General features: G+C 72.2%; 104 protein-coding genes and 2 pseudogenes (1 of these 106 running past the window's edge). 82 read left to right on the top strand and 24 right to left on the bottom strand.

Annotation, left to right across the window (positions count from 1 at the left end; all coding sequences use genetic code 11):
- The first annotated feature begins 18 nt into the window (after nt 1-18).
- The 51 genes and pseudogenes from PYR91_RS00005 to truA all read left to right on the top strand — a co-directional run bounded on the left by PYR91_RS00005 (nt 19) and on the right by truA (nt 46123).
- The gene (locus PYR91_RS00005) at nt 19-7176 is read left to right on the top strand and encodes a non-ribosomal peptide synthetase (protein ID WP_279776744.1); all 7158 of its coding nucleotides are present in this window, start codon (nt 19-21) and stop codon (nt 7174-7176) included.
- A gap of 78 nt (nt 7177-7254) precedes the next feature.
- Nucleotides 7255-7488 (top strand): MbtH family protein, encoded by a 234-nt coding sequence (locus tag PYR91_RS00010; RefSeq protein ID WP_279776745.1) that lies wholly within the window; start codon nt 7255-7257, stop codon nt 7486-7488.
- A 63-nt stretch (nt 7489-7551) separates the two neighbouring features.
- Entirely contained in the window at nt 7552-8742 is a 1191-nt protein-coding gene (locus PYR91_RS00015; protein WP_279776746.1) for a cytochrome P450, read from the top strand.
- 55 nt (nt 8743-8797) lie between these two features.
- Nucleotides 8798-9538, top strand: a complete 741-nt coding sequence (locus tag PYR91_RS00020; RefSeq protein WP_279776747.1) for an alpha/beta fold hydrolase — start codon at nt 8798-8800, stop codon at nt 9536-9538.
- A gap of 57 nt (nt 9539-9595) precedes the next feature.
- Nucleotides 9596-11410 (top strand): non-ribosomal peptide synthetase, encoded by a 1815-nt coding sequence (locus tag PYR91_RS00025; RefSeq protein ID WP_279776748.1) that lies wholly within the window; start codon nt 9596-9598, stop codon nt 11408-11410.
- A gap of 25 nt (nt 11411-11435) precedes the next feature.
- A complete protein-coding gene (locus tag PYR91_RS00030; protein ID WP_279776749.1) occupies nt 11436-12677 on the top strand; it encodes a cytochrome P450 in 1242 nt (413 codons plus the stop codon).
- 43 nt (nt 12678-12720) lie between these two features.
- Nucleotides 12721-13983 (top strand): cytochrome P450, encoded by a 1263-nt coding sequence (locus tag PYR91_RS00035; protein WP_279776750.1) that lies wholly within the window; start codon nt 12721-12723, stop codon nt 13981-13983.
- A 52-nt stretch (nt 13984-14035) separates the two neighbouring features.
- Complete coding sequence (locus PYR91_RS00040) at nt 14036-15241, top strand: cytochrome P450 (protein ID WP_279776751.1); 1206 nt, start codon at nt 14036-14038, stop codon at nt 15239-15241.
- 26 nt (nt 15242-15267) lie between these two features.
- The gene (locus tag PYR91_RS00045; RefSeq protein WP_279776752.1) at nt 15268-16656 is read left to right on the top strand and encodes an enoyl-CoA hydratase/isomerase family protein; all 1389 of its coding nucleotides are present in this window, start codon (nt 15268-15270) and stop codon (nt 16654-16656) included.
- A 47-nt stretch (nt 16657-16703) separates the two neighbouring features.
- On the top strand, nt 16704-17876 hold the full coding sequence (locus PYR91_RS00050; RefSeq protein ID WP_279776753.1) for a hypothetical protein: 1173 nt from the start codon (nt 16704-16706) through the stop codon (nt 17874-17876).
- Nucleotides 17876-19012, top strand: coding sequence for a pyruvate dehydrogenase (acetyl-transferring) E1 component subunit alpha (gene pdhA, locus PYR91_RS00055; protein WP_279776754.1), 1137 nt, complete (start codon nt 17876-17878; stop codon nt 19010-19012). The genes PYR91_RS00050 and pdhA overlap by 1 nt, the downstream gene beginning before the upstream one ends.
- Nucleotides 18997-19974: pseudogene (locus PYR91_RS00060) on the top strand (alpha-ketoacid dehydrogenase subunit beta); the annotation flags it as partial. The gene pdhA and the pseudogene PYR91_RS00060, both read left to right, overlap by 16 nt.
- A 66-nt stretch (nt 19975-20040) precedes the next feature.
- Nucleotides 20041-21051: pseudogene (locus PYR91_RS00065) on the top strand (dihydrolipoamide acetyltransferase family protein); the annotation flags it as partial.
- Nucleotides 21052-21604: 553 nt separating this feature from the next.
- Nucleotides 21605-21979, top strand: a complete 375-nt coding sequence (gene rpsL, locus PYR91_RS00070; RefSeq protein ID WP_184608232.1) for a 30S ribosomal protein S12 — start codon at nt 21605-21607, stop codon at nt 21977-21979.
- Between the two features lies 1 nt (nt 21980).
- The gene (gene rpsG / locus PYR91_RS00075) at nt 21981-22451 is read left to right on the top strand and encodes a 30S ribosomal protein S7 (protein WP_279776756.1); all 471 of its coding nucleotides are present in this window, start codon (nt 21981-21983) and stop codon (nt 22449-22451) included.
- 39 nt (nt 22452-22490) lie between these two features.
- On the top strand, nt 22491-24590 hold the full coding sequence (gene fusA, locus PYR91_RS00080) for an elongation factor G (RefSeq protein ID WP_279776757.1): 2100 nt from the start codon (nt 22491-22493) through the stop codon (nt 24588-24590).
- 179 nt (nt 24591-24769) lie between these two features.
- On the top strand, nt 24770-25963 hold the full coding sequence (gene tuf, locus PYR91_RS00085) for an elongation factor Tu (protein ID WP_184888245.1): 1194 nt from the start codon (nt 24770-24772) through the stop codon (nt 25961-25963).
- A 255-nt stretch (nt 25964-26218) separates the two neighbouring features.
- Nucleotides 26219-26527 carry a 30S ribosomal protein S10 gene (rpsJ, locus tag PYR91_RS00090; RefSeq protein WP_012887830.1) on the top strand — a complete coding sequence of 103 codons (309 nt, stop codon included), beginning with the start codon at nt 26219-26221 and terminating at the stop codon, nt 26525-26527.
- 14 nt (nt 26528-26541) lie between these two features.
- A complete protein-coding gene (gene rplC, locus PYR91_RS00095) occupies nt 26542-27195 on the top strand; it encodes a 50S ribosomal protein L3 (RefSeq protein ID WP_279776759.1) in 654 nt (217 codons plus the stop codon).
- The gene (gene rplD / locus PYR91_RS00100) at nt 27192-27842 is read left to right on the top strand and encodes a 50S ribosomal protein L4 (protein ID WP_279776760.1); all 651 of its coding nucleotides are present in this window, start codon (nt 27192-27194) and stop codon (nt 27840-27842) included. The genes rplC and rplD overlap by 4 nt, the downstream gene beginning before the upstream one ends.
- Nucleotides 27842-28144: a 50S ribosomal protein L23 gene (rplW, locus tag PYR91_RS00105; protein WP_279776761.1), complete on the top strand. Its 303-nt coding sequence runs from the start codon at nt 27842-27844 to the stop codon at nt 28142-28144. The genes rplD and rplW overlap by 1 nt, the downstream gene beginning before the upstream one ends.
- Nucleotides 28145-28191: 47 nt before the next feature.
- Nucleotides 28192-29025, top strand: a complete 834-nt coding sequence (rplB, locus tag PYR91_RS00110; protein WP_279776763.1) for a 50S ribosomal protein L2 — start codon at nt 28192-28194, stop codon at nt 29023-29025.
- An 11-nt stretch (nt 29026-29036) separates the two neighbouring features.
- Nucleotides 29037-29315, top strand: coding sequence for a 30S ribosomal protein S19 (gene rpsS / locus PYR91_RS00115; protein ID WP_279776764.1), 279 nt, complete (start codon nt 29037-29039; stop codon nt 29313-29315).
- Between the two features lie 27 nt (nt 29316-29342).
- A complete protein-coding gene (gene rplV / locus PYR91_RS00120; RefSeq protein WP_279776765.1) occupies nt 29343-29711 on the top strand; it encodes a 50S ribosomal protein L22 in 369 nt (122 codons plus the stop codon).
- A complete protein-coding gene (rpsC, locus tag PYR91_RS00125; RefSeq protein WP_279776766.1) occupies nt 29711-30562 on the top strand; it encodes a 30S ribosomal protein S3 in 852 nt (283 codons plus the stop codon). Before rplV ends, rpsC begins: the two co-directional genes overlap by 1 nt.
- Nucleotides 30563-30564: 2 nt before the next feature.
- Nucleotides 30565-30984, top strand: a complete 420-nt coding sequence (gene rplP, locus PYR91_RS00130; RefSeq protein WP_114032737.1) for a 50S ribosomal protein L16 — start codon at nt 30565-30567, stop codon at nt 30982-30984.
- Nucleotides 30984-31220, top strand: a complete 237-nt coding sequence (gene rpmC, locus PYR91_RS00135) for a 50S ribosomal protein L29 (protein ID WP_279776767.1) — start codon at nt 30984-30986, stop codon at nt 31218-31220. The genes rplP and rpmC overlap by 1 nt, the downstream gene beginning before the upstream one ends.
- Nucleotides 31213-31506 carry a 30S ribosomal protein S17 gene (rpsQ, locus tag PYR91_RS00140; RefSeq protein WP_279776768.1) on the top strand — a complete coding sequence of 98 codons (294 nt, stop codon included), beginning with the start codon at nt 31213-31215 and terminating at the stop codon, nt 31504-31506. The genes rpmC and rpsQ overlap by 8 nt, the downstream gene beginning before the upstream one ends.
- A 141-nt stretch (nt 31507-31647) precedes the next feature.
- Complete coding sequence (gene rplN / locus PYR91_RS00145) at nt 31648-32016, top strand: 50S ribosomal protein L14 (RefSeq protein ID WP_203982318.1); 369 nt, start codon at nt 31648-31650, stop codon at nt 32014-32016.
- Nucleotides 32017-32025: 9 nt separating this feature from the next.
- The gene (rplX, locus tag PYR91_RS00150; protein WP_279777081.1) at nt 32026-32328 is read left to right on the top strand and encodes a 50S ribosomal protein L24; all 303 of its coding nucleotides are present in this window, start codon (nt 32026-32028) and stop codon (nt 32326-32328) included.
- Nucleotides 32328-32903 carry a 50S ribosomal protein L5 gene (gene rplE / locus PYR91_RS00155; RefSeq protein ID WP_279776769.1) on the top strand — a complete coding sequence of 192 codons (576 nt, stop codon included), beginning with the start codon at nt 32328-32330 and terminating at the stop codon, nt 32901-32903. Before rplX ends, rplE begins: the two co-directional genes overlap by 1 nt.
- A 38-nt stretch (nt 32904-32941) precedes the next feature.
- A complete protein-coding gene (locus PYR91_RS00160) occupies nt 32942-33127 on the top strand; it encodes a type Z 30S ribosomal protein S14 (RefSeq protein ID WP_248964959.1) in 186 nt (61 codons plus the stop codon).
- A 158-nt stretch (nt 33128-33285) separates the two neighbouring features.
- On the top strand, nt 33286-33684 hold the full coding sequence (gene rpsH / locus PYR91_RS00165) for a 30S ribosomal protein S8 (RefSeq protein ID WP_279776770.1): 399 nt from the start codon (nt 33286-33288) through the stop codon (nt 33682-33684).
- Nucleotides 33685-33703: 19 nt separating this feature from the next.
- Nucleotides 33704-34246, top strand: coding sequence for a 50S ribosomal protein L6 (gene rplF / locus PYR91_RS00170; protein WP_279776771.1), 543 nt, complete (start codon nt 33704-33706; stop codon nt 34244-34246).
- A 2-nt stretch (nt 34247-34248) separates the two neighbouring features.
- Nucleotides 34249-34629, top strand: a complete 381-nt coding sequence (rplR, locus tag PYR91_RS00175) for a 50S ribosomal protein L18 (protein ID WP_279776772.1) — start codon at nt 34249-34251, stop codon at nt 34627-34629.
- 49 nt (nt 34630-34678) lie between these two features.
- The gene (gene rpsE, locus PYR91_RS00180; protein WP_279776773.1) at nt 34679-35311 is read left to right on the top strand and encodes a 30S ribosomal protein S5; all 633 of its coding nucleotides are present in this window, start codon (nt 34679-34681) and stop codon (nt 35309-35311) included.
- 3 nt (nt 35312-35314) lie between these two features.
- Nucleotides 35315-35497, top strand: coding sequence for a 50S ribosomal protein L30 (rpmD, locus tag PYR91_RS00185; RefSeq protein ID WP_093171751.1), 183 nt, complete (start codon nt 35315-35317; stop codon nt 35495-35497).
- A gap of 2 nt (nt 35498-35499) precedes the next feature.
- A complete protein-coding gene (rplO, locus tag PYR91_RS00190) occupies nt 35500-35973 on the top strand; it encodes a 50S ribosomal protein L15 (protein WP_279776774.1) in 474 nt (157 codons plus the stop codon).
- Between the two features lie 164 nt (nt 35974-36137).
- Entirely contained in the window at nt 36138-37445 is a 1308-nt protein-coding gene (gene secY / locus PYR91_RS00195; protein ID WP_279776775.1) for a preprotein translocase subunit SecY, read from the top strand.
- Nucleotides 37445-38098, top strand: coding sequence for an adenylate kinase (locus tag PYR91_RS00200; RefSeq protein ID WP_279776777.1), 654 nt, complete (start codon nt 37445-37447; stop codon nt 38096-38098). The genes secY and PYR91_RS00200 overlap by 1 nt, the downstream gene beginning before the upstream one ends.
- A gap of 142 nt (nt 38099-38240) precedes the next feature.
- Nucleotides 38241-39083 (top strand): type I methionyl aminopeptidase, encoded by an 843-nt coding sequence (map, locus tag PYR91_RS00205; protein ID WP_279776778.1) that lies wholly within the window; start codon nt 38241-38243, stop codon nt 39081-39083.
- Between the two features lie 61 nt (nt 39084-39144).
- Nucleotides 39145-39573 carry a DUF1707 domain-containing protein gene (locus PYR91_RS00210; RefSeq protein WP_279776779.1) on the top strand — a complete coding sequence of 143 codons (429 nt, stop codon included), beginning with the start codon at nt 39145-39147 and terminating at the stop codon, nt 39571-39573.
- A gap of 183 nt (nt 39574-39756) precedes the next feature.
- On the top strand, nt 39757-40233 hold the full coding sequence (locus tag PYR91_RS00215) for a hypothetical protein (protein ID WP_279776780.1): 477 nt from the start codon (nt 39757-39759) through the stop codon (nt 40231-40233).
- 457 nt (nt 40234-40690) lie between these two features.
- Complete coding sequence (gene infA, locus PYR91_RS00220; protein WP_012887858.1) at nt 40691-40912, top strand: translation initiation factor IF-1; 222 nt, start codon at nt 40691-40693, stop codon at nt 40910-40912.
- A 109-nt stretch (nt 40913-41021) separates the two neighbouring features.
- On the top strand, nt 41022-41135 hold the full coding sequence (gene rpmJ / locus PYR91_RS00225; protein ID WP_003956441.1) for a 50S ribosomal protein L36: 114 nt from the start codon (nt 41022-41024) through the stop codon (nt 41133-41135).
- Between the two features lie 199 nt (nt 41136-41334).
- Complete coding sequence (gene rpsM / locus PYR91_RS00230) at nt 41335-41715, top strand: 30S ribosomal protein S13 (protein ID WP_279776781.1); 381 nt, start codon at nt 41335-41337, stop codon at nt 41713-41715.
- Nucleotides 41716-41794: 79 nt separating this feature from the next.
- Nucleotides 41795-42199: a 30S ribosomal protein S11 gene (rpsK, locus tag PYR91_RS00235; RefSeq protein ID WP_279776782.1), complete on the top strand. Its 405-nt coding sequence runs from the start codon at nt 41795-41797 to the stop codon at nt 42197-42199.
- Between the two features lie 20 nt (nt 42200-42219).
- Complete coding sequence (gene rpsD, locus PYR91_RS00240; protein ID WP_279776783.1) at nt 42220-42846, top strand: 30S ribosomal protein S4; 627 nt, start codon at nt 42220-42222, stop codon at nt 42844-42846.
- A 120-nt stretch (nt 42847-42966) separates the two neighbouring features.
- Nucleotides 42967-43983 carry a DNA-directed RNA polymerase subunit alpha gene (locus PYR91_RS00245; RefSeq protein ID WP_279776784.1) on the top strand — a complete coding sequence of 339 codons (1017 nt, stop codon included), beginning with the start codon at nt 42967-42969 and terminating at the stop codon, nt 43981-43983.
- Nucleotides 43984-44116: 133 nt separating this feature from the next.
- Nucleotides 44117-44683, top strand: a complete 567-nt coding sequence (rplQ, locus tag PYR91_RS00250; RefSeq protein WP_279776785.1) for a 50S ribosomal protein L17 — start codon at nt 44117-44119, stop codon at nt 44681-44683.
- Between the two features lie 576 nt (nt 44684-45259).
- Complete coding sequence (gene truA, locus PYR91_RS00255; protein ID WP_279777082.1) at nt 45260-46123, top strand: tRNA pseudouridine(38-40) synthase TruA; 864 nt, start codon at nt 45260-45262, stop codon at nt 46121-46123.
- A gap of 272 nt (nt 46124-46395) precedes the next feature.
- Here the strand turns inward: truA and PYR91_RS00260 are convergent, their stop codons facing one another.
- The 3 genes from PYR91_RS00260 to PYR91_RS00270 all read right to left on the bottom strand — a co-directional run bounded on the left by PYR91_RS00260 (nt 46396) and on the right by PYR91_RS00270 (nt 55196).
- On the bottom strand, nt 46396-47178 hold the full coding sequence (locus tag PYR91_RS00260; protein WP_279776786.1) for a hypothetical protein: 783 nt from the start codon (nt 47176-47178) through the stop codon (nt 46396-46398).
- 5165 nt (nt 47179-52343) lie between these two features.
- Nucleotides 52344-54338 carry a hypothetical protein gene (locus tag PYR91_RS00265; RefSeq protein WP_279776787.1) on the bottom strand — a complete coding sequence of 665 codons (1995 nt, stop codon included), beginning with the start codon at nt 54336-54338 and terminating at the stop codon, nt 52344-52346.
- A 36-nt stretch (nt 54339-54374) separates the two neighbouring features.
- A complete protein-coding gene (locus PYR91_RS00270; RefSeq protein ID WP_279776788.1) occupies nt 54375-55196 on the bottom strand; it encodes a CAP domain-containing protein in 822 nt (273 codons plus the stop codon).
- A 465-nt stretch (nt 55197-55661) separates the two neighbouring features.
- On the opposite strand from PYR91_RS00270, the gene rplM reads away from it, so the two are divergent.
- The 4 genes from rplM (at nt 55662) to PYR91_RS00290 (ending at nt 59622) form a co-directional block, all read left to right on the top strand.
- Entirely contained in the window at nt 55662-56105 is a 444-nt protein-coding gene (gene rplM, locus PYR91_RS00275) for a 50S ribosomal protein L13 (RefSeq protein ID WP_279776789.1), read from the top strand.
- A gap of 54 nt (nt 56106-56159) precedes the next feature.
- Nucleotides 56160-56684 carry a 30S ribosomal protein S9 gene (gene rpsI / locus PYR91_RS00280; RefSeq protein WP_279776790.1) on the top strand — a complete coding sequence of 175 codons (525 nt, stop codon included), beginning with the start codon at nt 56160-56162 and terminating at the stop codon, nt 56682-56684.
- Nucleotides 56681-58042: a phosphoglucosamine mutase gene (glmM, locus tag PYR91_RS00285; protein WP_279776791.1), complete on the top strand. Its 1362-nt coding sequence runs from the start codon at nt 56681-56683 to the stop codon at nt 58040-58042. Before rpsI ends, glmM begins: the two co-directional genes overlap by 4 nt.
- A 227-nt stretch (nt 58043-58269) precedes the next feature.
- Nucleotides 58270-59622 carry a cytochrome P450 gene (locus tag PYR91_RS00290; protein WP_279776792.1) on the top strand — a complete coding sequence of 451 codons (1353 nt, stop codon included), beginning with the start codon at nt 58270-58272 and terminating at the stop codon, nt 59620-59622.
- A 70-nt stretch (nt 59623-59692) separates the two neighbouring features.
- Here the strand turns inward: PYR91_RS00290 and PYR91_RS00295 are convergent, their stop codons facing one another.
- A complete protein-coding gene (locus PYR91_RS00295) occupies nt 59693-60235 on the bottom strand; it encodes a hypothetical protein (protein ID WP_279776793.1) in 543 nt (180 codons plus the stop codon).
- A gap of 206 nt (nt 60236-60441) precedes the next feature.
- Between PYR91_RS00295 and PYR91_RS00300 the strand changes: the two genes are divergently transcribed.
- Nucleotides 60442-60834, top strand: coding sequence for a hypothetical protein (locus tag PYR91_RS00300; protein WP_279776794.1), 393 nt, complete (start codon nt 60442-60444; stop codon nt 60832-60834).
- Between the two features lie 27 nt (nt 60835-60861).
- On the opposite strand, the gene PYR91_RS00305 is transcribed toward PYR91_RS00300, so the two are convergent.
- On the bottom strand, nt 60862-61554 hold the full coding sequence (locus PYR91_RS00305; protein WP_279776795.1) for a hypothetical protein: 693 nt from the start codon (nt 61552-61554) through the stop codon (nt 60862-60864).
- 386 nt (nt 61555-61940) lie between these two features.
- On the opposite strand from PYR91_RS00305, the gene PYR91_RS00310 reads away from it, so the two are divergent.
- Nucleotides 61941-63806, top strand: a complete 1866-nt coding sequence (locus PYR91_RS00310; protein WP_279776796.1) for a S8 family serine peptidase — start codon at nt 61941-61943, stop codon at nt 63804-63806.
- 66 nt (nt 63807-63872) lie between these two features.
- Here PYR91_RS00310 and PYR91_RS00315 read toward each other — a convergent pair whose 3' ends face one another.
- From PYR91_RS00315 to coaA, 6 genes are read right to left on the bottom strand one after another with little or no spacing between them, the layout of a single operon-like run.
- On the bottom strand, nt 63873-64589 hold the full coding sequence (locus PYR91_RS00315) for an ABC transporter permease (protein ID WP_279776798.1): 717 nt from the start codon (nt 64587-64589) through the stop codon (nt 63873-63875).
- Nucleotides 64586-65503 (bottom strand): ABC transporter ATP-binding protein, encoded by a 918-nt coding sequence (locus tag PYR91_RS00320; protein ID WP_279776799.1) that lies wholly within the window; start codon nt 65501-65503, stop codon nt 64586-64588. The genes PYR91_RS00315 and PYR91_RS00320 overlap by 4 nt, the downstream gene beginning before the upstream one ends.
- The gene (locus tag PYR91_RS00325; RefSeq protein WP_279776800.1) at nt 65500-66432 is read right to left on the bottom strand and encodes an ABC transporter permease; all 933 of its coding nucleotides are present in this window, start codon (nt 66430-66432) and stop codon (nt 65500-65502) included. Before PYR91_RS00325 ends, PYR91_RS00320 begins: the two co-directional genes overlap by 4 nt.
- Nucleotides 66425-67333, bottom strand: a complete 909-nt coding sequence (locus PYR91_RS00330) for an ABC transporter ATP-binding protein (protein ID WP_279776801.1) — start codon at nt 67331-67333, stop codon at nt 66425-66427. Before PYR91_RS00330 ends, PYR91_RS00325 begins: the two co-directional genes overlap by 8 nt.
- Before the next feature lie 40 nt (nt 67334-67373).
- Nucleotides 67374-68339, bottom strand: a complete 966-nt coding sequence (locus PYR91_RS00335; protein WP_279776802.1) for a DUF389 domain-containing protein — start codon at nt 68337-68339, stop codon at nt 67374-67376.
- 54 nt (nt 68340-68393) lie between these two features.
- Nucleotides 68394-69317, bottom strand: coding sequence for a type I pantothenate kinase (coaA, locus tag PYR91_RS00340; RefSeq protein WP_279776803.1), 924 nt, complete (start codon nt 69315-69317; stop codon nt 68394-68396).
- 98 nt (nt 69318-69415) lie between these two features.
- Here coaA and PYR91_RS00345 point away from each other — a divergent pair, with 98 nt between their 5' ends.
- From PYR91_RS00345 to tsaD, 10 genes are all read left to right on the top strand, one after another.
- On the top strand, nt 69416-69805 hold the full coding sequence (locus tag PYR91_RS00345; RefSeq protein WP_279776804.1) for a holo-ACP synthase: 390 nt from the start codon (nt 69416-69418) through the stop codon (nt 69803-69805).
- A gap of 152 nt (nt 69806-69957) precedes the next feature.
- On the top strand, nt 69958-71550 hold the full coding sequence (locus PYR91_RS00350; protein ID WP_279776805.1) for an NAD(P)H-hydrate dehydratase: 1593 nt from the start codon (nt 69958-69960) through the stop codon (nt 71548-71550).
- A 4-nt stretch (nt 71551-71554) separates the two neighbouring features.
- Nucleotides 71555-72697 carry an alanine racemase gene (gene alr / locus PYR91_RS00355; RefSeq protein WP_279776806.1) on the top strand — a complete coding sequence of 381 codons (1143 nt, stop codon included), beginning with the start codon at nt 71555-71557 and terminating at the stop codon, nt 72695-72697.
- 29 nt (nt 72698-72726) lie between these two features.
- Nucleotides 72727-73845, top strand: coding sequence for an alpha/beta hydrolase (locus PYR91_RS00360; protein ID WP_279776807.1), 1119 nt, complete (start codon nt 72727-72729; stop codon nt 73843-73845).
- Nucleotides 73842-74297, top strand: a complete 456-nt coding sequence (gene tsaE, locus PYR91_RS00365; RefSeq protein WP_279776808.1) for a tRNA (adenosine(37)-N6)-threonylcarbamoyltransferase complex ATPase subunit type 1 TsaE — start codon at nt 73842-73844, stop codon at nt 74295-74297. Before PYR91_RS00360 ends, tsaE begins: the two co-directional genes overlap by 4 nt.
- Nucleotides 74298-74592: 295 nt before the next feature.
- Entirely contained in the window at nt 74593-75123 is a 531-nt protein-coding gene (locus tag PYR91_RS00370) for a hypothetical protein (RefSeq protein WP_279776809.1), read from the top strand.
- Nucleotides 75124-75144: 21 nt separating this feature from the next.
- Nucleotides 75145-75690 carry a class F sortase gene (locus PYR91_RS00375; RefSeq protein ID WP_279776810.1) on the top strand — a complete coding sequence of 182 codons (546 nt, stop codon included), beginning with the start codon at nt 75145-75147 and terminating at the stop codon, nt 75688-75690.
- A gap of 63 nt (nt 75691-75753) precedes the next feature.
- A complete protein-coding gene (gene tsaB, locus PYR91_RS00380) occupies nt 75754-76419 on the top strand; it encodes a tRNA (adenosine(37)-N6)-threonylcarbamoyltransferase complex dimerization subunit type 1 TsaB (protein ID WP_279776811.1) in 666 nt (221 codons plus the stop codon).
- Nucleotides 76420-76439: 20 nt separating this feature from the next.
- A complete protein-coding gene (rimI, locus tag PYR91_RS00385; protein WP_279777083.1) occupies nt 76440-76889 on the top strand; it encodes a ribosomal protein S18-alanine N-acetyltransferase in 450 nt (149 codons plus the stop codon).
- Nucleotides 76882-77913, top strand: a complete 1032-nt coding sequence (tsaD, locus tag PYR91_RS00390) for a tRNA (adenosine(37)-N6)-threonylcarbamoyltransferase complex transferase subunit TsaD (protein ID WP_279776812.1) — start codon at nt 76882-76884, stop codon at nt 77911-77913. Before rimI ends, tsaD begins: the two co-directional genes overlap by 8 nt.
- 42 nt (nt 77914-77955) lie before the next feature.
- On the opposite strand, the gene PYR91_RS00395 is transcribed toward tsaD, so the two are convergent.
- Both PYR91_RS00395 and PYR91_RS00400 read right to left on the bottom strand, forming a co-directional pair.
- The gene (locus tag PYR91_RS00395) at nt 77956-79464 is read right to left on the bottom strand and encodes a hypothetical protein (protein WP_279776814.1); all 1509 of its coding nucleotides are present in this window, start codon (nt 79462-79464) and stop codon (nt 77956-77958) included.
- 202 nt (nt 79465-79666) lie between these two features.
- Nucleotides 79667-80863, bottom strand: a complete 1197-nt coding sequence (locus PYR91_RS00400) for a class I SAM-dependent methyltransferase (protein WP_279776815.1) — start codon at nt 80861-80863, stop codon at nt 79667-79669.
- A gap of 275 nt (nt 80864-81138) precedes the next feature.
- Here PYR91_RS00400 and groES point away from each other — a divergent pair, with 275 nt between their 5' ends.
- The 4 genes from groES (at nt 81139) to PYR91_RS00420 (ending at nt 84372) form a co-directional block, all read left to right on the top strand.
- A complete protein-coding gene (groES, locus tag PYR91_RS00405; RefSeq protein ID WP_084258731.1) occupies nt 81139-81453 on the top strand; it encodes a co-chaperone GroES in 315 nt (104 codons plus the stop codon).
- A gap of 107 nt (nt 81454-81560) precedes the next feature.
- Nucleotides 81561-83183 (top strand): chaperonin GroEL, encoded by a 1623-nt coding sequence (groL, locus tag PYR91_RS00410; protein ID WP_279776817.1) that lies wholly within the window; start codon nt 81561-81563, stop codon nt 83181-83183.
- Between the two features lie 359 nt (nt 83184-83542).
- Entirely contained in the window at nt 83543-84169 is a 627-nt protein-coding gene (locus PYR91_RS00415) for a sigma-70 family RNA polymerase sigma factor (protein WP_279777084.1), read from the top strand.
- 56 nt (nt 84170-84225) lie between these two features.
- Complete coding sequence (locus PYR91_RS00420) at nt 84226-84372, top strand: hypothetical protein (RefSeq protein WP_279776818.1); 147 nt, start codon at nt 84226-84228, stop codon at nt 84370-84372.
- Here PYR91_RS00420 and PYR91_RS00425 read toward each other — a convergent pair.
- Complete coding sequence (locus PYR91_RS00425) at nt 84333-84710, bottom strand: DUF5319 domain-containing protein (RefSeq protein WP_279776820.1); 378 nt, start codon at nt 84708-84710, stop codon at nt 84333-84335. The two genes, PYR91_RS00420 and PYR91_RS00425, sit on opposite strands and share 40 nt — an antisense overlap.
- Before the next feature lie 184 nt (nt 84711-84894).
- Here PYR91_RS00425 and guaB point away from each other — a divergent pair, with 184 nt between their 5' ends.
- The gene (gene guaB / locus PYR91_RS00430) at nt 84895-86373 is read left to right on the top strand and encodes an IMP dehydrogenase (protein WP_279776822.1); all 1479 of its coding nucleotides are present in this window, start codon (nt 84895-84897) and stop codon (nt 86371-86373) included.
- Nucleotides 86374-86629: 256 nt separating this feature from the next.
- Complete coding sequence (locus tag PYR91_RS00435; protein WP_279777085.1) at nt 86630-87739, top strand: GuaB3 family IMP dehydrogenase-related protein; 1110 nt, start codon at nt 86630-86632, stop codon at nt 87737-87739.
- Nucleotides 87740-87923: 184 nt separating this feature from the next.
- Here PYR91_RS00435 and nagA read toward each other — a convergent pair whose 3' ends face one another.
- Complete coding sequence (gene nagA, locus PYR91_RS00440) at nt 87924-89057, bottom strand: N-acetylglucosamine-6-phosphate deacetylase (RefSeq protein WP_279776823.1); 1134 nt, start codon at nt 89055-89057, stop codon at nt 87924-87926.
- Nucleotides 89058-89748: 691 nt separating this feature from the next.
- On the opposite strand from nagA, the gene PYR91_RS00445 reads away from it, so the two are divergent.
- Entirely contained in the window at nt 89749-91485 is a 1737-nt protein-coding gene (locus PYR91_RS00445; RefSeq protein WP_279777086.1) for a glycerol-3-phosphate dehydrogenase/oxidase, read from the top strand.
- A gap of 375 nt (nt 91486-91860) precedes the next feature.
- Here the strand turns inward: PYR91_RS00445 and PYR91_RS00450 are convergent, their stop codons facing one another.
- Nucleotides 91861-94158: a beta-propeller domain-containing protein gene (locus tag PYR91_RS00450; protein WP_279776824.1), complete on the bottom strand. Its 2298-nt coding sequence runs from the start codon at nt 94156-94158 to the stop codon at nt 91861-91863.
- Between the two features lie 173 nt (nt 94159-94331).
- Between PYR91_RS00450 and guaA the strand changes: the two genes are divergently transcribed.
- The 4 genes from guaA to PYR91_RS00470 all read left to right on the top strand — a co-directional run bounded on the left by guaA (nt 94332) and on the right by PYR91_RS00470 (nt 99495).
- Nucleotides 94332-95882: a glutamine-hydrolyzing GMP synthase gene (guaA, locus tag PYR91_RS00455; RefSeq protein WP_279776825.1), complete on the top strand. Its 1551-nt coding sequence runs from the start codon at nt 94332-94334 to the stop codon at nt 95880-95882.
- A gap of 232 nt (nt 95883-96114) precedes the next feature.
- A complete protein-coding gene (locus PYR91_RS00460) occupies nt 96115-97320 on the top strand; it encodes an acyltransferase family protein (protein ID WP_279776826.1) in 1206 nt (401 codons plus the stop codon).
- A 246-nt stretch (nt 97321-97566) separates the two neighbouring features.
- The gene (locus PYR91_RS00465; protein WP_279776827.1) at nt 97567-98739 is read left to right on the top strand and encodes a DUF2157 domain-containing protein; all 1173 of its coding nucleotides are present in this window, start codon (nt 97567-97569) and stop codon (nt 98737-98739) included.
- Nucleotides 98740-98907: 168 nt separating this feature from the next.
- On the top strand, nt 98908-99495 hold the full coding sequence (locus PYR91_RS00470) for a GDYXXLXY domain-containing protein (RefSeq protein ID WP_279776828.1): 588 nt from the start codon (nt 98908-98910) through the stop codon (nt 99493-99495).
- Between the two features lie 20 nt (nt 99496-99515).
- On the opposite strand, the gene PYR91_RS00475 is transcribed toward PYR91_RS00470, so the two are convergent.
- Both PYR91_RS00475 and PYR91_RS00480 read right to left on the bottom strand, forming a co-directional pair.
- Nucleotides 99516-99746 (bottom strand): DUF397 domain-containing protein, encoded by a 231-nt coding sequence (locus tag PYR91_RS00475; RefSeq protein ID WP_279776829.1) that lies wholly within the window; start codon nt 99744-99746, stop codon nt 99516-99518.
- Between the two features lie 274 nt (nt 99747-100020).
- Nucleotides 100021-100821: a polysaccharide deacetylase family protein gene (locus PYR91_RS00480; RefSeq protein WP_279776830.1), complete on the bottom strand. Its 801-nt coding sequence runs from the start codon at nt 100819-100821 to the stop codon at nt 100021-100023.
- Nucleotides 100822-101076: 255 nt separating this feature from the next.
- Here PYR91_RS00480 and PYR91_RS00485 point away from each other — a divergent pair, with 255 nt between their 5' ends.
- Both PYR91_RS00485 and PYR91_RS00490 read left to right on the top strand, forming a co-directional pair.
- Entirely contained in the window at nt 101077-102132 is a 1056-nt protein-coding gene (locus PYR91_RS00485; protein WP_279776831.1) for a CDP-alcohol phosphatidyltransferase family protein, read from the top strand.
- A 4-nt stretch (nt 102133-102136) separates the two neighbouring features.
- Nucleotides 102137-103183, top strand: a complete 1047-nt coding sequence (locus PYR91_RS00490; RefSeq protein ID WP_279776832.1) for a sulfotransferase — start codon at nt 102137-102139, stop codon at nt 103181-103183.
- A gap of 556 nt (nt 103184-103739) precedes the next feature.
- Here PYR91_RS00490 and PYR91_RS00495 read toward each other — a convergent pair.
- The 4 genes from PYR91_RS00495 to PYR91_RS00510 form a co-directional block, all read right to left on the bottom strand.
- Nucleotides 103740-104816, bottom strand: a complete 1077-nt coding sequence (locus tag PYR91_RS00495; RefSeq protein ID WP_279776833.1) for a glycosyltransferase — start codon at nt 104814-104816, stop codon at nt 103740-103742.
- Between the two features lie 169 nt (nt 104817-104985).
- A complete protein-coding gene (locus PYR91_RS00500) occupies nt 104986-107667 on the bottom strand; it encodes a CDP-glycerol glycerophosphotransferase family protein (protein WP_279776834.1) in 2682 nt (893 codons plus the stop codon).
- Nucleotides 107668-108384: 717 nt separating this feature from the next.
- The gene (locus PYR91_RS00505; RefSeq protein ID WP_279776835.1) at nt 108385-109560 is read right to left on the bottom strand and encodes an SRPBCC domain-containing protein; all 1176 of its coding nucleotides are present in this window, start codon (nt 109558-109560) and stop codon (nt 108385-108387) included.
- 426 nt (nt 109561-109986) lie between these two features.
- Entirely contained in the window at nt 109987-110622 is a 636-nt protein-coding gene (locus PYR91_RS00510; protein ID WP_279776836.1) for an ATP-binding protein, read from the bottom strand.
- Between the two features lie 435 nt (nt 110623-111057).
- Between PYR91_RS00510 and PYR91_RS00515 the strand changes: the two genes are divergently transcribed.
- Nucleotides 111058-112503: a hypothetical protein gene (locus PYR91_RS00515; protein WP_279776837.1), complete on the top strand. Its 1446-nt coding sequence runs from the start codon at nt 111058-111060 to the stop codon at nt 112501-112503.
- Between the two features lie 8 nt (nt 112504-112511).
- Here the strand turns inward: PYR91_RS00515 and PYR91_RS00520 are convergent, their stop codons facing one another.
- Nucleotides 112512-112868 (bottom strand): helix-turn-helix domain-containing protein, encoded by a 357-nt coding sequence (locus PYR91_RS00520; protein WP_279776838.1) that lies wholly within the window; start codon nt 112866-112868, stop codon nt 112512-112514.
- A gap of 95 nt (nt 112869-112963) precedes the next feature.
- Here PYR91_RS00520 and PYR91_RS00525 point away from each other — a divergent pair, with 95 nt between their 5' ends.
- Nucleotides 112964-113842, top strand: a complete 879-nt coding sequence (locus PYR91_RS00525; protein ID WP_279776839.1) for an NAD(P)-binding domain-containing protein — start codon at nt 112964-112966, stop codon at nt 113840-113842.
- Nucleotides 113843-114934: 1092 nt separating this feature from the next.
- Here PYR91_RS00525 and PYR91_RS00530 read toward each other — a convergent pair.
- Nucleotides 114935-115343, bottom strand: the end of a protein-coding gene (locus PYR91_RS00530) for a xanthine dehydrogenase family protein subunit M (RefSeq protein WP_279776841.1). Its footprint extends 596 nt past the window's final position; only the last 409 of its 1005 coding nucleotides appear in the window; its start codon lies beyond the right edge, outside the window; its stop codon occupies nt 114935-114937.

Genomic DNA, 115343 nt, shown 5'->3' on the forward strand with positions numbered 1-115343 from the left:
GGCCGGGTGGACTCCCAGGTGAAGATCCGCGGGTTCCGGGTCGAACCCGGCGAGGTCGAAGCGGTGCTCGCCGCCCACCCGCAGGTCGAGCACGCCCTGGTCATCGCCCGGGAGGACACCCCCGGCGACAAACGCCTCGTCGCCTACATCGTCCCCGACGACCAGCCCGCCGAAGGCGCCGCCGGCGAGCAGGTCGAGGAGTGGCGCCAGATCTTCGACGCCGAGTACACGACCGCGCCGGCCGCCGAGTTCGGGCAGGACTTCACCGGCTGGAACAGCAGCTACGACGGCGCCCCCATCCCGCTGCCCGAGATGGCGCGCTGGCGCGACGCCGTCGTGGAGCGTGTCGCCGAGCTGCGACCGCGCCGCGTCCTGGAGATCGGCGTCGGCACCGGCCTGCTGCTGTCGCGCCTGGCCCCGGACGCCGAGGAGTACTGGGGAACCGACCTGTCGGAACAGGTCGTGCGAGCCCTGGCCGCCCACGTGGAGGCACGCCCCGCGCTGGCGGGAAAGGTGGTGCTGCGCGCACAGGCCGCCGACGACTTCTCCGGCGTCCCGGAGGGCTACTTCGACGCCGTCGTGCTGAACTCCGTGGTGCAGTACTTCCCCGGCGCCGACTACCTGGTCGGCGTGCTCCAAGGCGCCATGAGGGCGCTCGCGCCCGGCGGCGCGGTGGTGGTCGGCGACGTGCGCGACCGGCGCCTGCTCCGCGCCTTCCGCGCCGCCGTCGAACTGACCGGGGAGGGCGCGGCGCCGGAGGCCGACGGCGCGCGCGTCCGCACGGCCGTCGACCAGGCGGTGGCCCTGGAGAAGGAGCTGGTGGTCGACCCCGCCTTCTTCCCCGCCCTGCGGCAGGCCCTGCCCGACCTCGCCGGGGTGGACGTCCGGCTCAAGCGCGGCGGCTACCACAACGAGCTCACCCGGCACCGCTTCGAGGCCGTGCTGCACAAGACCGGCCGGGCGGTGCTGGACGTCGCGGACGCGCCCCGCCTCGCCTTCGGCGCGGACCTGGCCGACCTCGACGCCGTGGCCGCCCACCTGCACGACCACGCCCCCGCGACCCTGCGGCTCACCGGCCTGCCCAACGCCCGGGTGGCGCACGAGGTCGCCGCGTCCGCCGCCCTGGATCGCGGCTCCCCGCTGCCGGAGGTGCTGCGCGCCCTGCGCGCCCCGCACGGCGTGGATCCGGAGGACTGCCACCTGCTGGGCGAGCGGCTGGGATACCGGGTCGCGGTGACCTGGTCGGCCTCGGCGCTCGACCGCTTCGACGCGGTCTTCGCGCGCGTGGACGACCCCCGGGTGGCCCTGGTGGGCACCGCCTCCGTCGGCGGTCCCGAGCCCGGCGCCCCGCGACGGCACGTCAGCGACCCGCTCGCCTCCCGCGACCGGGGGCTGCTGGCCCGGCGGGTGCGCGCGCTGGCCGAGTCCCGGCTGCCCGAGTACATGGTGCCGGCGGCGGTGATGGTGCTGGACGCGCTGCCGCTCACCGGCAACGGGAAGATCGACCGCGCCGCCCTGCCCGCGCCCCGCTGGGACGGCGGCGCCGGGCGGGGGCCCCGCTCGCCGCGCGAGCAGATGCTGTGCGAGCTGTTCGCCGAGGTGCTCGGCGTTCAGCGGGTCGGCATCGACGACGACTTCTTCGACCTCGGCGGCCACTCGCTGCTCGCCACCCGTCTGGCCGCCCGGGCCCGGCGCCTGCTCGGCGTCGAGGTGCCGATCCGGGCGCTGTTCGAGGCGCCCACCGTCGCGGAGCTGGCGCAGCGGCTGGAGGCCTCCGCGCGGCCCCCGCTCCTGCCGCGCCCCAGGCCGGAGCGGGTGCCGCTGTCGTTCGCGCAGCGACGGCTGTGGTTCCTGCACCGGCTGGAGGGCCCGAGCGCCACGTACAACATGCCATGGGTCATCCGCATGCGGGGTGATCTCGACGTCGGCGCGCTGCGGGCGGCGGTGGCGGACCTGGTGGCCCGGCACGAGTCCCTGCGCACGGTGTTCCCCGACGTCGACGGCGAGCCGTACCAGCTCGTGCTCGACCCCCGCCGCGCCGTGCCCGAGCTGGAGGTCACCGACCTGCCCGGGGCGGACGGGGAGGAGCTGCGCGCCGCGCTCGACGCCGCCGCGCGCCACGGCTTCGACCTGCGGCGCGAGATCCCGATCCAGGCTCGCCTGTTCCGGATGGGCGACGGCGAGTACGCGCTGCTGCTGCTGTTCCACCACATCGCCGGGGACGGCTGGTCGTTCTCGCCGCTGGCTCGCGACCTGATGACCTCCTACGAGGCGCGCCGCCGGGGCGAGGAGGCCGTGCTGCCCGCCCTGCCGGTGCAGTACGCCGACTACACGCTGTGGCAGCACGAGCTGCTCGGCGACGGGGACGACCCGTCGAGCGTCCTCGGCCGGCAGCTCGACTACTGGCGGCGCGAGCTGGCCGACCTGCCGCCGGAGATCCGGCTGCCCGCCGACCGGCCGCGCCCGGCGCGGGTCACCCACGAGGGCGAGGTGCTGGAGTTCGACGTCGACGCCGGCCTGCACGCCGGACTGGCCAGGCTGGCGACGGAGTCCGGTTCCAGCGTGTTCATGGTGCTGCAGGCGGGCTTGGCGGCGTTGCTGACCCGGCTCGGCGCCGGCACCGACATCCCCATCGGCAGCGGCATCGCCGGCCGCACCGACCAGGCGCTGGATGACCTGGTGGGGTTCTTCGTCAACACCCTGGTGCTGCGCACCGACACCTCCGGCAACCCCGCCTTCCGGCGGCTGCTGGAGCGGGTGCGTGAGACCTCGCTGACCGCGTACGCCAACCAGGACATCCCGTTCGAGCTTCTGGTGGAGGTGCTCAACCCGGCCCGCTCCATGGCCCGCAGCCCGCTGTACCAGGTGTCGCTGGTCCTGCAGAACACCCCGGAGGTGCGCTTCGGCCTGCCGGGGCTGGAGCTGGAATACGTCCAGGCCGGCATCGGCACCGCCCGCGACGACATCTTCATGAGCCTCAGCGAGCGCCGTGACGACGACGGCGGCCCGGCCGGGTTCTTCGGCTTCGTGGAGTACAACACCGACATCTTCGACCGGGACACCATCCAGGGAGTCGTCGACCGCTACCGGCGCTTCCTCACGGCCGTCGTCGCCGACCCCGGCCTGCCGATCGAACAGGTGGACATCCTCGCCCCGGGCGAGCGTCGCGAGCTGGTCTCGCTCGGCGCCGGGCCGCGCTCGCAGCCCCCGCGGACGACCGTGCACGGGCTGTTCGAAGAGTGGGCCGCCCGGACGCCGGACGCGGCGGCGGTGCGGGACGGCGCCGCCACGCTGTCGTACGCGGAGCTGAACGCCCGCGCCAACCGGCTCGCGCGCCACCTGATCGCCAACGGTGTCGGCCCCGAGCGGGCCGTCGCCTTGGCGGTGCCGCGCTCGGCCGACTACGTGGTCGCCGCCCTGGCCGTGCTCAAGGCGGGCGGGGTCTGCCTCCCCCTCGACTCCGGCCTGCCGGTGAACCGGGTCGCGGCGATCTTCGCCGAGGCCGCCCCGGTGTTCGTGCTGCGGCACGTCGAGCTGGGCGCCGAGGTCCCGGCCGCGCCCGCCCTCCCGTCGTTCCTGCTGGACGACCCGTTCGGTCACCACACGCTGAGCCGTCACGCGCCGGCCGACCCGGCCGACGCCGACCGCGCGGCGCCGCTGTCTCCCGAGCACCCGGCGTTCGTGATCTACACCTCCGGGTCCACGGGCCGGCCCAAGGGCGTGGTCCTGTCCCACCGGGCGCTGGTCAACGTCGCGGCCGACCAGGGCGCCCGGTTCGGCGCCGGGCCGGGCGCCCGGGTGCTGCAGGTGGTGTCCACCTCCTTCGACATGGCGGTGGGCGACCTGCTGCTGAGCCTGCTCAGCGGCGCGACGCTGGTGCTGCCCGAGAGCCGGGGCCAGGTGCTGGGCGAGGAGCTGGCCGCCGTGATCGACGCCGCCGGGGTCACCCACATGATCGCCCCGCCCGCCGTGCTCGCCACGCTGCCACCCCTGGAGACATCCTCGCCGGCCTGCGTCGTGACGGCGGGAGAGGCCTGCTCCCCGGAGCTGGTCGCCCGGCTCGCGCGGGGACGCACGGTGTTCAACGCCTACGGCCCCACCGAGACCACGATCGTGGCGACCACCAGCCGCCCGCTCGACGGGTCGGGCGCCACGCCCATCGGCTCGGCCGTCCACAACGTGGACGTGCGGGTGCTGGACGGCGGCCTCAACCCGGTGCCGCGCGGCGTCGCCGGGGAGCTGTACGTCGCCGGGCGCGGAGTGGCCCGGGGCTACCTGGGCCAGCCCGCGATGACGGCCGCGCGCTTCGTCGCCGACCTGGGCGGCCCGCCCGGCTCACGCATGTACCGCACCGGCGACCTGGTCCGGTGGAACGCCGCGGGAGAGCTGGAGTACCTCGGCCGCGCCGACGACCAGGTCAAGGTCCGCGGCTTCCGCATCGAACCCGGCGAGGTCGAGGCGGTGCTCGTCCGGCACGGCGGGGTGGCGGGCGCGGCGGTCGTCGTCCGCGAGGACCGGCCGGGCGATCAGCGGCTGGTGGCCTACGTCGTCCCGGCCGACGAGGGCGGCGAGGCGCTGGCGGAGCTGGCCGCCGAGCAGGTCGGCGAGTGGCGGCAGATCTTCGACGCCGGCTACGAGTCGCAGGGCGGCGCCGGGTTCGGCGAGGACTTCTCCGGCTGGAACAGCAGCTACGACGAGGGCGTCCCGCTGCCGCCCGGCGAGATGCGCGAGTGGCGCGACGCCGCGGTCGACCGCGTCCGCGAGCTGGCTCCCGCCAGGGTCGCCGAGCTCGGGGTCGGGTCGGGCCTGCTGCTGTCGCGGCTGGCCCCCGGCTGCCAGGCCTACTGGGGCACCGACTTCTCGGCGGAGGCGATCCACCACCTGGGGCGTGAGGTCGCCGCCCGGCCCGAGCTCGCCGGCCGGGTCGTGCTGCGCGCCCAGCCCGCCGACGACCTGACCGGGCTGCCCACCGAGTACTTCGACGTCGTGGTGCTGAACTCCGTCGCCCAGTACTTCCCCAGCGGGCAGTACCTGCTCACCGTCCTGCGCCAGGCGTTCGGCCTGCTCAGGCCCGGCGGCGCGGTGTTCGTGGGCGACGTGCGCCACCGCCGTTCGCTGCGGGCCCTGCTGTCGGCGGTGCACGCCGGCCGGGTGCGCGGCGAGGGCGACGCCGACCGGGTACGCCGGGCCGTCGAGCAGGCCGTGGTGCTGGAGAAGGAGCTGCTGGTCGACCCGGAGTTCTTCACGGCGTTGCGCGGCGTCATACCCGGCCTGGCCGCCGTGGACGTGCGCCTCAAGCGGGGCGCCGGGCAGAACGAGCTGACCCGGCACCGCTACGAGGTGATGCTGCACAAGGGCCCGCGCGAGGTGGTCGACGTGGCCGCGGCGCCGCGGCTGGCGTACGGGCACGACGTGGCGGGCCTGGACGACCTCGCCGGCGTCCTGGGCGCGCGCCGCGGCGGGCCGCTGCGGGTGACCGGGGTGCCCAACGCGCGGCTGACGGCGGAGGCCGCGGCGGCCAGGGCGCTCGACGAGGGCATGCCGTGGCGGGACGTCCGGGCCGAGCTGGACCGGCGCGACGGCGTCGACCCCGAGAAGCTGCACGCGCTGGGGGAGCGGCTCGGCTACCGCGTCGCGATCTCCTGGAGCCCTGACGCGGTCGACGCCGTCGAGGCGGTGTTCGTCCCCCGCGCCCCCCGGCCGCAGGACGACCTCCCCGCCACCGGCGACGCCGGCACCGGACGGCCGCTCACCCATGAGCCCGGCGCCGACCGGCCGCTCACCCGGGAGCCCGGCGCCGGCCGGCCGCGCACCGAAGAGCCGGGCACCGGGCCGCTCACCGGTGACGCCGGCCCCCCGCCGCCGCTCACCGGCGTGTACCGACCGGCGGGGGAACCCGGCGATCCCCTGCGCCGCACCAACAGCCCCGCCGGCAGCCGCCAGCACAGCGCGCTCCTGGGCCGGCTCCGGTCCTACCTGAAGGAGCACCTGCCCGAATACATGGTGCCCTCGGCGGTCGTCCCCCTGCAGAGCCTCCCGCTCACCCCCCGGGGCAAGCTCGACCGCCGGGCGCTGCCCGCTCCCGACACCGCCTCGGTGACCGGCCGGGGCCCGACGACCCTCAACGAGGAGATCCTGTGCGACCTGTTCGCCGAGGCGCTCGGCCTGGAGCGGGTGGGCGTCGACGACGACTTCTTCGCCCTGGGCGGGCACTCGCTGCTCGCCGCCCGGCTGGTCAGCCGGATCCGGGCGACGCTCGGCGCCGACGTGGCCATCCGCTCGCTGTTCGAGGCGCCGACGGTCGCCGGGCTCGCCGCCCGGCTGGGCATGGACGACGACGGATCCTCCCTGGACGTCCTGCTGCCGCTGCGCCCGCACGGCGACCGGCCCCCGCTGTTCTGCGTGCACGCCGGGTGGGGCATCAGCTGGTCGTACTCCGGCCTCATCCGCCACCTGGGAGCCGACCGGCCGATCTACGCGCTGCAGGCGCGGAGCCTCGCCCGTCCCGAGCCGCGGCCGGACAGCATCGAGGAGATGGCCGCCGACTACGTCGCCCAGATCCGCTCGGTGCGGCCGGAAGGCCCCTACCACCTGCTCGGCTGGTCGTCCGGCGGCCCGGTGGCGTTCGAGATGGCCGTCCAGCTTCAGCGGGCGGGCGAGCGGGTGGGCCTGCTGACGATCCTGGACGCCTACCCGCCCACGGCGCTGCCCGCCCTGGAGGAGGGCCTGCGCGGCGAGGCCGGCGATCTGCTGCGGCGCGCCTTCAGCAAGGAAGGCATGCTCATGGCGCTCATCGAGGCGATGGGATTCGGGCAACGGCACCTGATGGACGGCCCGCCCGACTTCGCGCGCGTCGCCGAGCTGTTCCGGTCCGAGGGCAGCGCGCTGGCCGGCCTCACCGAGGACGACGTGGTCGCCATGGTCGAGGTGTACGCCAACACCAGCGCCATCACCGACAAGTACGTGCCGGGTGTGTTCCACGGCGACCTGCTGTTCTTCATGGCGACCAAGGACCGCGTCGAGGGGACCCCGCCGCCCGGCTCGTGGCGTCCCTTCGTCGACGGCGACATCGAGGTGCACGACGTCGAGTGCGCGCACCACCGGATGACCTGGCCCCAGCACATCGCCGAGATCGGCCGCGTGGTGAGCGCCCGGCTCGCCGAGCCCGGCACATGAACCCATGAGCCCCGTGAGCGCGGGCCCGCACGACGGCCCACGCGAACCCGACCGCGAGTCCACGAGAGAGGAAGAACGATGACGAACCCGTTCGAAGACCCCGACGGCACCTTCCTGGTCCTGGTCAACGACGAGGGCCAGCACTCGCTGTGGCCCGCCTTCGCCGACGTCCCGGACGGCTGGCACGCCAAGTTCGGCCCGGGCCCGCGCCAGGAGGCCCTGGACTACGTCGAGGCGAACTGGACCGACATGCGGCCCAAGAGCCTGATCACCGCCATGGAGATGGAGATGGAGCCCGAGGGCACGGCCTGACGCCCGCGGGCGGCGCCCGACGGCGGAGCACCGCTCTTCACGTCGCAACACAGGAGGTGTGGCATGACATCGCACGACGAGACGACCGGCGTCACGGCGGACCGCTCGCTGGTGGACAGCTCCGACCCGGCCCCGTGGTTCGAGCTCATGCGGCGGCGGCACCCGGTCTGGCGCGACGACCAGTTCGGCATGTGGCACGTCTTCCGTCACGCGGACGTGGAGGCGGCGCTGTCGGACCCGGCGACGTTCTCCTCCGACTCCCGGGCGGAGATGGCGGCGATGCCGGCGTTCCGGCCGTTCACCCGCGGCAACTTCATGGTGATGGACCCGCCCGGCCACCGCAGGCTGCGCGGCCTGGTGGCCACGGCCTTCGGCAGGCGGGCCATGGAGCAGCTCGAACCCCTGGTCACGACGATCGTGGACGACCTGCTGGACGATGCCAAGGGCGCCGGGGAACTGGAGCTGGTGACGGAGCTTGCGCACCCCATGCCGGTGTTCGTGCTCGCCGACCTGCTCGGGCTGCCGCGATCGGACCGCCCCCTGCTGTTCACCTGGGCCAAGGTGCTCACCGGCGTCGACGTGAGCGCGGCGGCGGAGCCCGCGGACCCGGCCTCCTCGCTGGGGGAGATGAACACCTACCTGCTGGACCACATCACCCGGCGCAGGCGGTCGCCCGGGCCCGACCTGGTGAGCCGCCTGGTCCAGGCCGAGGTGGACGGGGACCGGCTGGCCGACGAGGAGCTCGTCGGCATCGTGAGCCTGCTGCTGATCGCCGGCCACCTCATGGCGACGATGCTCGTGGCCAACTCGGTGCTGTGCCTGGACGGGCACCCCGAGCAGGCCGCGGCCGTCCGGGCCGACCCCGGCGCGCTGCCCGGGGCGATCGAGGAGGTGCTGCGCTACCGGAACTCGGCCGACCGGCTGGTGCGCACCACCACCCGGGAGGTCGAGGTCGCCGGGCGGGCGATCCCGGCCGGGGCCAGGGTCCTGCTGTGGACGGGGTCGGCCAACCGCGACCCGTCGGCCTTCCCCGATCCCGAGCGGTTCGACGTCACGCGCTCGCCCAACCGGCACCTCGGCTTCGGCCACGGCGTCCACTTCTGCCTCGGCGCGCCGCTCGGCCGGCTGGAGGCCAGGGTGGCGCTCGGCCGGCTGCTGGCGCGGACCGGCTCCGTGCGGGTCCTGCCGGGCGTCGAGTACTTCGGGTCGCACTCGTTGATCAGGAAGTTGCCGATCAAGGTGCGGTGGGCGTGAACGGCCGGCACGCGTGCCGCGGCGCGCAGGCGTACGGAGGGAAGGGGAGTGCCCGGTGAACAGGTGGATACGGCGCCCGCCCCGCGGGGCGCAGCCCAAGGCCCAGCTGGTGTGCTTCCACTACGCGGGCGGCGGCACCTCGGCCTTCCAGCGGTGGACCGGCAAGATCCCCGACTGGGTGGACCTCCGGTTCGTCCAGCTCCCGGGGCGGGAGAACCGCTTCCGCGAGCCGCCCTTCCGCACGATGCCGCCGCTGGTGCGCGCGCTCGCCGACGAGCTGGCCACCGTGCTGGCCCCGCCCTTCCTGCTGTTCGGCCACAGCATGGGCGCCAGGGTCGCGTTCGCGCTGACCCACGAGCTGACGGCTCGCGGCCTGCCCCTGCCCGAGCTGCTGGTGGTGTCGGGCACTCCCGCGCCGAGCGTCACCGACTGGAAGCACGCCCACCACCTGCCCGAGAAGGAGCTGATCCAGCACCTGATCGACCTGGGCGGCGTCCCGCCGGAGGTGCTGGACTCCCCCGAGCTGCTCGAACTGATGCTGCCGGTGATCCGGTGCGACCTGGAGCTGTCGGAGACCAGCCGGCTGACCTACCCCAAGCCGCTGCCCGGCGTCCCGGTCCTGGCCATCGCCGGAGAGGAGGACGTGATCGCGCCCCCGGAGAAGGTGCAGCCCTGGGGCAAGGAGACGAGCGGGCCGTTCGAGTTCGTCGTCCTGCCCGGCAACCACTTCTTCCTGCACAACATGCTCGACGAGACGCTGGCTCCGATCCTGCGAGGTCTCGGCAGATACCGATGAGCACCCGGTGACCCCGCCGGACCTAAGTGAGATGGGTGTGGAATGGACGAACGAGGGATGCAAGTAGCAGAGGGCCCGCGAGTGCACGACCTCGTGCGGCGGCGGGCCCGCTCGATGCCCGGCGCGACGGCGGTCTCCTCGGGCTCGGAAACCCTTACCTACGGGGAGCTGGACGAGAGCTCCGAACGGGTCGCGCGGGCGTTGCGCGAGCGCGGCGTGGGCCCCGACGACCGGGTCGGAATCCTCATGTCCCGTTCCCCCCGGCTGGTCGTCGCGCTGCTCGGGGTGCTCAAGGCCGGCGGAGGATACGTCCCGATCGACGTCTCCTACCCGCCCGAGCGTCGCGACTTCATGCTCCGCGACTGCGGGGCGGCCACGGTGCTCACCGAGGAGGCGCTGGCCGGCGAGCCGGTCGCCGGCGCCGCCGCGGTGCTGACGTACGAGGAGGCCGTGCTCGCCGAGCCCGACCCCGTACCGACCGGCGCCCGGGCCGGGAACCTGGCCTACATCGTGTACACCTCCGGCTCGACCGGCGTGCCCAAGGGGGTGATGGTCGAGCACGCGGACGTGATCCGGTTGGTGGCCGACTCGCGGCTGGACATCCGGCCCGGTGAGGTGGTGGCGCAGCTCGCGCCGTTCTCCTTCGACGCGTCGGTCTTCGAGATCTGGTCGCCGCTGTGCCGCGGCGGACGGGTCGCGATGCTGTCCAATCCGCAGATGTCCGCCGCCGGTCTCGGCGAGCAGCTCCGCGAGGTGGAGCCGGACTGGATCTTCCTCACCTCGGGGCTGTTCCAGGTGCTGGTGGACCAGGACCCGCAGGCGCTGTCCCACGCCGGGACCGTGATCACCGGCGGTGACGTGCTGTCGCCGCAGGCCGTGCGCGCCTGCGCGGGCGTCACCCGGCGCGCCACCTACGCCGCGTACGGCCCCACCGAGACCACGGTGTTCGCGTCCCTGCACCTGGTCGATCCCGGCGAGGAGTTCGAGCGCGTGCCGATCGGCGGCCCGCTGGACGGCATGGCCCTGCGGGTGCTGGACGCCGAGCTGCGCCCGGTCCCGCCCGGGACGGTGGGCGAGCTGTACGTCTCCGGGCACGGCGTCGCCCGCGGCTACCTGGATCGCCCGGCCGTCACGGCCGAGCGTTTCCTGGCCGACCCGTACGCCGGCGGCGGCGCTCGCATGTACCGCACGGGCGACCTGGCGCGCGAGCTGCCCGGTGGGGAGTTCGACTTCCACGGGCGCGTCGACCGTCAGGTGAAGATCCGCGGGTACCGGGTGGAGCTGGGCGAGATCGAGGCGGTGCTCAACTCCCACCCGCTGGTGTCCTCCGGGGCGGCCGAGGTGTTCGACGACGGCCCCGACCTCAAACGGCTCGCCGCCTTCGCGGTGCCGGCCGGGGACGCCAAGGTGACCAGCGGCGACCTGAACAGGTTCCTCAACGAGCGCCTGCCCCCGTACATGTGGCCGCTGGGGCTGGTCATCCTGGACGAGATGCCGCGCGACCCCAACGGCAAGCCGGACCGCCGGGCGCTGCCCTACCCGTGGACGCGCCGGGCCGACCTCGGGCTGGAGGAGGCGTACGCCGAGCCGCGCACCCCGCTGGAGCAGACGATGGCGACGGTGTGGACCGAGGTCCTCGGGCTGGACGTCGTCGGCGTCAACGACAACTTCTTCCAGCTCGGCGGCGACTCCCTGCGCAGCGTCACGCTGCTCAAACGTCTGCAGGACCAGAACATCAAGGTGCTCCCCGACGACCTGTTCGACTACCAGTCCATCGCCGAGCTGGCCGGCGCCGTCGAGGCCGCGGGCCGGCCCGAGGCGGCCGGCGCCGCACCGTCGTGGCCCGCCGGGGCGACGGCCGGCGCCGGGTGACCGCGACCACGGCAGGAGGGGCATGATGCGCATCGACTTCGGCGAACCGAAACCGCTCGACTCCCTGGACGGGCTGCGCCTGCACGACCCCGCCGCGTACGTGGAGCGGTGCCGCCACGACGTGTGGCGGGCGCTGCGCCTGCACCGGCCCGTGGGGCGCGAGGAGATGCCCGACGGCACCCCCTACTGGTCCTTCGCCTCCTACGCCGACTGCGACAGGATCGTCAAGGACACCGAGACGTTCAGCTCCGAGGACGGCACCATCCTGGCGTCGGTCGGCGTGGGCGACTCCGCGGGCGGGCAGACCATCACGCTCATGGACCCGCCCGACCACGGGGCGATCCGCCGCCCGCTGATGCGGACGATGCGCCAGTCGGTGGTGCGGCGCCGTTCGGAGTCCGTGCGCGAGAAGGTGCTGCGGCTGATCGACCCGCTGGTCGGCGGCGGGGTGCACGACGTGGCGCGCCTGATGCGGCTGCTCCCCATGGTCGCCGTCGGCGAGCTGCTCGGCATCCCCGAACGGCACTGGGAGACGATCGCGTTCAACACCACCGCCAGCATCGCACCGGAGGACCCCGAGTACGCGGTCGGCCGGGACGTCGGCGACACCCTGCGCCGGGTGCACCACCGGCTGTTCGCCTGCTTCTCCGACTCCATCGAGGCGCGGCGCCGCGACCGCGGGGACGACGTGGTCTCCGCGCTGCTCGACCTGGAGGTCGCCGGCCGTCCCATCGACGACCGGCGGGTGATGCTGAACTGCTACAGCGTCGCCCTGGGGGCCAACTCCACGACGCCGCACGTGGCCTGCCACACGCTGCTGGCCCTGGCGCTGCGGCCTGAGGTCTGGCGCACGGTGGTCGACGACCCCTCGGTCGTGCCGGCCCTGGTGGAGGAGGGCGCTCGCTGGACCTCGCCCACCCACCACCTGGTCAGGCGGGTGACCGCCGACACCGAGGTCGGCGGGGCCCGGATGGCGAAGGGCGACTGGGTGTGCGCCTGGGTGGCCTCCGCGAACCGGGACGAGCGGGTGTTCGACGACCCGTACACCTTCGACGTCCGGCGCTCGCCCAACCCGCACCTGAGCTTCGGCGCCGGAGCCCACTACTGCATCGGCGCCCCGTCCTCGCGGTTCGCCCTGTCGGTCCTCTTCGAGGAGCTGGCGCGGCGCCGTATGAGGTTCGAGGTGGCGGGGGAGATCCGGCACCTGCACTCCAACTGGATCAACGGGATCACCAGCCTTCCCATGCGCTTCGTCCGCGACGCCTGACGGAGAGGCGCCCGAGCGACCTCCAGGAGACACGACCATGTACATGAGCGGCCCTGAGCACGGCTCGCGCGTACCCCTCGACAGCATCGACCTGTTCGACCCCCACCGGTACCGCACCTATCCGCAGCACCACGACTGGCACACCCTGCGCGCCGAGGCCCCGGTCTGGCGCCAGCAGCGCCCCGGCCAGCCGGCGTTCTGGTCGGTAACCAAGTACGACGCGGTGCGCGCCATGATCAAGGACACCGCGAGCTTCTCGTCCACCCACGGCAACGTGCTGGACGTGGCCGACGGCGGCGACAGCGCGGGCGGGTTCACGATGCCGCTGATGGACCCCCCGTCCCACGGGTGGCTGCGGGGGCCGTCGATCCGCACCATGTCGACGCTGGTGGTGCGGCGCAGGGAGGAGGAGATCCGGGCGCGCCTGCGCAGGATGCTGGACCCGCTGTACCAGGGCGAGATCGTGGACGTCGCCGACATCATGCTGCACCTGCCGATGCTGGCCGTCGGCGAGATCCTCGGCATCCCGGAGTCGGTGTGGCCGGACATCCCGGCGTGGACCATGTCCGGCGTCGCGCCCGAGGACCCGCTCTACAGCGCCGGCACCAACGAGCGCACCCTGCGCAAGGCGCACTACCAGTTGTTCGCCATGTTCTCCGAGGTCATCGCCGACCGCCGTCGCAGCCCCAAGGACGACCTGATCAGCGTGCTGGTCGGCCTGGACTTCGGCGGGCGCGGGCTGGACGACCACGAGGTGCTGCTCAACTGCTACTCGATGGTGATGGGCGCCAACACCACGACGCCCTACGTGGCCTCCCACCTGGTGCTGGCCATGTCCGAGCGGCCCGACGCCTGGGCCATGGTGCGCGACGACCCCTCCCTGGCGTCCTCATGCGTGGAGGAGGCGCTGCGCTGGGCCACCCCCACCAACCACCTGATGCGCAAGGCCACCAAGGACGTGGAGATCGACGGCGTCCACATCGGGGAGGGCGAGATCGTGTGCGCCTGGCTGGCGTCGGCCAACCGCGACGAGGAGGTCTTCGAGGCCCCCTACGAGTTCCGGCCGGACCGGCAGCCCAACCCCCACCTGGCCTTCTCCATCGGCCCGCACTACTGCATCGGCGGCCCCGCCGCCCGCGCCGTGCTGAACGTCATGGTGGAGGAGCTCGCGGCCGACTTCGAGGTCTTCGAGCCGGCCGGCGAGGTGCGGCACCTGGCCTCCAACTTCATCAACGGCATGACCCGGCTGCCGATCCTGCCGAGGTTGAGGCGGGACGCCCGGCTGGGGACCGCCGCCCGTACCTGACAGCCCCGCCGCGACCCGAGGGGCCCCGCCGTCCACGATGGGAGCAGACCCGATGCCGTTCCTGACCTTCGACAGCGCAGAGATACCGAGTGCCGAGGACGGTGGCGCCAAGCTGGCGTCCTGGCTGAAGGGCATGCGCGAGCGCGCCCCCGTCTGGGTCGACGAGCGCACCGGAGCCCACCACGTCTTCGGCTACGCCGAGTCCAAGGCGGTGCTGTACGACCACGCCCACTTCTCCTCCGACTGGAGCGAGTTCGCACCGCCCCAGGAGGACATGCCGGAGTACGTGAACCTCGGCACCGTGGACCCGCCCGCGCACCGGCGGCTGCGCACCCTGGTGAACCAGGCGTTCCCGCAGAAGGAGATCGCCGCCCTGGAGCCCCGTGTACGCCAGATCGCCGAGGGGCTGCTCGACACCGTCGCGGACCGGGAGGAGTTCGATCTCGTCGACACCCTGTCCAACCCGCTGCCCGCGCTGGTGGTGGCCGAGTTGCTGGGCGTCCCGTTCGAGGACCAGCCCATGTTCCGGCGGTGGATGGAGGACGCGTTCAACTCCTTCGACAACCCCATCGGCGACCTGTCGGACGTGCAGGTGGCCGACGTCGTCGTGGACAACCTGCGCGCCCTTCAGGAGTACATGCTCGACCAGGTGGCGCGCCGCCGCGCCCAGCCGCGCGACGACCTGATCAGCCGCCTGCTCGCGGCAGAGGTCGACGGGGACCGGCTGAGCGACATGGAGGCCTACGGCATGGCCTCCGCGATCCTCATGGGCGGGCAGATCAGCTCCACCGTGCTGCTCGGCACGGCCCTGTTCACCTTCGAGGAGGAGCCGGAGGCCGAGGCGGCGCTGCGCGCCGACCGCTCGCTCATCCCCCGCGCGGTGGAGGAGGTGCTGCGCTACCGGCCGCCGGTGATGCTGGCCCACCGGCTGGTCAAGCCGGGGGCCACCGTGGACGGCGCGCCTATCCCCCCTGGGATCGCGGTGGTGCCGTGGATCATGTCGGCCAACCGCGACCCCGCCCAGTTCACCTCCCCGGAGTCCTTCGACGTCCGGCGCACGCCCAACCCCCACCTGAGCTGGGGCCACGGCGTGCACTACTGCCTGGGCGCGCTGCTCGGCCGCATCGAGGCCAAGGTCGCGCTGGACCTGCTGTTCACCCGCTACTCGACGATCAAGTGCCTTGACCCCGTCTTCCACACCACACCAGGCGTGCTCGGGATCAAGGGAACGTCTCTCTCGGTTCACCACGCCGCCTAAGACGGCACGTGAGGAAGGCAGGAACGTTGGCACACACAGACGCGAGCCGGGAGGCCCTCGATCCGCCGCGCGGCTCTCCCCCCTCCCGGGGGACGGCCGCGCCGGACCGGTGGACCGGCGACGTCCCGGAGATGACAGGGGACTTCCGGCGGGACTGGGCACGGGCGAGCGCCCACCTGCGCGCGGGCGCCGACCTGCCGGCGGGCCCGGCGGCCGGCCGCGCGGGCAGGCAGGCCGTCCACGAGTCCTGCCGGACGACGCGCATGCGCTTCATGGCCGCGCACGCCGAGCGGGTGTACGACGAGCTCACCGACGGCCGGCGCGCCCACCCCCGGCTGGACGCCGTCGCCTACGCCGCCGCCGAGCTCTTCCCCGGGCTGACGCCCACCCGCGAGCAGATCGCGCGGGACCGGCGGGTGATGCAGGGCGAGAAGGACGGCTGGGAGCTCGACCAGGGCATCCTGTTCTGGGGCCTGCTGTCCGCGCCGGACGCCGGGCGGCACCTGATGCGCGCCATGCTCCGCCCGACCCCCCAGGCCACCGGCATGGCGGCCGAGTTCGCCCGCAGCGGTAAGGCCGAGTTCGGCACGGTCACGCTGGAGCGCCGCGGCGGCGTCGGCCACGTCACCGTGCGCAACGAGCGGTTCCTCAACGCCGAGGACGACGCCGTGGTCGGCGACCTGGAGGCGGCGGTCGACCTCGCGCTGCTGGACGACGGCGTCGAGGTCGGCGTGCTGCGCGGCGCCACCATGTCCCACCCCCGCTACGCCGGCCGCAGGGTGTTCAACTCCGGCATCAACCTCACCCACCTCTACCAGGGGCGGATCTCCTTCCTGGACTTCCTGCTGCGCAGGGAGCTGGGCTACATCAACAAGATCGTCAGAGGGCTCGACCGCCCCGAGGAGCCGCGGGCGCAGTTCCCGCCGCGTCACGAGAAGCCCTGGATCGGCGCCGTCGACACCTTCGCCATCGGCGGGGGAACCCAGATCACCCTGGTGCTCGACTGGGTCGTGGCCACCAAGGACGCCTACTTCAGCCTGCCCGCCATGCGCGAGGGCATCGTGCCCGGCGCCGCCGCGTTCCGGCTGCACCGCATGATCGGCAGCAGGCCCGCCCGGCAGGCGATCTTCGGCGACCGCCGGATCGACGCCGACGGCCCCGAAGGGCAGCTCCTGTGCGACCAGGTCGTCGCCGACTCCGAGATGGACGCGACGGTCGAGGCCGCGGCCGCCCGGCTGCGCGGCCCCGCGGCGGTCGTCAACCGGCGCATGATGCGGGTCGTCGAGGAGCCCCTCGACCTGTTCCGCGAGTACATGGCCTCATACGCGCTGGAGCAGTCGCGCCTGCTCTACAGCCGCGAGCTGATCGGCAACCTCGAGCGGATGTGGATCGGCAGGTCACGTAGGTCCGCATGACATCGGCGCCGATCAAAGCCCACAACGACTCTCGCAGCGAGGTAGGCATGGACACGCGACTGATAAGCCCGTCTGACGTCGAGCAGGTCGTCCGCGTGATAGGACGCCACGAACTCATGGACCGCGTCATCACCCGGCTGGCCCAGGGGCTGGCCGAGCTGGGCCGGGAGAAACGGGAGACCTCCCCCACGCGCGGCGGCTTCGACCGCGACTACCCGACGCCGGGGGTCCTCGAATGGATGCCGCACCACGTGCCGGGTGACAGCATCACCATCAAGACGGTGGCCTACAGCCCGGTGAACCCCCAGCGCTACGGCCTGCCGACCATCTTGAGCAACCTGGCCCGCTATGACTGCGCCACGGGCCGGCTGGTGGCGATGGCGGACGGGGTGGTCCTCACGGCTGTGCGCACCGGCGCCGCCTCGGCGGTGGCGTCACGGCTGCTCGCGCCGCCGGACAGCGCCGTGGTCGGAGTGATCGGCGCCGGCGCCCAGGCGGTGACGCAGGTGCACGCCCTGTCACGGGTGTTCCCGGTGGAACGCGTGCTGGTGTGGGACGTGGACCCGCGGCACGCGGCGAGCATGGCGGGCCGGACGGCCTTCCTCGGCCTGCCGACCGAGGTGGCGCGCCCGGAGGTGATCCTCGCCCGCGCCGACGTCATCAGCACGGTGACGTCGGTGGCCGTCGGCGGGGCGCCCGTGCTGCCCCACGGGGCCCACCGCCCCCATCTGCACGTCAACGCGGTCGGCTCCGACCTCGTGGGCAAGACCGAGCTGCCCAGGAGCCTCGTGCTGGAGGCGTTCGTCACCCCCGACCACCCCGAGCAGGCCCACCGCGAGGGGGAGTGCCAGCAGCTCGCCGGCGACCCCGCCCGGAACCGGGTCATCGGGCCCAGCCTGGGCGAGCTGTGCGCCGAGCCGGAGCTGGCGCTGGCCGTGCGCGACCGGCTCACCGTCTTCGACTCCACGGGGTTCGCCCTGGAGGACCACCTCGCCCTGGACGTCCTGCTGGAGGCCGCCGACGAGGTGGGCGTGGGCTCCCGCGTCCAGGTGGAGTACCACCCCGTCGACACCCTCGACCCCTACTCGGCGCCGGTGCGCGGCCCGGGCCCGGCCGGACGCCCGCGCGTGCCCGCCGCCCGCGGCGTGCCGGTCGCCCGCGCGGCCGGGCGGCCGTCGCCGTCCGGGCGGGAGACGACGCCGTCCCCCGAGGAGCTGTGATGACCGCCGAGGCCACCATCGACGACGTCGACCCGGTCGACTACGACGACCCCCGGGTCCACCGGGTGCTCGATCCCGCAGGCGGGCTCGCCCATCCCGGCCAGGCGCCGCCGCCCGCCGAGCGGTGCCTGGACCTGCACCGCCGCATGGTGCTGGGCCGCCGGTTCGACCGGCAGGCCACCGCCCTGGCCAAGCAGGGCAGGCTCACGGTCTACCCCTCCTCCTTCGGGCAGGAGGCGTGCCAGGTCGGCGCGGTCGCCGCGCTGCGCCCGTCCGACTGGCTCTTCCCGACCTACCGCGACTGCGTCGCGGTGCTGACCCGGGGCGTGGACCCGGTGGAGACCCTCACCCTCATGAGGGGCGACTGGCACTGCGGCTACGACCCGCGCGCGCACCGCGTCGCCCCCCAGGCGACCCCGCTGGCCACCCAGGCGGTGCACGCCGCGGGCCTGGCCCACGCCGCGCGCCTGCGCGGCGACGACACGGTGGCGCTCGCCCTGCTCGGCGACGGCGCCACCAGCGAGGGCGACTTCCACGAGGCGTGCAACTTCGCGGCGGTCTTCCGCTCGCCCGTGGTCTTCCTCGTCCAGAACAACCAGTACGCCATCAGCGTGCCGCTGTCACGGCAGACCGCCGCCAAGAGGATCGCCGACCGGGGCGCCGGCTACGGGATGCCCGCCCGCGTGGTCGACGGCAACGACGTCCTCGCGGTGACCTCCGCGGTGTCCGACGCCGTCGAGTCGGCGCGGCGGGGGGAGGGGCCGTGGCTGGTCGAGGCCCTCACCTACCGCATGGGACCGCACACCAACACCGACGACCCCGGCAGGTACCGCGCCCCCGAGGAGGTGGAGCCCTGGCTCGGACGCGACCCGATCGCCCGGCTCCAGGCCCATCTGCGCGGACGCGGGATCCTCGACGACCCCCTCGCCGCGCGCGTGCGGGAGGAGGCCGAGCGGCTCGCCGCCGGCCTGCGGCGGAGCCTGGCCGAGGAGCCCGGCACCGAGCCGGCCGAGCCGTTCTCCCACGTCTTCTCCGCCCCCACGCCCCGGCTGCGCCGCCAGGCCGCGGCGCTGGAGCAGGAGCTGTCCCGAGCCCGCACGCCCGCGCCGAACGGAGAGCCATGCCGACCGACGTGACGGTCGCCCGCGCGATCAACGCCGCCCTGCGTGACGCCATGGCCGAGGACGAGCGGGTGGTGGTCTTCGGCGAGGACGTGGGCCCGCTCGGCGGCGTGTTCCGCGTGACCGACGGCCTGGCCGCGGCGTTCGGCGACGAGCGGTGCTTCGACACCCCGCTGGCGGAGTCGGGCATCGTCGGCACCGCGATCGGCATGGCCATGTACGGCTACCGCCCGGTGGTCGAGCTGCAGTTCGACGCGTTCGCCTACCCGGCGTTCGAGCAGATCGTCAGCCATGTCGCCAAGTGGCGCTCCAGGACCCGCGGCCGGATGGGCCTCCCGCTGGTGATCAGGATCCCGTTCGGCGGCGGCATCGGGGCCGTCGAGCACCACAGCGACTCCTCAGAGGCCTACTACGCCCACACCCCGGGCCTGCAGATCGCCGTGCCCTCGTGCGCGGCCGACGCGTACTCCCTGCTGCGCGCGGCGATCGCCTCCGAGGACCCCGTCGTGTTCCTGGAGCACAAGAAGCTGTACTGGTCCGAGCACGGCCAGATCACGCCGCAGCCGTCGCCGTTCGGCCGTGCGGCGGTCCGCCGCCGGGGCACCACCGCGACGATCGTCGCCTACGGGGCCGTGGTCGGCACCGCGCTCGCCGCGGCGCGGGAGGCGGCGGCCCGGGGCTGGGACGTCGAGGTGATCGACCTGCGCACCCTGGTGCCGCTGGACGAGGAGACCGTGGTCGAGAGCGCGCGCCGCACCGGACGCGTGCTCGTCGTCCACGAGGCGCAGGGCTTCTGCGGGGTCGGCGCCGAACTGGCGGCGCTGGTCGCCGAACGCTGCTTCGGGCGGCTCAAGGCCCCCGTGCGCCGGGTCACCGGGTTCGACGTCCCCTATCCCCCTCCCCGGCTGGAGCGCTTCCACCTGCCCACGGTCGAGCGCCTCGTCACGGCGCTCGCGGAGCTGCACGGCGAGTGGGACGCCGGCGTCCCCGCCCTCCCGCCGCCCGGCCCGGCGGAGGCCGCCGGTGAGCCGTTCCTGCTGCCGGACCTGGGCGAGGGCCTGGTGGAGGCCGAGATCGTCCGCTGGCTGGTCAGCGAGGGCCAGTTCGTGGAGGTGGACGCCCCGCTGGTGGAGGTCGAGACCGCCAAGAGCGTCGTGGAGCTGCCCAGCCCCCACCGGGGCCTGGTGTCCCGCCTCCACGGCGGGGTCGGGGACTCCGTCGCGGTCGGCGCGCCGCTGGTGACCCTGCTACCCGACGGCACCGCCACCGCCACCCTCCCGTCCGGCGGCACCGCCACCCGGCCGTCCGGCCCCTCCCTCGTGGCCGTCGAGGCCGCTCCGGCCGTGGCGGCCGCCCCGCCGGCGAGCGGGCGCCGCACGCCCCTGTACGGGCCGCGCGGCGCGGTGGTCAGGAAGGTCGAGACCAGTCGCCGGGAGATCCCCCACGTGACGGTGTGGGTCGACGCCGACGCCACCGGCCTGCTCGCGGCCCGCCGGCGCGCCGCCGCCGCCGCGAGGCCCGGGCTCCTCGGCCTGCTCGCCTGGTTCGCGCTGGACGGCCTGCGCCGCTTCCCGGTGCTGAACGGCCGGGTCGACCCCGAGCGCCAGGAGATCGTCGAGGCGGCGGAGGTGAATCTCGGCCTGGTCGTGCAGGGGGAGCGGGGCCTGGTGATCCCCGTGCTGCCGGCTGCGCAGGCGCTCGGCCCGGACGCGCTGGTCGCCGGGGTGCGCCGGGTCGTCGAGTCCGCCCGCACCGGGGGCGGCGGCTACCGGGTGAGCGGCGGCACCTTCACCGTCAACAACTTCGGCGGGTTCGGGGTGGACGGCTCCACCCCGATCATCAACCACCCGGAGGTCGCCATGCTGGGGATGGGACGTCTCACGGACCGTCCCTGGGTTGTCGACGGCGGCGTGCGCCCCCGGGCCGTCACCCAGCTCTCCCTCACCTTCGACCACCGGGTGTGCGACGGAGACGTCGCCGGCGGGTTCCTGCGCCACGTCGCCGACCTCGTGGAGCGCGGCGCGCTGCCGTCGGACGACGCGCCCGGCGCGTGAGCCGCGCCGCCGGACACGGTGGCGACACGACGAGGGAGTCACCGGACGCGGCGAATCCGTGATATGTTTGGCGATCGCCTGCGGAGACAAGCCGCAGCCCGGCCCGATGTGGCCGGGCGGGGTCGCCAGAGGTTCCACGCGCCGGTCGGCGCGGGGCCCGCGGCCGGGCCCCGGCGGGCCCGAACGGCCGTCTGATCCCGGCCTCCTATGCTCACCGGCCTCGGAGGGACACGCGGGGTAGTCGTTTTGACGAGCCGTGGCCTGCTGGGTAACCTTGGTCTTCGTGCCCACGGTCTCGTGGGCATTCGCGGGTGTGCCCTCTTTTGAGGGGCGCCCCGCGGGGGTCCCTCCACAAGCTCGATCTCACCAGGTGCAAAGTGTGATCCGAGCGCGACACGCCCGAACGCGGGGGTCGGAGTGCGAGGTAAACCAGCAGGTCAGACACCGGCAGAACCTGCGAAATGCACAGCGGGATGGAAAACCCGTGGTCGCTTGCGGCCCGGGGGCCTTCGCCCGACGACGTACCACCGGCCAGAACGCGAACGGAGAAGTAGTGCCCACTATTCAGCAGTTGGTCCGAAAGGGCCGACAGGACAAGGTCACCAAGACCAAGACTCCGGCGCTAAAAGGTAGTCCCCAGCTCCGCGGCAACTGCGTGCGTGTTTACACCACGACCCCGAAGAAGCCGAACTCGGCGCTGCGCAAGGTGGCCCGTGTCCGGCTGAGCAGCGGCATCGAGGTCACCGCCTACATCCCCGGTGTGGGCCACAACCTTCAGGAGCACTCGATCGTGCTCGTTCGCGGCGGTCGTGTTAAGGACCTGCCGGGCGTTCGCTACAAGATCGTGCGCGGTGCGCTCGACACCCAGGGTGTCCGCAACCGCAAGCAGGCCCGCAGCCGTTACGGCGCGAAGAAGGAGAAGAGCTGATATGCCGCGCAAGGGTCCCGCTGGGCGTCGTCAGCTTATGGCCGACCCGGTGTACAGCTCGCCGCTGGTCACCGCGCTCATCAACAAGGTGCTTCTGAACGGCAAGCGTTCGCTCGCCCAGACGATCGTCTACAACGCCCTTGAGGGCTGCAAGGACAAGTCGGGCAACGACCCGGTCGTCACCCTCAAGCGCGCGCTCGACAACGTCAAGCCCACCCTCGAGGTGCGCAGCCGCCGTGTCGGTGGCGCCACCTACCAGGTGCCGGTGGAGGTGCGCGCGGCGCGCAGCACCACGCTGGCCCTCCGCTGGCTGGTGCAGTACTCCCGCGCCCGCCGCGAGAAGACCATGACCGAGCGGCTGATGAACGAGCTGCTCGACGCCAGCAACGGTCTTGGCGCCAGCGTGAAGCGGCGTGAGGACACCCACAAGATGGCCGAGTCCAACAAGGCCTTCGCCCACTACCGCTGGTAATCCCGGCGGCGACGACGAGACGACGAGGACGCGAGAGAAGTGGCCACATCGACCGCTCTTGACCTGGCCAAGGTCCGCAACATCGGGATCATGGCCCACATCGACGCGGGCAAGACCACCACTACCGAGCGCATCCTGTTCTACACCGGCATCAACTACAAGATCGGTGAAGTCCACGAGGGCGCTGCCACGATGGACTGGATGGAGCAGGAGCAGGAGCGCGGCATCACGATCACGTCCGCCGCGACCACCTGCATGTGGCTTGACCACACGATCAACATCATCGACACCCCGGGTCACGTGGACTTCACCGTCGAGGTGGAGCGCTCGCTTCGCGTCCTGGACGGCGCGGTGGCGGTCTTCGACGCCGTGGCCGGCGTCGAGCCGCAGTCGGAGACGGTGTGGCGTCAGGCGGACCGCTACGGCGTGCCGCGCATCTGCTTCGTCAACAAGATGGACCGCGTGGGCGCGGAGTTCCACCGCTGCGTCGACATGATCGTGTCCCGCCTGGGCGCCACCCCGCTGGTCATCCAGCTTCCCTGGGGCGTGGAGTCCGACTTCAAGGGCGTCATCGACCTCGTGAAGATGAAGGGCATGATCTGGAGCGCCGAGGCGGCCAAGGGCGAGATGTACGACACCGTCGACATCCCGGCCGACCACGCCGAGGTGGCGCGCGAGTGGCGCGACAAGCTCATCGAGACGGTCTCCGAGAACGACGACCAGCTCATGGAGCTCTACCTGGAGGGCGTCGAGCCCACCGAGGAGCAGCTCGTCGCGGCCATCCGCCGCGCGACGCTGGCCAGCGCGCTCAACCCGGTCCTGTGCGGCACCGCGTTCAAGAACAAGGGCGTCCAGCCCCTGCTCGACGCGATCGTGGCCTACCTCCCCGCTCCGATCGACATCCCCGCCTTCAAGGGGCACGCGGTCGGCGACGAGGAGAAGCTCATCGAGCGCCACGCCGACCCGAGCGAGCCGTTCGCCGCCCTGGCGTTCAAGATCATGAGCGACCAGCACCTGGGCAAGCTGACCTACATCCGCATCTACTCGGGCACGCTCGAGACCGGCACCGCGGTAGTGAACTCGGTGAAGGGCAAGAAGGAGCGGATCGGCAAGATCTACCAGATGCACGCCAACAAGCGCGAGGAGCGTCCGTCGGCGGTAGCCGGTCAGATCGTCGCCGTCATGGGCCTGAAGGACACCACCACCGGTGACACCCTCAGCGACCCGGCGAGCCCGGTCGTGCTGGAGTCGATGAACTTCCCGGCGCCGGTCATCAACGTGGCCATCGAGCCCAAGACCAAGGGCGACCAGGAGAAGCTGGGCACCGCCATCCAGCGGCTGGCCGAGGAGGACCCCTCCTTCCAGGTCCGTCGCGACGAGGAGACCGGTCAGACGGTCATCTGGGGCATGGGCGAGCTTCACCTGGAGATCCTGGTCGACCGCATGCGCCGCGAGTTCAAGGTCGAGGCCAACGTCGGCCGCCCGCAGGTCGCCTACCGCGAGACCATCCGCCGCAAGGTGGAGAAGGTCGAGTACACGCACAAGAAGCAGACCGGTGGTTCCGGCCAGTTCGCGCGCGTGATCATCGACCTGGAGCCGCTGGGCGAGGGCAACGACGGCTACGAGTTCTCGAACAAGGTCAGCGGCGGCCGCATCCCCCGGGAGTACATCCCCTCGGTGGACGCCGGCGCCCAGGAGGCCGCCGAGTTCGGCGTGCTGGCGGGCTATCCGATGGTGGGCGTCAAGGTCACCCTCAAGGACGGCGCCTACCACGAGGTCGACTCCTCCGAAATGGCTTTCAAGATCGCCGGTTCGATGGCCTTCAAGGAGGCCGCGCGCCGTGCGGACGCCGTGATCCTGGAGCCGATGATGGCCGTCGAGGTCACCACGCCCGAGGACTACATGGGTGACGTCATCGGCGACCTCAACGGTCGTCGCGGGCAGATCCAGGCGATGGAGGACCGCACCGGGGCGAAGGTCATCAACGCCCTCGTCCCGCTGTCAGAGATGTTCGGCTACGTGGGTGACCTGCGAAGCAAGACCCAGGGCCGGGCGGTCTACAGCATGCAGTTCAGCTCCTATTCGGAGGTGCCCCCGGGCATCGCCAAGGAGATCGTCGCGAAGGCTCGGGGCGAATAGCCCCGGAGTCCGATGGCCCGGGGCGGAGATCACCCTCCGCGCCGGGGCCGCAGGGGCCCGGTACTCCTTGGTACCGGCCCCGTGCCCGTGGGCGGTGGGCGACCGCCGTCCCGGGTAAACGGGCTCCGAGCCCGAGTCAGACACGCAAGTGAAGTCAGAATCTCTAAGGAGACAGAGCAGTGGCCAAGGCCAAGTTCGAGCGGACCAAGCCGCACGTGAACATCGGCACCATTGGGCACATCGACCACGGCAAGACCACTCTGACCGCGGCGATCACCAAGGTGCTCCACGACCGTTTCCCTCACCTCAATGAGGCGACCCCGTTCGACAAGATCGACAAGGCGCCCGAGGAGAAGGCCCGCGGCATCACCATCTCCATCGCCCACGTCGAGTACCAGACCGAGAAGCGCCACTACGCCCACGTGGACTGCCCCGGTCACGCCGACTACGTGAAGAACATGATCACGGGTGCGGCGCAGATGGACGGCGCGATCCTCGTGGTCGCCGCCACCGACGGTCCGATGCCGCAGACCAAGGAGCACGTCCTCCTGGCCCGCCAGGTCGGCGTCCCCTACATCGTCGTCGCCCTGAACAAGGCCGACATGGTGGACGACGAGGAGATCCTGGAGCTCGTCGAGCTCGAGGTCCGCGAGCTGCTCTCCGCCCAGGAGTTCCCGGGCGACGACCTGCCGGTCGTGCGCGTCTCGGCGCTGAAGGCGCTTGAGGGCGACGAGAAGTGGGGCGACTCGATCATCGAGCTCATGAACGCCGTGGACGACAACGTCCCCGAGCCCGTTCGTGACACCGAGAAGCCGTTCCTGATGCCGATCGAGGACGTCTTCTCGATCACCGGCCGCGGCACCGTCGTGACCGGTCGTATCGAGCGCGGCATCGTCAAGGTCAACGAGACCGTCGACATCATCGGCATCAAGGAGAAGAGCACCACGACCACCGTCACCGGTGTCGAGATGTTCCGCAAGCTCCTTGACGAGGGCCGGGCCGGCGACAACGTCGGTCTGCTCCTGCGCGGCATCAAGCGTGAGGACGTCGAGCGCGGCCAGTGCATCATCAAGCCGGGCACGACCACCCCGCACACCGAGTTCGAGGCGCAGGTGTACATCCTGTCGAAGGACGAGGGTGGCCGCCACACGCCGTTCTTCAACAACTACCGCCCGCAGTTCTACTTCCGCACCACGGACGTGACGGGCGTCGTGACCCTCCCCGAGGGCACCGAGATGGTCATGCCCGGTGACAACACCGAGATGACCGTCCAGCTCATCCAGCCCATCGCGATGGAGGACGGTCTCAAGTTCGCCATCCGCGAGGGTGGCCGCACCGTCGGTGCGGGCCGGGTCACGAAGATCATCAAGTAGTAGCACGACCGCTGGTCGGCGGTCGGGTCCGCGAAAGGGCCCGACCGCCGCACCACGAGGGGCCTTCGGGCCCCGGAGCCCACAGCGAGCTCCCAGCCCGTTCAGGGCCGTGATCTCGCAGCCGTCTCGAGCCGTGGGGACCGAGACGACTGCAAGATCACGGAATGCGACGGGCGCTCCGGGTGGGACACACGCCAGGCGGCAGAGACCGCACGAAACTTTTGCAGGACGACAGCGAAGGACACCGAGGCCATTATGGCGGGACAGAAGATCCGCATCCGGCTTAAGGCCTATGACCACGAGGTCATCGACAGCTCGGCCAAGAAGATCGTCGAGACGGTGACGCGGACTGGCGCCAAGGTCGCGGGCCCGGTGCCGTTGCCGACCGAGAAGAACGTGTACTGCGTCATCCGTTCGCCGCACAAGTACAAGGACAGCCGCGAGCACTTCGAGATGCGCACGCACAAGCGGCTGATTGACATCATCGACCCGACGCCCAAGACCGTCGACTCGCTCATGCGGCTCGACCTTCCGGCGGGCGTCGACATCTCGATCAAGCTCTGAGGGAACGCACTGACATGGCTAAGCAGATCAAGGGCGTCCTGGGCAAGAAGCTCGGCATGACCCAGGTCTTCGACGAGGGCAACCGGATGGTTCCGGTGACCGTCGTCGAGGCCGGTCCGTGCGTGGTGACCCGGGTCCGCAGCGAAGAGAAGGACGGCTACTCGGCCGTGCAGCTCGGCTACGGGCAGGTCGATCCGCGCAAGGTGAAGAAGCCGCTGGGTGACTACCTGCGTAAGCACGACATCACCCCGCGCCGCTACTTCGTCGAGATCAGGACCACGGACGCCGCCGAGTACACCCTCGGCCAGGAAGTGCTGGCCGACACCTTCGAGGCCGGTCAGTACGTCGACGTGACCGGCAAGAGCAAGGGCAAGGGCTTCGCGGGTGTCATGAAGCGCCACGGCTTCAAGGGCCTGGGCGCCTCCCACGGCACCCAGCGCAAGCACCGCTCGCCCGGCTCCATCGGCGGCTGCGCCACGCCGGGCCGCGTCTTCAAGGGCGTTCGCATGGCCGGCCGTATGGGCAACGTCCGCACGACCGTCCAGAGCCTGAAGGTCCACGCCGTGGACGCCGAGAAGGGGATCATCCTCATCAAGGGTGCCGTCCCCGGCGCCAACGGCAGCCTGGTCCTCGTCCGCACCGCCACCAAGAAGGAGGCTGCCAAGTGAGCACGACGATCGACGTCCTCGACGCAGCCGGTGCGAAGACCGGGACCGTCGACCTTCCTGAGACCGTCTTCGGCGCCAAGGTCAACATCCCGCTGATCCACCAGGTCGTGGTCGCCCAGCTCGCCGCTCGCCGGCAGGGCACGCACGCGACCAAGACCCGCGGTCAGGTCAGCGGCGGCGGCAAGAAGCCGTACCGCCAGAAGGGCACCGGCCGGGCCCGCCAGGGCTCGACCCGCGCCCCGCAGTTCACCGGCGGCGGCGTCGTCCACGGCCCGCAGCCGCGCGACTACAGCCAGCGGACGCCCAAGAAGATGAAGGCCGCCGCGCTTCGCGGAGCCCTCAGCGACCGGGCCGGTGGCGGCCGGGTGCACGTGGTGAGCAGCCTGGTCGACGGGGACACCCCGAAGACCCGTGCGGCCATCCAGGCACTGCGCAACATCACCAAGGCTCGGAGCGTCCTCGTCGTCCTCGACGAGGCCGACGAGATGTCCTGGCTGAGCCTGCGGAACGCGCCGGAGGTCCACCTCCTGGACGCCGGCCAGCTCAACACCTACGACGTGCTCTGCTACGACGACGTGGTCTTCACCCGCGAGGCGTACGACCAGGTCGTGGCGCGGCTGGGCGTGAGCGGGAAGGAAGAAGCCTGATGCAGAAGATCGCCGACCCGCGCGACATCATCCTCAAGCCGATCGTCTCCGAGAAGAGCTACGGCCTGATCGATGAGCACAACAAATACACGTTCTTGGTGAGCAAGACGGCCAACAAGACGCAGGTGAAGATCGCGATCGAGCAGATCTTCGGCGTCAAGGTGACCAGCGTGAACACGATCAACCGCCACGGCAAGCGCAAGCGCACCCGCTTCGGGTACGGCCAGCGGCCCAGCACCAAGCGGGCCATCGTGAGCCTGGCGGAGGGCGACCGTATCGACATCTTCGGCCCGGTCGGCTGATCACCGCCGCACTGCCAAGCAACACCGACGAAGGATGAACGAAAAAGATGGGCATCCGTAAATACAAGCCGACGACCCCGGGTCGTCGCGGCGCGAGCGTCTCGGACTTCGCCGAGATCACGCGCAGCACCCCGGAGAAGTCGTTGCTCGCGCCGCTGCACAGCAAGGGCGGCCGTAACGTCCACGGCAGGGTGACCGCGCGTCACCAGGGCGGTGGCCACAAGCGTGCGTACCGGATCATCGACTTCCGGCGGCACGACAAGGACGGCGTGCCGGCGAAGGTCGCGCACATCGAGTACGACCCGAACCGGACGTCGCGCATCGCGCTCCTGCACTACGCGGACGGCGAGAAGCGCTACATCCTTGCTCCGACCGGCGTCAAGCAGGGCGACCGCATCGAGAACGGCCCCGCGGCCGACATCAAGCCGGGCAACTGTCTGCCGCTGCGCAACATCCCGACCGGTACCTTCATCCACGCCGTGGAGCTGAAGCCCGGTGGCGGCGCCAAGCTGGGCCGGTCCGCCGGCGTTCAGATCCAGCTTCTGGCGAAGGAAGGCCAGTACGCCACCCTGCGCATGCCCTCGGGCGAGATGCGCCAGGTGGACGTGCGCTGCCGCGCCTCCGTGGGCCAGGTCGGCAACGCCGAGCAGTCCAACATCAACATCGGTAAGGCCGGCCGTAACCGCTGGAAGGGCAAGCGCCCGACCGTCCGCGGCGTCGCGATGAACCCGGTCGACCACCCGCACGGCGGTGGTGAGGGCAAGACCTCCGGCGGTCGCCACCCGGTGAACCCCAAGGGCAAGCCGGAGGGTCGCACCCGCCAGCCCAACAAGGCGAGCGACCGACTGATCATCCGTCGGCGGAGCAAGAAGAAGCGGTAGGAGCAGCCTAAATGCCACGTAGCCTTAAGAAGGGTCCTTTCGTCGACCACCACCTTCAGAAGAAGGTGGACACTCAGAACGAAAAGGGCACCAAAAACGTCATCAAGACGTGGTCGCGGCGCTCCATGATCGTGCCCGACATGATCGGCCACACGATCGCCGTGCACGACGGACGCAAGCACGTCCCGGTGTTCGTCACCGACTCGATGATCGGTCACAAGCTCGGCGAGTTCGCTCCTACGCGGACCTTCCGCAGCCACGTCAAGGAAGACCGGCGTAGCCGGCGGTAAGCGCCTTTCAGAAACGAGGAGTAAGCGATGGAAGCCAGGGCTCAGGCGCGGTTCGTCCGCGTCACGCCCCAGAAGGCCCGCCGTGTGGTGGACCTTATTCGCGGGCTGCCCGCTTCGGAGGCGCAGGCCGTGCTGCAGTTCGCTCCCCAGGCAGCGAGCGAGCCGATCTTCAAGGTGCTGACGAGCGCGATGGCGAACGCCGAGCACAACTTCAAGCTCGAGCGCGAGACGCTGGTCGTCAGCCGGGCGTGGGTCGACGAGGGCCCGACACTCAAGCGGTTCCGCCCCCGTGCCCAGGGTCGTGCCTACCGCATCAACAAGCGGACGAGTCACATCACCGTGATCGTCGAGTCCCGGCCTGAGGGCCAGGGCAGGCCGAAGGGAAGGACCCGCTAGTGGGCCAGAAGGTTAACCCGCACGGGTTCCGCCTCGGCATCACAACCGACTTCAAGAGCCGGTGGTACGCCGACAAGCTCTACAAGTCCTACGTCGCCGAGGACGTGTCGATCCGCCGCATGCTGCAGAAGGGCATGGAGCGGGCCGGCATCTCCAAGGTCGAGATCGAGCGGACCACCGACCGCGTCCAGGTCGACATCCACACCGCCAGGCCGGGCATCGTCATCGGCCGCCGCGGCGCCGAAGCCGACCGCATCCGGGGCGACCTCGAGAAGCTGACCAAGAAGCAGGTCCAGCTCAACATCCTCGAGGTCAAGAACCCCGAGATCGACGCCCAGCTCGTCGCCCAGGGCGTGGCCGAGCAGCTCTCCAGCCGGGTCTCCTTCCGGCGGGCGATGCGCAAGGCCATGCAGTCGGCGATGAAGAGCGGAGCCAAGGGCATCCGTGTCCAGTGCTCCGGTCGCCTCGGCGGCGCCGAGATGTCGCGTTCGGAGTTCTACCGTGAGGGCCGCGTGCCGCTGCACACCCTCCGGGCGGACATCGACTACGGCTTCTACGAGGCCCGCACCACCTTCGGCCGCATCGGCGTGAAGGTGTGGATCTACAAGGGTGAGGCCCCGACCAGCCGCGCCGAGCGCGAGGCGGCAGCCGCCGGTGCGCGTGCCGGCCAGCGTCGCGAGCGCACCGACCGGCCGCAGCGCGGCCGCGGCGGTCCCGGCGGCGGCGGTGGCGGCGGAGGCCGTGGCGGCGGAGCCCCCCGTGGCGGTCGTGCGCCCAGAACCGAATCCACCGCGCCCGCTGGGGCGCCCGAGACCGGCCCGGCGGAGCAGCCGGGTGCTGAAGGGAGCTGACCATGCTGATCCCTCGCAGGGTCAAGCACCGTAAGCAGCACCGGCCCGACCGCAGCGGCGCCGCCAAGGGCGGCACCAGGGTTGTGTTCGGCGAGTACGGCATTCAGGCGCTTGAGCACCACTACGTGACCAACCGTCAGATCGAAGCCGCGCGTATCGCCATGACCCGGCACATCCGCCGTGGCGGCAAGGTGTGGATCAACATCTACCCCGACCGCCCGCTCACCAAGAAGCCGGCCGAGACCCGCATGGGTTCCGGTAAGGGTTCCCCCGAGTGGTGGATCGCCAACGTCAAGCCCGGTCGCGTCATGTTCGAGCTGTCAGGTGTGACCGAGCCGGTGGCCCGTGAGGCCCTCCGGCGCGCGATGCACAAGCTCCCTATGAAGTGCCGGTTCGTCAAGCGTGAAGTGGGTGAGGCGTGATGGCTAAGGGCCTGACCGCTGGTGAGCTGCGAGTTTCTGACCAGGACGAACTGGTGCAGAAGCTCAAGGAGGCGAAGGAGGAGCTGTTCAACCTTCGCTTCCAGGCGGCGACAGGTCAGTTGGAGAGCCATGGGCGGCTCCGTGCCGTCCGCCGCGAGATCGCCCGTATCTACACCGTGATGCGTGAGCGCGAGCTCGGAATCATCACGGTCGAGAAGGAGCCGAGCGATGGCTGAGACAACTGAGACCAACCAGACCACCGAGAAGGTGGCGCGGAACTACCGCAAGACCCGTGAGGGTCTCGTCGTCAGCGACAAGATGGACAAGACCGTCGTCGTCGCCGTCGAGGACCGCGTCAAGCACCCGCTGTACGGCAAGGTGATCCGCCGTACGACCAAGTACAAGGCGCACGACGAGGCGAACAGCTGCGGCGTCGGCGACCGTGTCCTCCTGATGGAGACCCGGCCGCTGTCGGCCACCAAGCGGTGGCGCGTCGTGGAGATCCTCGAGCGGGCCAAGTAAGTCGTTCACGGGAGACCCTCCAGGGTCTCCCGTCGGGCGTCCCCCCTCGGTACCGGCCGTCCGGTCGCCGGGGGAGTAAAGACCAAATCTAGTTCCGCCAGGCTCGATGAACGAGAACCGGCGTGACACACGGGAGTTGACGTGATCCAGCAGGAGTCGCGGCTCAAGGTCGCCGACAACACGGGTGCCAAGGAGATCTTGTGCATCCGCGTGCTCGGCGGCTCGGGTCGGCGCTACGCGGGTATCGGCGACATCATCGTCGCGACGGTGAAGGACGCCCTTCCCGCCGCGGGTGTGAAAAAGGGTGATGTGGTCAAGGCTGTCGTGGTGCGCACCTCCAAGGAGCGCCGCCGCCCCGACGGCTCCTACATCCGCTTCGACGAGAACGCCGCCGTCATCATCAAGGACAGCGGCGACCCTCGTGGCACGCGCATCTTCGGTCCGGTCGGGCGCGAGCTTCGTGAGAAGAAGTTCATGCGCATCATCTCGCTCGCGCCGGAGGTGTTGTAAATGTCGAAGCTGCATGTGAAGAAGGGTGACCTCGTCCAGGTCATCGCCGGCAAGGACAAGGGTGCCAAGGGCCGGGTGATCCTCGCCCTGCCGACCGAGGACCGGGTGGTCGTCGAAGGCGTCAACCTGGTCAAGAAGCACTCCAAGGTCACCCACCAGGGCCCGCGTGGCGCCAAGGAAGGCGGCGTGCGGACCATGGAGGCCCCCATCCATGTGAGCAACGTGAAGAAGCTCAAGGATGAGCCGAAGAAGGACGACGAGAAGCCCGCCAAGAAGGCCAGCAAGGCCGACGAATCGGGTGAGGACAACTGATGACCGCCACCACCACTGAGACCGAGCGCATTCAGCCGCGGCTCAAGGAGCGCTACCGCGAGGAGATCGCCGACAAGCTGCGCGAGCAGTTCGGCATCGAGAACGCCATGAAGATCCCCAGGCTCACCAAGATCAAGGTGAACATGGGCGTCGGCGAGGCGGCTCGTGACTCCAAGCTCATCGAGGGCGCGGTGCGCGATCTCACCGCCATCACCGGCCAGAAGCCCGCCGTGGCCCACGCCCGCAAGTCCATCGCGCAGTTCAAGCTGCGCGAGGGCATGCCGATCGGCGCGCACGTGACGCTCCGCGGCGACCGCATGTGGGAGTTCCTCGACCGGCTGCTGTCCCTGGCGCTTCCGCGTATCAGAGACTTCCGCGGCCTCTCGCCCAAGCAGTTCGACGGCAACGGGAACTACACCTTCGGCCTCACCGAGCAGGTGATGTTCCACGAGGTCGACCCCGACCGCGTCGACCGCCAGCGCGGCATGGACATCACCGTCGTGACCACGGCGACGGACGACGAGCAGGGCCGGGCGCTGCTCAGGCTTCTCGGCTTCCCGTTCAAGGAAGCGTAGGAAGTCGAAATGACTGAGTACCGCACTGAGGAGGCCTGATGGCTAAGAAGTCCTTGATCGCCAAGGCAGAGCGCAAGCCGAAGTTCGGCGTCCGGGCCTACACGCGCTGCACGCGCTGCGGCCGGCCGCGCGCCGTCTACAGGAAGTTCGGCCTGTGCCGTGTCTGCTTCCGCGAGATGGCGCACCGGGGCGAGCTGCCGGGCATCACCAAGTCGAGCTGGTAGTCCGCGTGCGGGAGCCCTCCGGAGATCGTTCTCCGGAGGGGCCCGCGCCGCACCGGCCGTATACCGCAAGAAGTCATATCAACCGGGTGCCGAACCAGGCGCCCACGACCACACCGTAGGTCCCGCAGGGGAAACCGCGGTGAGGAGGGCCACCGGCCATGACGATGACCGACCCGATCGCAGACATGTTGACACGTCTGCGAAACGCGAACTCGGCATACCACGACACCGTGGCGATGCCGTACTCGAAGATCAAGGCGCACATCGCCGAGATCCTCCAGCAGGAGGGCTACATCCAGTCCTGGGCCGTCGAAGACGCCAAGGTCGGGAAGAACCTCGTGGTGGAGCTCAAGTTCGGGCCTACGCGTGAACGGTCCATCGCGGGCCTGCGACGGGTGTCCAAGCCCGGTCTGCGGGTCTATGCAAAGAAAGACAATCTGCCCCGGGTGCTGGGTGGCCTGGGCGTCGCGATCCTCTCGACGTCCGGTGGCCTCATGACCGACAGGCAGGCCGGCAAGCGTGGTGTAGGCGGGGAAGTCCTCGCCTACGTCTGGTAACGAGGGGAGGAACTACAGCATGTCGCGAATTGGACGGCTGCCCATCCCCGTACCGAATGGTGTTGACATCACCATCGAGGGCCGGGATGTCACGGTCAAGGGGCCGAAGGGCACGCTTTCTCACACCGTCGCGGAGCCGATCGAGGTCGCCCGCGACGACGACGGGACCCTCACGGTCTCGCGTCCGAACGACGAGAACCGCGTCCGTGCCCTGCACGGTCTGTCCCGCACGCTGGTCGCCAACATGGTCGACGGCGTGACCAAGGGTTACAGCAAGACGCTGGAGATCGTCGGCGTCGGCTACCGCGTTCAGGCCAAGGGCCCGACGCAGCTCGAGTTCGCTCTGGGCTTCAGTCACCCCGTGATCGTCGACGCCCCCGAGGGCGTCACGTTCCGAGTGGACCGCCCGACCCTGTTCCACGTCGACGGGATCGACAAGCAGAAGGTCGGCGAGGTCGCCGCGAACATCCGCAAGCTGCGCAAGCCCGACCCCTACAAGGGCAAGGGCGTGCGGTACCAGGGCGAAGTCATCCGCCGCAAGGTCGGAAAGGCTGGTAAGTAGTCATGGCCTTCACCAAGGTTGCCAAGCACACGGCCGCGCGCGCCCTGTCGCGCTCGCGCCGCCACCGCCGCGTCCGCAAGAAGGTCGTCGGCTCCCAGTCTCGCCCTCGTCTGGTCGTGAACCGCTCCGCGCGTCACCTGTTCGTGCAGATCGTGGACGACACCGCCGGTCACACGCTGGCGAGCGCGTCCACGCTGGACGCCTCCCTCCGCACGGCCGAGGGCACCAAGACGGAAAAGGCGAAGAAGGTCGGCGAGCTCCTCGCTCAGCGGGCCAAGGCCGCCGGGATCACCGCCGTGGTGTTCGACCGCGGCGGCAGCCGCTACGCCGGCCGCCTCGCGGCCCTGGCGGACAGCGCCCGTGAAGGCGGGCTGGAGTTCTGATGTCTCCAGCCACGATGGCAGTCAAGAGCAACGAGGAGAGGAACCACTGATGGCTGCAGCTCCGCGTCGCGGTGCCGGCGGCGGTGGTGAGCGGCGTGACCGTCGCGACGATCGCCGCGGTGGTGCCGCAGAGAAGGGCGTCTCGTACATCGAGCGCGTCGTGAAGATCAACCGAGTGGCGAAGGTCGTCAAGGGCGGCCGGCGCTTCAGCTTCACCGCCCTGGTCGTCGTCGGCGACGGCAACGGCATGGTCGGCGTCGGGTACGGCAAGGCCAAGGAGGTGCCCGCGGCGATCGCCAAGGGCGTCGAAGAGGCCAAGAAGCACTTCTTCAAGGTGCCGCGCATCCAGGGCACCATCCCGCACACCTCGCAGGGCGAGGACGCCGCCGGCGTCGTGCTCCTGCGTCCGGCCTCGGCCGGTACCGGTGTGATCGCGGGTGGCCCGGTGCGCGCCGTCCTGGAGTGCGCCGGCATCCACGACGTGCTGTCCAAGTCGCTCGGCTCGGACAACCCGATCAACATCGTCCACGCGACCGTGGCGGCTCTGAAGGGCCTCAGCAGGCCCGAGGAGATCGCCGCCCGCCGTGGGCTCCCGATCGAGCAGGTCGCCCCCGTACGCATGCTCAAGGCTCGCGCCGAGGGCATCGCCGAGGCCGCCGCCGCGGCGAAGGCGGTGGGTTAGCCGATGGCGCGCCTGAAGATCACTCAGGTCCGATCGAAGATCGGTGGAAAGCAGAACCAGCGTGACTCGCTGCGCTCGCTGGGCCTGAAGCGGATCGGCGACGTCGTCGTCAAGGAGGACCGCCCGGAGATCCGGGGCATGGTCGCCGTGGTGACGCATCTCGTCGATGTGGAAGAGGTCGACTAGTCATGGCCAACGCTGACAACCAGGGCGGCCCCCGGCCGCTCGGAATCCACGACCTGCGGCCCGCCCCGGGCGCCAACAAGTCGAAGATCCGCAAGGGTCGCGGCGAGGCGTCCAAGGGCAAGACCTCCGGTCGTGGCACCAAGGGCACCAAGTCCCGTACGAGCGTCCCCCTCGGCTTCGAGGGTGGTCAGGTTCCGCTCCAGCGGCGCCTGCCCAAGCTCAAGGGCTTCTCCAACGCCCTTTTCAAGACGACCTACCAGGTCGTCAACCTCACCCGGCTCGGTGAGCTGTTCCCCGACGGCGGCGACGTCTCGGTGGACAACCTCGTCGAGCGGGGCGCCGTTCGCAAGAACCAGCCGGTGAAGATCCTGGGAACCGGTGACATCTCGGTGGCGTTGAACGTGCGTGTGCATGCTATCTCCGCCTCCGCCAAGGAGAAGATCACCGCGGCCGGTGGCTCCGTCACCGAGCTGTAGTGCAGGCAGTGCGAGGCGCGGGGGCTCACGGAGAGCCGCCGCGCCCGTAGTGCGTTAGAGTGCGCTGGACAGAAGGCTGTCCAGGGCTCGTCCGACAGAGATGTGCCGATGGATTCCCAGACCTTCGCTGACCGATACCGCCTTTCAGGCGCGCAGGAGGGACCGTGCTGACCGCGATTAGCCGGGCGTTCCGTACGCCCGACCTGCGCAACAAGCTACTCTTCACGCTGGGCATCATCGCCCTGTTCAGGCTGGGTTCGGTGCTACCGACGCCCGGTGTGAACACGGTGAACGTCCAGCAGTGTCTGCGAGAGGCGCAGGCGAGCGACGCCGCCAACATCTATGGCATGGTGCAGCTCTTCAGTGGCGGCGCGCTGCTGAAACTTTCCGTGTTCGCGCTCGGCATCATGCCGTACATCACCGCGAGCATCATCCTCCAGCTCCTCACGGTGGTCATCCCCCGTCTGGAGGCCCTCAAGAAGGAGGGCCAGGCGGGCAACGCGAAGATCACGCAGTACACGCGTTACCTGACCATCGGCCTGGCGGTCCTGCAGTCCACCGCCTTCGTGGCGCTGGCGCGCACGGGCCAGCTCTTCCCGAACTGCCGCCAGCAGGTCCTGGTGAACAACGACGCCTTCACCATCGTCACCATGGTGATCACCATGACCGCCGGCACCTCGGTGATCATGTGGCTGGGCGAGCTGATCACCGACCGCGGCGTCGGCAACGGCATGTCGATCCTCATCTTCACCCAGGTCGTGGCCGTCTTCCCGTCGGAGCTGCTGAACATCTTCCGGCAGAACGCCTTCACGTTCGTCATCGTGATGGTGGTCGGCGTGTTCATGATCGCGGCGGTCGTCTTCGTCGAACAGGCCCAGCGCCGCATCCCGGTCCAGTACGCGAAGCGCATGGTGGGCCGGCGCATGTACGGAGGCACCTCCACCTACATCCCGCTGAAGGTCAACCAGGCGGGCATCATCCCGGTCATCTTCGCCTCCTCGCTGCTCTACCTTCCGCAGCTGGTCGTCTCGCTCTTCGGCACCAGCGAGAGCCCGGGGGCCGTGGTCCAGTGGCTGGCTCAGAACTTCGTCAGCGGCGACAGCCCGGCCTACATGATCACCTTCTTCGTGCTGATCATCTTCTTCACCTACTTCTACGTGTCCATCACCTTCAACCCCGTTGAAGTCGCCGACAACATGAAGAAGTACGGTGGATTCATCCCGGGCATCCGCCCGGGACGGCCGACCGCCGAGTACCTCTCGTACGTGCTCAACCGGTTGACCGCCCCCGGTTCGCTGTATCTGGGTCTGATCTCCATGGTGCCGATCATCGCGCTGGCCGTGGCAGGTGCGAGCCAGAACTTCCCGTTCGGAGGCACGAGCATTCTGATCATGGTTGGTGTTGGGCTGGACACCGTGAAGCAGATCGAGAGCCAGCTGCAGCAGCGGAACTACGAGGGCTTCCTCAAGTAGTGCGCGTCGTCCTGGTCGGGCCCCCCGGAGCGGGCAAGGGGACACAGGCCCAGTTCATCGCATCGAACCTGTCCATCCCGAAGATCTCGACAGGGGACATCTTCCGTGCCAACGTCTCGGGCGGCACGGAACTCGGCAGGCTTGCCAAGGAGTACATGGACCGCGGCGACCTCGTACCCGACGAGGTGACCATCGCCATGGTCCGCGACCGTCTCAGCGAGCCCGACGCCCAGGAGGGCTTCCTGCTCGACGGGTTCCCTCGCAACGTGCCCCAGGCACAGATCCTCAACAAGATGCTGGCCGAGTTCGGCACGGCGCTCGACATCGTCCTCGAACTCGTCGTCGACGACGAGGAGGTCGTGCGCCGGCTGGCGGGCCGTCGCACCTGCCGCTCCTGCGGCAAGGTGTGGCACATCGCGTTCGACCCGCCCACCAAGGAGGGCGTCTGCGACGCCTGCGGCGGTGAGCTGTTCCAGCGCGACGACGACCGCGAGGAGACGATCCGCCACCGGCTGGAGGTCTACCAGGAGCAGACCGCTCCCCTGATCTCCTTCTACGCCGATGAGCACATCCTGCACGGGGTGGACGCCACCGGGCCCGTCGAGGAGATCACCCAGCGGGCGATGCGGGAGCTCAGCCGCTTCGCCGACTGATGTTCGCCGCCGGGCCCCGGCCCGGCGGGCGCACGCCACTTCTGGAGTTCGCTTCCAGGGGTGGCGTTCGCCATGTGGGGGGACAATTGGGGGAATTGGGCTGTCGCCTCGTCCGTTGATTCACCCCAGGGGGTGCCGGTAAGTGTTCAAGAAGAACAGACACGGAATTCAGATCAAGACATCCGAGCAGCTCGGCAAGATGCGGGCCGCCGGCCTCGTCGTCGGCAGGACGCTCGAGATGCTGCGCGACTCGGCCCGGCCGGGCATGACGCCGCTCGACCTCGACGCGCTCGCCGAGAAGGCCATCCGCGACGAGGGCGCGGTCCCCTCCTTCAAGGGCTACCAGGGGTTCCCCGCGACGATCTGCGCCTCGGTCAACGACGAGGTCGTCCATGGCATCCCCACCGACCAGCGGCCCCTGCGCGACGGCGACATCATCTCCATCGACTGCGGCGCCATCCTGGACGGCTGGCACGGCGACTCCGCGATCACCATCGCGATCGGCGAGGCCGACCCGCGGCTCACCGAGCTGATGCGGGTGACCGAGGAGGCCATGTGGCGCGGTATCGCCGCGCTGACCGTAGGTGCGCACCTTTCCGACGTGGGGGCCGAGGTCGAGCGTTACGTGCGCTCTCAGGGCCGCTACGGCATCCCTCCGGAGTACGGGGGCCACGGCATCGGCACCGAGATGCACATGGACCCGTGGGTGGCCAACCACGGCAAGCCGGGCAGGGGCCCGCGCCTTGAGGCCGGCATGTGCTTCGCCATCGAGCCGATGGTCAACCTGGGCACCGAACGCACCCGCGTCCTGGCCGACGACTGGACGGTGGTGACGGTCGACGGGAAGCCCTCGGCGCACTTCGAGCACAGCGTCGCCGTCACCGAGGACGGCCCCTGGGTGCTCACCGCCCTCGACGGGGGCGAATCCAGGCTTGGCCGGCGTCCCGATGGGCAGATCACATCCGAGGGCACCGCGGGGCATTGACGTTCGTTGACCCATCCATGAAGGGCGTCCAGGGTGGACGCCGACGCGGGAGTTGATGGTGATGGCGGCGACACCGGAGATGAGGGCGTCAGACGGCGACCGCGACAAGGTCGCGGCCGCGCTGCGCGAGCACTGCGCCGAGGGCAGGCTCACCATCGAGGAGTTCAACGAGCGCCTGGAGCTGGTCTACCAGGGGCGCACCTACGGTGACCTGCAGAAGCTGACGGCCGACCTGCCCGAAATCGACCTGCGCGCCCGCAGGCAGGAGGTCGCCAAGCCGACGGCCAAGCCCAAGAAGTCGGCGGAGGCCGAGCTCAAGGCGGCGTGGGGCGTGTGGCTGATGGTCGTCGCCGTCTGCTCGGTCATCTGGGCGCTGACCGACTTCGGCGGATATTTCTGGCCGATGTGGGTGGGCGGTCCCTGGGGCGCCATCCTGCTGGTCAGCACGTTCGTCACCGCCGCGGGCGGCGGCGGGCAGTCGAAGAAGTAGGCGTTGTGGGCTGTCCCGAGTGTGCCGTTATGCACGCTCGGCTCTGAGTGTGGATTCCTACGCAGATCGATCGCTCCGGTCTTCCTAACGTGTGCGGTGTCCGGAAAGAGCAGCACCAGAAAGCTCGCCCGGCACGGGGAACCGTCCTCGACTCACGAGGACGCTCGCAACAGGAGGAACACCGTGCGAAAGATTCGCAACCTGCTCGTCAGCACCGCCCTCGCCGGTTCGCTGGCCGCGGGCATCGCCGCCACCGCCCCCGCCGCCCAGGCGGAGACCAGCGCCGCCGCCGGCACCGCGGTGACCGCCGAGGCACAGGCGGCACGCCACTTCTTCGGCCCGATCTACTCCACGTTCGGCCGGGGCGAGGACCGCGGGCACCGGTCCTACTTCAAGGGCCACTGGAAGAAGTCGAACGGCCGCTACTGGTTCTACGGCAGCCTGTTCGACCGCGACCGTGACCGCGACTACAGCTACGTGTGGTTCCGGTGGCACGACGACCGCGGCTTCCACGCGAAGTACTACAAGACCTTCGGCAAGAAGGACTTCTCGAAGTTCGGCGGCTTCCGCAAGAGCTCGGGCTTCGACGACTTCGACATCCGCGTGTGCGAGGGCGACAACCGCTTCGACGACTGCGGCCGCTGGTCCGACGTCTTCTAGGAGACGAGCTTGACCGTCCGGTCGCCGCGAGGGGGGCCGGATGCGGGGGAACACGGGCGGGCGCTCCCAGGGCGCCCGCTCTTCTCGCGTTCACGGGCATTGGACGCAGCCTTTACCACTCATGGCAGTTTCCCGGCTTATTGTCAGGTAGATGATCTTTCTCGGCGGGGGAGTACTTAGGCACACGCCCATCCCGGCCCGGTGTCGGCGGTGCCGGGCGCGGGGTGGGCGTGTTCCCTTTCCGCTGGGCGGCCTCGCTGGGGTACGCTGGTGGTCGGTTGTGTCCGGACAAGTGCCAGGCGTTTCGCATTTCCGCGCCGGTTGTCGTACACTCCTTTGTCGGTCCACTATGACCATCGCGCGTCGGCGGTCCATGCATCGCCGCATCTATACGCGTGGGTCGCGGCTGCGTAGTGTGCCGACACCTCAGACGACCGATCAGTGAAACGCGAGGGACATGGCCAAGAAGGACGGCGCCATCGAGATCGAGGGCACTGTGGTTGAGTCGCTCCCGAACGCGATGTTCCGGGTGCAGCTCGACAACGGCCATAAGGTCCTGGCCCACATCAGCGGGAGGATGCGGATGCACTACATCCGGATCCTGCCCGACGACAGGGTTGTCGTCGAACTGAGCCCTTACGACCTCAGTCGTGGGCGGATCGTCTACCGATACAAGTAACTGCCCTCCCCGGTGGGAAGGCCGAGCCGGCCGGGCGCGCTGACGCGCGCCGAGGCGGGCGCGGCCGGGTGACCGGCGGGCGGGCCGTCTGAGGAAACGACGAAGGACTATGAAGGTCAAGCCGAGCGTCAAGAAGATCTGCGACAAGTGCAAGGTGATCCGCCGGCACGGTCGCGTCATGGTGATCTGCGACAACCTGCGCCACAAGCAGCGCCAGGGCTGATCGCGGCCCCGGAGGGACTGTCCGCGCCAGCGCGGCGCCGGCCCCCGGGGACGACAAGTAAACGCGCATCACACCCGCACAGGCGGCCACGCCGAACCGTGCGGGCGACCCCCGGTCGGAGGCCGGGGCCCTCACCCCGGGCATGGGGAGGGGTAGTGACGCGCAGGACCTCCGCCACACCGAAGGAGAATGCCCGACCATGGCTCGCCTGGTTGGCGTCGACCTCCCCCGCGACAAGCGGCTGGAGATCGCTCTCACCTACATCTACGGAATCGGCCGCAGCCGCGCTCTGGAAATCCTGAGCGCGACGGGGATCAGCGGGGACCTCCGGGTCCACCAGCTCTCCGACACCGAGCTGGTGCCGCTGCGCGACTACATCGAGGGAACCTTCAAGATCGAAGGTGACCTCCGCCGCGAAGTGCAGGCCGACATCCGCCGCAAGATTGAAATCGGCTGCTACCAGGGCATCCGACACCGCCGCGGCCTTCCCGTGCACGGTCAGCGTACGCAGACCAACGCGCGCACCCGTAAGGGCAAGAAGAAGACCGTGGCCGGCAAGAAGAAGCCCGGCAAGAAGTAGTCCGCGACGGGGCGCCGAGGCCGCGAGGCCGCGCCTCAGTCCACGCAGCAGGACCGATCACCTCAGGAGATAGCGCTACATGCCTCCGAAGAGCCGCCAGGCCGCACAGAAGAAGGTGCGCCGCAAGGAGAAGAAGAACGTCGCTCACGGGCACGCCCACATCAAGAGCACGTTCAACAACACGATCGTCTCGATCACCGACCCCACCGGGAACGTGATCTCCTGGGCGAGCGCGGGCCACGTCGGTTTCAAGGGCTCCCGCAAGTCCACTCCGTTCGCCGCGCAGATGGCCGCCGAGAACGCCGCGCGCCGCGCCATGGAGCACGGCATGCGCAAGGTCGACGTCTTCGTCAAGGGCCCGGGGTCCGGTCGCGAGACCGCCATCCGGTCTCTGCAGGCCACCGGCCTGGAGGTGGGGTCCATTCAGGACGTCACCCCCGTTCCCCACAATGGTTGCCGTCCGCCCAAGCGCCGCCGCGTCTGAGGCCCAGGAGATACTGAGAAATGGCTCGTTACACCGGAGCGGACTGCAAGCTGTGCCGTAGGGAGAAGACCAAGCTCTTCCTCAAGGGCACCAAGTGCGAGTCCCCCAAGTGCCCGATCGAGATCCGTCCCTACCCGCCGGGTGAGCACGGACGCGGTCGTCCCAAGGAGTCGGAGTACCAGCTCCAGCTCCGTGAGAAGCAGAAGACCCGCCGCATCTACGGCATCCTCGAGAAGCAGTTCCGCAACTACTACGAGGAAGCCAACCGCAAGGGCGGCAAGACCGGCGAGAACCTCCTCCAGATCCTGGAGAGCCGGCTCGACAACGTGATCTTCCGGGCCGGCCTCGCCGTCTCGCGCGACGCGGCCCGCCAGCAGGTTCGCCACGGCCACATCGTGGTTAACGGCCGGAAGGTCGACATCCCGTCGTACCGCGTCCGCGAGCACGACATCATCGAGGTTCGCGAGAAGTCGCGTAACCTGATGCCGTACGAGGTGGCTCGCGCCACCGTCGGCGACAGGACCGTCCCGGCCTGGCTGGGCGTCGTTCCCGACAGGCTCCGGGTGCTGGTCCACCAGCTCCCGGTCCGTCAGCAGATCGACACCCAGGTCCAGGAGCAGCTGATCGTCGAGCTCTACTCCAAGTAAGAGCTCGCACAAAGCCTGGCGGCCGCCGCACGGCCTCTTCGGAGGCCGTGCGGCGTCGGCAGTGAACAACCGTCGCGGTGGTCAAATAGCGGGCCCCGCGGAACCCAGGGGAGAACCCACATGCTGATCGCACAGCGCCCGTCCCTTCTCGAGGAGTCGCTCGAGGAGACCAGGTCCCGGTTCGTCATCGAGCCGCTGGAGCCCGGTTTCGGTTACACCATCGGCAACTCTCTGCGGCGCACGCTGCTGTCCTCCATTCCGGGGGCGGCGGTCACGAGCATCCGCATCGAGGGCGTCCTGCACGAGTTCTCGACCGTTCCCGGGGTCAAGGAAGACGTCACCGACATCATCCTCAACCTCAAGGGCCTGGTCGTCTCCTCCGAGCACGACGAGCCGGTCGTGATGTACCTGCGTAAGCAGGGCCCGGGCGAGGTCACCGCCGCCGACATCGCGCCGCCGGCCGGTGTCGAGGTGCACAACCCCGAGCTGCACATCGCCACGCTGAACGGCAAGGCGAAGCTCGAGATGGAGCTGACGGTCGAGCGCGGCCGCGGTTACGTCTCCGCCGCCCAGAACAAGCAGCAGGGCCAGGAGATCGGCCGCATCCCGGTCGACTCGATCTACTCGCCGGTGCTGAAGGTGACCTACAAGGTCGAGGCCACCCGAGTCGAGCAGCGCACCGACTTCGACCGTCTGATCCTGGACGTCGAGACCAAGCCGTCGATGAAGCCCCGCGACGCGGTGGCCTCCGCCGGCAAGACCCTGGTCGAACTGTTCGGCCTGGCCCGCGAGCTCAACGTCGAGGCCGAGGGCATCGACATCGGCCCGTCGCCGACGGACGCGGCGCTCGCCGCCGACCTGGCGCTGCCGATCGAGGAGCTGAACCTCACCGTCCGCTCCTACAACTGCCTCAAGCGCGAGGGCATCCACACCGTGGGTGAGCTCGTGGCCCGCAGCGAGCAGGACCTCCTCGACATAAGGAACTTCGGCGCGAAGTCCATCGAAGAGGTCAAGCAGAAGCTGCACGAGATGTCGCTGGCGCTCAAGGACTCCCCGCCCGGGTTCGACCCGACCGCGGTGGCCGGCGGCGACTACGACGACGACGACGCGCGGTACGTCGAGACCGAGCAGTACTGACGTTCCGACCGGCTCCGGCCGGCGGCACGGATTTTCTGTCAACGGACGCCTGGCGGGCTTCGCTCGCCGGGTCGTCCGGCCCGACTCCGGTACCTGGTACGGCCGTTGCGGGTTATCTCAAAGGAGAGCGAACATGCCCAAGCCTGCCAAGGGCGCACGTCTCGGCGGCAGCCCGGCACACGAGCGGCTGATCCTGGCGAACCTCGCCACGGCGCTGTTCCAGCACGGCCGCATCAAGACCACCGAGACCAAGGCCAAGCGCCTCCGGCCGGTGGCCGAGCGCCTGATCACCAAGGCCAAGAAGGGCGACATCCACAACCGTCGCCAGGTGCTCACCGTGGTCAAGGACAAGGGCGTCGTCCACCACCTGTTCACCGAGATCGCTCCCACCTTCGCCGAGCGTCCCGGCGGCTACACCCGCATCACCAAGCTCGGCCCGCGCCGGGGCGACAACGCCCCCATGGCGCTGATCGAGCTGGTGACGGAGCCGCTGAACGCCGTCACCCGCACCGTCTCCACCCCCGCCGCCGCGCCCGCCGAGGAAGTCGTCGAGCTTCCCGAGGGCGACGTCAAGGGCACCGAGACCGCTTCGGACGAGCCCGCGGACGCCACCACGGCCGACGAGAAGCCCGCCGACGAGACGGCGACCGCCGACGACGCTGACGAGAAGAAGGCCGACTCCAAGAAGGACGAGGCCTGATCCTCACACCCGTCGCGCCGGGGCCACCGCTCCCGGCCGCGTGAGATCGTGACCGGCCCAGCGCACTGCTCCAGTGTGCTGGGCCTTCGCGTTGAAGGCGACGGCCCTGACCGTCCGCCGCCCCACCCTCCGGCGCCAACGCGCCGAACGACCGCCCGAAAGGGGGCGCCCGCCGTGAGCGACCCCACGCACGCCCCGCCCCCCACCGAGAACGACCGGGGGTTGCCCGCCGTGAGCGATCCCGGTCAGGCCCCGTCCGCCACCGAGATCGGCCTGAGGGTGTCCGTCGTGGGCGATCCCGGTCACGCCCTGCCCGGTACCGGGAGCGGCCTGAGGGTGCCCATCGTGGGCGATCCCGGTCACGCCCTGCCCGGTAGCGGGAGCGGCCTGAGGGTGCCCGTCGTGGGCGATCCCGGTCACGCCCTGCCCGGCACCGGTTACGGGCGTGAGCACTCCGAGAGCTCTCCGGCGCACGGCGCCGGTGAAGCCGACCCGGCCGGCCTCGACCCGCGCCCGGAGGCGGCGCGGGCGTCCGTCGCTGAGCGAGGCGAGGAAACCGGTGGCGAGGCGGCGGCCGTGCGTCTCCGGCTGGATCTGGCCTATGACGGCACGGACTTCTCCGGGTGGGCCCGCCAGCCGGGGCGGCGGACCGTTCAAGGTGAGCTGGAGGCGGCGCTCGGCCGCGTTCTGCGTCTCGACCCGGCTCCGTCCCTGACGGTCGCCGGCCGCACCGACGCGGGGGTGCACGCGCGCGGGCAGGTCGCCCACGTCGACCTCCCCCCGGAGACGCTGGCGGCGGTCGACGGCCGCCGGAGCGGCGCGGTGGAAGAACCCCCCGGCACGGCTGAGCGCCTCACCAGACTGATACGACGTCTCGCGGGCGTCCTACCCCCGGATGTGCGGGTGTGGACCGTCACAGAGGCCCCTGAGGGCTTCGACGCGCGCTTCTCGGCGATGTTCCGTCGCTACGTCTACCGGGTCACCGACGCCCCGGGCGGCGTCGACCCGCTGCGCAGGCGGGAGATCCTCTGGCACGCGCGCCCTCTGGACATGGAGCGGATGAACGCCGCCGCGGCCCGCCTGCTCGGCGAGCACGACTTCGCCGCGTTCTGCAAGCGCCGCGACGGCGCCACGACGATCCGCGAGCTGCAACGCCTGGAATGGGCCCGCGACCCCGACGGCCTGCTCGTGGCCACGGTCGTCGCCGACGCGTTCTGCCACTCCATGGTGCGCGCCCTGGTCGGCTCCCTGCTCGCCGTCGGCGAGGGCCTGCGTCCCGTGGAATGGCCGGGAACCGTCCTGGCGAACGCCGTACGCGACTCCGGCGTCAACGTGGCCCCCGCCCACGGCCTCTGCCTGGAAGAGGTCGGCTACCCCACCCCCGACGCCCTCCTCGACCGCGCCCGCCAGACCCGCCGCCTGAGAACCCTCACCCGCTGACGCGACCCGACACCCCGCCCCACCCGTGACCAGGCCACCTGACGGCCGGACTCCGACATCCGGGTGCGCCCCCGATTCACCTTCGCGCCGGACGCGAAGCCTCGACCGCCACCCCACGCCGCGCCGCAACGGCCGGCCCGCCAGGCGCGCCGATCGTAGGGCCGCCTCCCCCTCGCGGGCCGGCCGTCGTTGACGGCGCCGGACTGCCTGTGCGACATGCCGTCGCGGCGGCGCCGGGTGGAAGGGGCAGGGGCCGGGAGGTTGCCGGGGCGTCAGCCGGTGACGCGTTTCTCGATCACCTGGGCCGTGTGGTCGCGGAAGGCGCCGCTGACCGGGCCCAGGTCCTTCTCCTTGGTCGTCGGGGTGTGGCCGTCGCTGTAGGTGGCGAAGCTGAAGACGATGTAACGGCCCCAGACCAGGCCGGCGGCGTATCCGCCGGAGATGTCGGCCTTCTCGGCGCCGGTTCCCGCGTTGCCCGCCAGGCCGCGGAACCACTGCGTCTTGGCGAGGTTCTTCTTGCGGTCCGCCGCGACGGCGTCCTCCTTGGTGGGGAACACGGCGATGCCGGTGGTGATGGCGTACTTGCGCCGGACGTCGACGTACGTGGCCCGCAGGACGCGGCCGCACTTCGCCTTCTTGAGCGCCGTGGCGAACGTCCCGACGGCGACCTTGGCGCACTGGGCCGTGATGTCGACCTTCGCGCGGGTGTAGGTGCGTCCGTCGAGCTTCACCCGCCGCGCCGCGAACGCCTCCTTGAGGGTGAGCTTCTTCGGGTCGGTCGCCTCGGAGTTGAGCACGTTCGTCACGACCGGGCTCGGCTTGGGAAGCGGGTCTTCGGTCTCCGGCACGTGCGGGTCGACGGAGGGGATCGGGCTGGGCAGGCTCAGCGGCTCGTTGTCGCCGCTGTAGACGTTGTAACCGAACACGGCGGCCGTCCCCACCGCGGCGAGGGCCACGGCGACACCGGCGGCCAGGGCCACCTTCTTGCCCGAGCTCGGCCCGGTGTCCGCGCCTGCGGGCGTCGGCGGCGCGGGGGGAGCGGCTCCCGGGGGCACGAACGGCGGCCTCTCGACGACCGCTTCACCCCCGGCACGCCCGGGGTCGGCCCCCGGACGGCCGGTCGCCGATCCCGGCCGACCGGCCTCGGCACCAGGCCGGGCCACCTCGGATCCGGCACGTCCGGCCCCGCCGGGCGTCCCCGTCCCGGCCGAGGCGCCTGACCCGGCCTTTCCCGTCTCCGCCGGGTCACCGGCCGTTCCTACGGGGGCGGACGGCCCCCAGGCAGCCGAGGCCGGCGAGCCGGTCGACGGCTTGGATTCCACACCGGACGGCGACGAGGTGGCCACCGGGCTGGCCAGCGGCGCATGAGGCATTCGGCCGGCCAGTGGTGAAGCGGACGCCTGACCGGACGGCGGTGACTGCCCCTGGCCGGGAGGCAACGATCGCGGCTGACCGGACGGCGGTGAATGAGGTGACTGCCCTGGCGGCGGTGTCCGCGGCTGCCCGGAGGGCGGTGAATACTGCGGCGAGCCGGACGCAGTCGCGTACGGCTGGCCGGACGGTGCAGGAGACGGCGGCGAGCCGGACGGCGCAGCGGTGCCGGGAGGCGGCGAGGTCGTCAGCGGCCCCAGGCTCCGAGGCGCGGGCGGAAGAGGCGTCCCCGGAGCGGGTGCGCCCGGCAAACCGCCTCCCGAACTCGCCAGGGGCGGCAACGCGGCCCCTGTGGGCAGCAACGGCACTCTCGAAGCCCGGCCGGACACCGAAGGCGTTCCCGGAGCCGAGTAAGGCCCCCCAGGCCCGCCCGCTGCCGGCCCACCCGTAGACGGCCCCGCGGGCGGCCCTCCCGGGTGCGGCCCTCCCGAATGCGGGGCCCCTGTCTGCGGCCCTCCTGTCTGCGGCCCTCCTGTCTGCGGGCCGCCCGAGGCGGCCCCGGTCGCTTGGGAGACCGGCGGCACGGCCCCGTCTCCGCGCGTTCCCGGCGCACCCCCCAACCCCTGTGACGCTCCTTGCCCGGCACTGCCCTCCGGTGCCGCGACAGGCCCGCCCCCATGGGCTCCAGGAGCGGCCCCAACCCCGAAGGACGCTGCCGGGCCGGACCCCCCTTCCCGCGCGCCGGGGGTAAGCCCGGTGCTCTGCGGCGCCGCCAGGGTGGGGCCATCTCCGTGTGTTCCGGGGGTGGTGCCGATTCCGTGGGGCGTTGCGGGGCCGGGTCCGTTGCCCTGCGTGCCGGGGGTGGGTCCGGTGCTTTGTGGTGTCGCGGGGGTGGGGCCGCCTCCGTGTGTTCCGGGGGTGGTGCCGATTCCGTAGGGCGTTGCGGGGCCGGGTCCGTTGCCCTGCGTGCCGGGGATGGGTCCGGTGCTTCGCGGCGGCGCTGTGGTGGGGCCGCCTTCATGGGGTCCTGGTGCGGCTCCGTAGGGCGTTGCCGGAGCGGGGCCGGTTCCGTGCTGGCCCGCTGGCGCGGGTCCGGCTGGGCGGCCTCCCGGATGGGATCGGGCCGAATGTGATGTTCCCGAGGCGGGCCCGGTGGCGTGGGGGGCTCCCGTAGTGAGACCAGCTCCGGCTCCGGGGGTTTCGGACCGGACCGAGGATCCCTGGAGGGCTCCGGGGTCGGGCCATGCTGCTCGCTGGGAGCCTGCGGCACTGCCGGTCGGCTGCGGCGTACCGGCGTGTGTGGCCGGTTGGGAGGGGCCCGGGCTCGGGTGAGGCGCCGGGGAGAGCCCTCTGGCTCCGGTCGACTCGGCTGATACCGGCCACACGGGCGACCCGGGCCATTCGACGGAGCCCAGGGCGCCGTAGCTGGTCGACGGGCTCGCGGCAGGGCCGGCTGATCCCGATCCGCCGGGTCCGCCGGACGTGCGTGGTTCGGTGGGGCGGGGCGGTCCCATCGGGCTCTCGGACAGCCGGGCCGATCCGGCGGAGGGGCGGCCGGGCGGGGTGGGCGTGGAGGGGCCGTTCGGTCGATCCGAGGCCGATGGGGACATGCTCAAGCCTCGTCGGCGGTCGGACGGCAACCCGAGGTCGGGGAGCGTCACTGGGGCGGGCGGCAGCGGCGTGCCGGGAGCCGGTGCCGGCGGCAGGCCGGAGGACGGCGTGAACCGAGGACCGGCCTGCGGACGCGGTTCGCCAGGCGCCACGTTCCGCGCTGAGGAAGGGCCCGAGGTAGGCGCGTCCAGCGCGGACACCTCCCACCCGGGTGCCCCCGGCGAGGGACTCGTCGCCGGCGCTTGGGGGGCGAGCCCCGGAGCCGAAGGCATGGGTACAGGGCCGCCAGGAGCTGTTCCAGGGCCGGACGATTCGAAAGCTCCGGGGGGTGTTCCGGGGGCGGACGGCTGGAAAGTTCCGGTGGTTGCTTCGAGACCTGACGGTTCGAAAGTTCCGGGGGTTGTTCCCGGGCTGGACGGCTGGAAAGTACCGGGGGTTGCTTCGAGACCTGACGGTTCGAAAGCTTCCGGGAGTGTTCCAGGGCCGGACGGTTCGAGAGCTCGCGGGGTTGTTCCCGGGCCGGATGGCTGGAAAGTTCCGGGGGATGTTCCGAGGCCGGACGGTTCGAAAGCTTCCGGGCGTGTTCCTGGGGCGGACGGCTCGAAAGCTCGCGGGGCCGGTCCCGGGGCCGACGGTTCGCGGACCCCTGGGGCTGTTCCCGGAGTGGAGGGTTCCGGGGCTTCCTGGGCTGACGACCCTGGGGCCGGAGGCTTGGAATTCTCCGGCGCGTGAGGGGTGTCGGGCGCGGGGGGACGCGGCGCCGGTATTGAAGGCGTGGGCACCGGGGGCGGGGACGGCGCGGGAATCGAGGGCGACGGCATCGGCGACGGCACCGGCGAATGAGGCGGCCCGGGGGCTGGAGGGGTCGGCCCGGGAGCCGATGGGGGGGACGCGGGCGCTGGGGGGCGCGGCGACTCGTGACCTGGTGCGGGGGATGGGGTGGCGGGCCGCTCGGCTTCTCCGGTGTCACCGGCGACCGGCGGCACGCCCGCCAGAGACCCCCAAGCCCTGCCGGGTGAGGCGCCGGCCACGTCGACCGGCCCGTCCACCGTCCCGAACGGTGCGTCAGAGCCGGTCGCGCCATGTGCCGAGCCGAGGGGGGTGTCCGGCCCGTTGGGCAGGCGTCCGGCCATGCCGGCGCCCGCGCCGGCTTCGCCCGAAGGCGTCTTCGCTGCGTCGGAGGGTGCTGCGTTGGCGTCCAGGTCGGTGTGCGCCGCGCTGAAGGGCGCGTGGGGTGTGCTGGACGGTGGTTCGGCGCCGCCGGGGCGCGCGGATGGCGCGCTGAGGGGGAGGGCCGGCCCGTCTGGCGCGCCGGTTTCACCGAGGCCCGCGTCGGCCACGCCGAATGGGGCCTCGGCCCCGCTGGGTGCGGCGGGCTTGGCCGGTGGTGCGATGGCCGGTCGGGGCGGCCAGACGGGGATGTCGACGTAGGGGGGCTGGTCGGCCGGGCCTACGCCGTTGGCGGGCTGCGCGAACAAGACGGGGTCGGCGTGCGCGCCCGCCCGCTCACCCGTCTCGGAGGGCCGGTGGGCGCTCGCGGTCGCCGGTTCGGGGGACGGGGTCCGGTGCGGCGCCGGTGACGTGGACGGCGCCTCCGGCAGCGCAGGTGACCTGGGGGACGTCTCCGGCGGCGCCGGTGACTTGGAGGACGCCTCCAGCGGTGCCGGTGAGGTGGGGGGCGTCTCCGGCGGCGACGTTACCGGCGCGGGCCAGACGAGCATTTCGTGAACGGGCCCCCGCGCGGGCGTCGTGGCGTCCCGCCGGGGTGACGGCGGCTGGACATCCCGGCCGGCGGCATCCGGCCGCAGGGTCGGCGGCTGGACCTGGCCGGCGGCGCTGCCCGGTTCCGACGACCCCCCCTGGGCGTCCCAGGCGGCGACGTGCGGCCGCGGAGCTTGGCTGGGGGCGCCGTCCGGTTCTGATGAGATCGGTTGGGCGTGCCTGGCGCCGGCGTTGGGCTCGGCGAGCGGCTGGGGGTGGCCGGTGGTGATGGGCTGTGGGGTCGGCGGCCGCGGGGCTTGGCTGGGGGCGCCGTCCGGTTCCGATGAGATCGGTTGGGCGTGCCTGGCGCCGGCGTTCGGCTCCGCGAGCGGCGGATGGCCGTGCGAAGCATGGGGCTCGGGGGACGGCGGCTGGGGGTGGCCGGTGGCGGTGTCCGGCGACGGGGACGGCGGGTGGGCGTGCCGCCCGGGGCGGTGGAGACCGCCTGCGGCGTCGGAGTACGGCTCGGGCGCGGGTGCGGCGGGCGCCGTCGGCGGGAGGTGCCCGGACGGGGGCGGTGTCTCTCGGAAGGCGCGAGGGGGTTCGAGGTGCCCGGATGGGGGCGGTGTGTCACGGAAGGCGCGAGGGGGTTCCTGGAAGGCCGGAGGCGTCTCGAATGCGGGACTCGGGGGCCGCTCGGCGTTCCTGTCACGGTCGGCGGTGAACCACTCGTTCTCCGTCGGGAAACGCTCGTCCGGAGCCCATGGCTGCGCGTTGGACGCGAGGCGCCAGTCGTCGGACGAGGTGCCGGTCTCCCGCGTGGAACCGGCCTGCGCGCCGGTCGCCTCTGAACGCTTCGGCGGGGCCGCCCCTGCGGACTCCCAGGGCTCGGCGGTGGCGCCGGTCGGCCAGGTGCTGGTGAACGACGTGTGCGGCGTCTGCGGGGGACCGGGCGGTGTGCTCGCCGTCGGATGGACGGGGACGCCGCTCTCCCCCGGGAGTGGCGGTGTGATGGGCGCCCACGAATGGGAGGCGGTCCCGTCCGGCGGCGGTGTTCCGGGCGTCCAGGGGCCGGGGGCCGGTGCGGTGGACCCCGAGGTGAACGAGGCCGGGCCCTGGGGGGATGGGCCGGTGCCCGGGGTGGTGGAACCCGGGGTGAACGCAGTGGGGCCCTGGGGGGATGGGGCGGTGCTTGGGGTGGCGGGGTTCGGGGTGGGGGCGGTGGGTGGGTCGAGCCAGGGGTCGGGGTCGCGTCGAGGGGGCGCCGAGGTGTCTTGGAACCACGTCGACGTCGCGCCGGGGACGGCGTCCGTTCCGCTCTGCTCGGGGCGCGGCACGTCGGCCTGACCGAAGCTGGGAGGAGGCATCGCCGGAGCCCCCGAGCCCTCGGTCTCACGTTCGCGCTCTGACCCGGAATCCTGGCCACGCATACGCGGAAGCGTATCCACAGTCGGAGTTCCGCATACCGCTATGGGCGTTTCCCGGTCTAGCTCACCCGTCGATTTGCCGCGTTCATGTGCTTATAGACCATTTAGGACTAGTTGCCACGGGCCCCGGTGAGCGCCCGAGTGTCCAGGGCGGAGAAGACGCTCACCTCGGTGATGTCGACCGCCGCACGGTTCAGCCGCTTCAGCTCGGCCTTGTTCGGCTTGTGGCCGTCCTTGTACTGGAACCACAGCAGGACCAGGTAGTGCCCCTGCGACCAGGCGATCGCGTAGGAGTCGTCGCCGCTGCCGAGGAACTTGGTGACGGCGTCCTTCCCCTGGAGCGGCTTCACGTAGTCCTCCAGCTCGCCCCCGTTGCCGACCTTGGCCGCCTTCGCGGCCGCGGCCGAGGTCTTCAGGTTGGCCACGCCGACGGTGCCGATGAGGTTGCCCGGCACGTCCCGGAAGCTGGCGCGCAGCAACTGCGTGCAGGCGCCGGACTCCAGGGCCTTCTGAATGGCCGCGCCCTGGACGGCGTCCTTGCACTTCTTGTCTGCGCGCCGCACCGTCATCGTGTACGAGCGGCCGTTCGCGCTGAGCTTCTTGCGGCCGAACACCTCGTCGAGCGTGAGCGGCTGCGGGTCGGTCTTGCGGGAGGCGGCGAAGCCGTGCTTCCCCTCGGGCGCGCCGACCATCGGCACCGGCCCCGTCGGCCGGGTGGTGGACGGGGTGGCGGTGCTCACCGGTTCGTCCGCGTTGCTCATCCAGACGATGCCCGCGCCCACCGCGACCAGCAGCGCGGCGACACCGCCGGCGAGGATGACGGGGCCGCGCGAACGCCTCCCGGGATCCTCCGGCTCCCTCCTGCGCTTCTCCTTCGGCGGCGGAGGCGGGGTCTTGCCCCCTCGCGGCTCCGGAGCGCCCTCGCGCGGGGCGAAGGCGCTCGCCTGCGCCCGTCGCGGCTCGAAGGCGCCGGTCTCGGGAGCGCCCGCCTGCGGGCGCCCGCTCCTGGAACGACGGCCACCCGGGCCCGTCCGCTCCGGACGGCCCTCTTCGGGCCCGACGGCGCCGAACGAGCCGGTTCCAGGCCCGACGGCGCCGAACGAGCCGGTGCCGGGCCCGGGGACGCCGAACGAGCCGGTGCTGGGGCCGGGGGTGCCGAACGAACCGGTGTCGGATCGCGAGGTGCCGAATGGGCCGGTGCCGGTGCGGGGGGACGCGAGCGAGCCGGTGTCCGCGCTTGAGGTTCCGAACGGGCCGGTGCCGGCGGCGGCGCCGAACGAACCGGTGTCGGAGCGTGGGGTGCTGAACGGGCCGGTGCCGGAGCTTGGGGTGCCGGACGGCTCGGGGCCCGTTCCGGGCGCCGCGCCGAACGATCCGGTGTCCGTGCGGGGGGAGGTGAACGGGTCGGCGCCGGTGCCGGGACGCGCGAACGAGCCGGTCGGGGGCGGCCCCGCCGCGGGGGAGCCGGGGCGGCGGGCCTCGAAGGGGCCGCGGGCGACGTCCTCGAAGGGGCGGCCCTGGGCGGGACGCGTCTCGAACGACGGCCCGCTCTCCTGGAAGGGGCGCCGGGGGGTCTGGCCGGTCTCGAACGAACCGCCCTGCCCGGGCGCTTCGAAACCGCCCCCAGCGGCCTCGGAGGCGCCGCCGCGTGACGTCGAGAAGGGGTCGGTCTGGGCCCGCTCGAAGGGGCGGTCGCTCCCGAGCCGCTCGAACGGATGGTTCTGCGCCGGCGAGGTGGCGAAGGGGCGGTCGGCGCCGCCGCCGAAGGTGCGTCCCACCCCGAAGGCGGTGTCGCCCCCGGCGGGACCGGCCTGGCTCTCGCCGGGCGTCTGGGCCTCGGCCCGCCTGCGCCGCTCCTCCATGCGCGACCACGGCCGCGGGGCCGGGTCGTGCCCCTCCACGGACGGCCACGACGCGGCTCCGGGCGCCTGCCGCCGCGTCTCGGCCTCGCCGGGAGCCTGTGTCTCGCCGGACGCCCATGACGCGCCCGGGTCGGACGCCTGCTCCTGCTGCTCGCCTTCGCGCCGGGGGTCACCGGCGCCCTGAGGCGGCTCGTACGGGCGGTACGGCTGGCGGCGTGGCTGTCGATCCCCGGGGTAACCCATGCGCCCGAGACTAACTCGGCGCCGTGACATAACAGGTCAGGAATAGCCGAAGTCCTGCGTCCACCAGATGTCGCCCGAACCATGGGCGACCCCTACCCCAACGGTCGTGATCTGGCAGTTCAGGATGTTGCGCCGATGTCCGGGACTGGCCATCCAGCCGCGCAGGGTCTCCTCGGCCGACTGGTAGCCGCGGGCGATGTTCTCGGCGGCGCTGTTGGAGTACCCGGCCCGGCTCATGCGCTGCCACGGGGTGGTGCCCTGGGGGGAGGTGTGGCCGAAGTAGTTCTTGGCGGCCATGTCGCGGCTGTGGGCGCGCGCGGACCTGGTGAGGCGGGAGTCGACGCGCAGCGCGGGGCAGCCCCGGCGCGTGCGCTCCTTGTTGGTGAGGCGGATCGCCGCCGTCTCCAGCCCGCGCACCGGCGGGCCGTCCTGGGCGGCCTGGTGCTCGCGGCCGGCGCCGGCGGCGGTGTCGACGCTCGTGCCCGCCGCCAGCTCCGAGCCGCCGCCGTCGATGGAAGGCGGCGGTTGCGACCTCCGGGCGGCGGTGGCGGTGGGACGCGGCGGGGCCTCGCCGACGACCTTGGTGCTCGGCCGCGCCACGGGCGCGAGCGGCGAGCGGCCGGAGTCCTTCTCGACGGCGGTCTCGGCGACGGCCTCGGGGGCGGCGAACACCTGGTCGGCCGAGGGGGTGGGCTTGCCGGTGTACAGGTAGACGTCGGTCGAGGGGGCGCGCTGCGTGTTGAGCACCACGACGGCGACGCCGGCGAGCAGGATCGCCGTCAGGCACGCCAGTGGCCCCAGGCGGCTCCGGCGTTGGGATGACCGCTGGGTCTGCCGGGGGTGAGGCGACTGACTCATGCCGCTGTCAAATATAGAGAGATCGGCTCATGTTAAAGAAGAGACGCGGGAGACTGGTTTTGGTGGCGGCCGGGTTCGGCCGGCACCCGAACCGGCGGCGGGTCTGGAGCTCCAAGAGGTCCGGCGGAGAGAGCGCGGGTCCCCGGACGGCTCGGCGAGGGCGCGCCGCGCCGCCGTCCGCCCTGGATGAGCCGCCGTCAGCCCTCGATGATCCGTGCCGTGTGAAGGCCGGGATACACTGGGCGTGGACCCGGTGTGATGCCCGCGCTGGCGGCGGTTCGTTTTGACCCGTGACCGTCACGACCGGTAGTCTGCTGATTCGTTGTGTGTGGATCGGTCTGTTCAATCGACCGATACGCGGCGCGTCCGGCGTCATCTCCCTGTTCGCGGAGACGGATCGGTCTGTGCTGTCGTGCGCCACCCACGACCCACCGAGAGATGCCGATCCCACAGAAGGCTCACACCGTGCGCACGTTCACCCCTAAGGCCACCGACGTCGAGCGTCAGTGGTACGTCATCGACGCCACCGACGTCGTGCTGGGTCGGCTGGCCACCCAGGTCGCGACGCTGCTCCGCGGTAAGCACAAGCCGATCTTCGCGCCGCACGTCGACACCGGTGACTTCGTCATCGTGATCAACGCCGACAAGGTGGCCCTCACCGGCAACAAGCTGGAGAAGAAGAAGGCGTACCGCCACTCCGGCTACCCCGGCGGTCTGCGTGCCGTCCCCTACAGCGAGCTGATGGAGAAGCGGCCCGACCGGGCCGTGGAGAAGGCCGTGAAGGGCATGCTCCCCAAGAACTCCCTCGGCCGCAAGATGGCCAAGAAGCTCAAGGTGTACTCCGGCGGCGAGCACCCGCACAAGGCGCAGCAGCCGGTCGCCTTCGAGATCACCCAGATCGCCCAGTAGTCGCACACCGTTGGCCGCCGGCTGACGCCGAGATCGAAAAGTAAGAGGAGAACCGTGGCCGAGCCCACCGGTGTCGAGACGCCCATCGAGGGCGGTTTGGACATTGCGGAGAACTCCGAGGAGTTCCCGTCCGAGTACACCACCGAGTCCGCTCCCGCCAGCGACGCCCCCACGCGTAAGCCCATCACCACGGGCAACTCGTACGGCACCGGCCGTCGCAAGGAGGCGATCGCCCGGGTGCGCATCGTGCCGGGCACCGGCAAGTGGACCATCAACGGTCGCTCGCTGGACAACTACTTCCCGAACAAGGTCCACCAGCAGATCGTCAACGAGCCCTTCGTGACGCTCGGCGCCGAGGACCAGTTCGACGTCTTCGCCCGCATCGACGGCGGCGGCGTGACCGGCCAGGCCGGCGCCCTGCGCATGGGCCTCGCCCGCGCGCTGACCGCCCTGGACGTCGACGTCAACCGGCCGCCGCTGAAGAAGGCCGGCTTCCTGACCCGTGACGCCCGGGTCAAGGAGCGCAAGAAGTACGGCCTCAAGAAGGCCCGTAAGGCTCCGCAGTACAGCAAGCGTTGACGGGCCGGCTCTTCGGCACCGACGGGGTTCGTGGGGTCGCGGGTCGCGACCTCACGGCCGAGCTCGCCATGGACCTCTCGGTCTCGGCGGCTCACGTCCTCGGCGATGCCGGCGCGTTCGAGCCGAACGTCGGGCGGCGCGGCCGCCCGGTCGCCGTGGTGGGCCGCGACCCGCGTGCCTCCGGAGAGTTCCTGGAGGCCGCGGTGGTCGCGGGGCTCGCGTCGTCCGGTGTCGACGTGCTGCGCCTCGGCGTGCTCCCGACCCCGGCCGTCGCCTTCCTCACCTCGGCACTCGGGGCCGACCTCGGGGTCATGCTGTCGGCGTCCCACAACCCCGCCCCCGACAACGGGGTCAAGTTCTTCGCCCGGGGCGGCTTCAAACTGCCCGACTCGGTCGAGGACGACATCGAGCGACGGCTCGGCGAGAAGTGGAACCGTCCGGTCGGCGACGCCGTGGGCCGGGTTCGCGAGGCGTACGGCGAGGCCGACCGCTACGTGTCCCACCTGCTGTCGTCCCTGCCGGGGCGCCTTGACGGCCTGCGGGTCGTGCTCGACTGCGCCAACGGCGCCGCCCACGTGGTCGCGCCCGAGGCGCTGCTGCGGGCCGGGGCCGTCGTCGAGACGATCGGCGCCTCGCCCGACGGCCTCAACATCAACGAGGGCGTCGGCTCCACCCACCTCGACGCGCTTCGCGAGGCGGTCGTGGAGCGCGGGGCGCACGCCGGCATCGCCTTCGACGGCGACGCCGACCGCTGCCTGGCCGTGACCCCCTCGGGAGAGGTGATCGACGGCGACCAGATCATGCTCATGCTGGCCCTGGCCATGCACGAGTCGGGCAGGCTGGCCAAGGACACCGTCGTCGCCACCGTGATGTCCAACCTCGGCTTCAAGATCGCGCTGAGGAAGGCCGGGCTGACCATGGTGGAGACGGCCGTCGGCGACCGCTACGTCCTGGAGGCCATGCGGCAGGGCGGCTTCAACCTCGGCGGCGAGCAGTCCGGGCACGTGGTGATGCTCGACCACGCCACCACCGGGGACGGCGTGCTCACCTCGCTGCATCTGCTCGCGCAGATCGCGCGCTCGGGGCACTCGCTGGAGGAGCTGGCGTCGGCCATGACCCGGCTGCCCCAGGTGCTGGTCAACGTCCGCGACGTGTCCAAGGCGAAGGCGGCCGCGTCCGAGGAGCTGGCGTCGGCCGTGGCCGAGGCCGAGAAGTCGCTCGGCGACACCGGCCGGGTGCTCATCCGGCCGAGCGGCACCGAGCCGATGATCCGGGTGATGGTGGAGGCCGAGTCGCAGGCCGAGGCCGAGCAGCTCGCCGGCAGGCTGGCCGAGGTCGTCCGCACCGCCTGCGCCTGAGCGCCGGCGGGGCCGGGCCCGTCACACGTGCACCGCGGAGGCGGGGCCCCGTTCGGGGCCCCGCCTCTCGCCTTGCCACGGGACTTCGCGCCGGATTCATCCGTTAAACAGGTCGTTACTGGCTGTACATAGCCTTGTTTCCGCAATCGGTAGGATCGTCCGGGTCGCCGCCTCCGCGGCGGGCCCGGCGGTCTCGCGTCGCCGGGGAACCGAGGTGAGGAGACGTGATGACCACCACGCGGGTGCCGGGGCCGGCCGGATCGCCGCTTCTGGGGTCGTTGCTCGACCTCAAGCGCGACAACCTGAACACCTACCTGCGGGCTCAGCGCGAGTACGGCGACGTGGTGCGCCTCACCGCGGGCCCTCCGGGCATGCGGGCGGAGTACTACGCCGTGTTCTCGGCCGAGGGCGTGCAGCGTGTCCTCGCCACCGACGCCGCGGTCTTCCGCAAGGACACCCCGTTCTACCAGGAGGTCCGCGAGGGGTTCGGTGACGGTCTGCTGACCAGCCAGGACGACGTCTACCTGCGCCAGCGCCGGCTGCTGCAGCCGCTGTTCACGCGGCGCCGGGTGAACACCTACGCCGCGACGATCACCGAGGAGGCCGCGACCGCCGCCGCGCGCTGGCGGGACGCGCCGGGCGGGGTGGTCGACGTCGTCGAGGAGAGCACCCGGTTCACGCTGCGGACGGTGGCGCGCATCCTGTTCGGCTCCGACGTCGACGAGGCGATCGAGGTCGTGCGCCGGGCCTTCCCCGTGCTCGCCGGCCACGTCCTCGGCCGGAGCTTCTCGCCGGTCAAGACGCCCCGCGGCTGGCCCACCCCGGCCAACCGCCGCGCCGAGGAGGCGAGGCGGGCGCTGTACGAGGTGTGCGACAGGATCATCGCCGAGCGGGACGCGCGGGGCGCCGCCGGGGAGCGGGACGACCTGCTCGGCCTGCTCAGGGCCGCCGGCGAGGACGGCGACCATCTTGACGCCGCCGAGGTCCGCGACCAGGTGTTGATCTTCCTGCTGGCCGGTCACGAGACCACGGCGACCTCCGTCGGCTTCGCCCTGCACCTGCTGGCGCGCCACCCTGAGGTGCAGGAACGCGCGTTCGCCGAGGTCGATACGGTGCTGGGCGGCCGTCCGCCCGGGGCGGACGACCTGGACGCGCTGCCCTACCTGACCCGCGTGCTGAAGGAGGCGATGCGCCTGTACCCGGCCGCGCCCAGCGTCGGCCGCAGGTCCACGGCCGAGGTGTTGATCGACGGGCACCGTGTGCCCGCCGGGTCCAACGTGCTGGTGAGCGCCTGGGTGACGCACCGCCACCCCTCGTACTGGAAGGACCCCGAGGTCTTCGACCCCGACCGGTTCACCCCCGAGGCGGAGGCCGGCCGGCCGAGGTACGCGTACTTCCCGTTCGGCGGCGGGCCGCGCGCCTGTGTCGGGCAGCAGTTCTCCATGCTGGAGTCGGTGCTGGGCCTCGCCGTCGTCCTTCAGGCGTACCGGCTGGAGGCCGTGGACACCGAGGTGCCGGTGTCCAGGGGCATCACCCTGCTGGCCAAGGGGCCCGTCCGCTGCCGCCTCACGGCCCGCTGAGGCCGCCTCCGGGGCCCCGGCCGCCCCGCGGACGGTGCTCCCACGTGCCCGTCCGCGGTGCGTGGCCGGCTCAGGCGCGCAGCGCCGCGGCGAACCACTCGTACGCCGGGGCGCTCTCGGGGAACGGCGGGCGGTCGTTGAGCACGCCCATGAGCAGCCAGTAGCGCTCCACCCGCCGGTCGGTGAAGGTCGCGACCCGCTCGGCAAGCCGGGCCCGCCGTTCGGCGGTGGTGCCGGGCGCCAGGATGCGACCCAGGATCTCCTGGCCCCGCGCCGAGTCCGGCGCCACCCCGGCGGCCACGGCCGCGCCGGCGTGCTCGCCGACCCGCTCCGCGTCGAACTCCGCCGGCGGCTCGCCGCCCCGGGCGCCGGTCACGGCCATCTGGCGCACGCCGCGCTGGAAGGACTCGTCGCCCATGAGCGCGGCCAGCTCCTCCCACGCCGCCTGTCGCTCGGGTCCGAGCACGTCGGGGGCGTCCGGCGGCAACTGACGCATCCCGTTCGCGATGTGCGCGCCGGGCGCGTCCGGGTCGATGCCGGCGAACGCCCGGTCGACGAACTCGTCGACGATCCGCTGCCGTTCGCGCGCGGACGATCCGTTCGTCTCCCGCATGATTCCCATCTCCTCCGTAAGGCCGGGCGCCGTGGGCGACCCGGAGTCCTCGGCGACCGTCCGCGGGTGCGGGCCGGTTCGCCTTACGGGTATGAGCCTCCACCCTCCAGTAGATGGAGACTCAAGCGCATTACGGAGATCCGTCGCATCCGGGCCGCCGGGGGACGTAGCAGGAGATGCGCCGAGGTGTTCTAGGGTTGCTGGTCGTGGTCCACAGGCACCGGCACCATCTGCTCGCCCTCGCCTCGTTCGCGGTCGGAGCGGTCTTCACCTGGATGCTCTCCGCCACCGGCACCGACGGCCTGTACTTCCGTTCCGGGCTCTACCCCTGGTCGTGCGCCGCCCTGCTGATCGGCGGCCTGGTGCTCGGGGTGACGGTCTCGGTCAAGAGCGCCGTGGCCGCCCTGGTGCCGTTCGCCGTGCCGCAGCCCCTGCTGGCGATGTGGCGGGGGTGGCACAGTCCCGTGACCCCGCCCGAGCCTGGACGCACGATCGGCGAGCTGTGGGGGGTGGCGTTCGCCGTCTCCACCGTGCTGCTGGTCTTCGCGGTCGGCTGCGTCGCCATCGGCATCTGCGTCCGCCTGATGTTCCGCCGCTGACGACGGACGGCTGACGGCCCCGGCGGGCTAGAGGGCTGGAGGGTCGCCGGCGCGCCCGCGCCGGGAACCGGCGTAGGCGACGAGGCGGGCACGCTGGACGAGGCCCGCGGGCCACAGGCCCGGATGGCTGTTGACCACCGGGTCGAAGCCCCTGCTCTCGCCCTGGGCGTGCGGGACGGGCGTGTGGACGAGCAGCGAGGCGAACGGCGCGCGGCGGGCGCCGTCGACGCCGAGGACGAACTCCAGGGGCGCCTTGCGGACCTCCGCGGCCAGCTCGGCCGGGTCGGGTGACAGCCGCCGCCTCCGGTCGGCCACCGCCAGCAGCCGCACGGGGCCCAGCCGGCTCTCGTAGGCGAGCAGCGTGGAGTACACGCCCGAGGTGAACCCGGTGCTCGGCCACGGGTACACCCGCGGCCAGCCGGCCGTGGACAGCAGCAGGTCGAGGTCGCCTCCCCCCGGGGTGCCGCCGGGCACGCGGACGGCGAGGCCGAGCACGTCGGGCAGGGACCTGGACAGCGAGAGCGACTTGGACATGCGCACCAGCACGTCCCGCTCGCCGGGCTCGTCGAGCACGGGCACCCCGAGACGCAGGCCCGGGCGCTCGGGCACCCGCAGGGTCGCGTGGAAGGTCTCCCCGTCGCGGTGCAGGGCGCGCCCGCCGCGGGCGCCGGCCGCGAGGCGGGCGAGCGGTTCCACGACGCTGGTGAGGAAGGACGTCATGACCGCGGACCTACCCCCGATCGGGTGTTTCTCGCGTGATCCGCCCCATTACGGCCGGGACGACGGCGCGGCGCCGCCATTCCGTCAACCATGATCACCGAGCGTCCGCGGCCGGCGTCGCGGCCCTGGAGGGGCGTGCGGACGCGGGTCCCGTGACCTGCGCGCGCCCGTCGCGGCGGTTCGTGGTCGCGGTCTGGCCCGACGGTCACGCTGTGATCGCGGCCGTGCGCGCAGCCGGTCCGCCTCTTGTGTTTCGGCGAGATTTCTCGCCTGACATATTGCGGCATAGATCGCTCAAATCGCATATTTCTCTCAGCCCCGTCGCGTGCGATGGTCCGCTCAGCATGAGGTCGGCTCATGTGGACCGGAGAAAGGGCACCCCCTCCATGCGACTGCCACCCCTGTTCGCAGCCCTGGCCTGCGCCATCACCCTCGCCTTATCCGGCGAGGTCGCGGCCCAGGCCTCCACGGCTCTCGCCTCAGCCTCGGCGGAGCAGCAGCGGTACATCGTCACCCTCAAGCCCGTCGCCAAGAGCCAGATCCGGGGCCTGGCCACCCGCCAGGTCGAGGAGCAGGGCGGCGTGCTGGTCGGCACCTACCAGCACGCCTTCCAGGGCTACACCGCCCTGCTCACGGCCGAGCAGGCGAAGCGGCTCGGCCGACTGGCCGGCGTGGCGGCCGTCGAGCCTGACGCCGTGGTGACCGCCTTCGACCAGACGCTGCCCACCGGCACCAAGCGCGTCTTCGCCGACCAGAACGCCAACCTCGACATCGACGGCACCGACGACGTGCGGGTGAACGCGGACGCGGCGGTCATCGACAGCGGCGTCGACCTCGACCACCCCGACCTCAACGTCGTGGCGAGCACCAACTGCGTCACCGGCGTGTGCCTGAGCGGCGGCGAGGACGACAACGGGCACGGCACGCACGTGGCCGGCACCATCGGCGCGATCGACAACGGCATCGGCTCGGTCGGCGTGGCGCCCGGCACCCGCATCCACGCGGTGAAGGTCCTCAACGCCGCCGGCTCCGGCTCGCTGTCGGCCATCGCGGCCGGCATCGACTGGGTCACCGCCCGGGCGAGCACGATCGAGGTCGTCAACATGAGCCTCGGCTGCCAGGGCTGCACCAGCACCGCGATCAGCACCGCGATCGCGAACGCCACCAACGCCGGGGTGCTCGTCGTCGTGGCCGCGGGCAACAACGCCGCCAACGCCTCCGGATTCTTCCCGGCCAACCACCCCGACGTCGTCACGGTCTCGGCGGTGTCGGACTTCGACGGCCTGCCCGGCGGCCTGGCCGGCACGGTCACCGTCCCCTGCCGCACGGACGGCGCCACCGACGTCGACGACACGCTCGCCTGGTTCTCCAACTACGGCACCACCATCGAGATCGCGGCGCCGGGCACGTGCATCTACTCCACGTGGCTGAACGGCGGCTACAACTCGATCAGCGGAACGTCGATGGCCAGCCCGCACGTCGCCGGCGCGGCGGCGATCCTCACCAGCGGCACCGCCAAGCCCACCGACAGGGCCGGCGCGCTCGCCGTGCGCTCCACGCTGATCACCACCGGCAACGCCGGCTGGACCGACAACGCGAGCGACGGCGTCAAGGAGCCGCTGCTCGACGTGCACGACGCGTCGCAGTACCCGCCCGGCGGGGGCGGCGGCAACCAGCCGCCCATCGCCCGGTTCGCCGACTCCTGCGTCGGCGCCACGCTGACCTGCGCGTTCGACGGCTCCTCGTCCACTGACGCCGACGGGACGATCGTGTCCTACGCCTGGACCTTCGGCGACGGCGGCACCGCCACCGGGGCCACCGCCTCGCACACGTACGCGGTCGGCGGCACCTACACCGTCACGCTCACCACGACCGACGACGGGGGCGAGACCGGCTCCACCAGCAGGTCGATCACCGTGGGCACGCCGCCCAGCAACTGCACCGGCTACCAGCAGGCGTTCTCCGGAACCCTCACCAGCGGCCAGAACGTCTACCACCCGGGCACCGCCGGGTACACGACGACGGTGTCGGGCGCGCACCGCGGCTGCCTCGACGGGCCCACCGGGGTCGACTTCGACCTGTACCTGCAGAAGTACAACAGCCTCCTGGGAAGCTGGCAGAGCGTCGCGTCCTCCATCGGGACCGGCCCCGACGAGACCATCACCTACAACGGCACCGCGGGCACCTACCGCTGGCGCGTCCACGCCTACAGCGGAGCCGGCGTCTACACCGGCGGCTACACGGCCCCCTGACCAAGCCCGGGCACAAGCGAGATGCCCGGCCGCGCCCCTCGCGGGGTGCGGCCGGGCACCCCGGTGTCACTCGTCGCCGGTCAGGGACAGCGAGCGCAGGCGCTGCCCGGCCCACACGACCGCGCCGACGGTCACGATCACCACGGCGGGCACGGCGAAGCCCATGCTCACGGTGGCCTTGAAGAAGTCGGAGGTGCTGATCTCGGCCGCGAACGTCTGCGCCCACTGCTGGATGGAGAAGTTGCGCGCCCCGGGCACGTAGCCGCCGACCAGGTTCTCCCACACCACCGCGTAGATGATGCCGACGGTCACCGCGTGCCGCGTGATCACCCCGAGGAGCAGGAACACCGCCGCGTACGCGACGCCCCCGACCAGCGAGCCGAGCGCGAACCCGGCCGCGATGCCGGCCTCGCCGCGCAGCAGGATGTACCCCGCCACGAACGTCGGGACGGCGGCGAAGACGGCGAGCAGCGAGGCGGCGACCGCGAACTTGGTGGTCGCGATGACCGGCCGGGAGATCGGCTTGGACAGCAGGTGGATGATCGTGCCGTCGTCGATCTCCGGCGCGATCGTGCCGGTGCCCGCGATCAGCCCGAGCAGCGGCAGCATGGTGCCGATCGCGTAGACCTGCATCAGCGTGACGGCGGCCCGCTCGTCGGTGCTGCCGACGGCGCGCAGCAGGATCGCCAGGCCGATCAGCACGGCGGGCAGCAGGATCAGCAGCAGCACCCGGCGGCGCCCGAGCACGGCCCGGTAGGTGATGCCGGCGACGACGGAGTTCATCGGGCGCTCCCGGAGATGAGGTAGGAGAAGACGCTTTCCAGGTCCTCGTCGGCCGGGGAGAGCTCCCAGACGGTCACCCCGGCGTCGCGGGCGACGCGGGGGAGCAGCCAGGTGAACCTGCGGAAGTCCACCGCCTGGACCTCCAGGCCGGCCTTCCCCAGCGACACGGCTCCGGAGGACGCGTCGGCGATCAGCGCGGCGGCCAGGCGGCGGTCGTCGCTGGAGCGGACGTGGTACAGGTGCGGCCGGTCGGTCATGCGCCTGCGGATCTCGCGGAAGTCGCCGGAGGCGGCGTGCCTGCCGGCGACCAGCACCTCGATCTGCTGGGCGACCCGCTCGACCTCCTCCAGGATGTGGGAGCTGAACAGGATGGTCCTGCCCGCGGCCCCGAGCTCCCTGACGAGATCCATCAGGTGCAGGCGCTGGCGGGGGTCCATGCCGTTGAACGGCTCGTCCAGCAGCAGCACCCGAGGCTCGTGGACGAGCGCGGCGGCCACCTTGACCCGCTGGCGCATGCCCTTGGAGTAGGTCTCGATGCGCCGGTCCTTGGCGGCCTCCATCTCGACCATGGCCAGGGCCTTGGCGGCGGCGTCCTCGGGGGACGGCAGCCGGTGCAGGCGGGCGCTGGACAGCACGAACTGCCAGCCGGTGAGGAACCCGTAGACGCCCTCCCGCTCGGGCACCAGGCCGATCGAGCGGTAGATCTCGTGGTTGCGCCAGATCGGCGTGCCGTCGAGGGTGGCGGTGCCGGTGGAGGGCGCGAGGAACCCGGCCATCATGTGCAGAAGCGTCGACTTGCCCGCCCCGTTCGGCCCCAGCAGGCCGGTGACGCCGGGGCCGACCGTCATCGTGACGTCGTTGACCGCGACGACGTTGCCGTACCAGCGGGAAACCTGGGCCAGTTCGATTATCACGATGAGGCCGCCTTGCGGTAGCGGAGGACGAGAGCGGTGACGCACACCCCGATGATCGCCAGCACGATGACGGCGGACACCGGGCCGCCCAGGTCGGGCGGGTAGCCGCCTTCGTTGTTGGGGCTGGTGCCGAACAGCCACACCTGGAGTGAGTCCACCAGGAAGAACGGGCTCAGCAGCCACGCCCAGGCCGCCGCGCCGTCGCGGCTGCTCGACAGCAGCACGCCCACCAGCACCGCCGACACGGCCGAGGTCAGCAGGTAGAACGCGATGACGGACGCGACGCCGAGCCCGCGCCGCGGCGTGAAGGAGGCCAGCGCCACCCCGACCGAGGCGAGCAGCACCGCGTAGATCACCGCGGTCGCCATGGCGGCGAGGTACTCGGCGGTCATCGGCGGGCCGGGCAGGTCGACGAGCAGCTCGCCCACGTACAGGACGGTCAGCGGCACCGCGATCAGCAGGAACAGCGCCATGGCCATCGACGAGAGCTTGGCGATGACGTAGTCGACCGAGGTCACCGGGCGCGACAGGTAGAGCGGCAGCACCCGGAACCGAAGGTCGGGGGCGACCAGGTAGGGCGACTGCGCGGCCAGGAAGACGGCGAGCACGGCCTGCATGGTGACGGCGTACGCCCCGTAGGGCACTGCCCGCTGCCCGATCATGGCCATCACCGCGATGGAGACCACGGCGGGCAGCATCATCACGCCGGCCAGCAGGAACGGCATGATCTTCGCCCGGGCGGTGCGGCCGAGGCCGAAGACGCCGCGCAGGCTGTTCAGGGTGAGCGCCGACAGGGCGTGGCCCCGGCCGAGGCGCTGGCCGTCGTAGTGCCGGTAGCCGATGTCGTGGATGACCCCGGTCGGCGCCGCGAGCCCTCCGGCCTCGCGCAGGGCCCCGGGACCGGGCTGCTGGACGGTGGGGTCAGACACTGGACACCTCCTCGCGGAACACGTCCTCGATGCGGTGGCGGCCCTGCTCAAGGCGGACGAGGCACAGGTTCAGGTCGACGACGGCGTCGCGGACGGCGTCGTAGGTCTCGGGCGAGCCGACGTCGACGGTGAGCAGGCGGCCGTGCACGGCGACCTGCCGCCCGGCGGCCCGCAGCCGCTCGGCGAGCGGCTCCTGGCCCTCCTCGACCTCCACGGTGACCGACTGCGTGGCCTGCGTGAACTCCCCGATGGAGGAGGAGCGCAGCAGCCGTCCGCCGTCGATGACGATGACGTGGTCGCAGACGCGTTCGAGCTCGCCCAGCAGGTGGGAGGTGACGACCACGCTGATGCCGAACTCGGTGCCGATGCGCCGGATCAGGGCCAGCATGTCGTCGCGGCCCTGGGGGTCGAGGCCGTTGGTGGGCTCGTCGAGGAAGACGAGGCTGGGGTCGTGCACGAGGGCCTGGGCCAGCTTCACCCGCTGCCGCATGCCGGTCGAGTAGCCGCCGATGGGACGGTAGCGCTCCTCGTACAGGCCGACGTGGCGCAGAGTGTCGGCCGCGCGCTCGCGGGCGGCGGTGCGCGGCAGGCCGGACATCTGGGCCATGTGGACGGTGAACTCGGTGGCCGACACGTCGGGCGGGAGGCAGTCGTGCTCAGGCATGTAGCCGACGGCCCGCCGGATGTCCATGGCCTGGGTGGCGGGGCTCAGCCCGAGGACCGTGGCGGTCCCCTCGGTGGGCTCCAGCAGGCCCAGCAGCAGCTTGATCAGCGTGGACTTGCCCGCACCGTTGGCGCCGACGAGGCCGGTGACGCCCTGGCCCGCGGTGACGGTGAGGCGGTCGAGCGCCGTGACCCGGGGGAAGCGCTTGGTCAGCCCCTCGGTGGCGAGGATGGTCATGGCACGGACACTATCCAAGCCCATGGCCTGCTCTCCTCCGTCAAACGGACGAATTCCGCCTCGTCCGCGCGGTGGGGGAGGCGATGTGCAGGCCATACCGCGACCAGAAGAAGCGCTGGAGCACCAGGGTGGCCGTGCCGGCGATCACCATGCCGGCGACGTTGACCGAGAGCTGGGAGACCGAGCCGGCCAGGTCCTCCCAGCGGCCGAGCGCGGTCGCGACCGCGGCGTACCCCGCGGCCGGCACGGTGGTCACCGAGATGAACACCCCGACCAGCGCCGACGACTTGCCGGCCGTCACCGACAGCACCCCGGCGGCGCCGGCGAGCAGCGCCACGATGAACGACCAGCGGTCGGGCTTGACGATGAACTCGACCTCGCCGTGCCCGTTGAGCTGGTCGGGGGTGATCCAGCCCAGCCCCCGGGACACCAGGGCGCAGGCGCAGGTGACCGCGATGGCCACCAGGAACCCGATGACGAGGGTGCGCACGGCCGAGGCGACCAGGTTCCACTCGCGGCGCAGCAGCCCGAAGCAGACGGCGGCCACCGGGCCGAACTCCGGCCCGAGCACCATGCCGCCCATGATCAGGATGATCGAGGGGAGCAGCACGCCGATGGCCACGATCTGCGTGGCGATCGCGAGGAAGGCCAGGAAGGCCCAGGTGATCCGTGAGTCGTTGGCGACCTGCCGGGCCAGCTCCTCCCACACCACGGCGTCCTCGGCGTGGCCGGGCGCCTCGGCCTCGGCCTTCTCGGCCACGTCCGACAGGGAGAGGTCGATGCGCTCGACGGCGATCGAGCCGTGCTCGTCCAGGCCGAGGTCCTTGAGCCGCTCGATGATCTCGTTGGCCGCCTCCCGGGCGACGTCGAAGAGCACCGCGTCGCCCTCGGGGCGGTGCGCGGCTCCGGGCATGACGACGATATTGGTGACGCCCGCCGCGTCGTCGAGCAGGCTCAGCACCTCGGGGGTGCGGGCGGCCGGGGAGATCACCCTCGCGTGCAGCACGGGTCACACCCTACGGAGGAACCGGGGCGCGTACAGCATGCCGGCGCGGCCGGGCTAGGTGCGGCGAAGGCGGACGCGGCGGACGGCGTGGTCGGAACCCTTGTAGAGCACCAGCCCGGCGCGCCCGCGGGTGGGGGCGATGTTCTCGACCAGGTTGCGCTCGTTGACGTCCCGCCAGACCTCCTTGGCGAAGCGGGTGGCGTCCTCCTCCGACATCTCGGCGATGTAGGAGAAGTACGACTTGGGGTCGGCGAAGGCCGTACGGCGCAGCTTGTGGAAGCGGTCGACGTACCAGGACCGTATGTCCTCCGTCTTGGCGTCCACGTAGATCGAGAAGTCGAAGTAGTCGTTGACGGCCAGGGCCGTGGGCGGGGCGGGCTGCAGCACGTTCAGGCCCTCGACGACCAGGATGTCGGGCCGCCGCACGCACTGGACGGCGCCGGGCACGATGTCGTACGCCAGGTGGCTGTAGACGGGGGCGTTCATCTCCGGCACGCCGGCCTTCACCCCGGCCACGAAGCGCACCAGGGCCCGGCGGTCGTAGCTCTCCGGGAAGCCCTTGCGGTGGGTGATCCCGCGCTCCTCCAGCACCTTGTTGGGGTACAGGAAGGAGTCGGTCGTGATCAGGTCGACCCTCGGGTGCTCGGGCCAGCGGGCCAGCAGCGTGTGCAGCAGCCGGGCCGTGGTCGACTTGCCGACCGCGACGCTGCCCGCGATGCCCAGGATGTAGGGCGAGGGCGCCTGGCCGGCGCCGAGGAAGGTGTTCACCGCCGCGCTGCGCTGCCGGGCCCCGGTGAAGTGCAGGTTGAGCAGCCGGGTCAGCGGCAGGTAGATGTCGGTGACCTCGGCGAGGTCGATGGGCTCGTCGACGCCGCGCAGCTCTTCCAGCTCCTCGGCGGTGAGCGTCAGAGGCGTGTTCTGCCGTAGGTCGCGCCACTGCTCACGGCCCAGCTCGACGTACGGATGCGGTGCCTCCATGGACGCAGACTCTACTGACGCGTACGCGCCTCGGCGCCGCAGGGTCGTCCGCGCCGCCGGCGCGCTGCGCGCGGCCGCCGGGGGACCGGTGTGGCAGGGTGACCCCGGACGTCGTCGGCGGGAGCGGGTGGGGCGCGGTGATCGTGGGCATCGGGGTCGACGTGGTCGACATCGGGCGGCTGGAGTCCGCGCTCGCGCGCACCCCGGGGCTGCGCGACCGGGTGTTCACCGACGCGGAGCGGGAGCTGCCGATCCCCTCGCTGGCGGCGCGGTTCGCCGCCAAGGAGGCGGTGGCCAAGGCGCTGGGCGCGCCGCCCGGCCTGCTCCACCGGGACGCCGAGATCACCCCCGGCGCCCACGGGCGCCCGGTGCTCCGGGTGACCGGCCGGGTGGCCGAGGTCGCGGCCGAGCTGGGCGTGCGGCGCTGGCACGTGTCGCTCACCCACGACGGCGGCGTCGCCATCGCGTACGTCGTCGCCGAGGGCTGAGCGTCCGGCCGGGCCCGCCGGGCGCACCGCCGGGCACCGGGCACCACCGGGAGCCCGCGAGCCCTCGCGCGCCGCCGCCGTTCGCGTGCCCGCCGGGCGGCCACGGCGAGTGGCCCTCGCCCCGTTGATCGCCGAGGGCTAGATTCGGTGAGGTGCTGACCGCCTACACCTCCGACGAGATCAGGGCCGCCGAGCGGGCCCTGATGGAGCGCCTCCCCGACGGAGAGCTCATGCGCAGGGCCGCCTCCGGGCTGGCCGTCGCGTGCGCGCGTGCGCTGCCGCGTGTCTACGGCGCCCGTGTCGTGCTCCTGGTGGGAAGCGGCGACAACGGCGGCGACACGCTGTACGCGGGCGCCCTGCTGGCCCGCAGGGGCGCCCGGGTCGAGGCCGTGCTCGCAGGCTCGCGCACCCACCGGGGCGGCCTGGACGACCTGCGACGCGCGGGCGGCAGGATCCTCGACCTGCGCGCGGACGCCCACGGTGCGGCGGCGGGCGACGACGACCGGGCCGCGGGGCCCGCCGGGGCCGCGGGGCCGGACGCCGGCTCCGAGGCCGCCGAGCTGATCCGCCGGGCCGATCTGGTCATGGACGGCCTGGTCGGCATCGGCGGCGCGGGCGCGCTGCGCGAGCCGTACGCCGCGCTGGCCAGGCTCACCGCGGACGCGCCGGGCGTCGTCGTGGCCGTGGACGTGCCGAGCGGCGTGGACGCGAGCACCGGCGAGGTCGAGGGCGACACCGTGCGCGCGCACCTCACCGTCACGTTCGGAGCGGTCAAGGCGGGCCTGCTGATCGATCCCGGGGCCTCCCGCGTGGGCACGCTGCACCCGGTCGACATCGGCCTCGGCCCCCACCTGCCCGACCCCGCCGTGGTCGCGCTCACGGCCCCCGACGTGGCCGACCTGCTGCCGCGCCCCGGCCCGGAGTCCGACAAGTACCGCCGGGGCGTGGTGGGCGTGGTGGCGGGCAGCGACCGCTTCACCGGGGCCGCCGTGCTCGCCGTCGGCGGCGCCGTGCGCGCGGGCGCCGGGCTGGTGCGCTTCGCGAGCGCAGAGGAGCCGGTGCGGCAGGTGCGCGCCCGGTGGCCCGAGGCCGTGACCACGGTCATCTCCCCCGAGGAGGGGGTGGGCAACGTGGGCAGGGTGCAGGCGTGGGTGGTCGGGCCCGGCATGGGCACCGGCGACGACGCCCACGCCATCGCCGGCTCCGTGCTCGCGGGTGACGTCCCGGTGCTGCTGGACGCCGACGGCCTGACGCTGGCAGCCCGCGACCCCTCCCTGCTGCGGCGGGACGCGCCCACGCTCATCACCCCGCACGCCGGCGAGCTGGGCCGCCTCCTGAACGTGCCGCCGGCCCGCATCGAGGCCCGGCGGCTGTACTACGCGCGCCGAGCGGCCGCCGAACTCGGCGTGACGGTGCTGCTCAAGGGCTCGACTACCCTGGTCGCCGAGGAGGGCGGGCCCGTGCGCGTCAACCTCACGGGCACCCCCTGGCTGGCGACGGGCGGCACCGGCGACGTGCTCGCCGGCATCGCCGGAGCACTCCTGGCGGCGGGCAGGTCGTGTCGCGACGCCGGGTCGTGCGCGGCGTTCCTCCACGGCTTCTCGGCCCGCACCGCGGCCGGCACCGGAAGCGGCGAGGCGCCCATCGCGGCGCTCGACGTCGCCCTCGAACTCCCCGCCGCCATCCGCGCGATCACCGCCGGCACCTGGACCGGTCCGGGCGCCGGGTCACGACTGCCAGACTGAGAGGGTGAGTCTTCCCATTCACGGTTCCCTCGTCACACCCGCCCAGGCCCGAGTGGACCTCTCGGCGATCGAGCACAACCTGGCCGTGCTGCGCGGCCACGCCGCCGGCGCCGAGGTCATGGCCGTGGTCAAGGCCGACGCCTACGGCCACGGCCTGGTGCCCTGCGCTCGTGCCGCGCTCGCCGCGGGCGCGTCCCGCCTCGGCACCGCCTACATCCAGGAGGCGCTCGACCTGCGGGCCGCCGGCGTCACCGCGCCGGTCCTGTCGTGGATCATCACGCCCGGGGAGCCGATCGACGACGCCGTGGCCGCAGCCGTCGACCTGTCGGCCGGTGCGGCCTGGCTGGTCGACGACATCGCCGCGTCGGCCCGCCGGGCCGGCCGTGTCGCGCGCGTCCATCTGAAGGTCGACACCGGCATCGCCCGGGGCGGCGCCACGCCCGCCGAATGGCCCGCGCTGCTCGACCGCGCCCTGGCAGCCCAGGCCGAGGGCGCCATCGAGATCGCCGGGCTGTGGTCCCACTTCGCCTGTGCCGACATCCCCGGCCACCCCTCGATCGGCCGCCAGCTCGCGATCTTCGACGAGGCCCTGGCCGTCGCCCAGAAGGCCGGCGCCGCCGGTTCGCACGTCCTGCGGCACATCGCCAACTCCGCCGCCACGGTGACCCTCCCCGAGGCGCGCTACGACATGGTGCGGCCGGGCATCGCCATGTACGGGCTGAGCCCCATCCCCGAGCTCGGCGACTTCGGGCTGCGGCCGGCCATGACGCTCAGCGCGCGGGCCGCCATGGTCAAGCGCGTGACCCCCGGCACCGGGGTGTCCTACGGCCACCTGTACACCACCGAGCGCGAGACCACCCTCGCCCTGGTGCCGCTCGGCTATGCCGACGGCATCCTGCGCGGGGCGACCAACCGCGCGCAGGTCCTGGTCGGCGGCAGGCGGCGCACGGTGTCCGGCCGGGTCTGCATGGACCAGTTCGTGGTCGACGTCGGCGACGACCCCGTGCGCGAGGGCGACGAGATCCTGCTGTTCGGCCCAGGTGCGGCGGGCGAGCCGACCGCCCAGGAGTGGGCGGATTCCCTCGGCACGATCACCCATGAGATCGTGACCAGGATCGGTTCTCGCGTGCCGCGCGTTTACCGCTAGAGAGCCGTTCACCCCTCAAGGAGGTCGTAATGCCCACACGGCGCAGGGTCGGGATCGCGGGGGCGATCGTCGGAACCGCTTCGGCGGGGCTGGCGGCCGCGGCCCTGGCCAAGCGGTACGCCGTGGGACGCATCCGCCTGCGGGCCGACACCGAGGCCAGCGAGCCCTTCGGCGAGCTGCGGGGCCGCCCGTTCACCGTCAAGACCTCCGACGGCGTCGAGCTGCACGCCGAGGTCGACGGCCCCGACGACGCCCCGCTGACGCTGGTCTTCTGCCACGGGTACACCCTCAACCTCGACTCCTGGCACTACCAGCGGCGCGAGCTGCGCGGCCGGCACCGCATGGTGTTCTGGGACCAGCGCCGCCACGGCCGCTCCAGCGGCACGCCCGCCGGCGACTGCAGCATCGACCGCCTCGGCGACGACCTCGCCGAGGTGCTCAAGGCGCTGGTGCCCGGCCCGTGCGTGCTGATCGGGCACTCCATGGGCGGCATGACCGTCATGGCCCTGGCCGACAAGCAGCCCGAGCTGTTCGGCGAGAAGATCCGCGGTGTCGCGCTGATCTCGACGTCGGCCGGGAGGCTGGCCGAGCTGACGCTGGGCCTGCCCGCGCTGTTCTCCAAGGTCGTGCACAGGGCCGCCCCGCCCGCGGTGTCGCTCATCGGCCGGCGCGGCGCGCTGGTCGACCGCGGCAGGCAGGCCGGCAACGACGTGTCGTTCCTGGCCCTGCGCTACCTCGGCTTCGGCGACCCCTCCTCCATCAGCCCCACGGTCGTCGACTTCGCCGAGTCGATGATCCGCTCCACCTCCACCGAGGTGATCGCCGACTTCTACCCGGCGCTGATGTCGCACGACAAGCTGGCCGCACTCGACGTGCTCACCAAGGTGCCCACCTCCATCGTCGTCGGCGAGAAGGACTGGCTCACCCCGCCCGAGCACAGCGACGCCATCAGCGCGGTGCTGCCGTCCGCGCGGCTGACCCGCGTGCCCGGCGCCTCCCACCTGGTGCCGCTGGAGAAGCCCGACACCGTCAACCAGGCGATCCACGAGCTGCTGCGGGCGGTCGCCGACACCGACGCCGGCACGGGCGGCGCGCTGGGCGGCGTGAAGGCCCCCGACCCCACCGACCTGGCGGAGGAGGCCCGATGAGGCGCGCGGGCACGGCCGAGGAGATGCGTTCGCTGGGCGGGGAGATCGCCCGGCTGCTCGCCCCGGGAGACCTGGTGGTGATGTCCGGGCCGCTGGGCGCCGGCAAGACGACGCTCGTGCAGGGCATCGGCGAGGGCCTGAGGGTGCGCGGGCCGATCACCTCGCCGACCTTCGTGATCGCGCGGGTCCACCCCTCCCTCGCCGGCGGGCCCCCGCTCGTGCACGCCGACGCCTACCGCCTCGGCGGCTCGCTGGAGGTGGACGACCTCGATCTGGACGCCTCCCTCGACGACTCGGTGACCGTCGTCGAGTGGGGCGAGGGCCTGGTCGAGGGCCTCGCCGACGACCGGCTGGAGGTCTCCATCGAGCGAGGCGAGGCCGGAGACGAGCGCCTCGTACGGCTGCGCGGAGTGGGCTCGCGGTGGGAGGATCTTCCCGAGGCGTTCGGCTGACGGCCGTGGGCTGATCTAGACCGGTACTCACCCTGGCCTTGACGCGCGCCCTTCCCCCTCAGGATCATCGGTATGAAGATCGTTCCGATGGATTGGCCCATTTTTTCTGGGTATGCAGTGGGGTAGTCCCAGAGCGTGGCCGGATCGGGCGGGGTCGGATCGAGCGGCGGAGTGGAGTGCGACGGTGCACAGGATCGGGCAGGTCGCGGTTGCTGGAGCATTCCTACTGACGGGTTGTGTGGCCTGCACGGCCTCGGCACAGTCAGGTGAGCCGAGCCCGGCGCCCTCGCCGAGCGTGAGCAGGCAGGACATCAGGGTGCAGCTCGTCCCCGACCGCGTGCAGGGCGGGGCCACCAGGTCGATCCGGGTGCGGGCCTTCTGCCCGGTTCCCCAGGGCGGCACCGAGTACCGCGCCACCGCGCGGTCCGACGCGTTCACCGGCGTGGTCACCCTGACCCAGCCGCCCCCGGCGAGCCCGGCGGCCACGTCCGACCCGGTGACCACCGAGGCCCCCTCGCCCGAGGTGCGCGGCTTCGCGCTCGTCGACGAGGACACCACGCCCGGCCGCTACGAGGTCGACGTGAAGTGCGAGGGCACCAACGACACCGGCACCACGACGCTCACCGTCACCGCCCGGCCGAGGGCCACCGCCACCGAGACCCGCGTCGTGCCCACCCGGGCGCCCCGGGCGGGCGGCGGCGGCACGGCGGCCGGAGCGGCCGAGGACGACTCCCCGGGCATCCCCGTGGGCGTCACGGTCGCGGTGGTCCTGGCCGCGCTCGGGGGCGGCGTCGCCGTGGCGCGCCGCTCGTCGGGGAAGCGCTGACCTGCGGCCCGCCCCACCCCCATGGCAGAGACGAAGTGGCTGAAGATCGTGGTGGCCGGGTTCCTCACCGGCGCCGTCATGTTCGCGATCACCGGGCCCGAGAAGGACGCCCAGGAGCCGCGTAAGGTCTCGGCGGTCCCCAAACGGCTCGACATCCCCTCGCTCGACCTGCGGGCGCCGCTGATGAAGCTCGGCCTCACCGGTGACGGCGAGGTCGAGCTGCCGCCGTACGAGAAGCCGGCGACGGCCGGGTGGTTCCAGGAGAGCGTGGTCCCCGGCGAGACCGGCCCCTCGGTGATCATCGGGCACGTCGACACCAAGACGGCGCCCGCGGTCTTCTACCGCCTGCGCCACGTCAAGCGGGGCGCCGTCGTCAAGGTGCTGCGCAGCGACGGCAAGGTCGCCCAGTACAAGGTCGACTCCGTGGAGCAGGTGGCCAAGGAGGAGTTCCCGGCGCAGCGCGTGTACGTGGACGAGGGGCTCCGCCTGGTGACCTGCGGCGGCGGGTTCGATCGCGCGAACGGCGAGTACCTCGACAACGTCATCGTCTACGCCTCGCCGGTCTGATGCCCCCCGCCGGCTAACCGCACACGAAAAAAACACCCGCCGAAGCGACTACCCTTGACGTCCGTGCTGGTCTTGGCCTTCGATACCGCGACTCCGGCCGTCACCGCCGCGCTGCACGACGGCAGCCGCGTGCTCGCCGAGTCGACGACGGTGGACGCCCGCCGCCACGGTGAGCTGCTGATCCCCTCCGTCCAGGCGATCCTGCGCGAGGCGGGCGCCGCCCTCGGCGACGTCACCGCCATCGTCGCGGGCACCGGCCCCGGCCCCTACACCGGCCTGCGCGTCGGGCTGGTGACCGCCCAGGCGCTGTCCTCGGCGAGCGGCGCCCCGGCGTACGGCGTGTGCACGCTCGACGTCGTCGCCTACGCCTCGGGCCTGTCGGGGCCCTTCCTGGTCGCCACGGACGCCCGGCGCAAGGAGCTGTTCTGGGCCCGCTACGCCGACATGCGCACCCGCGTGGACGGCCCCGCGGTCGACCTCCCCGGCGATCTCCCCGCCGAGCTGCCGGTCGTCGGCGCGGGCGCCGAGATGTACGCCGAGGTGCTGGGCGCGGGCCGGCTGGTCGAGGGCGCCCCCGCCTACCCCGCGGCCGGGGCGCTGGCGGCGCTCGCCGCCGAGCGCCTCGCGGCCGGCGGCTCCGGCGACTCCGTCCTCACCACGCCGCGCCCCATCTACCTGCGCAGGCCGGACGCCCGGGTGCCCGGCCCGCCCAAGAGGGTGACGGCGTGAGCGTCGCCACACTGCGGCGGATGACCCGGGCCGACCTCCCCGCCGTCATGAGGATCGAACGCTCCACGTTCCCCCTGGACGCCTGGAGCGAGGGCATGATGCGCGGCGAGCTGGACGACCAGCCGCGAACCCGCCACTACATCGTCGCCCTCGTCGAGGGCGAGATCGTCGGGTACGCCGGGCTCGCCGCCGCCGGCGACCAGGCCGACGTGCAGACCATCGCGGTGTCCGCGGGCAACCAGCGCGCGGGCATCGGCAGCGCGATGCTGGGAGAGCTGCTCGCCGAGGCCGTCCGCCGGGGCACCGCGGCGGTGTTCCTGGAGGTCCGGGCCGACAACCCGCCCGCGCAGGCGATGTACAGGCGCTTCGGCTTCCGGCCGATCGGCGTGCGCGCCGACTACTACGACGACGGAACCGACGCGATCATGATGGTGCGCAGGCTGGACGAGGAAGGTGACGGGAATGGCTGACCAGCCCCTGGTCCTGGGCATCGAGACCTCCTGCGACGAGACCGGCGTCGGCCTCGTCCGGGGCCACACGCTGCTCGCCGACACGATCGCCTCCAGCGTCGAGGAGCACGCCCGGTTCGGCGGCGTGGTGCCCGAGGTCGCATCGCGCGCCCACCTGGAGGCCATGGCCCCGACCGTCGAGCGCGCCCTGCAGCGCGCCGGCGTGCGCTTCGCCGACATCGACGCGGTGGCCGTCACCGCGGGCCCCGGGCTCGCCGGTGCGCTGCTCGTGGGCGTCGCGGCGGCCAAGGCGTACGCGCTGGGGCTCGGGGTGCCGCTCTACGGCGTCAACCACCTGGCCGCGCACGTGGCCGTCGACCAGCTCGAACACGGCGCGCTGCCCAAGCCCTGCATCGCCATGCTGGTGTCGGGCGGGCACTCCTCGCTGCTGCTGGTGCCCGACGTCGCCAAGGAGGTCATCCCGCTCGGGTCGACCGTCGACGACGCGGCGGGGGAGGCCTTCGACAAGGTCGCCCGGGTGCTGGGCCTGCCCTTCCCCGGCGGCCCGCACATCGACCGCGCCGCCACCGAGGGCTCGGGCGGCGCGATCGCCTTCCCGCGCGGCAAGTACGACGACGGCACGCTCGACTTCTCGTTCTCGGGTTTGAAGACCGCCGTGGCGCGCTGGGTGGAGGCCCGCGAGCGGGCCGGGGAGCCCGTGCCGCTGGCCGACGTGGCGGCGTCCTTCCAGGAGGCCGTCGTCGACGTGCTCACCCGCAAGGCGCTCCAGGCCTGCCGCCGGCACGGCGTGCGCGATCTTCTGATCGGCGGCGGCGTGGCGGCCAACTCCCGCCTGCGGGCGCTGGCGCGTGAGCGCTGTGAGGCGGCCGGGGTGCGCCTGCGCGTGCCCCGTCCGGGCCTGTGCACCGACAACGGCGCGATGGTCGCCGCCCTGGGCTCGGAGCTGGCCGCCGCGGGCGTGAGCCCCTCCGGGCTCGACATCCCGGCCGACTCCTCCCTGCCGATCACCGCCATCCACATGTGACGCGGCCGGGCCGTCCTCCCCCGAGGGGGGACGGAGCCTCGGTCAGTCTTTGGGGGGGCGGGTGGGGCGCAGGAGCGCCTCGGCCAGGGCGAGCATGGTCTCCTCCAGGGCGCCCAGCCTGCGGGTGAGGTCGTCGTGGGTGGGCTGGACGATCTCGCCGACGGTCTCGGTGAGCTGGGCGCGGTCGGGGCGGGCCCTCACCAGCTCGGCCAGCGGGGTAACGGCGGCGGCGGCCTCCGCCAGACGGTCGTCCAGCGCGTCGAACCGCCTGCCCTGGACGTCGCCCTGGGCGTTGATCAGCTCGCCCACGCGCTTGGGCACCTCGCCGACCTCCAGCAGGGCGGGGAGCTGGCCGACGCGCTGGTTGACCGCCTCCACGCGGTCGTCGACGATGTCGAGGCGCTCGTTGATGCCCTCGAAGACGGGGTCGAACGCGGCGAGCCGCCCCTCGTGCCCGGCCAGGCCGCCGTCGACGCCGGCGAGCCGCCGGTTGGTCTCCTCCAGCCCCGCGGTGAGGCGCTCGCCGAGCTCGTCGAGCGCGCCGGTCACCCCGGTGAGGGTGGTGTCGACGGCGGACAGGCGCGAGTCGGTGGCCTCGACGCGGCCGTCCACGGCCTGGAGCCGGACGTCCACGGTCTCCAGGCGGCCCTCCACGGCCCCCAGGTGGCTGTCGACGGTGTCGAAACGCTCGCCGAGGCCGGACAGCCGGGCCTCGACGGCGGCTCCGCGAGAGTCGGCGGAGTCGAGCCGGCCCTCGAAGGAGGCGAGGCGGCCGTCGACGCCGTCGAGGCGGTCGCCGAGGCGGGTCTCGGCGTCGGCGAGCCGCGCCGTCATGTCGTCGATCTTGCGGGCGAGTTGGCCGACCGAGCCGGTGATCCGCTCGACCGCGGAGGCCAGGGTCTCCTCCAGGCCCTCGCTGAGGTCGAGCACGCCGCCCTCGACACGCTCTGTGCGCTGGACGAGGTCGTGTAAGGCCTTGTCGAGGCGGGTGAAGCGCCCCGCGGCGGCCTCGATGCCCGACTGGAACTGGGAGAGCCTGCGGTCGAACTCCGCCATGTGCGCGGCCATGTCGTGGCCGCCGTCGAGCAGCGCCTGGACGCGCTTCAGCGCCTCGGCGACGCCCTCCCTGACCGTGCCCAGATCGGTCAGCAGGCCGGGCAGCTCGGCGACGGGCTTGAGGCGGTCGCCGACGGCCTCCACGCGGTCGCCGACGGCCGCCAGACGGTTGCCCAGGGCGTCCACGCGGTCGCGGACCAGCTCGACGTGCTGGGCCAGCCCCTCCGCCCACGTGGGCGGCCGGGCCGCCAGCTCGCCCAGGCGCCCGTCGAGGCTCTCGAGCGCGCCGCTGAGGCCGCCCAGCTCGCGCTCGCGGACCTCGCGGAGCAGCCACTCCATGCCCTCCAGCCGCTGCCGGATCTCGTCGAGCACGGCGCCCTGGGTGCGCTGCTCGTAGACGTGGTCCTGTGCGGCCCTGGCGAGCAGCTCGCGCATCCGATCGGAGATGGCGGTCTGGTTTCCTGCCTGGAGGAGGGTGTGGTTGGAGTGGTCCACCGAAAGCTCCTTCACTCGCCGGCGGTCGGCCGCACGGCGGTGGGGTTGGTCCGGTCGTCTTGGCGTGACGAAGAGGGCGGGTAAACCTTCGATCAGGGAATTCCCGCGCTCGCCAATGTAGTGGGTCGGGGGCAGACTTTCGGGGCCGACTTTAAAACTTCGTGATTAACGATAGATTGACCGAGTTTGCCATCGCCGCAGGTCAGGCGGGAGCACAGATGAACGCGTAAGGACGCTCGCCGATACGCGTGAGGAGCACCACACATGATTTGTCCCCTGAAAGGCGCAAATCTTTTCGCAGGCGCTCCAGGTCGAGCGCCGAACCCCGTTTCTTGAGCGTCACGCTGCCGACGCCGCGGGCGCGCAGTGCCGCCCGAAGGCGTTTCAGCGAGAACGCGAGCGTCTCCAGCACCTCGTACCGGTGCGCCCACGGGGTGACGGCGGGCTCGTCGCCGGTGATGTACGCGATGTGCGGGTCGAGCAGGTGCCCGCCCACCTGGGCGGCGACCTCGGCCACCAGGTGCGCCCGTATGGCCGCGCCGTCCGGCTCGTACAGGTAGCGGGCCACCGGGCCGACGGCCGGAGGGCCGAGGGCGGGGTCGGCGGTCAGCGTCTCGCCCGAGGGCAGCAGCGTCGCTCTGCGGGCGAACGGCCCCTCCCGATCGGCGCCGGCGTCCCCGGTGGCCAGGGCGCCGGTCCACACGGCGGCCTCCTTGACCTCGCCCTTGTGGGAGACCCATTCGGCCTCGGCGCCCGCCGGGAGAGCCTCGTAAGGGATCCCGGGCGCCACCTTCAGGCAGGCGGCCGGGGAGCGGGCGGCCAGGCCGAGGACGGCCGGCCAGGGCGGCGAGTACGCCATCGGGTCGAAGGTGCGCCTGCCGGACGACCGGCGCGCGGGGTCGGCGAACAGGGCGTCGTACGCCCCGGGGTCGACCTCGGCGGCCTCGCCCACGCGGACGGAGACGCCGCGCAGGCCCAGCGCGGCGGCGTTGGCCCGCGCGACCTCGACGGTGAGCGGGTCGCGGTCCACGGCGTCGACCACGCATCCGGCGCGGGCGAGCGCGATGAGGTCGCCGCCGATGCCGCAGCAGGCGTCGGCCACCCGCGTGCCGGGGCGGAACCGGCGCGCGCGGTGCGCCGCCACCTCGGCGCGGGTCGCCTGCTCCAGGCCGTCCGGTGTGAAGTACATGACAGCGGCGTCCGCCCCGAACTTGGCGACGGCCCGCGCCCGGAGCTCCGCCTGCGTGAGCGCCGCCGCGGTGAGCGGCGCGTCGTAGGACCGCCGCAGCCTGCGGGCCGCCGTCACCGCCCCCACGCCCTCCTGAAGGCTCGCGACGGCCTCCGCCAGGGCCTCCCGCCCCCGCGGGCCCAGCAACGCGACGAACGCCTCCAGATCCACGTCCCGAGACGCTACCGCCTCCGGACGCGCAGTCCTCGGCGGGAGTGGAGGGTTCGGCGGCGTTCGGGGGGTAGGGGGTGGTGGGCGATCAGGGGTGTTCTGACCTGGGACGGCCTGTCCATGTTGACTGAGTGGGCGGCCTTGCATACTGTTCAGTGTTGGCACTCGGCTAGTGAGAGTGCCAGACATAATGCGACGAGGCAGGTCTGACACCCGCGACGGCAGGCCGCTGGTCGCCTCTTCAGCTCATCAACACAATCTGAAGGGGAGGTCCGATCGTGACGACCGCCACCAAGGTTCCCGTTAAGCCGCTCGGCGACCGCATCGTGGTTCAGCCGCTTGAGGCCGAGCAGACGACCGCTTCCGGTCTGGTTATCCCGGACACCGCCAAGGAGAAGCCGCAAGAGGGCAAGGTCCTCGCGGTGGGCCCGGGCAACTGGGACGAGGACGGCGAGAAGCGCATCCCGCTCGACGTCAAGGAAGGGGACATCGTCCTCTACAGCAAGTACGGCGGTACCGAGGTCAAGTACGGCGGCGAGGAGTACCTGGTGCTCTCCGCCCGCGACGTTCTCGCGATCATCGAGAAGTAGAGCTTCAGGCGCGCGAGCGCCCCTCTGCTGCGGAGCCAAAAAAATTGCGTATCAAGCCCCGGGCACTTCGCAGAAGGCCCGGGGCTCTGATGCGGAGAGGACCTTAAATGCCGAAGATCCTGGAGTTCGACGAGGACGCCCGGCGCGCCCTCGAGCGCGGTGTCAACGCCCTCGCCGACGCCGTCAAGGTGACCCTCGGGCCGCGTGGCCGCAACGTCGTCATCGACAAGAAGTTCGGTGCGCCGACCATCACGAACGACGGCGTGACCATCGCCCGTGAGGTCGAGCTCGACAAGCCTTACGAGAACCTTGGCGCCCAGCTGGCCAAGGAAGTGGCGACCAAGACCAACGACATCGCCGGTGACGGCACCACCACCGCCACCGTGCTCGCCCAGGCGATGGTTCGCGAGGGGCTGCGCAACGTCGCCGCCGGAGCCTCGCCGCTGTCGCTCAAGCGCGGCATCGACCTCGCCGCCAAGGCGGTCAGCGACCGCCTCCTCGAGCTGGCCCGCCCGGTCGAGGACAAGAAGGAGATCGCCAACGTGGCGACGATCTCCGCGCAGGACGCCAAGATCGGCGAGCTGATCGCCGAGGCGTTCGACAAGGTCGGCAAGGACGGCGTCATCACCGTCGAAGAGTCCAACACCATGGGCCTTGAGCTGGAGTTCACCGAAGGGCTCCAGTTCGACAAGGGGTACCTGTCGCCGTACATGGTGACCGACCCCGAGCGCATGGAGGCCGTGCTGGAGGACGCCTACGTCCTGCTGCACCAGGGCAAGATCTCCTCCATCGCCGGCTTCCTGCCGCTGCTGGAGAAGGTCGCCCAGACCAAGAAGGCGCTGTTCATCGTCGCCGAGGACATCGAGGGCGAGGCCCTCGCCGTCCTGGTCACCAACAAGATCCGCGGCACGTTCACCTCCGTCGCCGTCAAGGCGCCGGGCTTCGGCGACCGCCGCAAGGCGATGCTGCAGGACATGGCGATCCTCACCGGCGGCCAGCTCATCTCCGAGGAGCTCGGCCTCAAGCTGGAGAACGCCGGCCTGGAGGTGCTGGGCACCGCCCGTCGCATCGTGGTCACCAAGGACGCCACGACGATCGTCGACGGCGCCGGTGACGCCGAGGCGATCCAGGACCGCGTCCGCGAGATCCAGTACGCGATCGAGCACACCGACTCCGACTGGGACCGCGAGAAGCTCCAGGAGCGGCTCGCCAAGCTCTCCGGCGGCGTCTGCATCCTGCGGGTCGGCGCTGCCACCGAGGTGGAGCTCAAGGAGAAGAAGCACCGCCTTGAGGACGCCATCTCGGCGACCCGCGCCGCGATCGAGGAGGGCATCGTCTCCGGCGGTGGCTCCGCGCTCGTGCACCTGTCCAAGGAGCTCGGCGACCTCGGCCTCACCGGTGACGAGGCCACCGGCGTCTCCGTCGTGCGCCGTTCGCTGGTCGAGCCCGCCCGCTGGATCGCCGAGAACGCCGGCCACGAGGGTTACGTCGTCACCGCGAAGATCGGCGAGCTGCCCGCGGGTCACGGCCTCAACGCCGCGACCGGCGAGTACGGCGACCTGATCGCCGCGGGTGTCATCGACCCCGTCAAGGTCACCCGCTCGGCCGTGCAGAACGCCGGTTCCATCGCCGGCATGCTGCTGACCACCGAGGTCCTCGTGGTCGACCGCCCTGAGGAGGAGGCCCCGGCCGCCGGCGGCCAGGGCCACGGCCACGGTCACGGTCACTGAGCCGATCGCCGACGACACCCCGAGCGCCCGGCCCGAGCCGGCCGGCCACGGGAGTCCGATCGACCGGAGTACGGCCCGCGCCCATGAGGGCGCGGGCCGTACGCGTTTGTGTGAATCGATTTTCCTCGCGCGGGATTTGACGGGACGGTAAACCGTCGGGTGTGGCCGGGCGTCGGCGCGATCCGCCCGAGCGCCCTCCAACCTGGAGCAACAACCAACAAATATCCGACGAATTCCCTCAGCCGCGGGAAATATGGAAACGCTACTGTGTTCACTTGATTACGCACGGTTATCGTCGCGTCAATGTGACCAATCCGTATCCATTCACGATGACGACATGCGCGATCGTGGCGGGCATCATGCCTAACGTGACCGAGGGACGCGTCGCCGACGCCAAGACTGGGGTAAGGCTTGCGACGAGATCGGACGAGTCCGACCTCAGGGAACTGACGAGCCTTGCCGTACAGGGGGATCGCTCAGCGATCGAATCGCTGCTGGGGCAGTTGCGCCCCATGGTGGTGCGCTATTGCCGCGCGCGGTTGGGCCGGGTCTCCGGTCACTACCACATAGCCGACGACGTGGCCCAGGAGGTGTGCATCGCGGTGCTGGCCGCGCTGCCGCGCTACCGCGACATGGGCCGCCCGTTCGCGTCGTTCGTCTTCGGCATCGCCTCCCACAAGGTGGCCGACGCGCTGCGCAGCTCCGTGCGCTCGGCGGTGCCGACGCCCGACCTGCCCGACGGCCCCGACCAGGGCCCGGGGCCGGAGGAGACGGTGGTGCGTTACATCGAGGCCGAGCACGCCCGCGCGCTGCTGTCGCGGCTGCCCGACAACCAGCGAGAGCTGATCATTCTTCGGGTGGTGTCGGGACTGTCGGCCGAGGAGACCGGTAACGTACTGGGTATGTCACCAGGTGCGGTTCGCGTCGCCCAGCATCGGGCGCTGGCCAGACTCCGGGCGATGGCAGAGCTGGAGTCGATAGCTTGACCTCGCTCCACCCGGCGCGTTCGGTCCGAAAACGGGGGCCGGAGGCGGATGCCGAAGTGCTCAGGACCGACGCCGTCCTTTCCGCGCTCGCGCGGCGGGAGGCCGCGGGCGAGCACGACGACGACGTGGTGCGGCTGCTGCGCGCCCTCGTCGACGACGTCGATCAGCGGCTCTCCTCGGTGTCGATCACTCCGTCGACGTAGCCCCTGGCGTACTCCCACGAGACGTAGTCGGACGGCTCGGGCTCGAAGGCCGGCTCGTGCACCTGTGGACGCCCGTGATCGATCATCTGCCGCAGGTTGCCGCGGAGCAGATCCCAGTTGAAGTAGTGCTGTTCGCCGCATTCGGGGCAGTCGAGCACGAGCCCGAGCACGCCCTGCGGTTCGAGCAGCGAGCGGAAGACCTCCACATCGGCGAGGTCGGTGAGCGCCTCGTCGCGCTCAGCGAGGGTCAGCGGTTCGCAGTCGTCGAACTCGCCCAGCGAGGCCGCGGGGTCGTTCGGGTCATCCGCGAAGGGGTCGCGGGGGACGTCTTCCAGCACGCGTTCCACCTTATGACCCTCGCCTGCCTGCATGAGGGGAACTGATGGTGAACCGCTGACACGGTCATGGGGATCCCCAAGTTATCCACATGCCGACCATGGCCGTGACCAGGGGCCCACTAAACTGTGCACGGGGGCCGGCGCCTTTCCCCACCTTGAGAGCGCCACGGCAGGAGGGCCGCAGATGGGCAAGTTCACCGAACCCGGGCTCACGTTCGACGACGTGCTGCTGGTTCCCGCGTACAGCGACCTGCAGCCGGGGGCGGCCGACACCACCACCCGCCTGTCGCGGTCGATCACCCTGAGCATCCCGCTGGTGTCCGCCGCGATGGACACCGTCACCGAGGCGCGCATGGCCGTGGCCATGGCCCGCCAGGGCGGCATCGGCATCCTGCACCGCAACCTGTCCGTCGAAGACCAGGCCCAGCAGGCCGATCTGGTCAAGCGTTCCGAGGCCGGCATGGTGACCAACCCGGTCACCTGCTCGCCCGACGACACGCTGGCCGACGCCGAGGCCCTGTGCGCCCGCTACCGCATCTCCGGCGTGCCGGTGATCGACCGCGGCGGCGTGCTCGTCGGCATCGTCACCAACCGCGACATGCGCTTCGAGAACGACCACAGCCGCCCCGTGCGCGACCTCATGACCCCCATGCCGCTGATCACCGCCCCCGTGGGCGTGTCGCGCGACGATGCGTTCGAGCTGCTGCGGCACAACAAGGTCGAGAAACTGCCCCTCGTCGACGCCGACGGGCGGCTGCGCGGCCTCATCACGGTCAAAGACTTCACCAAGAGCGAGCAATATCCTCTCGCCACGAAGGACGCCGACGGCCGCCTGGTCGTCGGGGCGGCGGTCGGCGTGGCGGGCGACGCCGAGCAGCGCGCGATGGCGCTGATCGAGGCCGGGGTCGACGTCATCGTGGTCGACACCGCCCACGGCCACTCGCACGGCGTCTGCGAGATGGTGGCCAAGATCAAGGCGAACGGCCGGGTCGACGTCGTCGCCGGCAACGTCGCCACGCGCGCGGGCGCCCAGGCCCTCATCGACGCCGGCGCCGACGCCGTCAAGGTCGGCGTGGGCCCCGGGTCCATCTGCACCACCCGCGTGGTGGCGGGCGTCGGCGCCCCGCAGGTCACCGCGATCCACCAGGCGTCGCTGGCCTGCGGCCCCGCCGGGGTCCCGGTCATCGGCGACGGCGGCCTGCAGTACTCCGGCGACATCGCCAAGGCGCTGGCCGCCGGGGCCGACACCGTCATGCTCGGCTCCCTGCTGGCCGGCTGCGAGGAGTCGCCCGGCGAGCTGATCTTCATCAACGGCAAGCAGTTCAAGTCCTACCGGGGCATGGGCTCGCTCGGCGCCGTGCGCAACCGCGAGCGCGGCGGCTCCTACAGCAAAGACCGCTACGCGCAGGAGAGCGTCTCCGGGGAGGACAAGTTCATCCCCGAGGGCATCGAGGGCCAGGTGCCCTACCGCGGCCCGGTGTCCGCCGTCGCCCACCAGCTCGTCGGCGGCCTGCGCCAGGGCATGTGGTACACCGGCTCGCGCACCATCTCCGAGCTGCACGACAAGGCCCTGCTGATGCCCATCACGCTCGCCGGTCTGAAGGAGAGCCACCCGCACGACATCCAGATGACGGTGGAGGCCCCCAACTACCACGGCCGCTGAGCGCGGCCCATCACGATGAAGCCCTGCGTCTCACCGGGCCGCCGACGGCGGCCGGTGGCGCCGGAGGGCCCGGCGACCGCCGTCGATGACGGCGGCCCATCGGGGTAGAGACGGTACGTACGTGCCGCCTCGGGCAGGTACGTCCCGGGGCGTGCCCTGGAGACATCCGAGTAGAGGACGGCCGCCGCGCGGTCCCCGGCAGGCGGGGGTGCGGCGGCCTCTCAGAGCGACGGGAACGAGCGAGAGCATGAGTCAGGTGGAGATCGGGCGCGGCAAGAGCGGACGCCGGGGTTACGCGCTGGACGAGATCGGCATCGTGCCGTCCCGGCGCACCCGCGACCCCGAGGAGGTGTCGATCGCCTGGCAGATCGACGCCTACCGCTTCGAGCTGCCCATCGTGGTCAGCCCGATGGACAGCGTCGTCTCGCCGGCGACGGCCATCCAGATCGGGCGGCTCGGCGGCCTGGGCGTGCTCGACCTCGAAGGCCTCTGGACCCGCTACGAGGACCCCGCGCCCCTGCTGGCCGAGGTCGCCGAGCTGCGCGGCGAGGCCGCGACCAAGCGGCTGCAGGAGATGTACGCGGCGCCGATCAGCGACGAGCTCATCGGCCGCCGCATCGAGGAGATCCGGTCGGCCGGCGTGACCGCCGCCGCCCGGCTGTCCCCCCAGCGCACCGCCCAGCACTACAAGGCCGTGGTCGACGCCGGGGCCGACATCTTCGTCATCCGGGGCACCACGGTCTCGGCCGAGCACGTCTCCGGGCGGGCCGAGCCGCTCAACCTCAAGCAGTTCATCTACGAGCTCGACGTCCCCGTGGTGGTCGGCGGCTGCGCCACCTACACCGCCGCCCTGCACCTCATGCGCACCGGCGCGGCGGGCGTGCTGGTGGGCTTCGGCGGCGGCTCCGGCCACACCACCCGCACGGTGCTCGGCGTCGCGGTGCCGATGGCCACCGCGATCGGCGACGTCGCCGCCGCCCGGCGCGACTACCTCGACGAGTCCGGCGGCCGTTACGTGCACGTCATCGCCGACGGCGGCATGACCAGCTCCGGCGACATCGCCAAGGCCATCGCCTGCGGCTCCGACGCCGTCATGGTCGGCTCCCCGCTCGCCCGCGCCGTCGAGGCCCCCGGCCGCGGCCACCACTGGGGCTCGGAGGCCCACCACGGCGACCTGCCGCGCGGCGCCCGCGTCGAGGTCGGCACCATCGGCACGCTGGAGCACATCCTGCACGGCCCGTCCACCGTCGCCGACGGCTCGATGAACCTCATGGGCGCCCTGCGCCGCACGATGGCCACCGCCGGCTACTCCGACATCAAGGAGTTCCAACGAGTGGAGGTCGTCGTAGCCCCCCACGTCCACTGACCCACCCGCCCCGGCGCCCGCCTTCCGCGGGCCCGGGACTTCGTATCGTCCACCCCCGGCGCCCGCCTTCCGCGGGCCCCGGGATCGCGTTCTCGGCCGCCGGGCGCGCACTCCGGTGGGAGCGCGAGCGGTCCGCCGCGCGCATCCCACCGGGCTGGGAGGGCGGGGGTGCGGGGGCGCATGGTCAGGGGGAGCTGATCCAGGTGCCCCTGCGCATCACGCCGGTGACGGTGAGGTCCTCGTCCAGGACCACCAGGTCGGCGTCCTTGCCGACGGCGATGGAGCCGACGCGGTCGTCCAGGCCCAGCACCCGGGCGGGGGTGAGCGAGGCCATGGCCGAGGCCTCGGGCACGGTGAAGCCGGCCTCGCGGACCGTGCGGCGGAAGGCGACGTCCATGGTGAGGGTGCTTCCGGCGATCGCCCCGCCCTCGACCAGGCGGGCGGCGCCGCCGGCGACCTCCACCTCCATCGAGCCGAGGCGGTAGGTGCCGTCGCCCATGCCGGCGGCGGCCATCGCGTCGGTGACGAGCGCCGTGCGGGCCGGGCCCGCGAGCGTGCCCGCCAGCCTGATCATGGCGGGGTGGGCGTGCACGCCGTCGTTGATCAGCTCGACCGTCACCCGCTCGTCCGACAGCAGCGCGGCGATCGGCCCGGGGTCGCGGTGGTGCAGCGGGGGAAGCGCGTTGTACAGGTGGGTCGCGACGGTGCAGCCCGCTTCGATGCCGGTCACGGCCTGCTCGTAGGTGGCGTCGCTGTGCCCGAGCGCGGCGATCACGCCCTCCGACACCGCCGCGGCGATGGTGTCCAGCGCCCCGGGCAGCTCGGGGGCGATGGTGAGCATCCGCACGTGCCCGTGCCCGGCCTTCAGCAGCTCGGTGAGCTCCGCGGGCGAGGGATCCCTGAGCTGGGTGGGGTTGTGCGCCCCGCAGCGCGCCGCGGCGATGTAGGGCCCTTCGAAGTGGACGCCCGCCAGCAGCCCGTCGTCGCACAGCTCGGCCAGCGCGGCCGTGGCCCGCGCGATGTCGGCGAGCGGCGCGGTGACCAGGCTCGCCATGATCGTCGTGGTGCCGTGCCCGGCGTGGAAGGCGGCGGCCCGCCGCGCCTGCTCCTGATCGCCCGAGGGGAACGACCCGCCGGCTCCGCCGTGGGTGTGGATGTCGACGAACCCAGGCACGACGTACCGCCCGGCCAGGCCGTGGCCGTCGCGCGGGGCCCGGCCCCGGCCGATGTGGGTGAAGCGGCCGTCCTCGATGGTGATCCAGCCCTCGTGCACGCCGCCGGGGGTCACGACACGGGCGTCGGCGAGTGTGATGCTCATGAGGACAGGATCACAGACGCCCGGACGTGCCCCCGCCGCCCCCCGGCGCCGGACCGGCGCGGCGCCCCGGGTCTGGACCGGTGCGGCGCCCCTGGGGTGGACCGGCGCGCCCGCCTCCCTCCGCCGGTGAGTCCCGCCGCACGCGGCCGCCACGGCGGCGGTCCTCGGCCGCGATGCCCTCGGCCATCGCGGGAGCGCGCACGGCCGGCACGGCCGCCAGAGTGTGCCGTCAGCGGTTTCCAACGCCCGTGGCCGGTGCTGGCGGCGTCATCGGGGTGTCTCAAGGTCGGGCCGTGTGGAGGGCGGGGCTTGGCGGGGGTGCCCGCGTGGGGGGTCGGGAGGTGTGGAGGAGGATGGGGCGAGCCGGGTGTATGGGAGGTCGTCTTGCACGGAGGTGGTGTGCCTGAGGTCGGCGTAGGGCATGCGAATAGCTACCGGCGGGTAGATATCAGGACGCGATAGGACAAGCCGCACCCTAGGGGGATCGCGATGGCGGCGCACACGGCCGGTGTCCGGGCACGACCCGACAGGCGGGTCGCCGGGGTGGGACGGTGGAGTAGGAGCAGGGCGGCGGCGCGACGCGGCGCCGGTCGCCCGGGAAGAGGATGGCACCGGCGTGAATACCGATAACGGCGGAACAGCGGCGCAGGCGGGCGAGGCCCGGAACGGCGCGGGGGTGCGCCTCGGCGGCATGCACTCGGCCCGGCTCGGCCCGGCCGAACGGGCGGCCGCGCTCGCCCGCATGACCGAGCCCGGCCAGGAACTGGACGTGATCGTGGTCGGCGGCGGGGTGGTCGGCTCCGGCGTCGCGCTCGACGCGGTCACCCGGGGCCTGTCGGTCGGCCTGGTCGAGGCGCGCGACTTCTCCTCGGGCACCTCCTCACGCTCGTCCAAGCTGATCCACGGCGGCCTGCGCTACCTGGAGCAGCTCAACTTCGACCTCGTCCGCGAGGCCCTGCAGGAGCGGGCGCTGCTGCTCCAGCGCATCGCCCCCCACCTGGTGCGCCCGGTGCCGTTCCTGTTCCCGCTCACCCACCACCTGTGGGAGCGGCCCTACCTGGGCGCGGGCCTGACGATGTACGACACGCTGGGCTTCTCCACCGGCCTCACCCGTGGCGTCCCCGGGCACCGGCACCTGTCGCGGCGCCGCGCCCTGCGGCTGGCGCCCGCGCTGCGCCGGTCGTCGCTCACCGGCGCCGTGCAGTACTGGGACGCCCAGGTGGACGACGCCCGGTACGTCAGCACCATGCTGCGCACGGCCGCCGCGTACGGCGCCCACGTGGCGTCGCGCACCTCGGTCATCGGGTTCCTGCGGGAGGGCGAGCGGGTCACCGGGGTGCGGGTGCGCGACCTGGAGTCGGGTGCCGAGTTCGACGTACGGGCCCGTCAGGTGGTCAACGCCACCGGCGTGTGGACCGACGACATCCAGCAGATGGTCGGCGGGCGCGGCCAGATCCACGTCCGCTCGTCCAAGGGCGTCCACCTGGTCGTGCCGCGCGACCGCATCCACTCGCTCACCGGCATCATCCTGCGCACCGAGAAGTCGGTGCTCTTCGTGATCCCCTGGGGGCGGCACTGGATCGTCGGCACCACCGACACCCAGTGGTCGCTGGACAAGGCGCACCCCGCCGCCTCGCGCCAGGACATCGACTACGTGCTCGACCACGTCAACGCCGTGCTGTCGGTGCCGCTGACCCGCGACGACGTCGAGGGCGTGTACGCCGGCCTGCGGCCGCTGCTGGCCGGGGAGTCGGAGGAGACCTCCGCGCTCTCCCGCGAGCACGTCGTGACCCACCCCGTGCCCGGCCTGGTGATGATCGCGGGCGGGAAGTACACCACGTACCGCGTGATGGCCCGGGACGCCGTGGACGCGGTCGCGCACGGGCTCGACCAGCGTGTCCCGCCCTCCTGCACCGACCAGATCCCGCTCGTCGGGGCGGAGGGATACCAGGCGCTGTGGAACGCGCGGCACCGGCTGGCGCGCTCCTCGGGCCTGCACGTGGCCCGCATCGAGCACCTGCTGCAGCGGTACGGGTCGCTGATCGACGAGGTGCTGACGCTCATCGAGGCCGACCCCTCGCTCGCCCGCCCGTTGTCCGGCGCGGACGACTACCTGCGGGCGGAGGTCGTCTACGCGGCCACGCACGAGGGCGCGCGGCACCTCAACGACACCCTCACCCGGCGCACCCGCATCTCGATCGAGACCTTCCACCGGGGCGTCGCGGTGGCCCAGGAGGCCGCCGAGCTGATGGCGGGCCCGCTGGGGTGGGACGCCGAGCAGGTCAAGCGCGAGGTCGAGTACTACACCAAGCGGGTCGAGGCCGAGCGCGCCTCCCAGGAGCAGGACACCGACCAGGAGGCCGACGCCATCCGTTTGGGCGCCCCGGAGATCGTCCCCGTCGCCGAGCCCCAGGTAAAGCCCGTCTGACCCCACCGGACCGTGCCGTCCCTGCGCGGGGCCGCGCCCGACCTTGCACCGGGCCGCGTGCGTTCCTGCGCGGAGCCGCGTGAGTTCCTGCGCGGGGCCGGGCGCGTTCCTGTGCCGGTTGCGCGTGGCTCGCCGGGCAGGACGCCCGTTACCCGGACGGGCGGCCCGCGCGGCCGTCCGTCTCCCGGACGGAGGTGGCGCGGGTTCGTGCCGCCCTCGGGTCCGGGCGGTTCCCGCCCCTGAATGCCGACGGCCGTACGTCCCGGTTGTGGGCGAGCCGGGTCGTACGGCCGTGGCACTCCGGGCGGACTGCGCGATACCGCCCGGAAGCTGCGGGACCCGGACCGGCGGCGGTCCGGGTCCGGGGTGCGGTGCTCAGGTGAAGGGGATCCACCCCCGCTCGTCGAGGGTCGCGGCGTCGCTGGCCTTGAGGCCGGCGTCGGAGACCGTCCACAGGGTGTCGCCGATGACCAGGGCCCGGCGCAGGGCCGGATCCACGGGCATCCGGTCGTTCGCCGCGGCCTCCGGCTGGGGATGGGTGACCACGCCGGTCTTGGTGATGCCGTCGTCCGCTATTTTCAGCACCAGGGCGCCGCTGCGCGCGCCGGCGGCGAGCCGGCCGCCCCACTCGTTGAGCGGCATGACGGCGAGCCCGGTCGCGGGCCAGTACAGGAAGGCGTGCGGGTCCCACTCGGCCTCGGAGCCGGAGTTCTGCTGGTGGAACTGCGACAGCCGGGCCGGCTTGGCCGGGTCGCTGACGTCGAACAGCGAGACCTGCGTGCCGAGCGTCCTGCCCTTCTCGCTCGCCTCCTGACCGATGCCGAGCAGCCGCCCCTCACCGGCCGGGTGCAGGTACGCCGAGTATCCGGTGATCTTCAGTTCGCCGGTGACGACCGGCTTGGCCGGGTCGCGCAGGTCGAGCGTGTAGAGCGGGTCGACCTGCCGGAACGTCACGACGTAGCCCACCGGGCCGATGAAGCGGACCGAGTAGATGCGCTCGCCGCGGCCCAGGCCGGTGACCTGGCCCACCTCGGCCAGCGTCTCGGCGTCCAGCACGTAGACGCCGCTGGAGCTGTCGGCGGCGACCACGCCCTCGCCGCCGGTCGACGTGGTGGCGACGCGGAGGTGCCCGTCGTGCTCGGACAGGGAGTACTGGTTGAGCAGCCGCCCGGGGACGCCGCCGGAGGCGATGTAGCGGGGCGCCCCGGCCCCGGTGATGTCGAACCGGTGGACCTCGGTGCGCTCCGGGGGCGCCTCGGGCGAGCCGGGGGTGGCGCTGCGGGGCGCGTCGCCGGCCGTGCCGGTGTCGGTGGGCGACGGGACGGGCGTCACCGGGGTCTCGGGCGTCGCGGAGGCCTCCGGCGCGGTGGCCGTGGGGGCGGGCTCGGGCAGCAGTGACGGCATGGACGGGTCGTTGCTGGGCTCGACCTTCTCGGCGGGCGGCGCGCTGGTCTGCACCTTCGGCGCGACGACGTCCGTCCCCGGCGGGGAGGGGGCCGCCGCACCCGGCGTCGCACCGTCCTGCCCGGCGCCGCCGGGGGCGTCCGGCGCGGCGGTCCCCGTGGAGGGGGTGGTCGTGTCGCCGGTGCCCGGGTCGACCTGGGGCGTCGAGGGCGCGGGCTCCAGGACCTGGGGGTCGACCACGGGCCGCCACCAGCGGGGGTTGCTGGTGACGTACAGGCTGGTGGCGGTGGCGTACACGGTGTCGCCGTCGGCGGCCACGCTGACCGGGGCGGCGGCCGTGGCCTGCGCGCCGATGCCGGCGGCGAGGTCGACGGTGTGCATGGTGAGCATCGACGTCCCGGTGTAGGTCTCCGGGTGGCTGACCTGCTCGCAGGCCACCTTCTCCTGGCGAGGCCTCCCGTCGGGCCCGGCGACCTCGTAGGCGGGCAGCCAGGCGTCGATCGGGGCCGACGCCACCACTTCCCGGTTGCGCTCCAGCAGGCTCTTCTCCGGCTGGTCCGGCCGGGGCTGCGGGAACTTGATCTGCGGCTGCGACCTGACGACGAGGCGCACGGTCGACCCGACCATGCGCGCGTCCACGTGGGTGCCCTGGGGGGTGATGGAGCCGATGACCTTCAGCTCCTTCAGGTCGACCAGGACGTACCTGGGCCCGGCGAAGGCGGCGCGCTTGGTGGCCCCCAGGGGGATCATGCCGCCGCTGCCGCCCAGCAGCACCAGGGCCCGGTCGCCGTCGACCAGCAGGTCTCCGGGCGTCCAGCCCTGGTCGGCCGGAAGGACGCGCACCGTGCCGGTGACCTTCCGGGAGGCCGCGTCCACGACGCGGAGCACGCCCCGGTTGTAGGTGAGGATGCGCCGGCCGTCGGTCTTGACCAGGTCGGGCTCGTCGGTGCCGGCCTCCTGGACGTTGGTGGTCGAGTGATCGGCGTTCGGCGCGCTCTCGGCCTTGGCCATCCTGCCGTCGGCGACCTCCCTGCCGGCGGCGAAGATCATGTCGCCGCCGAGGCCGTAGGGTCCGACGTTCTCGGCCGTGGCCGCGCGCAACCCCTCCAGCATGTCGTCGCAGTCGCTGTACGCGACGAGCTTCACGTCGCCCAGTGGCACGGCGGCCCCGGCGCCGCCGGTCGGGGGGACGGCGCCGTCGGTGCACGCCGCCGCCAGCAGGCCGATGGCGAGCGCGGCGGCGGCGACGGTGCCGATCGAAGTCCTCATGCCCCTACGACGCATGCGGGCCCCGCCCGGTTCAAGGCCGGAGCGGGCGATCCGGCGGGTGATCGGACGGGTGATCGGACCGGTGATCGGGGTGGGTGATCGGGCGGGCGTCCGGCATGGCTCGCCGCCGATAGACTGTGTGGACCGCGGCGTCTTCTGGGGGGTCTTGCCAGGTGTCTGAGTTCGACACGGTCCTTGTCGTCGACTTCGGTGCGCAGTACGCGCAGCTCATCGCGCGCCGGGTCCGCGAGTGCCACGTGTACTCCGAGATCGTGCCGTCCACGATGCCGGTGCGCGAGATGCTGGCGAAGAACCCCAAGGCGATCATCCTGTCCGGCGGCCCGTCCTCGGTGTACGCCGTGGACGCCCCGGCGGCCCCCGAGGGTCTCTTCGAGACCGGCGTGCCCACCTTCGGCATCTGCTACGGCTTCCAGGAGATGGCCCGGGTCCTGGGCGGCCAGGTCGCGCAGACCGGCATCGCCGAGTACGGCGGCACGCCTCTCACCATCGAGCGCGAGGGCGTGCTGTTCGCCGGCCTCCCCGCGGCCCAGTCGGTGTGGATGTCGCACGGCGACAGCGTCACGGCCGCCCCCCGCGGCTTCGAGGTCACCGCGTGGACGCCCGACACCCCGGTGGCCGCGATGGAGAGCCGCGAGCGCGGCCTGTACGGCGTGCAGTTCCACCCCGAGGTGCTGCACTCCGAGCACGGCCAGGCGGTGCTGAAGCACTTCCTGGACGCCGCCGGGTGCCGTCCCTCGTGGACGATGCTCAACATCGTCGAGGACGCCGTCGAGGCGGTGCGCGAGCAGGTCGGCCCCGAGGGCCGCGCCATCTGCGGCCTGTCGGGCGGCGTCGACTCCGCGGTGGCGGCCGCCATCGTGCAACGCGCCATCGGCGACCGCCTGACCTGCGTGTTCGTCGACCACGGCCTGCTGCGCAAGGGCGAGGCCGAGCAGGTCGAGCGCGACTTCGTGGCGGCCACGGGCGTGCGGCTGCGCGTGGTGGACGCCGCCGAGCGCTTCCTCAAGGCGCTGGCGGGCGTGAGCGACCCCGAGGAGAAGCGCAAGATCATCGGTCGCGAGTTCATCCGGGTGTTCGAGGACGAACAGCGCGCCATCCTGGCCGACGGCCCGGTCGACTTCCTCGTGCAGGGCACGCTCTACCCCGACGTGGTCGAGTCGGGCGGCGGCACGGGCACCGCCAACATCAAGTCCCACCACAACGTCGGCGGCCTGCCGGACGACCTGAAGTTCTCCCTGGTCGAGCCGCTGCGCACGCTGTTCAAGGATGAGGTGCGGCGAGCGGGCGAGGAGCTCGGCCTGCCCCCGGCCATGGTGTGGCGCCAGCCGTTCCCCGGGCCGGGGCTCGGCATCCGCATCGTCGGCGAGGTCACCCACGACCGCCTGGCCATCCTGCGCGAGGCCGACGCCATCGCCCGCGAGGAGCTGTCCCGCGCGGGCCTCGACCGCGAGATCTGGCAGTGCCCGGTGGTGCTGCTCGCCGACGTCCGTTCGGTCGGCGTCCAGGGCGACGGCCGCACCTACGGCCACCCGGTGGTCCTGCGCCCGGTCAGCAGCGAGGACGCCATGACCGCCGACTGGTCCCGCGTCCCCTACGACGTCCTGGCCCGCATCTCCACCCGCATCACCAACGAGGTCCGCGACATCAACCGCGTCGTCCTGGACGTCACCAGCAAGCCCCCGGGCACCATCGAGTGGGAGTGATCCCCGCTCCGCGGCGCCGCACCGGTCGCCCGCCGACGACCTGACACGGTCCCCGCGAAAAGTTCACCGCCTGGGCCGCCGGCGGCCGACGCGGGTGGGGCCACGCCTCACTCGCGTCCGCCGGTGCACCGGCTGCCCCGTCCCGCCGCCGGTCCCTCTTCGCTGATGCGCTAATGCGGACAAATGTTGGGGGCTGTCGTGTAGGAGGGGCCGGGAAGGTAAGTTCTTTCGAGTGCTTTCCGCCCACCTCCGGACCGCGTCGCCCCCCGCGCCTCCGGGTGAACCGGGGGCGCGGCTCGCGTGGCTCGACGCCATCAGGGGCATCGGGTCGACGGCGGTGCTGCTGGAGCACATGCTCTACCGGTTCCTGCCGGGGCTGCGGCCCCACTGGTTCCACCTCGGCATGTACGGGGTGATCGTCTTCTTCCTGGTGAGCGGCTACATCATTCCGGCCTCGCTGGAGCACCGGGGGGACGTCCGGGCGTTCTGGGTGGGCAGGCTGTTCCGGCTCTACCCGCTGTACCTGCTGGTCGTCGTGCTCGTCCTGCTGATGACCCCGGTCGTGCCGCTGCGGCGGGCGGTCGCGCCCGACCTGGCGACGGTCGCGGCGCACGCCACGATGCTGGTCGACGTCGTCGGGGCGGCCGGCATCGCGGACACCATGTGGACGCTCTCGTACGAGATGATCTTCTACCTGCTGGTCACCGCCCTGTACGTCTCGGGCACGCACCGGCGCAGCGGGCTGTGGGCGGCCGGGTTCGCCGTCGCCGCGTTCGGCGTCGGCCTGGTGCTGGCGGCGCCGGCGCTGGAGCGCGGGCCCGCCGCGCTCGTCTCGTTCGCCGTCATGACCGCCGGGCTGGCGTGTGTGGTGTTCGGCTCCGGGCGGGTGCGCACGGCCGGAGCGCTCGCGGCCGGCGTCCTGGCGGTCGTCCTGGTGCTGATCGGCGGGCGCACGCCCTGGCTGGGGCCCGCGATCCTCGCGATCATGTTCGCCGGCACCGCCCTGTACCGCTGGGAGCGCGGGCAGGCCTCGGCGCTGTGGGTGGTCGCGGTCGTGGCGGCCACGCTCGCCGTGATCCCGTTCTTCGCGTTCCCCAGCGACTGGTGGGCCTACCCGCGCCAGTGGATCACCACGCTGGCGCTGGCCGGGGCCACGTTCGCGGCCGGCATGCTGCTGCGCCACCGCAGGATGCCCGGCGTGCTGGTCTGGCTGGGGGTGATCAGCTACTCGGTCTACCTGATGCACAACCCGATGCTGAAGCTCTACCTCGCGCTCTTCGGCGACCCGCGCCGGTGGCCGCTGCCGGTCCAGGGGGCGCTCGCCGTCGCCTTCATCACCGTGGTGCTGTTCGTGAGCTGGCTCACGTACCGCTACGTCGAGTGCCCGGCGCGCAGGCTCGGCCGGCGCCTCACCCGCCCCGCCGCGACCCCCGGGTAAGGCGGCCGGGGTTCGGGCCCGTCATGGTCGCGCACGCCGGCGGCCCGTCCAGGCCCTGGGTCAGGGCGATCAGGGCTCGGGCCCGTCATGGTCACGCATGAGGGCGCCCCGTCCCGGCCCGCTTGTGAGGCGCTCCCTTCTTCGCGCCGTCGCCGGTTGGCGGGACGAAGGGGGAGACCGTTCGCGGGCACCCTAGTAGCGTGGACGATCGCCTCCCTGAGCGGGGGACGAGGGAAGCGGGCGCGTATGGACGCTGGAAGGCACGACCCGGTGCGGGTTCCCGCCCGGCGCCTGGCGTGGTTGCGCGCCGAGCTGGCGCGGTGGCAGGCGGAGGGCGTGATCGACGCCGAGACCGCCGAGCGCATCGCCGGGCGCTACGCCGCCGGACGCCGCGTGAGCCTCGAACGGCTGGTGCTGCTGCTCGGAGGCGGTTTCCTCGGGGTCGGGCTGATCTGGCTGGTGTCGGCCAACCTCGACCGGCTGCCGCCGCTGACGCGCTTCGCGGGCGTCGTCCTGGTCTGGCTCGCCGCCGCGGCGGCCGGCGAGGTGCTCCGGTCGCCGGCGCGCGCCGAGGCCGCCCGGCTGGTCACCGTGCTCGCGGCCGGGGGAGTGGTGTTCCAGGCCGCGCAGAGCCTGCAGGTGCCGGCGTACGCGTCCAGCCTGCTGGGGGTCTGGGCCGCCGGCACGCTGGCCTACGCGTACGCGACCGCCGCCGTCGGCCCATTGCTGGCCGGGGTCGCCCTGGCGTCGGTCTGGTACGGGTGGTACGTGGGCGAGCAGGGCTCCCGGGCGGCGGCCGTCGCGGTGTCGCTCGTGGTCGCGGGGGTGGTGGCGACGTCCGCCGCCGTCCTGCACGAGCGGCGGTGGCGGCCCGGCTTCGCGCCGGCGTGGCGGCTCGCCGGCATCGTGCTCGCCCTCGCCGGGCTGTTCGTCGCGGCCTTCCCCGGTGTCGCCGCCGGCGACATGTACGGGTCGCCGGCGCTCTGGACGGGCCTGGGCGCCGCCGCGCTGGCCGCGGGCGCCGCCGCCGCGCTCGGCGGCGCGGCCGGGCGCCGGGAGGTCGTCCCCGTGGTGCTCATGGTGGGCGCGGCCCTGCTGCTGGCCGCCTGGGCGCCCGGTGACGGGGCCCGGTACGCGGCCGGGCCGGACGCCGCGCAGACCCTGCGGGCCCTCGCGGGCACGCTGGTGTACATCCTGGCGGCGGTGTGGTTCGCGGCCGTGGCCGCCCGCCGTGACCTCCCCGCCCTGGTGTACCTCGCCACGGCCGCGCTCGTGGTGTTCGTGACGGTGCAGAGCTTCGCGGTGTTCCAGCCGCTGTTGTCCGGTGCCGCGCTGTTCCTGGCCCTGGGCGTCGTGTTCCTCGTCACCGGCGTGCTCGTGGACCGTGGCCGCCGCCGCCTGATGGAGGTGGCCAGGTGACCACACGGCCGTCCTTGTCGGGCTCCGGCGGTCTCGCCTGTGTGCTCGTGGTTCACGGGTGCCGCTTGACGGAGGTGGCCGGATGACCACGCGGCCGTCCCTTTCGGGCCTCGGCGGTCTCGCCCGCGTGCTCGTGATACGCGGGCGCCGCCTGATGGAGGTGGCCGGATGACCACGCGACCGCCGTCCTCGGGCCCCGATGGCCCGTCGTCCTCCGGGCCCGCGGGGCCGGAGCCCGCCGGCCCCCTGGGGGGCGTCGCGAGCCGCTCCACGCTGGGTTCCCGGCTGCGTTCGCGCCCGGTTCTGGTCGCCCTCGCGCTGCTGCTGCAGCTCGTCCTGCTCGCGGTGGTCGTCGGGCCCCGGCTGTCGGCCCGGTTCACGGGCGAGGAGTACCGGCTGGCCGTCGGCCCGGTCGATCCCGTCGACCCGTTCCGCGGCGCGTACGTGACGCTGGACTACCCGGGCCTGCCCGCGCCTCCCCAGGGATACAAGGAGGACGTGGCGTTCGTGCCGCTGGTGCGCGACGGCGCGTTGTGGAAGGGCGCCGGGATCACGGCGCGCCGGCCGCAGGCCCCGCCGTACCTGGCCTGCCGGGCCACCGGCTACGGGTGGATGAGCTGCGGCGTCGAGAGCCTGTTCCTCCCGGAGGACAAGGCGCGCCGCGTGCAGGACGAGCTGACCGCCGACCGCGCCGCAGCCGTGCTGAGGATCGACCGGAACGGCAACGCCGCCATCGTCGACGTCGTACCGCGCTGAACCTCGGCGCGGTGCGCGCGTCAGTCGTCGAACTCGCCGTCGCGGACGCCCAGCACGAAGGCGTTCCACTCGCCGGCCGTGTAACGCAGCACGGTGCCGGCGGGGTCGGCCGGATTGCGTAGCGCGACCGCGCCGCCGGGAAGGTAGGCGATCTCGATGCGGTCGTCCGAGACGCTGCCGGGGGCGCTCAGCCAGGTGACACCGGAGATGTCGAGCGCGTACAGCTCGGCCTTCTCGCTCGCGTCGCTCATCGTCGACCGATCTCCTTCGGTTACGGTCTGGGTGAACGGGACCCATGCGGGGCGGAGACAACGGGGCGCGGCGCTCAGAGCCACGGCGGCGCCCCAGACCGGCAGCATACACGGCGAGCGGGCCCGTGGTGGCAGACCGTGACGATCAGGTCCACCGGCACCGTGACGTTCGGCTCGCGCCGCTCTGACATCGGGTCTCAGCGCCGGTGACGACGACGCCGGTGACGACGATCGCGTCCGGCTGCCTTCGGACTTGGTCCGGTGAGTCCGGCGGCTACCTCCAGCCGCCGAGCGGGAAGATCTCCCCGGCCGGAAGGCTCTTGCCGCGGAGCAGCGCGGTGGCCGGGACGACGTGGTAGCCCTTCTTCTTCAGCGTCTTCAGGATGCCCGGCATGGCCTTCACCGTCTCGGGCCACACGTCGTGCATGAGGATCACCCGGTCGCGCCTGGCCAGGCCGACGACCTTCTTGGTGATGGCCTTGACGTCGCGCAGCTCCCAGTCGCGGGAGGAGCCGTTCCACAGGATCTGCGACAGCCCCAGCTCGGCGGCGGCCGCGGCCACGCGCTCGTCGGTGTCGCCGTACGGCGGGCGCATGATGCCGGGCCGCTTGCCGGTGGCCTCGCGGATGACGTCCTGCGTGCGGCTGAGCTCGTCGTAGATGTGGTCGTCGAGCAGGGACGTCAGGTACGGGTGGTCGTAGCTGTGGTTGCCGACCTCGTGACCCTCTCGGGCGATGCGCCGCGCGAGCGCCGGGTACCGCTCGACCCGGGTGCCGACGAGGAAGAACGACACCTTCACCTTGGCCTTGCGCAGGGTGTCCAGCAGCTTCCCGGTGTAGGCGCCCGGCCCGTCGTCGAAGGTGAGCGCGATGCACTTCACCTTCGCGCAGTTGACCTTCTTCGCGGCCGTGCCGCGCGCGCCCGTCTCGCCGGCGGTCGCCCGCCCCGCGGGGGCGGAGGCCGCCTCGGTGTTGGTGCTGCTCGTATGGCGCGTTCCAGCCGTGTCGGCGGACGCGACAGGCGCCGCCGTCAGGCTCACGGTGGCCAGAACCAGGACCGGTATCCATCGCCGCATCATCGGTCTCCTTCCGTCAGCGCCGCGCCACCATATCCCAGCAACCCGCCAACCGGAAAAATCATGACAAAGTCGGTATAGGCGGCAGCGGAGGCGATACAGGAGCGGACGCTTCAGGTGCAGGGAGCGGTCAAGCCCGCGGGGCGAGTCGCCGGTGCCAGTCAAGAAAGCACCTAGAGATCTCATGTTAGTTACAGAGGGTGAGTTTTCGGTGACTTCAGGTCGCCATGCTGGGCGGTCATGAGGTCCTATTCGATGGATGACGTCCGTGCGACGCTCAAACGCAGAGACTCGTGGTGGACGGTGTTCCTGGTCGACCCGCTGGCCTGCCGCGTGGCGCTGGTCGTCGCCAACCGCACCGAGATCACCCCGAACGGCCTCACCCGCTTCTCGCTGGTCCTGGGCATGGCGTCCGCCGCCTGCTTCGCGGCCGGCCGCCTCGCGCTCGGCGCGGCGCTGTTCTACCTCAGCTTCATGATCGACTGCGTGGACGGCAAGATCGCCCGGCTCAAGGGAACCGGGACGCCGTTCGGCCTTTGGCTCGACTACGTCGGCGACCGGATCCGCGTGGTGTGCTGCGCCGCCGGCATCGCCTACGGGCAGTACGCCGCGACCGGGGAGATGGCGTACGTCCTGCTGGGCGCGGGCATCGCCGTCCTCGACCTGTTCCGCTACGTCAACGCCCCCCAGATGAAGCGGGTCCGGCAGACGGTCAGGACGCGCCGCCGAGCCGCGCGGCGGGCGGAGCTGATCGAGATGCGCGACGCGATGGCCCTGGAATGGCTGGACCAGGAGTACGAGGACCAGCCGCTCCAGCCCGGCTCGCCGTACGACGTGCCCGACCAGGACGCGGAGTACCCCGAGTGGCCCGAGCCCGGCTTCAGCGTGCCACGGCAGGCGCCGGGCGGGTCCGAGACGCTCGCCTCGCTGCGGCGGGACGAGCTCTCCCACGCGCCGCCCTCGTCCCCGTCCGGGGGCGGGGACGAGGGCTCCCTCGAACCGGGGACCGGCGAACCCCGGCTCGGGAGGCGGCAGCGGGTCTACCAGTTCCTGCTCGCGCACCGCGTGCGCACGCACGTGTGGAGCGGCATCGAGTTCCACGCGGCCGTCTTCGTGCTCGCGCCGCTCGCCGGGCCGCCGGCCCTGTTGCCGGTTACGACCGCGGCCGGCGCCCTGCTCGTCGTCAACGAGATCTTCCTGGTCTACCGCATGTGGCTCTCCACGCGGACCGTGCCGGCGAAAGCCGTTCCCGCGGCGCGGAACGCGGCCGAGCAGCCAGTGCGGACGGACCCGTTCTTCACGGGGGTGTAGATCGATGAACCCAGACAGACCGATCTTCGTCATCGGCTGCCCGCGCTCGGGCACCACGATGCTGCAGCTCATGCTGCACTCACACGAGAGGATCGCGGTCCCGCCGGAGACACGATTCCTGCTCCAGGCGTACTACCACCGCCGGGTCCACGGCGACATGCGCGACGCCGACAACCGGCGCAGGCTCGCCGAGTGGATCGTCACCGACAAGACGACCAAGTTCCGCGAGCTGGGGCTCGACCGCAAGGCGTACGTGCGCAAGGTCGTGGAGGGGCCCGGGTCGCTGGGGTCGGTGACCGGCGAGGCGTTCCGCGCGTACGCCGAGCGGTTCGGCAAGCCGCGGTGGGGCGACAAGCGCCCGAGCTACTTCAAGCACGTCGGGCTGTTGCTCCGGCTCTTCCCCGACGCCCAGTTCGTGCACCTCGTGCGGGACGGGCGCGACTGCGTGGCCTCGCTCAAGGAGATGCCGTGGTACACCCACGACGTCTTCCACGCGATCGCCAACTGGGCGGAGGCCATCGACCACGGGCGGCGGTACGCCGCGGCGCTGCCGGCCGACAGCTACCACGAGATGCGCTACGAGCGCCTGACCGCCGACCCCGAGGGCGAGCTGGGCAAGCTGTGCGCGTTCCTGGGGGAGGAGTACGACCCCGCGATGTGCGAGCCCCGGCGCATGGCGACCACCGCGGTGCCCGCGCACAAGGTGTGGCACAGCAACACGCACAACGAGATCACCCCGGCCCGGGTGGGCAGTTGGGCGGACCGGCTGGAGCCCTGGGAGATCTCGCTGTGCGAGACGGTGCTGGGACGCCGCCTGCGCGCGTACGGCTACGAGCTGAGCGACGCCGGCCCCGCGTCCTCGCGCCACCTGCTGACCTACCGCAGGGTGGCGGCCAAGCGCGCGCTGTCCACGGTGCGCCAGCGTTCGCGCGACCGCTTCAACCAGCTCCGCGAGCCCGGCCCCCTTCCGGCCATGCTCACCTCCGGCCAGCTCTCCATGGCCCGCGTCCCGCGCCAGCGCATCCCCGACAGAGAACTCACCAGCCGCTAGCCCGTTCTCACCGTACGGCGGCGCCTTCAGCCAGGCCCCGCCGTACGGCGGGGCCTTCGGTCCCGTCAGGCGTCATCGCGCCAGACCTCGCACCCGCCCGCCCGCTCGCCGGCCCCGCCACCAACCGGGCCCGGGCCTCTACCGCCATCAGCCAGCCGGCCGCCGTCCCCTTCAAGCCGCGGCCCCTTCAAACGGCGCCTTCGGCACGCCCATCAAGGGCGACCCTCACCCAGCCCTCATCACCCCGTCGCGCGAGCGACCCCTCTCAGGCGCTGAAAGCCCCGGTCCCGATGTTTGTGTCGTCAGCCGGGTGCTCCGCCGTAACCGGCGCCGATTCCGCCGTACGGCTTCTCGGCGACGCGGCGCCGGGGGACGAACCTGGGTGGCGGCGGGGGCACGCGCGGCCGTGACGTGGTGGGCACCGCGTCGGAGAGTCGCGCGGCTTACGGCGGTGCCGGAGGTGGGCTCTCGATGGCGGCGGGGCAGGGTGACCGGCGAATGTGGGCGGAAGGGGTGCGCCGGCGGGTGTGGTCAGCGGGGTGCGCCGGCGGGTGGGTCAGCGGTGGGTGTGGGCGAAGAGGGTTTCCCAGCGGTCGAGGACCTTTTCCAGGGTGAACGAACGGGCGTGGGCTCGGGCGGCGGTGCCCAGGCGGCGGCGTCTGGCGGGGTCGGCCATCAGGCCGTTGAGGGCGCCGGTGAAGGCGTCCACGTCGGCTGGCGGGACGAGCACGCCCGTGCCGCCGTGCAGCACCAGGGAGCGGACGCCGCCGGAGACGTCGAACGCCACCGACGGCAGGCCGTACGACGCGGCCTCGGCGACGGCGAGCGGCAGGCCCTCGTGCTCGCTGGACATCCCGAGGACGGCGCCGTTGAGGTACTCACGGGCCATCTCCGCGGCGGGCACCCGGCCGCGGAACACCACCCGGCCGGCCACGCCGAGGGACGCGGCGTGCGCCCGGAGGCGGGGCATCTCGGGGCCGTCGCCCACCAGGTGCAGCTCCCACCGGGCACGTGTGCGGGCCGCGCGCGCGAAGGCCGTGATCAGCCGGTCGAACCGCTTGACGGCCACCAGGCGCCCGACGCCGAGCACCCGGGGGACGTCCAGGTACGAGGGCGCGCCGGGCCAGGAGCGCAGCGGGTTGGGCAGATGGGCGGTGTTGGGCAGCAGTGCCTCCTCCGCGAACCGCCAGGCGTCGTCGGGGCTGAGGAAGACGGCCTGGTCGAGTTCGCCGTAGTGGCGGCGCACGGAGGCGAAGTGCCAGGTGGCACGGGCGTGGGCGAACGAGCCGTGGTACTGGCCGATGGTGCGCGACCGCGCCGGCACGGTGCCCGCCAGCCACGCCACCACCGTCGGCGAGGTCAGCACGGTGTACCCCGGGCCGAGGGACGACACGAACCGGGCGAACCGGAGCCGAGCCACCCGGCGGCCTCCCTCCCCGAGCGGCCGGGACTGGACGACGTGCCGCTCGTACCGGGGGTTCTCGACGTACCGCACCACGTCGCGCGCCCGGTGCAGCCCGACCACGTGCACGTCGTGCCCGCGCCCGGCCAGCCCCTGGGCCACGGTGTGCGTCACCTGCTGCACCCCGCCGAGCGTGTCGGCGTCCATGCACGCGAACACCACCCTGCTCACCGGCGCGACCCGCCCCGACCAACGGCCCTCCAGCGCCGGGCGGCGGACCACTCGCGCCGGGCGGTGGGCGTCGGGTTCGGGTGGGCCGCGCGGGGGGTGTGGTCGTGGTGGGTGGGCGTGGTGGGGAAGGGGCCCGGGGCGGGTGTGGGCCGAGAGTGCGGGACTCCCATCACGGGCGGCGTCCGTTGGCGTGGAAGAAGGCGTCCACGACGCGGGAGGCGGCTTTGCCGGTCTCCCCCGAGCAGAACAGGGTGGCGAACTCCTTGTAGCGCTCGGCGTACCCGGCCTGGATGGACGGTAGGGCGCGCAGGGCCGCGATCAGCTCGGCTGTGGTCTCCAGCACCGGGCCCGGGGCGATCTCGCGCAGGTCGTAGTTGAGGCCGCGCTCCGCCGTCGAATACTCGTCGTAGTCGTCGGCGTAAAGCAGGATCGGCCGCCCGGTGCAGGCGTAGTCGCAGATGATCGAGGAGTAGTCGCTGAGCAGGGCGTCCGAGGCGAGGATCAGGTCGTTGACCTCCGGGTACGTCCCGGCCGCGCGCACGAGGTGGCGTACGCGCTCGGGCACCTCGAAGCGTTCGACCGGGTGGGTGCGCAGCAGCACCACCCACTCGCCGGCCAGCGCCTCGCCCAGCGCGTCCAGGTCCACCCGCACCGACGTGCCCTTCCCCTTGGACAGGTCGCGGTACGTCGGCGCGTACAGCAGCACCTTGCGGCCGGCGGGGATCTCCAGCGCCTCGCGCACGCGGGTCGACGCCGACGGGTCGCCGGTGACCAGCACGTCGCAGCGCGGTGAGCCGAAGCCGAGCACGACGCCGGTGTAGCCGTTCGACGGGACGAAGACCCGCTGGAACTCCGGCCCGGCGGACACCAGGGCGTCCCAGCGGGCCACCGCGTCGCGCCACTGCTCGCGCGGGCCGGGGAAGTCGCCGCGCAGGGCGGGGGCGTCGTAGCCGACGGTCTTGAGCGTCTGGCCGTGCCAGGTCTGCAGGTAGCGCGTGCCCTTCGGCTTGGGGAAGTCCAGCGGGAAGCCGTGGCTGTCCACCCAGTAGCCCGCCCGCGCCATGACCCACACGTGACGCCAGCTCATGCGGCGCACCAGCGAGACGTCCGGCGGGAAGCCGGTGCGGTCGCCGCTCATCGACCAGCACACCTTCAGCGGCAGCCCGCGCCGCCGGATCTCCTCGTAGAGGTACTTGGGGTTGCCGGTGCAGCCCGCGCCGGCGTCGGACTCGAACAGGGCCAGGTCGCGCCGGCGCGGCACCACGGGCAGCATGCGGCGGTACACCCACAGCTTGAGGTCGGCGCGGGCGGCCAGGGCGCGCAGGCCGCGCAGCCGGGTGGCCTGACGCAGCACCCCGGCGCGCCGCCAGCGGAACCGCAGGAACGCGCTGTCGCCCTCGGGCGCGACGGTGACGCGGTGCCCGGCGACCGCGCACACCAGCGGGGGCGTCTTGGGGTCGACGAGCAGCGTGTCGCCGGTGACGTGCCCGTCGGAGCGGGTGAACTCCACGCGCGCGTCGCAGGCGCCGTCGAAGCCGAGCGGGCCGAGTGCCGCCTCGGCCAGGTCGAGCCGCGCCCGGGTGAGGTAGCCGCCGTCCTGCTGCCTGCGCGGGGCCAGCCGCACCCGTACGCCCCGCACGGTCAGGTCGGCCACCGTGGGGTGGCGGCGCAGCACCGCGAACGGGTCGTAGGTGCGTATGGCCATCGTGACGACCGTCCCCTCCAGCGACAGCTCGCTGACCTCGTGCCGGATCCTGGACGCCGAGAACGGCAGCTCGGCCAGGCGCAGCGCGGTGATGTCCAGCCCCGGGTCGGCCCGTGTCCCCCAGTAGGTGCGGCCGTCCACGCGCAGCGCGTGGCGGGGCGGGGCCTTGGCGCCGGTCAGCGAGCGGGCGGCCACCATGAGGTCGTCGCACCGGTCGGTGCGGATCAGGTTGCAGCACACGACGACGGCCGGGTCGGCGCGGCGCATCACGCCCGGCACCAGCTCGTCGAGGTACGGGCGCACCACCGAGGCGAACTCCTTGACCCAGAGCGTGGTGTGGCGGGGGAGTCTGCCGAGGTAGACCCGGAGATCCTGGCCGAGGAAGTTGTCCTGCCGGCGGCCGATCAGGTCCGAGTAGCCGTTGTCCCGCAGGATGGCGTCGCTGACCTGCGCCGCGCGAACCCGGTGCCGCACGTTGTCCATCTCCCGCGACGGCGAGATGGACGTCGGCCGGCCCGCGCGGCGCCAGTGGTAGACCGTCCACGGGACGACCGCGAAGCGGCGGGCCGCGCAGAACAGCGCGGCGGTGAAGGCGTGGTCCTCGTAGCGCAGGCTCTCGGCGAACCGCAGGCCGTGCTCGCGGAGGAACGCGGTCCGGTACAGCTTGTTGGCGGCGAACCCGTCGAGGAACATGGCCGGGTCCGCGCGGATGCCCTCGACGACCCGGCGCGGCCGGTAGAGGGAGGGGTGGTAGTGCCGGGCTCTGCCGGTGGCGTCCGACGGCCGGGAGATCTGGCCGGTGGCGAAGTCGGCGCCCGTGCGCTCGACCTCGGTGACCAGGCTCTTGCAGGCGTGCCGGGTCAGCTCGTCGTCGCTGTCGAGGAACATGATGTACGGAGCCCGGGCGGCGTCCATGCCGTCGTTGCGCGGCGCCCCGCGCCCGCCGCTGTCGGCCTCCCGGCGGATGTACCTGACCCGGGGGTCGTCGAAGCGCGCGAGCACGCGCGCGGTGTCGTCGGTGCCGGCGTCGTCGACGACGATGACCTCGAGGTTGTGCAGCGACTGACCGAGAACGGACGCGACCGTCCGCGACAGCCGGGCGGAATCGTTGTAGGTGATGAGCACCACGCTGACGTCCGGCTGCATACATGGTCCCCCGAGTCGTTGACCTGACTCGGATATGCCCCGGAACCTCCCCGTCCCGCCCCCTTCAGCCGACTGCTGACCTCCACTTGCCCCACTTTTACGCCAGAACCCACCAATCCACCCGCCACCACCCAGCACGCCCTAAACGACCTCGTCCCTTAGCGCCCCGGCACTCCACCACACCGGCGCCGCGACGGCGATCAGCCGGCACGGCGAGGACGGCGCCGTAAACGGTGGCCGACCCTGACCCCGAGCGGCCGGGTGGGACTTCTCCGCCTGGGGCTCGGAGCCTTGCCCGGCACCGCGACGGCGATCAGTCGGCACGGCGAAGACGGCGCCGTAAACGGGGACCAGCCCAACCGATGGACGAACGGCCCCCGTCCCCTCGTGCCCGGCACTCCACCACACCGGCGCCGCGACGGCGATCAGCCGGCACGGCGAAGACGGCGCCGTATACGGCGGCCGACCCTGACCCCGAGTGGCCGGGTGGGGACTTTTCCGCCTAGGGCTGGAGCCTTTCCCCGGCACCGCGACGGCGATCAGCCGGCACGGCGAAGACGGCGCCGTATACGGTGGCCAGCCCAACCGATGGACGAACGGCCCTCGTCCCCTCGTGCCCCGGCACTCCACTACACCGGCGCCGCGACGGCGATCAGTCGGTACGGCGAAGACGGCGCCGTGTGCGGCGGGCTGGGTCGAGCGGATCGGCCGATCAGGCTACTTCTGGGTGAGGATTCGGCGGATCAGCCATATCGCGAGGATGAGGAGGGTCAGGCCGCCGGCGATCGGGGCGGCCCGCTTGAGCAGGGGGACGCCGGCGATTTCCAGCAGGTCGAGCGCTTCCTCGTCGGCGGTGCGGGACGTGCGGGCGGTGCCCGCCGGGTGGGCCTCGCGGCCGACGGCTTCCTCGGCGTAGGTGGGGTCGAACTGGTTGGGCACGGCGGTGAGGTGGCGCACGGGCTGTTCAGGCCCGGCTGCGTCCTCGTCCCCATCGGACGGGCCAGCGGCGGGCGCGCCGAACGGCGTGGGCGCGGCCTCCCCGGCCGGCGCGGCCGTCGGCTCACTGAACGCGGTGGCTCCGGCCTCGCGCTCGACCGGTGGGACGGCCGGTTCGGCCGCGGCGGCGGGCTGCCCGGCGGGTTCGGCAGGTTCAGCCGGCGGCGTGGACGGTTCGTCCACCGCGGTGATGGGGCGGACGACCGTCGCGCCAGCGGGCTCGTTGAACGGTGTGGCGACGGGCTCGTCGGACAGGGGTGGCGCGGCCGGTTCGTTGAACGGTGTGGCGGCGGGCTCGGAGACGGGCGTGGCCGGTTCGTCATACGAGGCGGCGGCGGGCTCGTCGGACGGTGGCACGGCGGGGTCGTTGAACGGTGTGGGGGCGGGCTCGTCGGACAGGGGCGGGGCGGCGCCCTGGGCCAGAGCCGTCTCCGAGGGGGGCTCGGGGGTTTCGCGCAGCAGCGCGGCCAGGTTGGCGGCGAAGCGGTCGATGAGCTTGGCGCCGACCTCGGCCATGACCCCGCGTCCGAACTGGGCGGGCCGACCGGTGACGTTGAACGAGGTCTCGACGTTCACTCGGGTGTGGGAGCCCTGACCCGACAGCGCCGCGGCCACGGTGGCGCTGGCGGTGCCGGTGCCGCGCGCTTCCTTGCCCGACGCCTTGATGCTGATCGAGTGCGCGTCCTTGTCGACGGCCGCGAATGAAGCCTCGCCCCGGTAGGTCACCGTGATCGGGCCCACCTTGACCTTCATCCGGCCGGTGAAGACGTCGCCGTCGACGGTGTCGAGCGTCGCTCCCGGGAGGCAGGGCGCCACCCTTTCGACGTCGAGCAGCACCGCCCAGGCCTGCTCGACCGGTACGGGGACCGTGAACTCGTGCTCGAACCGCATCGCCATCAGGTCCTCGGCAGGGAGCCACCACCCCGCGGGATGGCAGGAGCCAGACCCTGCCTTCCTCCTCTCACCAGTGCGTACGCGCCGTGCCCTGGCCTGTCGTTCTTGCGACATTATGTCCGCCCGGGGGTCTCCCGCTACCCCAAGGCCGGTCACGCTGGGGTCAGGCGGACTTGTGAGACATCTGGTGCCGAGAGATCGCGCTCCCGGACGGACGCTGTGGCACCCCGCGGGAACCGGCGATCGCCTCGCGCAATTCGGCGGGATCGGACGACATCAAGATCCTGTGGCGGCCCTGGATCGCGTACCACCAGTGCCTGATCAGCAGGAACCCGAGATGGGGGAATTCGGCGCGCAGCTTCGCCAACTCGGCCCGGGACGTCTCCTCGTACCGGTAGCCACATGCGGACGGGAGCCTGCCACCGGCCGTCATGACGGACGCCGTTCCGGTGTGGGGTCGGCGAACAGTGCCCACACCAGGTGGCCGGTGGCCGGGTCGCCTCGCCAGCCCACGCGGGCCGCCAGGGAGGTGACGGCGTCGAGGCCACGGCCGTGCTCGTGGAGCAGGGCGTTCTCGGGATCCTCCATCCGATGGCCGGCGCGGGCGGGGGTTCCACCGCCGCCGAGGTCGTACACGCCGAGGCGCACGCTGCGGGGGCGCCGGGTGAGCTCGACGACGAAGTAGCCGCCCGGCTCGCCCGAGCGGCTGTGGAACAGCGAGTTGCTGACGAGTTCGGCGACGGTGAACTCGGCCTCGTCCACCCAGCGGGTTCCGGCCAGCAGGCAACGTACGAAGGCGCGGGCCTTGGGCGCCTCCTCGGCGAGTCCGGCGAACGCGCGGCGCCACAGCAGCTTCCCGGTGGGAACGAGGCGGTGCCGCGTGCGGGGAGCGGCCGTCACGTCGACGATGGGGGCGGCCGTGAGGTCCACGATGGGGGCGGCCGTGACGTGGACGGTGGGGGCGGCCGTGAGGTCCACGATGGGGGCGGCCGTGACGTGGACGGTGGGAGCGGCCGTGACGTGGACGGTGGGAGCGGTCGTGACGTCGACGGGGGGATCGGCCATGACGGCCACCTCCTTGCCGGTGGTCGCGGGACCACCCCGCGCCGAGCAGTACTGTCGCGCGCCTCACCGCACGTCTCCGCCCCCCGGGACCTCGGACGGGAGGACGCCCGCCGTGAAGCGCCGTACCTGCCCGCCCACGCGGCAGCGGCCCTCCCATGACGCCCGCCGCCGCTTCACATCAACCCCACGAGCGCCGCCAACCGTGATCGGGCAGACACTCTCGGTGAGTAAAGTGTTGCCCGCAGACAGCGAACGGACGGTTCATCCGTGGCAAGGGAGCCTGATCAATGACCGAGGGGCACCGCGTACTGGATCACCTGCCGCAGGCGCGGGGAGATCCTGCGCGCGAAGGGCTTCACGTACGAGCAGATCGCCGACGTCCTGGCCCTCGACCTGTGTGACAGCCCGCTGCTGCTGCACCGGTACGCCCACGGGTTGACCGCCGCGCAGGTGGTGGCCGCGTTCAACGAGCTGGACCCCGCCGGTAGCGCGTCCATGCGCACCGCCAGGCTGTACGACCTGGAGGGGTGGCCCGAGAGCAGACGCCGACCCTCGCCGAGGGTGCTCGGCCTCCTGGCCCGCATCTACCAGACCACCGCCCGCCGTCTGGTGACCGACCAGACCTACGGCACCTACGCCCCCGGCGACCGCGAGCTGATCGACGCCACCGACTATCGCCACCTCGACCCCTGCCAGCGCACCAGCCTCATCCCTGCGGTGCCCGGAATGTCGCGTGCGACCATGGATCCGACCGGAGCCTGGCCGGTGCGCGCCCCGGCCGCGACGTCCGGGCCCCGACCGGCCGAGTGTGCTGCTCTGTTCCGCGCCCTCACCGCCGAGGAGGCCGATGTGAAGCGTCGTGAACTGCTCTTCGAGCTGGCCGTGGTCCTCGGCGGAGTCCCCGCGCTGCGCCTGCTGCGCCACCTCACCCCGGACGAGGAGGCGCGGCTCGCGCAGGCCGTCCAGGGCACCGGCCGCGTGGACGCCCAGACCGTCACCGCCATCGAGAAACTGATCGCCCACTGCTGGGAGGTCGGGGAGACATACGGCGCCACGAAACTGGTGTCTCTCGCCGACGCGCAGCGTGATGTCATCGCCAGGCTCCTCGGCAGGGAGTCGCTCACCCCGGCCCTGCGTGATCGCCTTGTCGCGGCCTACTCCGGTCTGTCGCACATGGGGGGCTGGCTTTCCTACGACCTGCTGGACTACGCCGGGGCGGTCCGTCGATACGAGGAGGGCGTCGAGGCGGCGCACGAGGTGCGGCACGCGGGTCTCATCGCCCACCTTCACGGATGCCTGGCGCATGTGGCCGTCTCGCAGGGAAAGGCGGCGAAGGCACTCGACCACGCGTATGCCGCCCAGTCGTGGGCGATGGAGAGTCCCAGCCGTCTTCAGCAGGCGGCGATCGCCCACCCGGTGGCCCGAGCGTTGGCGGACGCGGGGAAAGGGGAGGACGGCCTCCGCCTCCTCGATCGCGCATGTGAGCTAGCGGGTTCTCCACGTACCGAGGAGGACCCCTCTCACCTCCTGTGGTGCACTCCCACGATCACGCAGCGGAACGTGAGCTACTGCCTGACAGCCCTCAAGCGCGCGGACCAAGCGCTGCACGCGGGGGAGCGGGCGCTGACGGGGATAGGACGGACTTTCCCGAAGACCCGCGGATTCGTACTCGCGGAGCAGGTGACCGCTCTGATCCAGAAACGCGAGATAGCGGCCGCCGCGCACCGGCTTGAGGAGGTCGCCCGGATCATCACCGAGCACCCCTCCGCGCGCCTCCTCGACACGGTGCGTACCGCGAGAAGGCGCCTCCACCCCTGGGCCACCAATACCCACGTGACCGCCCTGGACGAGAAGCTGCGCCACCTCGGGGTCACAGCCTGACCTGCGGGCTAGCTCGGGGCGTGTTGGGCGTCGGTCACGGTGCCGAGGACGTGGTCGCGGCCCCAGTCGCCGAGGGGGGCCAAGGCCTGGTTGAGGGAGATGCCGAGGGGGGTCAGGGAGTACTCGACGCGGGGCGGCACCTCCTCGTACACCTCGCGGTGCACGATGCCGTCGGCCTCCATCTCGCGCAGGTGGGAGGCGAGCACCTTCTCGGTCACGCCGGGCAACCGCCTGCGCAGCTCGCCGAAGCGGCAGGCGCCTTCGTCGAGCGCCCAGAGGATCGACGTCTTCCACCTGCCGCCGATCACGTCCATCGCCGCCTCGGTTCCGCAGTGGTACGCCCCCGGACGCCGCCGGATCGTCATGAGCCACATCCTTCCTGGGCGCTAACCCCCGGGTAATCACCCACTTCGAAGTGCGTACTTGATCACCCCGAGGGGTCGCCGCGAGCCTTGCCAGTATGGAACACAGCACCGACAAGCCGGGGCTCACCCTTCTCGGGCTCGGCGACATGGGCACCGCGCTCGCCCGCGCCTGGCTGGCCGCCGGGCATCCCCTGACCGTGTGGAACCGCACCTCCGGCAAGGCCGCGCCGCTGGCGGCCGAAGGCGCGAGGGTCGCGCGGACGGCCGCCGAGGCGGTGGCCGCGAGCACCCTCGTGGTCGTCTGCCTGCTCGACGACGCCTCGGTCGGCGAGGCTCTGGCCGACGCCGATCTCACCGGCAAGGACGTCGTCAACCTCACCACCGGCACCCCCGCCGAGGCCCGGGCCCGCGCGAAGTGGGCGCAGGCGCGCGGCGCCCGCTTCCTGGACGGCGGGATCATGGCGGTCCCGCCGATGATCGGCGTTCCGGAGTCCGGCGGCTACGTCTTCTACAGCGGCTCCCGCGCACTCTTCGACGCTCACCACGGCACGCTGGCCACCCCGGCCGGCACCACGTACGTCGGCGAGGACCCCGGCTTCGCCGCCCTGCACGACGTGGCGCTGCTGAGCGCGATGACCGGGATGTTCGCCGGGGTCACGCACGCCTTCGCGCTGGTTCGCGGGGAGGACGTCCCGCCCAAGGACCTCGCCCCCCTGCTGACCGCCTGGCTCGTCGCCATGACCCCGTACGCGTCCGAGATCGCCGACCGCCTGACCAGCGGCGACTACACCGAGGGCGTGACCTCCAACCTCGCCATGATGGTCCAGGGCAACGCCACGCTCCTCCGGACGGCCCGGGAACAGGGAGTAAGCCCCGAACTGCTGACCCCCTTCACAACCCTCATGGAACGCCGCCTCGCCGCCGGCCACGGAGACGAGGACACCACAGGCCTGATCGACCTCCTCACCCCCTGACCCACCCGCGCCACCCAACCCCGCAACCGCTCACCTGACCGCGCCGTATGGCGTCCGGCGGGTGGTGATCCATGTGTCAGCACGGCTCGCGCTGCCTCTGTCGCCGTTTGCTGCTGATTCGTCACCGTCCTTGAAACGGTGCCTTCGGCGCGCCTTATCAAGGGCGGCCCTCGCCTCGGTCCCCCCGTGGTGGCGCAAGTTGCTGACCTCAGCCGCTGAAGGGCCGGGGGAACGGGCAGGGCGACCGGTCGGTCTTTCATCGAGCCCGTGTTGGGCCGGTCCACCGGCGTCGTGTCGATGGGGGTCGGGCGGATGATCCACCCACTGAGCGGGCCGTGCCTCCGCACCGCGCGACAGCGGGACACCCACCCGGCACCTAGCGCTATCCCACCCGGCACCCTGCGCTATTCCACCCGCCCCCTGCCCCACCCCACCCGCATCCTGCCCACCCCACCCGCACCCTGCGCTATCCCACCCGCATCCTGTGCCGTCCCACCCGCACAAGGGCAAGGGCATTCTGTGCCGTCCCACCCGCACCCTGTGCCATCCTCCGCCGCCTGGTGGAGTGCCTTGGCGGCGCCGCGTCGGTGGGAAGTAGTGCGGCGAAGTCGGCGCCTTCCTACGGCGCGCGATCCGGTGAACGGCTGTGGGCGGTCGTGCGCGCGATGGTGGGGTTGGTCGGTGAGGGTCGCCCTTGATAGGGCTGCGCCGAAGGCACCATTTTTAGGCGGGCGGAGGGCCAGCGCTCACCGCTGGGCTCGCCCGTGGATCCTCGCCGGATCCACGGGCGATCCCTGGCAGCCCGGACGTTCGCCGGGTTGCACGTCGTACGGCGGCGCCGCTTTCACCGTACAACCCCCCACCGACGCGGCGCCAAAAATGGGGACCGTGCAGGTGGAGGGGTGGTTGAGGCGCTTGCTTGCGTGATGGGGGGACAGCCGTGCTCCGCCCGTGGTTTCCGGGAGGGTGACGGCCGTGCTCCGCCCGTGGCCTCCGGGAGGGTCACGGGCGGGTGCGGCACCGGCCCAGTGGGGTGAGGGTCGCCTTGAGTAAGCGCGCCGAAGGCACCCTTCAGGGAAGGCGGCCGGTTGGTCATCCCCCCAATGCGCTTCTGGCGGCGGTGCCCAGGGCGCGGTAGGTGAGGACTCGGGCCAGGTGTCTGCGGTAGCCGGGGCCGCCGTGCAGGTCGGTCGGGGGGGAGGTGCCCTCGGCGGCCAGTTCGGAGGCCTGGCGCAGGGCGCCTCTCGGGCCGGGGCCGCCGTGCGGGGCCGAGCCGGCGCCATTGCCGTTGCCGGGAGCGGCGCCCTCCTGGGAGCGCGGGTGGCCGTTGACGCTGCCCCCGCCGCCGGAGCCGTTCGTGCCCGCCTGGCCGTTCAGCTCGGCGCCGCGGACGGCGGCCTCGACCTCCGTGGCCCGCACGGGCGTCGAGCCCATGTTGGTCAGGCCGACCCGCGCCTCCTCGATGTGCCTGCCGCCCTGGGTGGACACGCGGACGGCGGCG

Origin of the sequence: Sphaerisporangium sp. TRM90804, from assembly GCF_029846175.1 — a bacterium.
In the GTDB taxonomy this organism is placed as follows: domain Bacteria; phylum Actinomycetota; class Actinomycetes; order Streptosporangiales; family Streptosporangiaceae; genus Sphaerisporangium.

Excerpts from the sequence above, each read along its gene's own strand:
- PYR91_RS00010 (WP_279776745.1), top strand. The coding sequence starts at position 7,255 with ATGACGAACCCGTTCGAAGACCCCGACGGCACCTTCCTGGTCCTGGTC.
- PYR91_RS00015 (WP_279776746.1), top strand. The coding sequence starts at position 7,552 with ATGACATCGCACGACGAGACGACCGGCGTCACGGCGGACCGCTCGCTG.
- PYR91_RS00025 (WP_279776748.1), top strand. The coding sequence starts at position 9,596 with ATGCAAGTAGCAGAGGGCCCGCGAGTGCACGACCTCGTGCGGCGGCGG.
- PYR91_RS00030 (WP_279776749.1), top strand. The coding sequence starts at position 11,436 with ATGCGCATCGACTTCGGCGAACCGAAACCGCTCGACTCCCTGGACGGG.
- PYR91_RS00035 (WP_279776750.1), top strand. The coding sequence starts at position 12,721 with ATGAGCGGCCCTGAGCACGGCTCGCGCGTACCCCTCGACAGCATCGAC.
- PYR91_RS00040 (WP_279776751.1), top strand. The coding sequence starts at position 14,036 with ATGCCGTTCCTGACCTTCGACAGCGCAGAGATACCGAGTGCCGAGGAC.
- PYR91_RS00050 (WP_279776753.1), top strand. The coding sequence starts at position 16,704 with ATGGACACGCGACTGATAAGCCCGTCTGACGTCGAGCAGGTCGTCCGC.
- pdhA (WP_279776754.1), top strand. The coding sequence starts at position 17,876 with ATGACCGCCGAGGCCACCATCGACGACGTCGACCCGGTCGACTACGAC.
- rpsG (WP_279776756.1), top strand. The coding sequence starts at position 21,981 with ATGCCGCGCAAGGGTCCCGCTGGGCGTCGTCAGCTTATGGCCGACCCG.
- rpsJ (WP_012887830.1), top strand. The coding sequence starts at position 26,219 with ATGGCGGGACAGAAGATCCGCATCCGGCTTAAGGCCTATGACCACGAG.
- rplC (WP_279776759.1), top strand. The coding sequence starts at position 26,542 with ATGGCTAAGCAGATCAAGGGCGTCCTGGGCAAGAAGCTCGGCATGACC.
- rplW (WP_279776761.1), top strand. The coding sequence starts at position 27,842 with ATGCAGAAGATCGCCGACCCGCGCGACATCATCCTCAAGCCGATCGTC.
- rplB (WP_279776763.1), top strand. The coding sequence starts at position 28,192 with ATGGGCATCCGTAAATACAAGCCGACGACCCCGGGTCGTCGCGGCGCG.
- rpsS (WP_279776764.1), top strand. The coding sequence starts at position 29,037 with ATGCCACGTAGCCTTAAGAAGGGTCCTTTCGTCGACCACCACCTTCAG.
- rplV (WP_279776765.1), top strand. The coding sequence starts at position 29,343 with ATGGAAGCCAGGGCTCAGGCGCGGTTCGTCCGCGTCACGCCCCAGAAG.
- rplP (WP_114032737.1), top strand. The coding sequence starts at position 30,565 with ATGCTGATCCCTCGCAGGGTCAAGCACCGTAAGCAGCACCGGCCCGAC.
- rpmC (WP_279776767.1), top strand. The coding sequence starts at position 30,984 with ATGGCTAAGGGCCTGACCGCTGGTGAGCTGCGAGTTTCTGACCAGGAC.
- rpsQ (WP_279776768.1), top strand. The coding sequence starts at position 31,213 with ATGGCTGAGACAACTGAGACCAACCAGACCACCGAGAAGGTGGCGCGG.
- rplE (WP_279776769.1), top strand. The coding sequence starts at position 32,328 with ATGACCGCCACCACCACTGAGACCGAGCGCATTCAGCCGCGGCTCAAG.
- PYR91_RS00160 (WP_248964959.1), top strand. The coding sequence starts at position 32,942 with ATGGCTAAGAAGTCCTTGATCGCCAAGGCAGAGCGCAAGCCGAAGTTC.
- rpsH (WP_279776770.1), top strand. The coding sequence starts at position 33,286 with ATGACGATGACCGACCCGATCGCAGACATGTTGACACGTCTGCGAAAC.
- rplF (WP_279776771.1), top strand. The coding sequence starts at position 33,704 with ATGTCGCGAATTGGACGGCTGCCCATCCCCGTACCGAATGGTGTTGAC.
- rplR (WP_279776772.1), top strand. The coding sequence starts at position 34,249 with ATGGCCTTCACCAAGGTTGCCAAGCACACGGCCGCGCGCGCCCTGTCG.
- rpsE (WP_279776773.1), top strand. The coding sequence starts at position 34,679 with ATGGCTGCAGCTCCGCGTCGCGGTGCCGGCGGCGGTGGTGAGCGGCGT.
- rpmD (WP_093171751.1), top strand. The coding sequence starts at position 35,315 with ATGGCGCGCCTGAAGATCACTCAGGTCCGATCGAAGATCGGTGGAAAG.
- rplO (WP_279776774.1), top strand. The coding sequence starts at position 35,500 with ATGGCCAACGCTGACAACCAGGGCGGCCCCCGGCCGCTCGGAATCCAC.
- PYR91_RS00210 (WP_279776779.1), top strand. The coding sequence starts at position 39,145 with ATGGCGGCGACACCGGAGATGAGGGCGTCAGACGGCGACCGCGACAAG.
- infA (WP_012887858.1), top strand. The coding sequence starts at position 40,691 with ATGGCCAAGAAGGACGGCGCCATCGAGATCGAGGGCACTGTGGTTGAG.
- rpmJ (WP_003956441.1), top strand. The coding sequence starts at position 41,022 with ATGAAGGTCAAGCCGAGCGTCAAGAAGATCTGCGACAAGTGCAAGGTG.
- rpsM (WP_279776781.1), top strand. The coding sequence starts at position 41,335 with ATGGCTCGCCTGGTTGGCGTCGACCTCCCCCGCGACAAGCGGCTGGAG.
- rpsK (WP_279776782.1), top strand. The coding sequence starts at position 41,795 with ATGCCTCCGAAGAGCCGCCAGGCCGCACAGAAGAAGGTGCGCCGCAAG.
- rpsD (WP_279776783.1), top strand. The coding sequence starts at position 42,220 with ATGGCTCGTTACACCGGAGCGGACTGCAAGCTGTGCCGTAGGGAGAAG.
- PYR91_RS00245 (WP_279776784.1), top strand. The coding sequence starts at position 42,967 with ATGCTGATCGCACAGCGCCCGTCCCTTCTCGAGGAGTCGCTCGAGGAG.
- rplQ (WP_279776785.1), top strand. The coding sequence starts at position 44,117 with ATGCCCAAGCCTGCCAAGGGCGCACGTCTCGGCGGCAGCCCGGCACAC.
- PYR91_RS00265 (WP_279776787.1), bottom strand. The coding sequence starts at position 54,338 with ATGGGTTACCCCGGGGATCGACAGCCACGCCGCCAGCCGTACCGCCCG.
- PYR91_RS00270 (WP_279776788.1), bottom strand. The coding sequence starts at position 55,196 with ATGAGTCAGTCGCCTCACCCCCGGCAGACCCAGCGGTCATCCCAACGC.
- PYR91_RS00290 (WP_279776792.1), top strand. The coding sequence starts at position 58,270 with ATGACCACCACGCGGGTGCCGGGGCCGGCCGGATCGCCGCTTCTGGGG.
- PYR91_RS00295 (WP_279776793.1), bottom strand. The coding sequence starts at position 60,235 with ATGCGGGAGACGAACGGATCGTCCGCGCGCGAACGGCAGCGGATCGTC.
- PYR91_RS00305 (WP_279776795.1), bottom strand. The coding sequence starts at position 61,554 with ATGACGTCCTTCCTCACCAGCGTCGTGGAACCGCTCGCCCGCCTCGCG.
- PYR91_RS00310 (WP_279776796.1), top strand. The coding sequence starts at position 61,941 with ATGCGACTGCCACCCCTGTTCGCAGCCCTGGCCTGCGCCATCACCCTC.
- PYR91_RS00315 (WP_279776798.1), bottom strand. The coding sequence starts at position 64,589 with ATGAACTCCGTCGTCGCCGGCATCACCTACCGGGCCGTGCTCGGGCGC.
- PYR91_RS00330 (WP_279776801.1), bottom strand. The coding sequence starts at position 67,333 with ATGACCATCCTCGCCACCGAGGGGCTGACCAAGCGCTTCCCCCGGGTC.
- coaA (WP_279776803.1), bottom strand. The coding sequence starts at position 69,317 with ATGGAGGCACCGCATCCGTACGTCGAGCTGGGCCGTGAGCAGTGGCGC.
- PYR91_RS00360 (WP_279776807.1), top strand. The coding sequence starts at position 72,727 with ATGCCCACACGGCGCAGGGTCGGGATCGCGGGGGCGATCGTCGGAACC.
- tsaE (WP_279776808.1), top strand. The coding sequence starts at position 73,842 with ATGAGGCGCGCGGGCACGGCCGAGGAGATGCGTTCGCTGGGCGGGGAG.
- PYR91_RS00375 (WP_279776810.1), top strand. The coding sequence starts at position 75,145 with ATGGCAGAGACGAAGTGGCTGAAGATCGTGGTGGCCGGGTTCCTCACC.
- rimI (WP_279777083.1), top strand. The coding sequence starts at position 76,440 with ATGACCCGGGCCGACCTCCCCGCCGTCATGAGGATCGAACGCTCCACG.
- tsaD (WP_279776812.1), top strand. The coding sequence starts at position 76,882 with ATGGCTGACCAGCCCCTGGTCCTGGGCATCGAGACCTCCTGCGACGAG.
- groL (WP_279776817.1), top strand. The coding sequence starts at position 81,561 with ATGCCGAAGATCCTGGAGTTCGACGAGGACGCCCGGCGCGCCCTCGAG.
- PYR91_RS00415 (WP_279777084.1), top strand. The coding sequence starts at position 83,543 with ATGCCTAACGTGACCGAGGGACGCGTCGCCGACGCCAAGACTGGGGTA.
- guaB (WP_279776822.1), top strand. The coding sequence starts at position 84,895 with ATGGGCAAGTTCACCGAACCCGGGCTCACGTTCGACGACGTGCTGCTG.
- nagA (WP_279776823.1), bottom strand. The coding sequence starts at position 89,057 with ATGAGCATCACACTCGCCGACGCCCGTGTCGTGACCCCCGGCGGCGTG.
- PYR91_RS00445 (WP_279777086.1), top strand. The coding sequence starts at position 89,749 with ATGCACTCGGCCCGGCTCGGCCCGGCCGAACGGGCGGCCGCGCTCGCC.
- PYR91_RS00450 (WP_279776824.1), bottom strand. The coding sequence starts at position 94,158 with ATGAGGACTTCGATCGGCACCGTCGCCGCCGCCGCGCTCGCCATCGGC.
- PYR91_RS00465 (WP_279776827.1), top strand. The coding sequence starts at position 97,567 with ATGGACGCTGGAAGGCACGACCCGGTGCGGGTTCCCGCCCGGCGCCTG.
- PYR91_RS00470 (WP_279776828.1), top strand. The coding sequence starts at position 98,908 with ATGACCACGCGACCGCCGTCCTCGGGCCCCGATGGCCCGTCGTCCTCC.
- PYR91_RS00475 (WP_279776829.1), bottom strand. The coding sequence starts at position 99,746 with ATGAGCGACGCGAGCGAGAAGGCCGAGCTGTACGCGCTCGACATCTCC.
- PYR91_RS00480 (WP_279776830.1), bottom strand. The coding sequence starts at position 100,821 with ATGCGGCGATGGATACCGGTCCTGGTTCTGGCCACCGTGAGCCTGACG.
- PYR91_RS00485 (WP_279776831.1), top strand. The coding sequence starts at position 101,077 with ATGGATGACGTCCGTGCGACGCTCAAACGCAGAGACTCGTGGTGGACG.
- PYR91_RS00490 (WP_279776832.1), top strand. The coding sequence starts at position 102,137 with ATGAACCCAGACAGACCGATCTTCGTCATCGGCTGCCCGCGCTCGGGC.
- PYR91_RS00500 (WP_279776834.1), bottom strand. The coding sequence starts at position 107,667 with ATGCAGCCGGACGTCAGCGTGGTGCTCATCACCTACAACGATTCCGCC.
- PYR91_RS00505 (WP_279776835.1), bottom strand. The coding sequence starts at position 109,560 with ATGGCGATGCGGTTCGAGCACGAGTTCACGGTCCCCGTACCGGTCGAG.
- PYR91_RS00510 (WP_279776836.1), bottom strand. The coding sequence starts at position 110,622 with ATGGCCGATCCCCCCGTCGACGTCACGACCGCTCCCACCGTCCACGTC.
- PYR91_RS00520 (WP_279776838.1), bottom strand. The coding sequence starts at position 112,868 with ATGACGATCCGGCGGCGTCCGGGGGCGTACCACTGCGGAACCGAGGCG.
- PYR91_RS00525 (WP_279776839.1), top strand. The coding sequence starts at position 112,964 with ATGGAACACAGCACCGACAAGCCGGGGCTCACCCTTCTCGGGCTCGGC.